This window comes from Oceanobacillus sp. FSL W8-0428, assembly GCF_038004405.1.
GTDB lineage: Bacteria > Bacillota > Bacilli > Bacillales > Amphibacillaceae > Oceanobacillus > Oceanobacillus sojae.
Window position 1 is genome coordinate 4,150,716 of record NZ_JBBORB010000001.1, and the last position, 115,343, is coordinate 4,266,058.

121 protein-coding genes, 12 tRNA genes, 1 riboswitch and 1 other annotated feature (2 of these 135 cut by a window edge) are annotated in these 115,343 nt (G+C 38.0%); of the genes, 18 read left to right on the top strand and 115 right to left on the bottom strand.

Going from position 1 to position 115,343, the window contains the following annotated elements:
• Positions 1-81: the start of an ATP-binding protein gene (locus MKY30_RS19895; RefSeq protein WP_341085182.1), read on the bottom strand. The gene continues 1,041 nt to the left of window position 1, outside the view; only the first 81 of its 1,122 coding nucleotides appear in the window; it begins with the start codon at positions 79-81; the stop codon falls past the left edge of the window.
• A gap of 222 nt (positions 82-303) precedes the next feature.
• Here MKY30_RS19895 and MKY30_RS19900 point away from each other — a divergent pair, with 222 nt between their 5' ends.
• Positions 304-777, top strand: coding sequence for a DUF2621 family protein (locus MKY30_RS19900; protein ID WP_147210418.1), 474 nt, complete (start codon positions 304-306; stop codon positions 775-777).
• Positions 778-850: 73 nt separating this feature from the next.
• Here MKY30_RS19900 and MKY30_RS19905 read toward each other — a convergent pair whose 3' ends face one another.
• The 7 genes from MKY30_RS19905 to MKY30_RS19935 form a co-directional block, all read right to left on the bottom strand.
• Entirely contained in the window at positions 851-1,324 is a 474-nt protein-coding gene (locus tag MKY30_RS19905) for a CcdC family protein (RefSeq protein ID WP_147210417.1), read from the bottom strand.
• Between the two features lie 128 nt (positions 1,325-1,452).
• A complete protein-coding gene (locus tag MKY30_RS19910; protein ID WP_147210416.1) occupies positions 1,453-2,157 on the bottom strand; it encodes a cytochrome c biogenesis CcdA family protein in 705 nt (234 codons plus the stop codon).
• A gap of 214 nt (positions 2,158-2,371) precedes the next feature.
• Complete coding sequence (locus tag MKY30_RS19915; protein WP_077601369.1) at positions 2,372-2,599, bottom strand: YneF family protein; 228 nt, start codon at positions 2,597-2,599, stop codon at positions 2,372-2,374.
• A gap of 47 nt (positions 2,600-2,646) precedes the next feature.
• On the bottom strand, positions 2,647-3,105 hold the full coding sequence (gene sirA / locus MKY30_RS19920) for a sporulation inhibitor of replication protein SirA (protein ID WP_077601368.1): 459 nt from the start codon (positions 3,103-3,105) through the stop codon (positions 2,647-2,649).
• Positions 3,106-3,262: 157 nt separating this feature from the next.
• A complete protein-coding gene (gene tkt, locus MKY30_RS19925; RefSeq protein ID WP_147210415.1) occupies positions 3,263-5,263 on the bottom strand; it encodes a transketolase in 2,001 nt (666 codons plus the stop codon).
• 101 nt (positions 5,264-5,364) lie between these two features.
• Positions 5,365-5,598, bottom strand: coding sequence for a DUF896 domain-containing protein (locus tag MKY30_RS19930; RefSeq protein WP_147210414.1), 234 nt, complete (start codon positions 5,596-5,598; stop codon positions 5,365-5,367).
• Positions 5,599-5,666: 68 nt separating this feature from the next.
• The gene (locus tag MKY30_RS19935; RefSeq protein ID WP_147210413.1) at positions 5,667-6,317 is read right to left on the bottom strand and encodes a YneB family resolvase-like protein; all 651 of its coding nucleotides are present in this window, start codon (positions 6,315-6,317) and stop codon (positions 5,667-5,669) included.
• A 477-nt stretch (positions 6,318-6,794) separates the two neighbouring features.
• On the opposite strand from MKY30_RS19935, the gene lexA reads away from it, so the two are divergent.
• Together lexA and MKY30_RS19945 are read left to right on the top strand one after the other, a co-directional pair.
• Entirely contained in the window at positions 6,795-7,415 is a 621-nt protein-coding gene (lexA, locus tag MKY30_RS19940; protein WP_147210412.1) for a transcriptional repressor LexA, read from the top strand.
• Positions 7,416-7,585: 170 nt separating this feature from the next.
• Complete coding sequence (locus tag MKY30_RS19945) at positions 7,586-7,849, top strand: hypothetical protein (protein WP_147210411.1); 264 nt, start codon at positions 7,586-7,588, stop codon at positions 7,847-7,849.
• A gap of 218 nt (positions 7,850-8,067) precedes the next feature.
• Here the strand turns inward: MKY30_RS19945 and spo0A are convergent, their stop codons facing one another.
• From spo0A to spoIIIAA, 21 genes are all read right to left on the bottom strand, one after another.
• Positions 8,068-8,850, bottom strand: a complete 783-nt coding sequence (gene spo0A / locus MKY30_RS19950; RefSeq protein WP_077601363.1) for a sporulation transcription factor Spo0A — start codon at positions 8,848-8,850, stop codon at positions 8,068-8,070.
• A 384-nt stretch (positions 8,851-9,234) separates the two neighbouring features.
• The gene (spoIVB, locus tag MKY30_RS19955) at positions 9,235-10,425 is read right to left on the bottom strand and encodes a SpoIVB peptidase (RefSeq protein ID WP_341085183.1); all 1,191 of its coding nucleotides are present in this window, start codon (positions 10,423-10,425) and stop codon (positions 9,235-9,237) included.
• Positions 10,426-10,673: 248 nt separating this feature from the next.
• A complete protein-coding gene (gene recN, locus MKY30_RS19960; protein WP_147210409.1) occupies positions 10,674-12,368 on the bottom strand; it encodes a DNA repair protein RecN in 1,695 nt (564 codons plus the stop codon).
• 317 nt (positions 12,369-12,685) lie between these two features.
• Positions 12,686-13,135, bottom strand: a complete 450-nt coding sequence (gene ahrC, locus MKY30_RS19965; protein WP_077601359.1) for a transcriptional regulator AhrC/ArgR — start codon at positions 13,133-13,135, stop codon at positions 12,686-12,688.
• Between the two features lie 40 nt (positions 13,136-13,175).
• Positions 13,176-13,982, bottom strand: a complete 807-nt coding sequence (locus MKY30_RS19970) for a TlyA family RNA methyltransferase (RefSeq protein ID WP_147210408.1) — start codon at positions 13,980-13,982, stop codon at positions 13,176-13,178.
• Positions 13,983-14,088: 106 nt separating this feature from the next.
• On the bottom strand, positions 14,089-14,973 hold the full coding sequence (locus MKY30_RS19975) for a polyprenyl synthetase family protein (protein WP_147210407.1): 885 nt from the start codon (positions 14,971-14,973) through the stop codon (positions 14,089-14,091).
• A 4-nt stretch (positions 14,974-14,977) separates the two neighbouring features.
• Entirely contained in the window at positions 14,978-15,226 is a 249-nt protein-coding gene (locus MKY30_RS19980) for an exodeoxyribonuclease VII small subunit (protein ID WP_147210406.1), read from the bottom strand.
• Entirely contained in the window at positions 15,198-16,568 is a 1,371-nt protein-coding gene (xseA, locus tag MKY30_RS19985) for an exodeoxyribonuclease VII large subunit (RefSeq protein WP_341085185.1), read from the bottom strand. Before xseA ends, MKY30_RS19980 begins: the two co-directional genes overlap by 29 nt.
• Positions 16,565-17,419, bottom strand: coding sequence for a bifunctional methylenetetrahydrofolate dehydrogenase/methenyltetrahydrofolate cyclohydrolase FolD (folD, locus tag MKY30_RS19990; RefSeq protein WP_147210404.1), 855 nt, complete (start codon positions 17,417-17,419; stop codon positions 16,565-16,567). Before folD ends, xseA begins: the two co-directional genes overlap by 4 nt.
• Positions 17,420-17,431: 12 nt before the next feature.
• The gene (gene nusB, locus MKY30_RS19995; RefSeq protein ID WP_147210403.1) at positions 17,432-17,812 is read right to left on the bottom strand and encodes a transcription antitermination factor NusB; all 381 of its coding nucleotides are present in this window, start codon (positions 17,810-17,812) and stop codon (positions 17,432-17,434) included.
• Between the two features lie 270 nt (positions 17,813-18,082).
• Complete coding sequence (locus MKY30_RS20000; protein ID WP_147210402.1) at positions 18,083-18,466, bottom strand: Asp23/Gls24 family envelope stress response protein; 384 nt, start codon at positions 18,464-18,466, stop codon at positions 18,083-18,085.
• Between the two features lie 12 nt (positions 18,467-18,478).
• Positions 18,479-19,852 carry an acetyl-CoA carboxylase biotin carboxylase subunit gene (accC, locus tag MKY30_RS20005; protein ID WP_341085186.1) on the bottom strand — a complete coding sequence of 458 codons (1,374 nt, stop codon included), beginning with the start codon at positions 19,850-19,852 and terminating at the stop codon, positions 18,479-18,481.
• A 13-nt stretch (positions 19,853-19,865) separates the two neighbouring features.
• Positions 19,866-20,357, bottom strand: a complete 492-nt coding sequence (gene accB, locus MKY30_RS20010) for an acetyl-CoA carboxylase biotin carboxyl carrier protein (RefSeq protein WP_147210400.1) — start codon at positions 20,355-20,357, stop codon at positions 19,866-19,868.
• A gap of 997 nt (positions 20,358-21,354) precedes the next feature.
• A complete protein-coding gene (locus tag MKY30_RS20015; RefSeq protein WP_147210398.1) occupies positions 21,355-21,909 on the bottom strand; it encodes a SpoIIIAH-like family protein in 555 nt (184 codons plus the stop codon).
• A gap of 13 nt (positions 21,910-21,922) precedes the next feature.
• A complete protein-coding gene (spoIIIAG, locus tag MKY30_RS20020; RefSeq protein WP_147210397.1) occupies positions 21,923-22,561 on the bottom strand; it encodes a stage III sporulation protein AG in 639 nt (212 codons plus the stop codon).
• Positions 22,558-23,187 carry a stage III sporulation protein AF gene (gene spoIIIAF, locus MKY30_RS20025; RefSeq protein WP_246145123.1) on the bottom strand — a complete coding sequence of 210 codons (630 nt, stop codon included), beginning with the start codon at positions 23,185-23,187 and terminating at the stop codon, positions 22,558-22,560. Before spoIIIAF ends, spoIIIAG begins: the two co-directional genes overlap by 4 nt.
• Before the next feature lie 2 nt (positions 23,188-23,189).
• A complete protein-coding gene (gene spoIIIAE, locus MKY30_RS20030) occupies positions 23,190-24,371 on the bottom strand; it encodes a stage III sporulation protein AE (protein WP_156987649.1) in 1,182 nt (393 codons plus the stop codon).
• A gap of 79 nt (positions 24,372-24,450) precedes the next feature.
• Positions 24,451-24,843 (bottom strand): stage III sporulation protein AD, encoded by a 393-nt coding sequence (gene spoIIIAD / locus MKY30_RS20035; RefSeq protein WP_147210395.1) that lies wholly within the window; start codon positions 24,841-24,843, stop codon positions 24,451-24,453.
• 11 nt (positions 24,844-24,854) lie between these two features.
• Positions 24,855-25,055, bottom strand: coding sequence for a stage III sporulation protein AC (gene spoIIIAC / locus MKY30_RS20040; protein ID WP_042534715.1), 201 nt, complete (start codon positions 25,053-25,055; stop codon positions 24,855-24,857).
• Positions 25,056-25,464: 409 nt separating this feature from the next.
• A complete protein-coding gene (gene spoIIIAB / locus MKY30_RS20045) occupies positions 25,465-25,977 on the bottom strand; it encodes a stage III sporulation protein SpoIIIAB (protein WP_147210394.1) in 513 nt (170 codons plus the stop codon).
• Positions 25,946-26,902, bottom strand: a complete 957-nt coding sequence (gene spoIIIAA / locus MKY30_RS20050; RefSeq protein ID WP_246145121.1) for a stage III sporulation protein AA — start codon at positions 26,900-26,902, stop codon at positions 25,946-25,948. The genes spoIIIAB and spoIIIAA overlap by 32 nt, the downstream gene beginning before the upstream one ends.
• Before the next feature lie 346 nt (positions 26,903-27,248).
• Here spoIIIAA and MKY30_RS20055 point away from each other — a divergent pair, with 346 nt between their 5' ends.
• Entirely contained in the window at positions 27,249-28,910 is a 1,662-nt protein-coding gene (locus MKY30_RS20055) for an IS1182 family transposase (RefSeq protein WP_341083566.1), read from the top strand.
• A 31-nt stretch (positions 28,911-28,941) separates the two neighbouring features.
• Here MKY30_RS20055 and efp read toward each other — a convergent pair whose 3' ends face one another.
• From efp to MKY30_RS20070, 3 genes are all read right to left on the bottom strand, one after another.
• Complete coding sequence (gene efp / locus MKY30_RS20060) at positions 28,942-29,499, bottom strand: elongation factor P (protein WP_147210393.1); 558 nt, start codon at positions 29,497-29,499, stop codon at positions 28,942-28,944.
• A gap of 18 nt (positions 29,500-29,517) precedes the next feature.
• A complete protein-coding gene (locus MKY30_RS20065; RefSeq protein WP_147210392.1) occupies positions 29,518-30,579 on the bottom strand; it encodes a M24 family metallopeptidase in 1,062 nt (353 codons plus the stop codon).
• Positions 30,580-30,665: 86 nt separating this feature from the next.
• The gene (locus MKY30_RS20070; RefSeq protein ID WP_246145120.1) at positions 30,666-31,175 is read right to left on the bottom strand and encodes a YqhR family membrane protein; all 510 of its coding nucleotides are present in this window, start codon (positions 31,173-31,175) and stop codon (positions 30,666-30,668) included.
• A 255-nt stretch (positions 31,176-31,430) separates the two neighbouring features.
• Between MKY30_RS20070 and MKY30_RS20075 the strand changes: the two genes are divergently transcribed.
• Positions 31,431-31,808: an SA1362 family protein gene (locus MKY30_RS20075; protein ID WP_147210391.1), complete on the top strand. Its 378-nt coding sequence runs from the start codon at positions 31,431-31,433 to the stop codon at positions 31,806-31,808.
• A gap of 174 nt (positions 31,809-31,982) precedes the next feature.
• Here MKY30_RS20075 and MKY30_RS20080 read toward each other — a convergent pair whose 3' ends face one another.
• Together MKY30_RS20080 and mntR are read right to left on the bottom strand one after the other, a co-directional pair.
• The gene (locus MKY30_RS20080; RefSeq protein WP_147210390.1) at positions 31,983-32,873 is read right to left on the bottom strand and encodes a patatin-like phospholipase family protein; all 891 of its coding nucleotides are present in this window, start codon (positions 32,871-32,873) and stop codon (positions 31,983-31,985) included.
• A 139-nt stretch (positions 32,874-33,012) separates the two neighbouring features.
• Positions 33,013-33,432, bottom strand: a complete 420-nt coding sequence (gene mntR, locus MKY30_RS20085; protein WP_147210389.1) for a transcriptional regulator MntR — start codon at positions 33,430-33,432, stop codon at positions 33,013-33,015.
• Between the two features lie 465 nt (positions 33,433-33,897).
• On the opposite strand from mntR, the gene MKY30_RS20090 reads away from it, so the two are divergent.
• Together MKY30_RS20090 and MKY30_RS20095 are read left to right on the top strand one after the other, a co-directional pair.
• Positions 33,898-34,872: an ATP-binding cassette domain-containing protein gene (locus tag MKY30_RS20090; protein WP_156987615.1), complete on the top strand. Its 975-nt coding sequence runs from the start codon at positions 33,898-33,900 to the stop codon at positions 34,870-34,872.
• The gene (locus tag MKY30_RS20095; protein ID WP_147210387.1) at positions 34,859-35,632 is read left to right on the top strand and encodes an ABC transporter permease; all 774 of its coding nucleotides are present in this window, start codon (positions 34,859-34,861) and stop codon (positions 35,630-35,632) included. The genes MKY30_RS20090 and MKY30_RS20095 overlap by 14 nt, the downstream gene beginning before the upstream one ends.
• A gap of 47 nt (positions 35,633-35,679) precedes the next feature.
• Here MKY30_RS20095 and MKY30_RS20100 read toward each other — a convergent pair whose 3' ends face one another.
• Complete coding sequence (locus MKY30_RS20100; protein WP_341085187.1) at positions 35,680-38,244, bottom strand: vitamin B12-dependent ribonucleotide reductase; 2,565 nt, start codon at positions 38,242-38,244, stop codon at positions 35,680-35,682.
• A 332-nt stretch (positions 38,245-38,576) separates the two neighbouring features.
• Between MKY30_RS20100 and MKY30_RS20105 the strand changes: the two genes are divergently transcribed.
• Complete coding sequence (locus MKY30_RS20105; RefSeq protein WP_147210385.1) at positions 38,577-38,951, top strand: rhodanese-like domain-containing protein; 375 nt, start codon at positions 38,577-38,579, stop codon at positions 38,949-38,951.
• Between the two features lie 93 nt (positions 38,952-39,044).
• On the opposite strand, the gene gcvPB is transcribed toward MKY30_RS20105, so the two are convergent.
• Genes gcvPB through gcvT form a run of 3 tightly spaced genes read right to left on the bottom strand, consistent with a single transcriptional unit; the run spans position 39,045 to position 42,995 of the window.
• Positions 39,045-40,514 carry an aminomethyl-transferring glycine dehydrogenase subunit GcvPB gene (gene gcvPB, locus MKY30_RS20110; protein ID WP_147210384.1) on the bottom strand — a complete coding sequence of 490 codons (1,470 nt, stop codon included), beginning with the start codon at positions 40,512-40,514 and terminating at the stop codon, positions 39,045-39,047.
• Positions 40,507-41,856 (bottom strand): aminomethyl-transferring glycine dehydrogenase subunit GcvPA, encoded by a 1,350-nt coding sequence (gcvPA, locus tag MKY30_RS20115; RefSeq protein WP_339282318.1) that lies wholly within the window; start codon positions 41,854-41,856, stop codon positions 40,507-40,509. Before gcvPA ends, gcvPB begins: the two co-directional genes overlap by 8 nt.
• Positions 41,857-41,891: 35 nt before the next feature.
• Entirely contained in the window at positions 41,892-42,995 is a 1,104-nt protein-coding gene (gcvT, locus tag MKY30_RS20120) for a glycine cleavage system aminomethyltransferase GcvT (protein ID WP_156987621.1), read from the bottom strand.
• 325 nt (positions 42,996-43,320) lie between these two features.
• A riboswitch (glycine riboswitch) is annotated at positions 43,321-43,410 on the bottom strand.
• 137 nt (positions 43,411-43,547) lie between these two features.
• On the opposite strand from gcvT, the gene MKY30_RS20125 reads away from it, so the two are divergent.
• Together MKY30_RS20125 and MKY30_RS20130 are read left to right on the top strand one after the other, a co-directional pair.
• Positions 43,548-45,215 (top strand): DEAD/DEAH box helicase, encoded by a 1,668-nt coding sequence (locus tag MKY30_RS20125; RefSeq protein WP_341085188.1) that lies wholly within the window; start codon positions 43,548-43,550, stop codon positions 45,213-45,215.
• Positions 45,199-45,984, top strand: a complete 786-nt coding sequence (locus tag MKY30_RS20130; protein ID WP_147210380.1) for a YqhG family protein — start codon at positions 45,199-45,201, stop codon at positions 45,982-45,984. Before MKY30_RS20125 ends, MKY30_RS20130 begins: the two co-directional genes overlap by 17 nt.
• An 85-nt stretch (positions 45,985-46,069) precedes the next feature.
• Here the strand turns inward: MKY30_RS20130 and MKY30_RS20135 are convergent, their stop codons facing one another.
• Complete coding sequence (locus MKY30_RS20135; protein ID WP_147210379.1) at positions 46,070-46,243, bottom strand: DUF2759 family protein; 174 nt, start codon at positions 46,241-46,243, stop codon at positions 46,070-46,072.
• 392 nt (positions 46,244-46,635) lie between these two features.
• Here MKY30_RS20135 and MKY30_RS20140 point away from each other — a divergent pair, with 392 nt between their 5' ends.
• A complete protein-coding gene (locus MKY30_RS20140; RefSeq protein ID WP_147210378.1) occupies positions 46,636-47,265 on the top strand; it encodes an MBL fold metallo-hydrolase in 630 nt (209 codons plus the stop codon).
• A gap of 80 nt (positions 47,266-47,345) precedes the next feature.
• Here the strand turns inward: MKY30_RS20140 and MKY30_RS20145 are convergent, their stop codons facing one another.
• The 8 genes from MKY30_RS20145 to comGA form a co-directional block, all read right to left on the bottom strand.
• A complete protein-coding gene (locus tag MKY30_RS20145) occupies positions 47,346-47,588 on the bottom strand; it encodes a DUF2626 domain-containing protein (protein WP_040985302.1) in 243 nt (80 codons plus the stop codon).
• A 137-nt stretch (positions 47,589-47,725) separates the two neighbouring features.
• Positions 47,726-48,094 carry a hypothetical protein gene (locus MKY30_RS20150; protein ID WP_341085189.1) on the bottom strand — a complete coding sequence of 123 codons (369 nt, stop codon included), beginning with the start codon at positions 48,092-48,094 and terminating at the stop codon, positions 47,726-47,728.
• Positions 48,066-48,500 carry a competence type IV pilus minor pilin ComGF gene (comGF, locus tag MKY30_RS20155; RefSeq protein WP_186813628.1) on the bottom strand — a complete coding sequence of 145 codons (435 nt, stop codon included), beginning with the start codon at positions 48,498-48,500 and terminating at the stop codon, positions 48,066-48,068. The genes MKY30_RS20150 and comGF overlap by 29 nt, the downstream gene beginning before the upstream one ends.
• Positions 48,484-48,822: a hypothetical protein gene (locus MKY30_RS20160; RefSeq protein WP_147210376.1), complete on the bottom strand. Its 339-nt coding sequence runs from the start codon at positions 48,820-48,822 to the stop codon at positions 48,484-48,486. Before MKY30_RS20160 ends, comGF begins: the two co-directional genes overlap by 17 nt.
• On the bottom strand, positions 48,806-49,237 hold the full coding sequence (comGD, locus tag MKY30_RS20165) for a competence type IV pilus minor pilin ComGD (protein WP_147210375.1): 432 nt from the start codon (positions 49,235-49,237) through the stop codon (positions 48,806-48,808). The genes MKY30_RS20160 and comGD overlap by 17 nt, the downstream gene beginning before the upstream one ends.
• Complete coding sequence (gene comGC / locus MKY30_RS20170) at positions 49,224-49,529, bottom strand: competence type IV pilus major pilin ComGC (protein WP_147210374.1); 306 nt, start codon at positions 49,527-49,529, stop codon at positions 49,224-49,226. The genes comGD and comGC overlap by 14 nt, the downstream gene beginning before the upstream one ends.
• Before the next feature lie 12 nt (positions 49,530-49,541).
• On the bottom strand, positions 49,542-50,582 hold the full coding sequence (locus tag MKY30_RS20175) for a type II secretion system F family protein (RefSeq protein WP_341085190.1): 1,041 nt from the start codon (positions 50,580-50,582) through the stop codon (positions 49,542-49,544).
• Positions 50,551-51,549 (bottom strand): competence type IV pilus ATPase ComGA, encoded by a 999-nt coding sequence (gene comGA, locus MKY30_RS20180; RefSeq protein WP_156987625.1) that lies wholly within the window; start codon positions 51,547-51,549, stop codon positions 50,551-50,553. The genes MKY30_RS20175 and comGA overlap by 32 nt, the downstream gene beginning before the upstream one ends.
• Positions 51,550-51,700: 151 nt before the next feature.
• On the opposite strand from comGA, the gene MKY30_RS24220 reads away from it, so the two are divergent.
• Positions 51,701-51,892 (top strand): YqzE family protein, encoded by a 192-nt coding sequence (locus tag MKY30_RS24220; RefSeq protein WP_147210371.1) that lies wholly within the window; start codon positions 51,701-51,703, stop codon positions 51,890-51,892.
• Between the two features lie 119 nt (positions 51,893-52,011).
• Here MKY30_RS24220 and MKY30_RS20185 read toward each other — a convergent pair whose 3' ends face one another.
• The 8 genes from MKY30_RS20185 to rpmG all read right to left on the bottom strand — a co-directional run bounded on the left by MKY30_RS20185 (position 52,012) and on the right by rpmG (position 59,856).
• Positions 52,012-53,949, bottom strand: a complete 1,938-nt coding sequence (locus MKY30_RS20185; protein ID WP_147210370.1) for an LTA synthase family protein — start codon at positions 53,947-53,949, stop codon at positions 52,012-52,014.
• A 221-nt stretch (positions 53,950-54,170) separates the two neighbouring features.
• On the bottom strand, positions 54,171-55,130 hold the full coding sequence (locus MKY30_RS20190; RefSeq protein WP_147210369.1) for an ROK family glucokinase: 960 nt from the start codon (positions 55,128-55,130) through the stop codon (positions 54,171-54,173).
• Positions 55,123-55,335 (bottom strand): YqgQ family protein, encoded by a 213-nt coding sequence (locus MKY30_RS20195; protein ID WP_147210368.1) that lies wholly within the window; start codon positions 55,333-55,335, stop codon positions 55,123-55,125. The genes MKY30_RS20190 and MKY30_RS20195 overlap by 8 nt, the downstream gene beginning before the upstream one ends.
• A gap of 67 nt (positions 55,336-55,402) precedes the next feature.
• Positions 55,403-56,848, bottom strand: a complete 1,446-nt coding sequence (locus tag MKY30_RS20200; RefSeq protein WP_341085664.1) for a spore germination protein — start codon at positions 56,846-56,848, stop codon at positions 55,403-55,405.
• A 135-nt stretch (positions 56,849-56,983) separates the two neighbouring features.
• Complete coding sequence (locus MKY30_RS20205) at positions 56,984-58,531, bottom strand: rhomboid family intramembrane serine protease (protein ID WP_341085191.1); 1,548 nt, start codon at positions 58,529-58,531, stop codon at positions 56,984-56,986.
• Positions 58,532-58,795: 264 nt separating this feature from the next.
• Positions 58,796-58,966: a hypothetical protein gene (locus MKY30_RS20210; RefSeq protein WP_156987629.1), complete on the bottom strand. Its 171-nt coding sequence runs from the start codon at positions 58,964-58,966 to the stop codon at positions 58,796-58,798.
• 91 nt (positions 58,967-59,057) lie between these two features.
• Positions 59,058-59,636, bottom strand: a complete 579-nt coding sequence (locus MKY30_RS20215) for a 5-formyltetrahydrofolate cyclo-ligase (protein ID WP_156987631.1) — start codon at positions 59,634-59,636, stop codon at positions 59,058-59,060.
• 70 nt (positions 59,637-59,706) lie between these two features.
• Positions 59,707-59,856 (bottom strand): 50S ribosomal protein L33, encoded by a 150-nt coding sequence (rpmG, locus tag MKY30_RS20220; protein ID WP_017797039.1) that lies wholly within the window; start codon positions 59,854-59,856, stop codon positions 59,707-59,709.
• Between the two features lie 464 nt (positions 59,857-60,320).
• Here rpmG and MKY30_RS20225 point away from each other — a divergent pair, with 464 nt between their 5' ends.
• Together MKY30_RS20225 and MKY30_RS20230 are read left to right on the top strand one after the other, a co-directional pair.
• Positions 60,321-60,551 (top strand): hypothetical protein, encoded by a 231-nt coding sequence (locus MKY30_RS20225; protein ID WP_156987633.1) that lies wholly within the window; start codon positions 60,321-60,323, stop codon positions 60,549-60,551.
• 12 nt (positions 60,552-60,563) lie between these two features.
• A complete protein-coding gene (locus tag MKY30_RS20230) occupies positions 60,564-61,178 on the top strand; it encodes a hypothetical protein (RefSeq protein ID WP_156987635.1) in 615 nt (204 codons plus the stop codon).
• A gap of 173 nt (positions 61,179-61,351) precedes the next feature.
• On the opposite strand, the gene MKY30_RS20235 is transcribed toward MKY30_RS20230, so the two are convergent.
• The 18 genes from MKY30_RS20235 to MKY30_RS20320 all read right to left on the bottom strand — a co-directional run bounded on the left by MKY30_RS20235 (position 61,352) and on the right by MKY30_RS20320 (position 71,419).
• Positions 61,352-63,400, bottom strand: coding sequence for a peptidoglycan D,D-transpeptidase FtsI family protein (locus MKY30_RS20235; RefSeq protein ID WP_445667736.1), 2,049 nt, complete (start codon positions 63,398-63,400; stop codon positions 61,352-61,354).
• Positions 63,401-63,587: 187 nt separating this feature from the next.
• On the bottom strand, positions 63,588-64,865 hold the full coding sequence (locus tag MKY30_RS20240) for an MFS transporter (RefSeq protein WP_147210362.1): 1,278 nt from the start codon (positions 64,863-64,865) through the stop codon (positions 63,588-63,590).
• A 101-nt stretch (positions 64,866-64,966) separates the two neighbouring features.
• Entirely contained in the window at positions 64,967-65,578 is a 612-nt protein-coding gene (gene sodA, locus MKY30_RS20245; RefSeq protein ID WP_339282327.1) for a superoxide dismutase SodA, read from the bottom strand.
• 298 nt (positions 65,579-65,876) lie between these two features.
• A tRNA-Phe gene (locus MKY30_RS20250) sits at positions 65,877-65,949 on the bottom strand.
• A gap of 54 nt (positions 65,950-66,003) precedes the next feature.
• Positions 66,004-66,096, bottom strand: a tRNA-Ser gene (locus MKY30_RS20255).
• A 12-nt stretch (positions 66,097-66,108) separates the two neighbouring features.
• Positions 66,109-66,185, bottom strand: a tRNA-Ile gene (locus MKY30_RS20260).
• Positions 66,186-66,200: 15 nt separating this feature from the next.
• Positions 66,201-66,276 (bottom strand) — tRNA-His (locus MKY30_RS20265).
• Positions 66,277-66,303: 27 nt separating this feature from the next.
• A tRNA-Met gene (locus MKY30_RS20270) sits at positions 66,304-66,380 on the bottom strand.
• A gap of 1 nt (position 66,381) precedes the next feature.
• Positions 66,382-66,456, bottom strand: a tRNA-Asn gene (locus MKY30_RS20275).
• Between the two features lie 60 nt (positions 66,457-66,516).
• On the bottom strand, positions 66,517-67,722 hold the full coding sequence (locus tag MKY30_RS20280; RefSeq protein WP_339233414.1) for an ISL3 family transposase: 1,206 nt from the start codon (positions 67,720-67,722) through the stop codon (positions 66,517-66,519).
• Between the two features lie 305 nt (positions 67,723-68,027).
• Positions 68,028-68,100 (bottom strand) — tRNA-Phe (locus MKY30_RS20285).
• A 54-nt stretch (positions 68,101-68,154) separates the two neighbouring features.
• Positions 68,155-68,247: transfer RNA gene (locus MKY30_RS20290), tRNA-Ser, on the bottom strand.
• Between the two features lie 12 nt (positions 68,248-68,259).
• Positions 68,260-68,336 (bottom strand) — tRNA-Ile (locus tag MKY30_RS20295).
• 15 nt (positions 68,337-68,351) lie between these two features.
• Positions 68,352-68,427 (bottom strand) — tRNA-His (locus tag MKY30_RS20300).
• A gap of 27 nt (positions 68,428-68,454) precedes the next feature.
• Positions 68,455-68,531, bottom strand: a tRNA-Met gene (locus tag MKY30_RS20305).
• 1 nt (position 68,532) lies between these two features.
• Positions 68,533-68,607 (bottom strand) — tRNA-Asn (locus tag MKY30_RS20310).
• A gap of 283 nt (positions 68,608-68,890) precedes the next feature.
• Positions 68,891-70,519: a Na/Pi cotransporter family protein gene (locus MKY30_RS20315; RefSeq protein WP_147209418.1), complete on the bottom strand. Its 1,629-nt coding sequence runs from the start codon at positions 70,517-70,519 to the stop codon at positions 68,891-68,893.
• Between the two features lie 264 nt (positions 70,520-70,783).
• Positions 70,784-71,419: an NfeD family protein gene (locus MKY30_RS20320; protein WP_147209419.1), complete on the bottom strand. Its 636-nt coding sequence runs from the start codon at positions 71,417-71,419 to the stop codon at positions 70,784-70,786.
• An 80-nt stretch (positions 71,420-71,499) separates the two neighbouring features.
• Between MKY30_RS20320 and MKY30_RS20325 the strand changes: the two genes are divergently transcribed.
• On the top strand, positions 71,500-71,823 hold the full coding sequence (locus MKY30_RS20325) for a hypothetical protein (RefSeq protein WP_147209420.1): 324 nt from the start codon (positions 71,500-71,502) through the stop codon (positions 71,821-71,823).
• A 19-nt stretch (positions 71,824-71,842) separates the two neighbouring features.
• Here MKY30_RS20325 and MKY30_RS20330 read toward each other — a convergent pair whose 3' ends face one another.
• Complete coding sequence (locus MKY30_RS20330) at positions 71,843-72,211, bottom strand: hypothetical protein (RefSeq protein WP_147209421.1); 369 nt, start codon at positions 72,209-72,211, stop codon at positions 71,843-71,845.
• Between the two features lie 228 nt (positions 72,212-72,439).
• Here MKY30_RS20330 and MKY30_RS20335 point away from each other — a divergent pair, with 228 nt between their 5' ends.
• Positions 72,440-72,721, top strand: coding sequence for a DUF2624 domain-containing protein (locus MKY30_RS20335; RefSeq protein ID WP_341085193.1), 282 nt, complete (start codon positions 72,440-72,442; stop codon positions 72,719-72,721).
• A gap of 61 nt (positions 72,722-72,782) precedes the next feature.
• Here MKY30_RS20335 and MKY30_RS20340 read toward each other — a convergent pair whose 3' ends face one another.
• From MKY30_RS20340 to mtaB, 28 genes are all read right to left on the bottom strand, one after another.
• A complete protein-coding gene (locus MKY30_RS20340) occupies positions 72,783-73,679 on the bottom strand; it encodes a deoxyribonuclease IV (RefSeq protein WP_147209423.1) in 897 nt (298 codons plus the stop codon).
• A gap of 11 nt (positions 73,680-73,690) precedes the next feature.
• Entirely contained in the window at positions 73,691-75,004 is a 1,314-nt protein-coding gene (locus MKY30_RS20345; RefSeq protein WP_147209424.1) for a DEAD/DEAH box helicase, read from the bottom strand.
• A 40-nt stretch (positions 75,005-75,044) separates the two neighbouring features.
• Entirely contained in the window at positions 75,045-76,163 is a 1,119-nt protein-coding gene (locus MKY30_RS20350) for a Nif3-like dinuclear metal center hexameric protein (RefSeq protein WP_147209425.1), read from the bottom strand.
• On the bottom strand, positions 76,144-76,878 hold the full coding sequence (locus MKY30_RS20355; protein WP_341085194.1) for a tRNA (adenine(22)-N(1))-methyltransferase: 735 nt from the start codon (positions 76,876-76,878) through the stop codon (positions 76,144-76,146). The genes MKY30_RS20350 and MKY30_RS20355 overlap by 20 nt, the downstream gene beginning before the upstream one ends.
• Before the next feature lie 81 nt (positions 76,879-76,959).
• Positions 76,960-77,358, bottom strand: a complete 399-nt coding sequence (locus MKY30_RS20360; RefSeq protein ID WP_147209427.1) for a c-type cytochrome — start codon at positions 77,356-77,358, stop codon at positions 76,960-76,962.
• Positions 77,359-77,440: 82 nt separating this feature from the next.
• Positions 77,441-78,007 carry a hypothetical protein gene (locus MKY30_RS20365; RefSeq protein WP_341085195.1) on the bottom strand — a complete coding sequence of 189 codons (567 nt, stop codon included), beginning with the start codon at positions 78,005-78,007 and terminating at the stop codon, positions 77,441-77,443.
• Between the two features lie 222 nt (positions 78,008-78,229).
• Complete coding sequence (gene rpoD / locus MKY30_RS20370) at positions 78,230-79,345, bottom strand: RNA polymerase sigma factor RpoD (RefSeq protein ID WP_147209429.1); 1,116 nt, start codon at positions 79,343-79,345, stop codon at positions 78,230-78,232.
• Positions 79,346-79,379: 34 nt separating this feature from the next.
• The gene (gene dnaG, locus MKY30_RS20375) at positions 79,380-81,185 is read right to left on the bottom strand and encodes a DNA primase (protein WP_341085196.1); all 1,806 of its coding nucleotides are present in this window, start codon (positions 81,183-81,185) and stop codon (positions 79,380-79,382) included.
• Between the two features lie 456 nt (positions 81,186-81,641).
• Complete coding sequence (locus MKY30_RS20380; RefSeq protein ID WP_147209431.1) at positions 81,642-82,451, bottom strand: pyruvate, water dikinase regulatory protein; 810 nt, start codon at positions 82,449-82,451, stop codon at positions 81,642-81,644.
• 29 nt (positions 82,452-82,480) lie between these two features.
• Positions 82,481-83,110, bottom strand: a complete 630-nt coding sequence (locus tag MKY30_RS20385) for a helix-turn-helix transcriptional regulator (protein ID WP_147209432.1) — start codon at positions 83,108-83,110, stop codon at positions 82,481-82,483.
• Between the two features lie 227 nt (positions 83,111-83,337).
• Entirely contained in the window at positions 83,338-85,413 is a 2,076-nt protein-coding gene (gene glyS, locus MKY30_RS20390) for a glycine--tRNA ligase subunit beta (protein WP_341085198.1), read from the bottom strand.
• 1 nt (position 85,414) lies between these two features.
• Positions 85,415-86,293 carry a glycine--tRNA ligase subunit alpha gene (gene glyQ / locus MKY30_RS20395; protein ID WP_147209434.1) on the bottom strand — a complete coding sequence of 293 codons (879 nt, stop codon included), beginning with the start codon at positions 86,291-86,293 and terminating at the stop codon, positions 85,415-85,417.
• A 97-nt stretch (positions 86,294-86,390) separates the two neighbouring features.
• Positions 86,391-86,568, bottom strand: a binding site (T-box leader).
• A 69-nt stretch (positions 86,569-86,637) separates the two neighbouring features.
• Positions 86,638-87,381, bottom strand: a complete 744-nt coding sequence (gene recO / locus MKY30_RS20400; RefSeq protein WP_341085199.1) for a DNA repair protein RecO — start codon at positions 87,379-87,381, stop codon at positions 86,638-86,640.
• A 59-nt stretch (positions 87,382-87,440) separates the two neighbouring features.
• On the bottom strand, positions 87,441-87,602 hold the full coding sequence (locus MKY30_RS20405; protein WP_341085200.1) for a YqzL family protein: 162 nt from the start codon (positions 87,600-87,602) through the stop codon (positions 87,441-87,443).
• Between the two features lie 179 nt (positions 87,603-87,781).
• Positions 87,782-88,684: a GTPase Era gene (era, locus tag MKY30_RS20410; protein ID WP_341085201.1), complete on the bottom strand. Its 903-nt coding sequence runs from the start codon at positions 88,682-88,684 to the stop codon at positions 87,782-87,784.
• 272 nt (positions 88,685-88,956) lie between these two features.
• Positions 88,957-89,319 (bottom strand): diacylglycerol kinase family protein, encoded by a 363-nt coding sequence (locus MKY30_RS20415; protein ID WP_147209438.1) that lies wholly within the window; start codon positions 89,317-89,319, stop codon positions 88,957-88,959.
• Entirely contained in the window at positions 89,309-89,773 is a 465-nt protein-coding gene (gene ybeY / locus MKY30_RS20420) for an rRNA maturation RNase YbeY (protein WP_147209439.1), read from the bottom strand. The genes MKY30_RS20415 and ybeY overlap by 11 nt, the downstream gene beginning before the upstream one ends.
• Positions 89,773-91,899 (bottom strand): HD family phosphohydrolase, encoded by a 2,127-nt coding sequence (locus MKY30_RS20425; protein ID WP_339282333.1) that lies wholly within the window; start codon positions 91,897-91,899, stop codon positions 89,773-89,775. Before MKY30_RS20425 ends, ybeY begins: the two co-directional genes overlap by 1 nt.
• Positions 91,900-92,146: 247 nt before the next feature.
• Positions 92,147-93,118, bottom strand: coding sequence for a PhoH family protein (locus MKY30_RS20430; protein WP_339282334.1), 972 nt, complete (start codon positions 93,116-93,118; stop codon positions 92,147-92,149).
• Between the two features lie 2 nt (positions 93,119-93,120).
• A complete protein-coding gene (gene yqfD, locus MKY30_RS20435) occupies positions 93,121-94,338 on the bottom strand; it encodes a sporulation protein YqfD (protein WP_147209441.1) in 1,218 nt (405 codons plus the stop codon).
• Positions 94,339-94,449: 111 nt separating this feature from the next.
• Entirely contained in the window at positions 94,450-94,749 is a 300-nt protein-coding gene (gene yqfC / locus MKY30_RS20440; protein ID WP_147209442.1) for a sporulation protein YqfC, read from the bottom strand.
• A 150-nt stretch (positions 94,750-94,899) separates the two neighbouring features.
• Entirely contained in the window at positions 94,900-95,439 is a 540-nt protein-coding gene (locus MKY30_RS20445; protein WP_147209443.1) for a hypothetical protein, read from the bottom strand.
• Positions 95,440-95,467: 28 nt separating this feature from the next.
• A complete protein-coding gene (floA, locus tag MKY30_RS20450) occupies positions 95,468-96,463 on the bottom strand; it encodes a flotillin-like protein FloA (protein WP_147209444.1) in 996 nt (331 codons plus the stop codon).
• 23 nt (positions 96,464-96,486) lie between these two features.
• The gene (locus MKY30_RS20455) at positions 96,487-97,821 is read right to left on the bottom strand and encodes an NfeD family protein (protein ID WP_341085202.1); all 1,335 of its coding nucleotides are present in this window, start codon (positions 97,819-97,821) and stop codon (positions 96,487-96,489) included.
• A gap of 229 nt (positions 97,822-98,050) precedes the next feature.
• The gene (locus MKY30_RS20460; RefSeq protein WP_147209446.1) at positions 98,051-98,497 is read right to left on the bottom strand and encodes a GatB/YqeY domain-containing protein; all 447 of its coding nucleotides are present in this window, start codon (positions 98,495-98,497) and stop codon (positions 98,051-98,053) included.
• 14 nt (positions 98,498-98,511) lie between these two features.
• Complete coding sequence (gene rpsU / locus MKY30_RS20465; RefSeq protein WP_019377991.1) at positions 98,512-98,688, bottom strand: 30S ribosomal protein S21; 177 nt, start codon at positions 98,686-98,688, stop codon at positions 98,512-98,514.
• Between the two features lie 111 nt (positions 98,689-98,799).
• Entirely contained in the window at positions 98,800-99,465 is a 666-nt protein-coding gene (gene deoC / locus MKY30_RS20470) for a deoxyribose-phosphate aldolase (RefSeq protein WP_147209447.1), read from the bottom strand.
• A 17-nt stretch (positions 99,466-99,482) separates the two neighbouring features.
• Positions 99,483-100,844 (bottom strand): tRNA (N(6)-L-threonylcarbamoyladenosine(37)-C(2))-methylthiotransferase MtaB, encoded by a 1,362-nt coding sequence (gene mtaB / locus MKY30_RS20475; protein ID WP_147209448.1) that lies wholly within the window; start codon positions 100,842-100,844, stop codon positions 99,483-99,485.
• A 239-nt stretch (positions 100,845-101,083) separates the two neighbouring features.
• On the opposite strand from mtaB, the gene MKY30_RS20480 reads away from it, so the two are divergent.
• The gene (locus MKY30_RS20480; protein ID WP_341085214.1) at positions 101,084-101,341 is read left to right on the top strand and encodes a recombinase family protein; all 258 of its coding nucleotides are present in this window, start codon (positions 101,084-101,086) and stop codon (positions 101,339-101,341) included.
• Positions 101,342-101,681: 340 nt separating this feature from the next.
• Here MKY30_RS20480 and MKY30_RS20485 read toward each other — a convergent pair whose 3' ends face one another.
• The 3 genes from MKY30_RS20485 to MKY30_RS20495 all read right to left on the bottom strand — a co-directional run bounded on the left by MKY30_RS20485 (position 101,682) and on the right by MKY30_RS20495 (position 103,336).
• Positions 101,682-102,296, bottom strand: coding sequence for a hypothetical protein (locus MKY30_RS20485; RefSeq protein ID WP_341085215.1), 615 nt, complete (start codon positions 102,294-102,296; stop codon positions 101,682-101,684).
• A gap of 46 nt (positions 102,297-102,342) precedes the next feature.
• Positions 102,343-102,630, bottom strand: a complete 288-nt coding sequence (locus tag MKY30_RS20490; protein WP_341085216.1) for a PspA/IM30 family protein — start codon at positions 102,628-102,630, stop codon at positions 102,343-102,345.
• A 529-nt stretch (positions 102,631-103,159) separates the two neighbouring features.
• A complete protein-coding gene (locus MKY30_RS20495; RefSeq protein WP_341085217.1) occupies positions 103,160-103,336 on the bottom strand; it encodes a hypothetical protein in 177 nt (58 codons plus the stop codon).
• Positions 103,337-103,665: 329 nt separating this feature from the next.
• Between MKY30_RS20495 and MKY30_RS20500 the strand changes: the two genes are divergently transcribed.
• Positions 103,666-104,889, top strand: coding sequence for a dicarboxylate/amino acid:cation symporter (locus tag MKY30_RS20500; RefSeq protein ID WP_341085219.1), 1,224 nt, complete (start codon positions 103,666-103,668; stop codon positions 104,887-104,889).
• 72 nt (positions 104,890-104,961) lie between these two features.
• On the opposite strand, the gene MKY30_RS20505 is transcribed toward MKY30_RS20500, so the two are convergent.
• The 10 genes from MKY30_RS20505 to hemW all read right to left on the bottom strand — a co-directional run.
• Entirely contained in the window at positions 104,962-106,158 is a 1,197-nt protein-coding gene (locus MKY30_RS20505) for a Bcr/CflA family efflux MFS transporter (protein ID WP_339286311.1), read from the bottom strand.
• Positions 106,159-106,374: 216 nt separating this feature from the next.
• Positions 106,375-106,845 carry an inner membrane protein YiaA gene (gene yiaA, locus MKY30_RS20510; protein WP_339282340.1) on the bottom strand — a complete coding sequence of 157 codons (471 nt, stop codon included), beginning with the start codon at positions 106,843-106,845 and terminating at the stop codon, positions 106,375-106,377.
• A gap of 238 nt (positions 106,846-107,083) precedes the next feature.
• Positions 107,084-107,740, bottom strand: a complete 657-nt coding sequence (locus MKY30_RS20515; RefSeq protein ID WP_341085221.1) for a hypothetical protein — start codon at positions 107,738-107,740, stop codon at positions 107,084-107,086.
• Positions 107,741-107,806: 66 nt separating this feature from the next.
• A complete protein-coding gene (locus tag MKY30_RS20520; RefSeq protein ID WP_339282342.1) occupies positions 107,807-108,574 on the bottom strand; it encodes a 16S rRNA (uracil(1498)-N(3))-methyltransferase in 768 nt (255 codons plus the stop codon).
• 17 nt (positions 108,575-108,591) lie between these two features.
• Positions 108,592-109,533: a 50S ribosomal protein L11 methyltransferase gene (gene prmA, locus MKY30_RS20525; RefSeq protein ID WP_339282343.1), complete on the bottom strand. Its 942-nt coding sequence runs from the start codon at positions 109,531-109,533 to the stop codon at positions 108,592-108,594.
• Between the two features lie 100 nt (positions 109,534-109,633).
• On the bottom strand, positions 109,634-110,764 hold the full coding sequence (dnaJ, locus tag MKY30_RS20530; protein ID WP_341085222.1) for a molecular chaperone DnaJ: 1,131 nt from the start codon (positions 110,762-110,764) through the stop codon (positions 109,634-109,636).
• Between the two features lie 182 nt (positions 110,765-110,946).
• The gene (gene dnaK, locus MKY30_RS20535; protein ID WP_341085223.1) at positions 110,947-112,788 is read right to left on the bottom strand and encodes a molecular chaperone DnaK; all 1,842 of its coding nucleotides are present in this window, start codon (positions 112,786-112,788) and stop codon (positions 110,947-110,949) included.
• A gap of 42 nt (positions 112,789-112,830) precedes the next feature.
• A complete protein-coding gene (grpE, locus tag MKY30_RS20540) occupies positions 112,831-113,391 on the bottom strand; it encodes a nucleotide exchange factor GrpE (protein WP_147209459.1) in 561 nt (186 codons plus the stop codon).
• A gap of 104 nt (positions 113,392-113,495) precedes the next feature.
• Positions 113,496-114,527: a heat-inducible transcriptional repressor HrcA gene (gene hrcA / locus MKY30_RS20545; protein ID WP_339282346.1), complete on the bottom strand. Its 1,032-nt coding sequence runs from the start codon at positions 114,525-114,527 to the stop codon at positions 113,496-113,498.
• A gap of 76 nt (positions 114,528-114,603) precedes the next feature.
• A protein-coding gene (hemW, locus tag MKY30_RS20550; protein ID WP_339282347.1) for a radical SAM family heme chaperone HemW crosses the window boundary here: on the bottom strand, positions 114,604-115,343 show its 3' portion. The gene runs 442 nt beyond the window's last position; only the last 740 of its 1,182 coding nucleotides appear in the window; the start codon falls outside the window, past its right edge — the gene reads right to left on this strand; the stop codon is at positions 114,604-114,606.

The following is a 115,343-nucleotide window of genomic DNA, read 5'->3' on the forward strand; positions in this document are numbered from 1 at the left end:
CGCTGCATCGGGGTGTAAATTATGACGACTTTCAGAACTTTGTAAGCCATTAGGCAGTTCATTTTTTTGTTTTTTATCCATACCCATGCTCCTTCCAGAAATTATTATAAATAATATGTATGATTATGACGAAACAATTATGAATACTTGTGTATATTTCTTAATAACTTTATAATATAAAAGTAAGGAATGATGACAATGGTTAAGTTAATGTTACTACAATTTTCTAAAAAAATAAATTGATAGTTTATAATAATTAGCAATATTCGTAATTTTTCTTGTAAGATTAAGGTGAGGTGTACGATGATATCACTTATTGTTATAATGTGGGGCTGTTTATTAATAGGTTTGATGGCAATCGGTGGGTATTTTATGTTTCGAAAGTTCTTAAAACGGCTGCCAAAAGAGGACGGACGCTCAATTATGGATTGGGAAGAATATTATTTTGAACAGACGTTACATAAATGGTCTCAGTCAGAAAAAGACTTCTTAGAAGAACTGGTTTCACCAGTTCCTGAATTGTTTAGAGATGTTGCCAGACAAAGAATTGCCAGTAAAATTGGCGAATTATCCATTCAAAAAAATGAGGAATCCATTACACGTCCAACATTAATTGAAGGATATATTTTAGCAACACCAAAAAGAGATCATAAATTTCTCCGCAAAAAACTGAAGGAAAAAAATATTGATATTGCGCCCTATGAAGATTTTTTCCGGCAGTCAAGAGACAATTATCAGGAGAATTGGGAAGAGAAATATAAGCAGAAGAAATCATAGTTTTCATATCCCGGGGCTAAACAAGTTATATTCCAATAAAAGAATGGTTTTCGTAAATAAAAAAGCAAAGTGCTTAAATTTCTGCACTTTGCTTTTTTGTTAATTGTAAATACTGATAAAGCATAGCTAATCTCCAAGTCCCAATCATTCCTAAAGCAAGTAAAAAGAACATGCCGGAGGTTTCTCCGACAGAGATGCTTGTACCAATAATAAGCTTTATAATAATACGGATTACCAGCAAACTAACTAAAATGACGGGAAACATCTTTGATGGCTTAACATAGATATGATCCCCTTCATGCTCTAATTTTGATGTTTTAATTAAAAAAATAGAAAATATTATTCCTACAATCAGCGCTTCCGCAACTTGAAGCCAGCTTATCTGAAACATCGGAAATAAGAACATAAGCGCCCCGGTACTCATAAAAAATGGCGGCAGGATAATGCTTTTTACAGATGCCGGCCTTCTGGAAGCACGCATCCGCACAAATATCATCACAATTGCCATAAATGCAAAAACAGCCGTTGTCGCAATTGCTAAATACATACCTAACAACTCTTTTCTCTAAATTCTGGCAAACATCAGCTTTTAAATAGTTTAATCTGATGCTTTTCATCTTCTAGTTTAAAATCTTTATTTCAAGCATACCTCTAAATACTCTTATTTGAAAGCATTTAAAACCCGGTAAAGCCGAATAAATTTGCTAAAAATCCAGTTAATTTTGTCATCCAATCAAAAAACAATGCAATTCCCACTAAAATCATTATCCAGCCGCCGATTTTCACCATTTTTTGGCTGTGCTTTCTAAACCATTTTAACTTGCCGATAAAAAAGCCCAGTACTAAAAAAGGAATAGAGAACCCTAAAATATAGCTGACCATCATAATCATTCCTATATTAGGACTTGTTGCAGCCAGTGAAAATACAATAGCTAGAATTGGCCCGGTGCATGGTGTCCACCCTAAGGAAAAAGCCATACCAATGATAACAGAACCAAAATAACCTGCAGGACGATTTTTAAAATGAATTTTACGATCTTTCATGAGAAACTGAAAATTTAATACTCCGACAATAACTAAACCAAAAAAGATAATTAAAATAGCACCAATTTGTCTTATTTCATTTTGATATGTTACTAAAAACTCGGAGATATAAGTTGTCGTAAAACCAATCATTATAAAAATACTTGAAAAACCAATTAGAAAGCATACCGTATGTAAAATTGCTTTTCGATCAAGCGCCTTATTATCTTGATTTATTTCATCCATGCTCATTCCCGTAATATAAGAAAGAAATACTGGATACAACGGTAGAACACAAGGCGAAATAAATGAAAGAAATCCAGCTGCAAAGGCTAAGAAAATATTAATTTCCTCCATGATAATCCCCCTATCAATCATTTCTATTCTAACAGAGAAATACAAAAATAAAAGATTATTTTATGACAATCTCCATACATTTTACGAATGATATGAAAAAAAGATGCCTAAAGGGATAATATTGTATCCTTCCCTGCATAATTTTTTTTACCAATAAGAAAAACCACCTTCTAAAAAAAGTGGTTTTAGTGCTTGTCCATAAAATAATTATAAATTATTTCCCAGACTGATTTTGGTTATTCATCGCCCGCATCATCTGATTAATTTTCTTCTGCGATGGCTTTTGGCCCATTTGCATCATCAATGTACGAAGCATCTGCTCATTAATCGGCGGATTCTTTTTCAAATAATTCATCATATATTTTCTGGCAATGAAAAATCCAAGAGCAACACCAGCAACTAAAGCTGCAATTGCAATTAATACTACCCATATCGTACTCATGTTACAAAATTTCCTCCTTCGTGTTGTCTCTAATACAGTATATTAGATTAGAGGAAATTATACAACACTTGACTTTCATCATCCTGTGCTTTTACCGGCTTTGGAGAAATCCATCCATACTGAGGTGTATCCTTCCCCTGTACAAAGAAATAAGGATGAATATCTTCTAATATAGGAAAAAGTACAGATACTGCCGAAACTAAATGATTACATTTTAAAATTAACTGTCCATTCTCTATATATAGACAAAGTGTTTCTTCCCCTTTTTTTACAATCACTCTATTCCCGATTCGTTTTATCATGATATCAGGTGAAGAAAACGTCTTTAAATGCATAGCAAACTTATAAAAATGGATTTTTCTGGTTATGAATCGAAATTGCTTTCTAATTATTATCTCATCTTGATTTTCAGCACATTCTAAAAAGAATCGATGTAATAAATCACTTTTATGAAAATAATTTTTTGCTACACTCTCTTCTATCCAATAAATTGCATATTCATTCATCACGCATTCCTCCTTTGACTATTATTATAGAGGAATCTATTTCCGAAAGTTGTCAAAATAGTGTGCAAAGAACAACTTCTTTTGTCGAAACTAGAATAATAAAAGAGAGAGGTACTTTTACCTCTCTCTTCATTGATATAAAGTATATAAACTTTCCTTATTTTGTAACTTCTTCAACCAATTTAACAACATTATCCACTGTAAAACCAAATTTCTCAATTAATAGATCGCCATTCGCAGAAGCGCCGAAACGGTCAATGGTAAGAGTCTTTCCTTCAAAGCCGACATAACGATCCCATCCAAATGACGCTGCCATTTCAAGACCAACTCTAGCTGTTACTTCTTTAGGAAGTACTTCGTTTTTATATGCTTCATCCTGCGCTTCGAAACGATCCCATGAAGGCATACTTACAACCTGAACATCGACACCTTTTTCTTTCAAAGCCTCTTGAGCAGCAACTGCTAATTGAACTTCAGAACCTGTAGCTAATAGAAGGGCATCTGGAGTTTCTTTTTCAGATTTACTTACAATATAAGCACCTTTTTTAACTCCTTCATAAGCTAATTCTGCTGTATTAGCTAATGTAGGAAGATTTTGGCGGGTCAACACAAGAGCTGTAGGCTGATCTGTTGATTCCAGAGCTAGTCTCCATGCTGCCTGTACCTCGTTTCCATCAGCTGGACGGATTAAAGATAGATGAGGCATAGCACGTAGAGCAGCTAAATGCTCTACAGGTTCATGCGTTGGACCATCTTCACCAACCGCGATAGAATCATGTGTAAACACATATGTTACAGGCATATTCATAATAGATGCAAGACGAATAGATGGGCGTAAATAGTCACTGAACACAAAGAATGTTCCGCCAAAAACATGAAGTCCGCCATGAAGAGCCATTCCGTTTAACGCTGCGCCCATTGCATGTTCACGAACGCCAAACCAAACATTACGTCCGGCATAATCTTCTTTTGTAAAATCATTTTCATCATTAATTGTCGTTTTATTGGATCCTGCAAGGTCCGCACTTCCGCCAAAGAAGTTTGGAACAGCTTTTGCTACTGCATTTAACACTTCACCTGAAGAGGCACGTGTAGCAAGTTTTGATCCTTCCTCATACACCGGAAGACTTTCATGCCAGTTTTCAGGAAGCTCGCCTTTCAACGCAAGTTCAAACTGCTCACCTAATTCTGGATATGCTTCTTTATAAGCCGCAACAAGTTCATTCCATGCAGATTCTTTTTTTGAACCGTCAGTAACAATCTTTTCTTTGAAGTCGGCATATACTTCATCAGATACATAAAAATCTTCATGATTCCATTTATAGGCTTCTTTTGTTAACTTCACTTCATCTGCTCCAAGCGGAGATCCATGTGAAGCACTGGAAGCAGACTTATTCGGAGAGCCATAGCCGATAATTGTTTTCACTTCAATTAATGTCGGCTGGTCTTGATTTTGCTGTGCTTCTTTAATTGCCTGGCGGATAGCATCTACATCATTTCCGTCTTCTACCCGAAGCACTTGCCAGCCGTATGCTTTAAAGCGTTGTTCCGTGTTTTCAGAGAATGCGCGATCCAAATCACCATCTAAGGAAATATCATTTGAATCATAAAGGGCGATCAGTTTGCCTAAGCCGAGATGACCGGCTAAAGATGCCGCCTCATGAGAAATCCCTTCCATTAAATCCCCGTCACTGACAATAGCATATGTATAATGGTCTACCACATTATACGCTTCTTTATTATAAGTAGCACTAAGATGTGCTTCAGCCATTGCCATTCCAACAGACATAGCAATCCCCTGACCTAATGGCCCTGTAGTTGCTTCCACACCGTCCGTATGATGTACTTCCGGATGCCCCGGAGTTTTAGAATCCCACTGACGGAACTCTTTTAAATCATCGATAGACACTTTATAGCCGGATAAATGCAATAGACTGTAAAGCAGCATAGATCCATGACCAGCAGATAAAACAAAACGGTCACGATTGAACCATTTAGAATTTTTTGGGTTATGATTCATAAAATCTGTCCAGAGGGTGTAAGCCATAGGCGCCGCCCCCATTGGTAAACCAGGATGTCCGGAGTTTGCTTTTTCAATCGCATCAATGGATAACGTACGAATCGTATTAATGGATAGTTCTTCAATTTGTTGTGTCATTATTTTTCTCCTTCCACTTCAAAACATATTCTATTTCTATCTCTATTTTATAATGAAATCCTTTACTATACAAGCTAAGTCAATATGAAGAATGTGAAGAATTAGTGTTTTTTACTGCGTTCCTGATAATCACGAAGCTTTTGCGGGGTAACATCATTACCTTCCGGATCAACTACTGTCATCCCTTTCAGATGATTTTTAAAAGAGCCTCGTACATTTGCTAAATACTCTTTACGTAATGTTTGCTGCTCATTTTTTTCTTCCTCTGTTAATCCTTCATTTTTTGCTTTATTGGCTAAAATATTAATTCTATCTAATTTATCTTTAGACAACATATAACTTGTCCCTCCTTCTACTAAAAAAACAGGAGATAAACTTCCTGTTCTTCTATCTTACGCTACGATTAATTTTCATTCAAGGAATTGATATACTCCTGATAACGCCGGTGGATTGTAGCTTTTGATGCATTAAAGCCAAGACCGTTTAAAACCGTAGTGATTTCGTGAAACGTTAATTTATTCTGACGAAGCCGGACAATCTCTTCTATTGGAATTTCAGTACGCTCTCTTCCCGGAGACTGATTGATATGATTTAAATTTTTTTGAGGTTTATATCCATTTGATACAGCGCGGCGCATCCCCCGTTTTATTTTCATATTATGTAGTTTACGCTGATATTCTTCCACTATACCGACAATATTTAGCACCATTGAGTCAGCTTCATTTATCTCCAGTCTCCCCTCATGTGTAATTGTATAAATAGGGATATCCATTTTCCGCAGCTGATGAAATAAAGCAATTTTAGTATTTCCTCTACCTAATCTTGTCTCGTCTTGAATACAAAGACAATCAGCTTCTTGATGTGAAAAATAATCAAGAAGCTGAAAAATACCATCTCTATCTATGTCATAGCCGCTGGCCTTTTCCTCAATGCAATCCACAATAGTAAAATTTAATTTTCCAGCCAGTACTGTTAACTCTTCATATTGTCTTTGAAGTGATGTTTCCTGTGTTTCTTTCTCAGTACTTACCCGACAATAAATTATTGTTCTCAATATTTTATCCTCCAATAGCAAAGCCCTCTTTTTCTCATCTCTTAAGTAAAATGCATCTTTAAGAATACGTTCATAAGTCTAATAAAAATAAAACAGAAAATTTATTCATACTTTTAGAACAAGCACTTTAAACAATTTATTTTACCAACACTGCAAATTTTATTTACTCTCTAAAAAATATGCAAGGAAATTGGCCATACGGGCTAAAATATTTAAGCAGTAGTAACCATCATCGTATATAAAAATAATAATGCAATAATAAAAGCCACAATATAAAATGCATCTGATTTCATTAGTTTTTCAAACATATAAAAAACTCCCTTCAGTATTTTATAAGGTCCCGGAACAGTTGTTCTGATACTAGTATATTTAGAACAGTTGTTCTTGTCAATACTTTTTCAGAACATTTGTTTGTAAAATTATTATTTAAGTGCTATACTGTGAATAACAAATACCTATGCTAGAGGGGAGAAAGTCATGACAAAACTATCAAAAAGACAACAGATGATTTTTGACTTTATTAAAGAACAAGTAGAGCAAAAAGGGTATCCGCCTTCTGTTCGTGAAATCGCTGTTGCTGTAGGATTAGCTTCAAGCTCTACCGTTCATGGCCACTTAGAAAGGCTGGAGAACAAAGGATATATACGAAGAGATCCAACAAAGCCCCGCGCCATTGAGATTATGTATGAGAATGAAAACGAAGCACCCAGAGACAAAGCTATTTATGTACCTGTAATCGGAAAAGTTACTGCAGGAATCCCTATTACAGCAATTGAAAACATTGAAGAATTCATTCCTGTTCCAAGCTCCTCAGCCGGGCCGGAGGATAATCTGTTTATACTTGTAATTGATGGAGAAAGTATGATTGAGGCAGGTATTTTAGACAATGATATGGTTATTGTCAAACAGCAAAGTTCCGCAGATAATGGCGATATTGTTGTAGCAATGACCGAGGATAACGAAGCTACTGTTAAACGTTTTTTTAAAGAAAAGAATCGTTTTCGCCTGCAGCCGGAAAATGCAACAATGGAACCACTTTATTATGAAAATGTTTCTATCTTGGGTAAGGTTATCGGATTATACCGTAATATTCACTAAAAAAAGTGTATTCATACAAGCTGAGAACATTTTGTCTCGAAGTCGTATAATTCCTAAAAAAGGTTAACGGACACATTTTAAAATGTGCCCGTTAACCTTTTTTTCTAACATAAAATTAGTCTGATCCTAATATGCTTTAAATAAAGTACAAGTTCAAGGAGTGTATAAAATTGACTGAAACGATGAAAAAGAAACGTTGGCTTTATTTTCCGATTATTATAATCAGCTTTGTTCTGGGAATTATCTATTTAACGAAGGTTGCTGACTACTTAACACTGCCATTTTTATCAACTCTTTTACTTATTGTGACTTTTTTAGAAGTCTATCCAGGCAAGAACTATTTTTCCAAAACTAATCTAATAAAAATTATTTCTGCTCTTTTGCTTGTAGCACTTGCTTTATGGTATCAGATTACTGTTTTTATTCTCGGCTAAATCAAATCAACAAAACGTTTAATACGGTCTTTTTTTACATTTCAAAAATCTGATGCTTACCATTCCTTATGTTAATCAAAAATAAGTAATATACCAACTTTTTCGAATATAAAAAATAGAGCTGTTTTAAATATTTACATTTAGTATATAAAACAGTACGACTCTTTACATCGGGTAAAAAAAATGATGCCGACTGTTTAACACCTGCCACCGTATTGTTATGACACCTTATGTTCCAAACGTAATCTGTCAGCCACCATTGCAATGAATTCACTATTTGTCGGCTTAGCTTTTGAAATATTGATGGTGTAGCCAAATAGAGCCGAAATGGAATCTATATTTCCTCTGCTCCAGGCAACTTCTATCGCATGGCGTATAGCTCTTTCCACCCGTGAAGCAGTTGTATTGAACTTTTTCGCAATATCAGGGTAAAGTACTTTTGTAATAGACCCTAAAAGCTCAATGTCATTATAAACCATCGTAATTGCCTCTCTTAAGTACATATATCCTTTAATATGTGCAGGTACACCAATTTCATGAATAATATTTGTTATATTCGCTTCCAAATCTTGTTTTTTCCTGTTTTCTGTATTCGTTTTATTTACATTTGACACTCTTGGAATGCTGCTGCCCTGAACCTGCAAGATTTGGTCAGCCAGATTCTGTATGTCAAATGGCTTCAGAATAAAATAAGAAGCTCCTAAATCTACAGCTTTCTTCATTACTTCTTCTTGGCCAAAAGCAGTCAGCATAATAATATGGGGTTTTTTATTTAAATCCATTTTTTTAATTTCATTTAATACGGCAATACCGTCCATATGGGGCATGATTATATCTAATACCAATACATCTGGATTCTTCTCTTCAATTAGCGGGATGCAATCCCTGCCGTTTAAGGCTGTTCCAACTATTTCAATTTCTTCCTGTTCCCCAAAAAAATCCTCCATTAATTGAATTAACTCACGATTATCATCAACAAAACATACAGATATTTTACTCACTAAAAAATCCTCCTTTTGCTTTTTATGCACCTATTACATATTCTACAAAAAATATAAATATCCTCTTTAAAATCAAAAAACTTTTGATTTATTTCGATTTTCTTAAGTATTCTCTATTTTTCTTTGTTTTTCACCAACTTTCGACACGATTTTTAATCTTTTTTGTATACGTTTTCATTATATCAGATAGTAATTGGATATAAAACACCTGTATCCATACACTGTACGCAACTTTAATCTTTATAATACTAACTCAACTTTCGCACCTGAGAATAAGCTTCTATACCTTCCTATTCCATGATGAGCAAGTTATTTTTTAAGCCGCAAAAATTGAGATACTAATCAAAAAATACTTGTAATGGCAATCACCATTACAAGTATTTTTTAAGCTGCATTCTGATTAGACTCAGGTTTGATAATGCCGGCGTCCTCAAGCATCCATTCGATATGAACACCATAACCCGAGGTCGGGTCATTAACAAACACATGTGTTACTGCACCAATAATTTTGTCATTTTGAATAATTGGACTGCCACTCATTCCCTGAACAATCCCGCCTGTTAATTCTAACAACCTGGGGTCAGTGATCTGAATAACCATTCCTTTTGTTGATGCTGATTTTTGAGGAACACTGCTGATAATTTCAATATCAAATTCTTCAATTTTTTCCCCATCAACTACTGTAAGAATTTTTGCAGGACCTTCTTTGACTTCATGAGATAACGCAACAGGAAATGCTTCTTCATATTTTTCATGATTTACTTCCTTCTCTAATATCCCAAATATGCCGTAATCCGTATTTTTTGTTATATTACCAATTCTTTTTTCCTGTGTTTGAAAGGAGGCTTGTTTTTCTCCCGGTAAACCATTATCGCCCTTTTCAATAGCTGTTACAGAAGAATGAATAATGGATCCTTGTTTAATATCAATCGGCTTCTTTGTATCCATATCTGAGATAACATGCCCTAAAGCACCATACCGGCCTGATTTCGGATCATAAAACGTCATTGTGCCAATCCCTGCAGCAGTATCTCTAATATATAACCCGATTTTATAAGCTTTTTCTTTTTTATCAAAAATCGGCTGTAAACTGGTTTCGATCATTTTATCTCCGCGTTTCAGTTTGATCTGCAGCTTTTTATTCTCTTTACCGCTATTATCAACAATCGGTTTAATATCTGTCATATGGTTAATCTTTTGGCCGTTTATTTCAACAATTGTGTCACCAACATTTATTTTAGCAGCTTCTCCCGGAGATTTTGCTCCTTCTGACACTTTTACCTGATGATGGCCTACAACCAGAACTCCTTTTGTCTCCAGTTGAACTCCAATCGATTGTCCCCCCGGCACTACTTTCACATCCTCCAGACGCTGATATTGCTCCTTATTGTTCTCTTTTGAGCTCTCCTTCTTATTTAAAAAGGGAATGATCGGGGAGTCTTGGAAAACTTCTTTATATCCTTGTAGGGATGTATCTGCGTGGATAAAGGAAGGAAAAAGAAAAAACAACATAAAAAAAAGTGATAACAGCGAGCATATTTTATATTTTAAATTGCTCTTGCTTGGTTTACTCATAAATCGTCTCCTCCTCATACAAAAAATATTATCTTTCTGTACATATACTTTTTGCAATTGGAGGGCAGTTTAAACTGGAACAACCTATGTGATATGTGTATCTTTTCCTATAAAAATATAGATAAACTAACGTATAGTGTTGTTGTTCTAAAGATGCAAAAGGACATGTTATTAACGAAATTTGTAAGTACAGGAAAAAGAAAAAACCGGTACGTTTATTGTCCGGTTTTTTTTTCGTTTTTATCCCTTTAATTTGATTTTTTAAAACGGCCTGCCAATACTAACATTTCCTTCGCATGTTCTTTTGCAGTATCTGTTAATTTTGTTCCTGTAATCATGCGGCTTAATTCCTCAATAAGCTCTTTATCATTTAATTCAATAACAGAAGTAAAGGTACGATTCGACTTTTCTTTTTTCTGGATAAATTTATGTGTATCTGCCATCGCAGCAACCTGCGGAAGATGAGTAATACATAAAACCTGTGATTCAAGAGATATTTCATGAATTTTTTCAGCAATCGCCTGCGCAACTCTTCCGCTGACACCTGTATCCACTTCATCAAAAATAACACTCGTAATTCCCTGATGCTTTGAGAAGATTTTCTTTAAAGCAAGCATAATCCTGGATAACTCTCCACCTGAAGCAATTTTTGTTAGATCCTTTAATGGTTCTCCGACATTCGTTGAAATTCGGAACAATATTTTATCATATCCGTTCAATTTCAGTTTCCGCTGCGCAGAATCTTCAAAATCAATGGAGAAGGTTGTTTTTTCTAAATAAAGATCCTTTAACTCCATGTGAATATCATGCGTTAACTGTTCAGCAGCCTGCTTTCGTAAATGATGCAGCTGGTCTGCTTCTAATAATGCATCTTTTTCAAGCTCGTCAATTTCTGTCACCAGTGTATTTAAATGTGATTCCCTGTTTGTAATCTGCTCGATTTCTTCTTCTACACGGCCTAGATAGTCTAACATTTCTTCCACAGTCGGACCGTATTTCCTTTTTAGTCTGTTCAGTTCATCCATGCGCTGTTCAATCTCATTAAGCCGTTCTGGATTGTATTGCAGCTGATCGAGGTAATTACGGATATCATAAGTAATCTCTTCCAGCATATAATAATGGTTAGACATACTATCTAATTTTTCAGCAATAAAAGGGTCTAAATCCGCACTATCCTGTAGCGATATTTGCGCCTGGCTGATTAAATCTAATCCGTGCTGCTCACCATATAATGAAAAATAAGCATCGGAAAGTGATTTATGTATTTTTTCATAATTAGCAAGCTGGTTACGTTCTTCCTCCAGATCCGTATCTTCTTGAGGGACAAGCTGTGCTTCTGTTAATTCCTGCTGCTGAAATTGAAGCAGATCCAGACGCTGAGCCATCTCCTGCTCATTGTCATTCAAACTGCGGTACTTCTTCTTCAGATTTTCCAGACGGTAATAAATATCCTGATAATCCTTTTTCGCTTCTTTCATTGCATCTCCCAGATAAAGATCTAAAAAGTCAATGTGCTGCTCATTATCCATCAACGATTGTGTCTCATGCTGGCTATGGATATCAATCAATGTCTTTCCAAATTCTCTGAGAATGGCTAATGTCACTAATTTACTGTTTACACGGCAGATGCTTTTTCCTGAGGCCGTAATCGTCCGTTGGAGCACAATTTGTTCATCACTAATTTCAATCCCGTATGCTTTACCAACTTGATAAATAGGATGCTTTTTATGATCGATAAAAAATAATCCTTCAATCTCCGCTTTATTCGATTCATGTCTGACAAAGTCCACTGATCCCCGTGCTCCAGCTAATAATTGGATAGCATCAATAATAATTGATTTCCCAGCTCCCGTTTCCCCAGTCAATACAGTAAGTCCTTCCTGAAAGCTTAAGGATAATTCTTCAATAATCGCAAAGTTTTTTATAGATAATTCTGTTAACAAGCTCCTCACCCCAACTAAACAATTTTAAAGTGTGCGTTCAAAAAGTACGATAAAAAGGACCAAGAAGTTCAAGGCGGTGCATCTTTGAGGAACGCAGCGTATGCTTTAAGATACGCGAGTAGCGCTTTTGATGGGACGAGTAATCGCAAAAGCCCTTCGATGGGGCGAGTAATTGCAGTCCCAGTCCCACCGGAAAAGTAAGCCAATGTACTTTCGCAGGATGTGATGACTTCTACGTTGCCCACACGACGTGGGCGCTCTTAGTAGAAGCTCCTTTTCCCAATGTGTCATTTTTGTTGGGCTTTTTAAACATCCTCTTAAAGCATCCCGATTAACCGATTTTTAATTTCTTCCGCATGTTCCGGAGTCCGGCAAATAATTAAGCAAGTATCGTCACCGCAAATCGTCCCCATAATCTCTTCCCAATCCAGGTTATCAATTAAAACACCGACTGCATGTGCATTGCCGGGAAGTGTTTTTAGAATAATAAAATGACTTGCATTCTCTATTTTGACAAATGTATCTACAATTAACCGCTGCAGCTTTTGCAGTGGATTAAAACGCTGATCTGCCGGCAGGCTGTACTTATACTGTCCTGTATTTGTCGGAACCTTTACCAATTGCAGCTCTTTAATATCACGTGATATCGTTGCCTGCGTTACGTTATAGCCGAGATTTTTCAAAGCATCAACAAGCTCATCCTGTGTTTCAATAATATTTTCAGTAATCAATTCACGAATTTTAATGTGACGTTGTATTTTACTCAAGTATAAATCCCTCCTTTTAATAAAGCTTACCTGAGATTTATTAAACCAGTGCCTGTTGTGCATCTTTAACAACTTGTTCTAAATTAATGTCTTTTGGCATTTCTTTATTCATCCATCTAAAATGTGCTAAAAATTCAATATTCCCCTCAGTCCCTTTAATAGGTGAATAAGTCAAATCCACTAAAGTAAATGAAACATCAGCCGCATAATTTACTGTTTTTTCTAGAACCTCCAAATGAATAGAAGGTTCTCTGACAATTCCTTTCGCACCAACCTGGTCTTTAAAAGCTTCAAATTGGGGTTTTATCAAGGCAATAATGTCATTTTTTTCATTTAGCAATGTGGCCAGGACCGGGAAAATATGCTTTAAAGAAATAAAAGATACATCAATAGAAGCTACCTCAGGAAAACCGGATGTTAATATATCTGGTGTAACATGCCTGAAATTTGTTCGTTCCATCTCGATAACACGAGGGTCATTGCGAAGCTTCCAGTCTAATTGATTATAACCGACATCAATGGCATAACATTTTTTTGCACCATTTTTCAATGCACAATCCGTAAAACCGCCTGTTGAGGAGCCAATATCCATAAATATTTTATCTGAAACATCCACAGAAAATGATTGAAGAGCTTTTTCAAGTTTATATCCGCCACGGCCAACATACTTTAAACGCTTGTCCTTAATCCGCAATGGCGTCTCAACTGGAAGCAGGCTGCCAGGCTTATCGATACGTTCCTCTCCAGAATAGACCAGTCCTGCCATAACAGCACGTTTTGCTTTCTCAATATCTTCTGCAAGTTCCCTTTCCACCAATAGCTCATCAATTCTTTTCTTTTTCTTCATAGACCTTTTCCTTTTCGTTTTTTTATCCATGTTCAAAGGTTCCACTGAAGCAGAAAGTCCTTTTCCAGGTGTATCATTTTTATTGGGATTTTTCGAATTTTCTATTTTAATGATCTCTTTGACTAAAGTAATCCGTTAATGCTTTTAAAAGTGAATCTTCTGCATCAGCTAACTTTAAGCTTTCATAAGCTTTTTGAACATATTTTTCTTTTTGTTCTATAGCGCCACCCAGCCCTAATAATTTAGGATACGTGCTTTTTTCATTTAATTCATCACTGCCTACCGGCTTACCCAGTTTTTCTTCCTCGCCGGAAACATCAAGAATATCATCCTGAACCTGAAAAATCAGTCCCAGATAATACGCATATTGCTTCAAATAATGTAGCTGTTCATCAGTAGCATTTGCTAAGTATGCTCCTGCAAAAATAGCAAAACGAATGAGTTCGCCCGTTTTTAAAGCATGGATTTCTTCCATTGCTTCTAAAGAAACAGATTGCTTTTCCGCCTCCATATCAAGAATTTGTCCGCCAACCATTCCTTTAGGTCCGCTGCAGACAGCTAATTCTTTGGCCAGGACAATTTTCTCTTCTGAAGTAAGTAATGGATCATCTAAAATCAGCTCAAAGCTGTAGGTTAACAACGCGTCGCCGGCGAGAATAGCTGTGGCTTCATCAAACTTTTTATGATTCGTTAACATACCGCGCCGGTAATCATCATTATCCATTGCCGGCAGGTCATCATGAATAAGTGAATAGGTATGTATCATCTCCAGGGCAATAGCTGATGACATCACTTTTTGAACATCCTGGCCGTATACCTCATAACTTGCCAATAATAAAATTGGACGTAATCTTTTCCCACCGGCATCTAAGGAATAAAGCATGGACTGTTTTAAATTAGCAGGTATCTCAAGCTTATCAAAGCGGCTTGTATATGCTTTTTGAAGTTCTTCACGGTAATATTCCAGATAAGCTTGCAATCGTTTATGCATAATCTTATTTTTCCTCCTCTACATCAAACGGTTCCAGTTCTCCTTGTTCGTTTAAAATATGAACCATTTTTTCCTGTACATTTGTTAATTTCTCATTACACAGCTTAGAAAGCTTCATTCCGTCATGATAATATTCGATTGCCTTTTCAAGGGGAACATCACCTTCTTCCAGCATGGTTACAATGTTTTCCAGTTTCTCCATAGCCTGCTCAAAGGTTAATTCATCATATTTCTTTTCTTCCGCCACTGTCATCGGCCTCCTTTATCTTTTGTACTTCCGCTTGAACATATCCATCTTTCAGCCTTACATCAATTTGGTCGCCCTGATTCACTTCCTTGATGGATTTGATTACATTACCTTCCTGGTTATAACTGATCCCGTAGCCTCGTGCCATAATTGCAAGCGGGTTTACCAGTGCTAATTTATTTATTGCAGTCTGCAGCTCACGTTCTGAGCTTGTAAACAGCTGTTTCATGGATCTGTTCAGCTGTGCTGTTAATTTATTATTATTATCAGCTTCGATTTTTATTTCTTGCTCCGGATGCTGCATACCCAATCTTTTTTTCAAGTGTGTGTAACGGAGCTGTTTCTCTTCCACCCGGTTTTTAAATGACCTGTTAAGAGTATCCAGCATACTATCAAGCTCTTGTTCCTTCTGTGCAATCAGCTGTTTAGGATATTTAAATGCATAGGTTTGGCTTAAACGTTCTAAACGCTTTGAATACATTTGTATATCTGTTCGCATTACCTGAGTCAGACGCTGTACAAAATACGATACTTTATCAAGCTGTTCTGTTTGCGATGGAACAGCCAATTCAGCTGCTCCTGTTGGTGTAGGAGCTCGTAAATCGGCTACAAGATCTGCAATTGTTGTATCCGTTTCATGCCCTACAGCAGATATAACCGGGATGCTCGAATCGTAAATCGCTCTTGCAACTGCTTCTTCATTAAAACTCCATAATTCTTCAATAGATCCACCGCCGCGGCCGACAATCAAGACATCATACTCATCTGGAAATGCGTTTGCATACTGAATAGCTCTTACAATTGAACTGACAGCCTGCGGCCCTTGTACAGATACAGGCAGAACTGTAATCTTCACGGAGGGTGATCTTCTTTCAATCGTTGTCACAATATCACGAACAGCCGCTCCTGTCGGCGAGGTAATAACACCGACATGATTCGGATAGGCAGGAATCTTCTTTTTCTGATCATCAAGAAATAAGCCTTCTATTTGCAATTTTTCTTTCAATTGCTCAAAGGCCTGGTATAGAGCACCGATGCCGTCTGGTTCCATTTCACGGATATAGAGCTGATATTGACCGCTTGCCTCATATACGCTTACCTCTCCACGAATAAGCACACTCATGCCATTTTCTGGACGAAATAATAGCTTGCTGTTATTTGAAGAAAACATAACTGCCTGAATACGGGCATTATCATCTTTAATGGTCATATACATATGCCCGCGGCTATGGTGTTTAAAGTTTGATATTTCCCCACGCAGCCATACCTGACGTAAATGTGGATCCGTATCTATTTTACGTTTCACATATCTGGTCAGGGCAGTAACCGTTAAATAGTTGTCTTTCACTTTTCAGACAATCCTTTTGCTGCTTTAATAGTATTTTTTAAAAGCATCGTAATGGTCATCGGACCGACACCGCGGGGAACAGGAGTAATATATGATGCTTTTTCCTTGGCGCTTTCAAATTCTACATCGCCTGTCAGTTTTCCATTATCCATGCGGTTAATTCCAACATCAATAACAACTGCCCCTTCTTTCACATAACTTCCATCAACAGCATGCTCTCTGCCCATTGCAACGACCAGAATGTCTGCTTCAGACGCAATTTCACGGAGGTTCTTCGTACGGGAGTGGCAATATGTAACTGTAGCATTTCTCTCTAACAACAATAATCCCATCGGCTTCCCGACAATATTACTGCGTCCAATAATTACTGCACGCCTTCCTTCTATTTCAATATTTTTAGATTCAAGCATCGTCAGAATTCCAAAAGGTGTGCAGGGTAAAAAGGTTTCTTCTCCATTTACAAGCTTTCCAATATTAATCGGGTGAAAACCGTCCACATCTTTTAAAGGCGAGATAGCATGAATAACCTTTTGTTCATCAATATGGTCAGGCAATGGTAACTGGACAAGAATTCCGTGAACTTCTTTATCATTATTCTGTTTTTCAATAACCTGTAACAGCTCCTGCTCTGATACTGATCCTGGAAGCTCAATCAAGCTGGACGATATCCCCGTCACTTCACAGGCTTTTTCTTTCCCTTTTACGTAAGACTTTGACGCAGGGTTATCTCCTACTAAAATAACAGTCAAATGAGGATGGATACTCTCTTGCTTCAAAGCTTCTACTTCTTGTTTCATCTCTTCTTTCAGCTGGTCGGATAGCTCTTTTCCATTTAATATTTCTGCAGTCATATTTGCTCCCCCTTAAGAAATAACCTTTGATAATACTCCATTGATAAATTTACCGGATTGTTCATCTCCAAATGTATGTGCCAGCTCAATTGCTTCATTAATCGATACATTAGGCGGAATATCCTCCATGTATAATAATTCATAAACTGCCAGCCTTAAAATAGTACGCTCTACTGCTGCTATACGTTCGAGCGACCAATTTTCCAGGTTTCCTGCTATTTTTGAATCAATCGTTTCTTTATAAGTAATTACTCCTTCAATCAGCATAGTCAGGAATACATCTTTCCGTTCTTCTTCCTTCAGTGCTTCCATTGCCAAGCTTATTTCATCTTGATTCATATCTAATTGAAAAAGCGTCTGAAATGCCTTTTCTCTAGCTTTATGTCGGTTCATCACGCAGCTCCTCTACATTCTTTCATTTACTGTTAAAATCATAACACGTTTCCCTTATTTTTGGCTAGGATACAGTATACCCGCTTTTTTTGATAATAATTTAAATCTGATCAGAAAATAAAAAAAACGTGTATACTTCCCCAACAAAAAGGAAACACAGAATATTAACCTGTGTTCCCCTTTGTTGACCAAATGTATATTTATACATCTTCTTTATTTCATACTTAGAATCGTATGATGAGGCAAGAGTCTAAGGATAATTGTTTTAAACTATACAATCTCCTGATTTTCCATTTGAATACCTGCTACATGAACATTTACTTCTTCAACCTGGATAGATGTCATGGTATAGACATTTTGCTTAATATTAGTCTGCAGCTTTGTTGCTACTTCCGGAATCGATTTTCCAAACTTAAGGATTACATAAATATCAATAATAGCTCCATTATCTGTTAGCTCAACACGTACACCTTTGCCATGTGACTTCTTCCCAAATTTTTCAGCAACACCCGTTGCAAAGTTACCATGCATCGATTTTACGCCATCTACTTCCGTTGCAGCTATTCCTGCAATAACTTCAAGCACTTGCGGTACAATTTGTACGCTGCCTAAGCTGTCATCCTCAAGAATATCTAATAATAATTGATCGCTCATTGCCTTCACTCCTTATTTGCTATCCTCATCTTCCCTTTCCTGGATGATCGGATATTCAGTTAAGAAATTCGTATTGAAGTCTCCCTCTTTAAACACAGGGTGGCTCATAATTTGATATTGGAACGGAATTGTCGTGTGTACTCCCTCAACAACAAATTCTTCTAACGCACGCTTCATACGTTCTACAGCTTCTGCTCTGGTAGAAGCATAAACGATAAGCTTAGCAATCATGGAGTCATAGTATGGCGGAATTCTATAGCCGCTATATGCGCCGGAATCAACCCGAACTCCCAGTCCGCCCGGCGGGAGATACATTTCGATTTCTCCTGCAGAGGGCATGAAATTCTTATAAGGATCTTCTGCATTGATACGGCATTCAATAGAGTGCCCTTCAAGAGTAACCTCTTCCTGGGTAAATGCCAGCTCCTGACCCTCTGCAATACGAATTTGTTCTTTAATTAAATCCACTCCAGTAACCATTTCCGTTACAGGGTGCTCTACCTGAATACGAGTATTCATTTCCATAAAGTAAAATTCTTCTGATTGTCTGTCAAAAATATACTCAATGGTTCCGGCCCCGACGTAATCCACAGCCTGGGCCGCTTTTACAGAAGCCTCTCCCATACGGCTGCGAAGTGTTTCATTAATTGCAGGTGACGGAGATTCTTCCACAAGCTTTTGCAGGCGGCGCTGAATAGAACAATCTCTTTCTCCGAGATGTACGATGTTCCCATGTGTATCAGCCAATACCTGAATTTCCACATGTCTGAAATCTTCTATATATTTTTCAATATAGACACCTGGATTACCAAAGGCTGTTTCAGCTTCTTTTTGTGTCAGCTCCATTCCCTTTATTAATTCTTCCTCTGAACGGGCTACACGAATTCCTTTACCGCCACCGCCGGCAGTTGCTTTAATAATAACAGGATAACCTATTTCATCGGCAATTTGTTTTGCATGGTCAATGCCGTCTACAATTCCCTCTGATCCAGGAACAACAGGAACATCAGCAGATTTCATCGTTTCTTTGGCAACATCCTTGATACCCATTTTTTGAATAGCTTCAGGTGTAGGACCGACAAACGTAACATTGCATTCTCTGCAAATCTCTGCAAAGTCAGCATTTTCTGCCAGGAATCCATATCCCGGATGTATTGCATCCGCCTCCGTTGACAATGCAACACTCATAATATTAGTTATGTTTAAATAGCTGTCCTTACTTAACTTCGGGCCGACACAATATGCTTCATCCGCTAACTCAACATGTAACGATTCCTGGTCTGCTTCAGAATAGATTGCAACCGTCTCAATGCCCATCTCCTTACAGGCGCGGATAATTCGGACAGCTATTTCTCCACGATTGGCAACTAATAGCTTTTTAATCAATTATTCCATCCCCTTACTTCTTCTTTACTCTAAATAACGGCTGGCCATATTCTACAAGCTCACCATTTTCAACTAAAACTTCCACGATTTCTCCATTAGTTTCAGCTTCAATTTCATTAAATAATTTCATCGCTTCCACAATACATACAACCGTGTTTGTATTCACCGCGCTGCCTTTTGTCACAAAAGGATCGCTGTCCGGCGAAGAAGAAGCATAAAATGTCCCAACCATCGGGGAAACAATTTCATAATCATAATCAGCCGAAGCCTGAGGTGTTTCTTCTGCTTTCGTTTCTGTTTGAGCACTTGCTTCAGGCTGCGGTTTTTGAACCGACGGAGCTTGAGGTTCAGCTGTAATTTGAGGCTGTGTTTGAACGGTAGTAGTTACAGAACCTGTATTTTTTTTCATAGCTATTACTGCACCGTTTGCCTCATAGGAAAATTCTGTTAACGATGATTTATCGACCATTTCAATAATTTCTCTAATCTCATCTACTTGTAACATATTGGCACTCCTCGCTTCGATTAAAATCTTTTTTTAGTATTTCATATTGGCTGTTTCATTACCTTCTAATATATTACGATAAAATGAATAAAAACTTCAAGTCTACCGCAAATACTATCTTGTTATTATAACAGTTATAGCCCGATAATGTTGGTTTTAACTATATTTTTAAAACTCAACTTTCGCACCTAAAAAAATAACTTGCTTATCATAGAGACAGGTGTTGATCATTCCTTCCATCTATCTCTTGACATAGCATAAACTCTATCTAGAAAGAAGGTAACATGTAAGGCTACCGCTGCGGCGAACCGTTTTGCTTTCCTAGGGGCACGCTCTTCAGCTAACTTTTGCCAAGAAGAGCACTTGGCAAAAGTGGATCTTCAGATGGTGCTAATCCCTCAGGAGTCAAAACGGTCCGCCTCTGCTGGAAGGGGGCTCTATACTGTTTAGTACAACTGAGTCAATAGAAATTAGACCAGTTAAAAACATATTTTTCGGGGCATAAATAAAAATGTCCGGTCACGATTACTTTCTATTCATGAAAGCTATTCCCGATATTTACTATCCATGCCGTATTATTATTTAAATTGCAAATCAACCATTTAAAACACTAAAAATAATCTTTTCAACAAGCAAAAAGCAATTATTTCATCCAACCCTATCCAGGATATGATTTCTTTCATGCGCTGTAGTAACCTAACTGAGCGCAGACCAACCACGTAGACTCCTATGGGAACAGGGCGAGCTTCAGCTAACTTGAAAAGCGGTTTTCTTTTCAAGTTAGCTGAAGCCGTCCCCATGGAAAGCGTAGTGGTTGGTCGGAGCGGAGCTATACACAATCTCCATTTCAATAGAAGGATGATTTAACAAAATGCAAGCAGGATAATAAAGAACATGTTCATCCTGGAATAGGAAGGTATAGATGCTTATTCTCAGGTACGAAAGTTGAGTTGAAAATAAGAAAAACCAGCAGTTCAGGGGCTGCTGGCTTCAGATTTTATTTACCTGTCGGCTGGAAATTAACTTCTGTTACAATATCTCTTCCAAATTCATCACGAACCATCTGCATAATATTTGCTGCTTCTGTATTAGATAATTCTTCTGTTTTCACATGTACATGTACTTTCTCACCATCGGAGCGGACAAGAATATCTTCATATTCTGTAGCAGCCAGAAGTTGTTGCTGAATAAGGTTTTCTTTAACCGATAGTTCCTCTAAGCTGTCAATTTCCTGCAGTGCTTCATCCTTTTCAGTTGGTGATGCATTTGCTGAAGCCACTACATCTGTTAACTGACTTTTTTTCCTGCTGCGTTCATCCTGGATTTCCATTCGGATGGTTGTAAATAATTCATCACTATCTACATTTTCTATATTCTCCACTTCGATGTCTTCTTCAGATTGCGTTGCCGGCACCGCATCTTCTGTGGCTGTTTCTTGTCCATCATTTACAAAAGCTAAATCATTCCCATTTGACGAAAAAATATAATACACACTTAAAACAACCATCAAGCTTAACATTGTCAGTAACCATACTGTTTGTTTTTTTAACATACATTCTACCTCCTTAATTTTTAGCCATTACTGAAATTTTATGTGAAGGGACATCTAACACTCTTGATACTGCTTCAATTACTTGACTTTTAATAGATTGACTTTCCATCCCTTGTCCAATAATAAATACGCCCCGCACTTCTGGCTGTTTTGTTTGTACAAGTAAAGGGGTTTCCTGATCTCCCTGCCGGTAGAGCACCACCTGATGATCATCTGTCTGATCCTGCACTACTCTGGAACCTCCATTGCGATCCGTTTCATCTGTTGTCTGCTGACCCGTTGTCCGATTTTTTTCATAAACCTGCTCACTGGTTGCCTCTAAATTAATCATTACTTCCGTTTCTGAAATACCATCCATTTGATTCAGCATACTGGCCAGCTGCTCACCCAGCTCATTTTCCAATTCTTTTACTTCTCCATTCATCGACTGAGTTGCTGCTTCTTCAGAAATCTCTATCTGCGTATCATCATAAGGAACCGGCTGCGCCTCTTGTTCTGGCTTCAGCAGGTTACTGATAACCATAATCAGAATTCCCACTAAGCCTAAGATGACAATAAACCCGATTTTTTTAGAGGGCTGTTTTTGTTCTTTCCCGGAAACTTCCTCATTACTATTGGCCTGTTTTAAAAAAGAAGTTAGTTTATTTTTCAAAATCCCTCTCCTTCCCAATAGACCGTTATTTCTTTATCTTCAATCTCCCAAAGCTCTCTTAAACTGTTCTCAATCTCCTGAAACGATTCTTCTGCATGCTCTTCCTCCTCGTGGTCCCATTCAATAACAACATCCTCAACCGTATTCATCGCTCCTTCCCCTGGTTCTGATTCTGTTATATAGACAATGACCTCTGTCAGATCCTCATAAGTTAAGGAATCCGTTACAGCAAATTGGAAATCAATAGATGTAATCTCTACGGCAAATTCCTCTTTTAACGATTCCTCTGCTATTTTTTCCAATTCAATAGCCATTTGTTTTAAAATATATGCATCTTGTCCATTTTCTATTTCATTTTTTTCAAAATCTATTTGATTTTCTATCGATGACTGATTATTAAACTGACTCTCAATTCGGTTCATAGAGCTTGATATGGCCGCATTTATGTCCGTATTAAATAAATAAAAAACAGGCTGAAGAAGAATCAAAATTAATATTAAACTAATAGCCAGCCGGACATATTTTTGCAAATGGTTGGCAGGGATAAGCAAATCAATCACAGAAGCCAGAATAATAAATAAAATAATTTGTGTTACCCAATCTGTAAATATTCCGATTCTTATCACCCCTATCGTAGTAAAACGGTTAAATTACTTGCTGCCACAATAATGACAATACCCAGCAGGAACATAAGTGATACAGCCAATAAACAGGCTAAGATAAACAAAATATACGTGCTTACAGTATTCAGGCATTGGACAATAGGTCCGCCGCCGAGGGGCTGCAAAATAGCAGCTGCCAGTTTATAAATAATTGCGATTACTCCCACCTTCAAAGCTGGAAAAGCCACAATAAATAAAATAATAAAAAGACCGATCATGCCGACAGCATTTTTTAAAATAAGTGAAGCGCTGAGGATAGTATCAGCTGCATCTGTAAAGGTTCGTCCTAACACAGGTATAAAATTTCCTGTTACAAATTTTGCTGTCTTTATTGCTACCCCGTCCTGAATTGCTGTTGCAGTACCTTGGACAGAAATAACGCCCAGGAAGATCGTTAAAAAAATCCCCAGACTGCCAACCGCAACATTTCTAAAAAGATTTGCCAAATGAGTAACTTTATAGTGGCTATTTAAACTGCTTATAATAACCAGCATCGCTGAAAGAAACAATAAAGGTAAAATAAAGGTTGAGATAAATACACCGCTAAAGTGAATAAAAAAAATAATAACCGGATGAAAAAAAGAGACAGAAATCACGCTTCCAAAGCTCGCCATCATCCCCAGCACCAGAGGGAGGAGCGCAATCATAAAGCTTTGCATGGTATCAATAGCTTCTTTGGTATAGGAGGTTGCCAAATAAAAACTGTTCAATACAATAAATAACAGGACTAAAAATACAACAAAATAGGCAACCTTGCTGACAGTTGTCTGTTCAAATGCTGACTGAATAGATTGCAGTACAACCGCAAATAATGTCAGCATTAAAAGAGTGCCAAGGAGTTTTCCGTTAATAATCAGTTCATGCAGGAGATAACGTAAAAAATATAACAGGATGTCCTGTATTGATATGCTATCTCCATTTTTTATCCATTCATAGATGCTGATTTTTTGTAAATCAGGCAAGTTATCACCGTATTCCGTTATCAGCTCATCCCAATAGGATTGAATTTCATCTAATGAAATCTCATCTAATAATGTATTTTGAAGCGTTTCCTCTTCTTCTGCGGTAATGGGATCTTCAACCGGGTTATCCTCTGCTGCAGCAACAATTGGAATGCCTTGAACAGCTATAAAAACAATGAATAACATACATAGCTTCTGGAGTAATTTGGCAGGTCTTATACACAATATGGATACTCCCTTTCCTGGCCTCGTTTTCTTTCGCCGGTCAAACATTAGGGATGAAACCGATAATCGCTTCAATGACAGCAGTAATAATCGGGACGGCAAGTAATAAAATAAATATTTTCCCTGCTAATTCAATATACTTTGATACAGAATTCAGACCGGCGTCCTTCGTCAAATGTGCCCCGATTTCTGCAATATAGGATATACCGATGATTTTTAAAATAGTTGTTAAATAAAGTCCCTGAACGTTTGCCTGATCTCCCAGCTTCCGAATTGTTTCAAATATTAACTGAATTTGCTGGATTATGGAGAAAAAAATAACAATACCCGTAATAAGAATAATTAAAAAAGCAATGGAACCGTGTACTTCTTTTAGAAGGATATATAGTAAACTTGCTAAAACGCCTAGAATTGTAATTTGGAGAATATCCATGTCCAATCTCCTTAAAATAGAAATACAGACCTGATCTGCTGAAATAAATCTGACAGCCCGTTAACTACAATGAGCAGAACGAGTATAAAACCAATTAGCGTGGCAAACTGTGCAATTTCTTCTTTCCCCATTTGTTTTAAAATCGTATGGATAAGCGCAACAATAATGCCTATACCAGCAATCTGAAATAGAATTAATGCATCTACAAACATGTCCTTGCCCCTTCCTTCATGCCACAAATTTTCTTTAAAGTACGTGTTCAAAAAGCCCGGTAAATAGAACTTTTTGAAAAAATAAGAAAGTATATAAAAATGCTGAAGAATAGCCGTTCCAACGGTTTTCATGGGACAAGTAATCTTAGCCCCCCAGAAATACACTACGCTTTCCGTGGGCCCCGAGCTCATCTCCTTGATAAAGAAGACTTAGTGATTGGCAAGCCGACAGGCGCAGACATAGCTAAAGCTGCACTTATGCCCTTGGGTGGGACTACGATTACTCGTCCCACCGAAGAGCTTTTGCGATTACTCGCCCCATCAAAAACCGTCGTAGCGGACACCTCCTCGGCAAGAACACCAGTATTTTATAGTCCAAGTGATTTTCTTGTTTTTTCTTAACATCTTCTTAAATAAACAAAAGTGCCAGAAAGATACCGCATAAAAGACCTAATACATTTGACAGCCTTCCATAGGTATTAAAACGTTCTGTGGCATTTTTCCATTGCTCTTCCAAATAGAGATTCGTTAATTTTAAATGCTTTTGCTGCTGCTCAATATCATGCTGGCCAAGTGTTCTGCCAAATTGAATCAATATCTCCATCTCACTTTTTTGCAGCGAGGATTGTCCGATTAATTTTTGGATACATTCTTCCCATATCTCATCGAAATCCTTTTCTTTATTTTTCAATGCGTCAGCCAGCTCTTGATAAAACATAGCTATTGGATTTGGTAATTTCTTCGCAATAATTTGAAATGCTTCCTGTAATGGAACCTGGCTGTATACCATTTCTGCCTCTAATATCTGAAGCGACTGTAAAAATAATTGAATATGCTTTGGACGCTGTTTTAACGCTCTTCCCCATTCCCATCCAAGAGCCGTAGACATACTAATTAAAAGTAGTACGCCAATCCATTTCAATTTCACCACCTCTTTGCCTGGTGCTGATCTGCTTACCATCTCTGTCAAAAGCATGAATAAGCCTACCAATCCTTTTTCCTTGTCCCAGAAGTAAAAATCGTTCAAAAATAGATTCCTGTAATATTTTTTTCATGGTTGGACGGCGGAATAAGTCAGCTATATCATTCGCATGTATCGTACAAATAACCTTCACTCCTGCCTGTGATGCCTCTATAATCGCTTCAACATCCTTTTCCGCACCTATTTCATCAACTACAAGAATATCGGGGGATAAGGTGCGAATAGCCATCATCATTCCTTCTGCTTTCGGACAAGCATCTAAAACATCTGTACGCATTCCTATATCATGTTGTGGAACCCCGCGGATAGATGCTGCTATTTCCGAACGTTCATCAATAATCGTTACTTTTTTTGAGCGGTTCGAATGAGAACCGCTGGCTATCTGCCTGCAGATATCTCGTATTATCGTTGTTTTTCCAGACTGCGGTGCACCGAGAATCATTGTATGATGATAAGCGCCGTCATAAATATAAGGCATCAGAGCATCTGCACATCCTTTTTTTTGCTTGGCAATACGGATATTAAAAAAAGATACCGGTTGAATCGCTTTTACTTTTTGATCCGAAGTTATAATTCCTCCTGCAATACCAACACGATGCCCGCCCTCTATCGTAATGAAGCCATTACGCAGCTCTTCCTCCATCCGATATAATGAATATTCACTCAGCTGATTTAAAATATATACAGCCTCTTTCTTTGTAGGTAATGGCTTGTCCAGCCAGCGAACAGACGAATCAAAAATAAACTCTATTTTTTGATGAACACGCACCCGGATTTCTTGGAGCTGTAGCCATTGATCACCTGCTAAGTCTTCTATCGCTGTTTGCAAATTTGGTGGAAAAAGCCGCAAAATCTCATGCATCATAAAACCCCGCTTTTTTGAAAAATACATAATCAGCTTGTTTTACTTAGAGATATATGATTTTAAAATGAAATTATGCCCCCCGGGGCTGGAACCAAATGATGCTCTTTGTAAAGAAAGCTTTATGTTACGGAGAAATGTTGAAGGAGAATACAACTGCTATTTTTTTCGCAAAAAAAAAAGAGGCTGGGACAAAAGCCAGTAAAAATAGAAAAAGTGACTTTCTACTATGATTTTAAGTAGGAAGTCACTTTTTTAATTTGATTAAAAAATGAAATAAACGTACAAAAAAAGGATACCTTCTGATAAAGTTAAAGTACCACTACAAAAACAGAATCGAGGTATCCTTATGTTTAAATATTATAACGTAAATCAAGTCGTTTTGCCATTAGATTTCGAGATGAAATTACAAGAAAATGATATTGCTTATACCATCCATGAATTTATCGAACAGATTCCAGAAGAAGCTTTCACCGGTTTTACCCGTCAAACAGGCTGTCCCGCCTATCACCCGCGTATGATGATGAAAATTATTTTATGTGCTTATACCCAGTCGGTGTTCTCTGGCCGAAAAATCGAAGCATTATTAAAAGATAGTGTGCGAATGATGTGGCTTGCGCAAGGATATGAGCCGAGTTACCGTACTATCAACCGTTTTCGTGTGAATCCAGAAGTAAAAGAACTATTGCGTCAGTGCTTCGTCCAATTTCGTTGTCAGCTGGTGGAAAAAGAGTTGATCGATGCGGAGGCTATCTTTATTGACGGGACCAAAATTGAAGCCAATGCCAATAAATTCACCTTTGTCTGGCGAAAATCGATCGAGCGTTATCAAACGAAACTTGTAGAGAAGTCCCATGCCCTCTATGAAGAATTAGTGGAAAAAGAAATTATTCCAGAAATCAACCGGGAAAACCCGGAAGCTCTATCGACGCAAGAACTTCAACAGATGGCAGCGAATTTGGATAAGTCAGTCCAAACGTATACGAAACAAATCGAATCGATTGAAAAAGCACAAGACCGAAAAGCCCTGCGTTCGGAACGAAAGCAGCCAAAACAAGCCTTAAAACAGGTGCACGATTTCATCTGTCGTCAAGAAAAATATGAAGAAGCCTTGGAGATTTTAGAAGAACGTAACAGCTATTCCAAGACGGATCACGACGCAACCTTTATGCGATTGAAAGATGACCATATGAAGAACGGACAGTTGAAAGCTGCTTATAATGTGCAATTGGCAACAGAAGGACGTTACGCATTAGCCTATGATATTTTTCCGAACCCTACCGATACACGAACGCTGATTCCTTTTTTAGATCGTATTGAAAAGGATTATTTTGCGTTGCCTGATGTCCTCGTAGCTGATGCGGCTTATGGAAGTGAACAGAATATAGAAGATGTCACCCTGAACCGGTTACGAACTGCCTTGATTACCTATAGTATGTACCGCAAAGAGAAGAAGAAAAAATATAAAAATAATCCCTTTAACACCGCTAACTGGGATTATGATGCCGAAATAGATGCCTTTACTTGTCCAAATGGTCAAGCTGTTACTTATCGCTATAACTCCAAACGCACAGACAAGTATGGTTACCAGCGACAATTTAAGGTCTATGAATGTGAAGATTGTACAGGCTGTCCTTTGCGAGAGCAATGTACCAAGGCAAAGGAAGGTAACCATCGGAAAATATTTTATAATGAAAAATGGGAAGCACAAAAGAAAATGATACGAGAACAGCTTTCAAATGAAGAAATGGGCAAGCTTTACGGAAAACGTAAGATAGATGTGGAGCCTTTCTTTGGATTTTTGAAGGCTAATTTGGGTTTCACTCGTTTCTCTGTACGAGGAAAATCCAAAGTGGATAATGAATTGGGATTCGCCTTAATGGCAGTGAATCTGAGAAGATACACTGCCTCTAGCTGCTTTTTTATGTATCTACTTATAAATGATTTCAAAAAAGATGGATTTCACATCAAAACCCAATGTGAAATCCATCTTTTCATTATTTTTGGCTAGTTATGTCCCAGCCTCTTGTACTATTTAAAATTTATGCTCTGGAAACATATTTTCCATCTGCTGTATTAATAACGAGAACGTCACCTTCATTAATAAAGAACGGGACTTGTACAGTATGTCCAGTTTCTAATGTAGCCGGTTTTGAACCGCCGCTTGCTGTATCACCTTTAATCCCCGGCTCTGTTTCTGTTACTTGAAGCTCAACGTTGTTTGGAAGATCAACACCGATAATTTCGCCTTGGTAGGTCACAACAGAAACTTCCATATTCTCTTTAATAAATTTCAATTGATCTTTAATTTGATTCTCAGGAATTTCAATTTGTTCATAAGTAGCTGTATCCATAAATGCATGAGAATCACCGGAAGCATATAAATACTGCATTTTGTTATTCTCAATATGTGCTTTGCCTACTTTTTCACCGCCACGGAATGTTTTTTCCTGAATATTTCCATTACGCAGATTACGAAGCTTAGAACGGACAAAAGCCGCACCTTTACCAGGCTTTACATGCTGGAATTCAAGAACCTGCCAAATATCATTGTCCACTTCAATTGTTAAGCCTGTTTTAAAATCATTTACTGAAATCATGTTTTTTCCTCCTATACCTTATAGCTGTATAAATTCTTTGGGAGCAAACGTCAGCCGCTCATTACCACTATCTGTAATAACAATATCATCCTCGATACGACAGCCGCCTAATCCCGGAACGTAAATTCCCGGTTCTACCGTAACTACCATACCCGTTTTTAAAACTGCTTCAGACCGGGATGATAATCCAGGGCCCTCATGTACTTCCATTCCTAAAGCGTGACCTGTTGAATGACCGAAACGTTCGCCAAATCCTTTTTCCGTAATATAATCCCGGGTTAAAGCATCTGCCTCTTTCCCGGTCATACCTGGTTTAGTTCCTTTTACTCCACGAAGGTTCGCCTCTAATACTATATCATAAATTTCGCGTAACTCTACAGAAATTTCTCCTACAGCTACCGTTCTTGTAATATCAGAGCAATACCCATCATATAATGCACCATAATCCAGTGTCACAAGCTCACCTTCCTGGATTTTTTTTGTTGATGCAACACCATGCGGCAGAGCAGAACGCAAGCCTGAAGCAACAATTGTATCGAAGCTTGAGGAGGTTGCTCCCTGTCTGCGCATAAAAAATTCCAGTTCATTCGAAATTTCAATTTCCGGCACACCAGGCTGGATAAATGATTGAATATGCGCAAATGCATCATCTGCAATTTTTGCAGCTTTTTTCATAACCGCTAATTCATCATCTGTTTTAATCATACGCAATGCTTCAATAATTCCTTCTACGGGAACTAATTCTTGAGAAAATTGATGTTGATATGTTTCAAATTGACTATAAGTCGTATAATTTTTCTCAAAAGCCAATTTCTTTACGCCCAGCTTGTCTATTTGATTCGCGATTTCTTGATTCATACCATGTTTATGTTCCACAATTTCAAATGCTTCTGCCTGTTCAGCAGCTTGCTCTGTATAACGAAAATCCGTAATAAATATTGCTTTATCTGCTGTAACCAATGCCGTTCCGGCTGTTCCAGTAAAATTAGTAATGTAACGTCTGTTATAAGGACTGTCAACAATTATTGCATCAACTTTATTCTCTTCTAATTTTTCACGTAAGCGATCAATTTTCGTCAAAAAACTTCATCCTCTCCAAAATCTCAAGTTTCATAAGTAATTTTATCATATATATATTACTTTGAATAACCTCTGATAGGAAAATTCTAGCTTTTTTCAATTATATCTTCAGTCTGCTTAGAATCCATATAATCATAAGAAATAGAATAACCGATAAATGTTCCGTATAGAATAAATAAACATATTGTGGTAACCCAGGTATTCATCGACCACTCCATCACAGCAGGAATATCATTAAATATCGGATGAAATAAAATAAACAGAATCACCCATAAAATAAAACCGTAAATTATCCCAACCCACATATATTTTATTTTTTTGAGAATCAAATAATAAAGACAAGCAATCAGCAAAGAGACCGCTCCCGCCAGAATGGTTGTAAATAAAATACCGAGCCATGTATCTGTCCACTCTGCAGATACCCAGGAAGTTAACAGATAATATTTCGGAGTAACCTCCAGAAAATTGAAATAATACATAGCACTTGCAAGTAAACTGAATAAAACTCCTCCAATAAACCCTGTGTACATTGATTTTTTTAATACTGATTCCTCATTGTCCTTTAGTTGTTGTTTCTTTGACATACGTCTCATCATCAAACACCTCCATTCTCTATTATGGCCAAATAATAAAACTAGTATGATTGGATAATCTTTTGAACATCTGTGGGAATATTTTTCATGAAACAGGGAATAAATAATTAATAGGCAAATAAATTTCGCGTGTTGCAGCAATTTCTATATTGCTCTAAGAACCTGAGTGAACTTTGAAAAAGGTCCTTAACAGGCATACTCTATCAAGATATGGTAAAATATAAGTAGAATACAATGTGTGAGAAAGGAGGATTTCAATTGAGAAATAAAGCAGTATCTATTTTTGTTTACTTGATAATTGCTTTTGCAGCATTTGGTTTAATTTCCCAGTTATTTGGAAATACAGCTGCGTTTTTATCAAGGCTATTAATTTCGATTGGAATAGGAGCAGCTATTTTTGGATTGGTTTATTTCTTTCTCATACGCAGGCAGCAGCCTTCCGGACGGCAGCAGGATAATATGAAAAAATACAAGCAGGCTGTTAAACAATCCAAATCAAAGTATGGTCGTCAAAACGCCGTGACAACTGCCAGCAATCAGAAACCAGGACAAAAGAAAAAGAGTACCAGGAGAACGAGCCATTTACGGGTTATTGAAGGTAATAAATCAAAGAAAAAGAATCGTGTTTCTTCTTAAACAGACTTGTTAAATTACAAACTTTTGCAGGAGCTTAGATACTAAGCTCCTTTTTACATATACATGGTTTCCTCTCTAAGTGAAGAAGACTGTCAATATCATATCTTTCCAAAAACGTATTTAATGCGTTTTTTGCAATTTATCCATTAGACTCGTTTGAATATTAAAGATAACCTAACCACTCCAGGTGCGTAAAAAGCTTTCACTGGATTCTTTCCCGATTTGCCGCAGCTTCTCTCTGCTTTCTTCTGTAATATTAAAATTCATAGAGCTCACTTCAGGAGTAGGTACAAAAATAATATGGTCCGCCTGTGATTTTGATATATAGCGATTATCATGTGCCTGCTTCATTGTTGCGAAAAGGCGGGGAAACATATTGAGAGCATTTCGAATTTCGCGGGGTTCCATGGATGTAGATGTGTCTGTCAGTTTCACGCCAATTACAGGACGAGCTTTCTTTTTCTCATCTTCAGCAAAAATCCATAATGGAAAATTACTAAGTAAACCACCATCGACTATAACGCTTTTTTCTTTATTTTTACCTTGGATTCTTTTTGGCATAAAAAAATAAGGAAATCCTGCACTCATACGAATAGCAGCAGCTACAGAAAAAGTTTCTGGCTGTAGTCCGTAAACTCTTTCTAAATCATCTGGAATAACTATCAGCTTCCCCAGAGATAAATCACTGACAACCACTTTTAACACACCTGGCTTTAAATCACCGAATTGATATATATTCTGTCTGGCTAACGCTTCTCCCAGCCACGCTTCCAGCTTCTCCCCTTTGTATAGCCCTAATTGATAATAAAGAAACAACCACTTTGTCACTGGCAATACCTTTGATAACCATGGCGGATCAGCTAATTTCTCAACATCCAATGTTTTCATTAACTCTTTAATATCTTTATAGTGATACCCTGCAGCCAGGAACCCTGCTATAATAGCACCTGCAGAAGTCCCTGCTGCACGTTCTACCTGCAGATTTTTCTCTTCCCAGGATTCTAACACGCCAACATATGCAAACCCCTTCACTCCCCCGCCAGAAAATACAGCATCAATTTTCATGACATCGCTCCATCCCTTATAGGTGCTTATTGATTTATACGTTTATTGGCTTGTTTATTATGCTTCTTCCACTTCAGGGATGGATTTAATTAGAAATTTAAATGCATCAAAAAAACCAGTCATTTCTTAGAACAACTGGCTATGCTTTATTTGTTTCACTTATTTTCTGCAAATCGTTACGCCGCTGCTCATCTTCTTTAAAATAAGCAACAACATCTGCTATCCTGTCAATAGAATTCCAGCTTAGATGATGCTCAATTCCTTCCACATCATCATATATGCGCTCTTTTTCTACTCCTATTAACTCGAGGAACTCCTCTAACAGTTCGTGTCTGAAAACCAGCCGTTCTCCGATTTTCTTCCCCTTCGCCGTTAACACGAATCCCCGGTACTTTTCATAGTCTAAATATTTGTCCTTGTCCAATTTTTGTACCATTTTTGTAACAGAGGAAGGATGCACCTCTAAAGCTTCCGCAATAGATGAAACTCTGGCGTATCCTTTTGCTTCAATTAAATTATAAATAATTTCAATATAGTCTTCCATACTTGGTGTAGGCATAAAAAGCTCCTCTCTTTGCATTATCCCCAGAAAATCTGGTATTCGTTAAAGGAAGTATTGAAAGCATATTTCTCTTTCTTCAAATCCGATAAAGTTCTTCTTAAATAAATATCTTCTTTAAGCCCAGGGACTGGGCTTACCTATTCTGTAGAATAGCTTTTACGGTTAACCGGTCTATTAAAACCGTTGTGTTTATGCAGATAACTATGGTGCCTTTAATAAGAAAGTTAATTTTTTTTATCAAAGGAAACTTTTTTTCTAACTTAATCATAGCTGATTTTCCCATAAAACTCAAGTTATAATCTTTTTCCTGTAATTGTCCCCTCTCTTTTCCATTTTTACAGTATGGAATAGGAGAATGTCAAATCATTATCTACATCTTAAGACGGAGCATATTTCCTTCGTCAGATTGTTGTTGTTATTTTTGACAATTGCTAAGATTATGTCATAAGGAGGAGGAATAAAGTGGAGAAAATTATTGAGATTAGTAATTTAGCCAAGTCCTACCGTAAAAGGAAATCAAGAGAAATTATTCAAGCTGTAAAGGATGTTGATTTTAATGTTTATAAAGGAGAGATACTTGGATTGTTAGGACCAAACGGAGCAGGCAAAACAACCACTATTAAATTAATATGTGGTCTGCTGTACCCGGACAGTGGAGAGATAAAGATAAAAGGGATACCTAATACTGACAACCGTTTAGAATCGTTACAGCATATCAGTGCAGTTCTGGAAGGAAATCGTAATTTATATTGGCGGCTAACAGTCAGAGAAAATCTGGAATATTTTGCAGGAAACAGAGGCAGATCAAGAAAGGAAGTTAAAGAGGAAATTGATGAATTACTCCATATGTTCCAATTAAAAGACAAAGAAAATGAATTAGTAAACAGACTCTCACGCGGTATGCAGCAAAAATTAGCCATTGCCGTAGCTATGCTTGCTAATACGGAAGTATTACTTTTAGACGAACCGACACTTGGCCTGGATGTGCAAACAGGGCTGGAGGTCAGGGAGATACTGAAATCGATTGTTAAAAATTATCAGCGTACGATCATAATCAGCTCTCATGACATGGATGTTATCCAGGATATTTGTGATCGTACCGTGATTATTAATCAGGGGACAGTCGTTATCGATCAGCGGGTTGATGAGCTGATAAAATTATTTGAAGTCCGTTCCTACCGTTTAACCTTAAATGAACCGCTTTCCCTTGACCAGCAAAAAGCAATTTCGACACGTTTTCCGACAAATGAATATGTGGAGGATCAAGTATACAGCTATCTCACTGTACAGCTAGAGAAAAGCGAGGATATTTATCAGATTTTTCAGGTATTACAATTAAATCGCACACCAATTGATTCGATTGACCGGAAAGCAATTCGATTTGATGAAGTATTTCTAAAAATTATACAAGGAGACCACCAATATGCAATGGATTAACTTATTTCGTGCCAATCTGCGAAAGGAATACCTGGAAATGAAGCGTTATCTGCCAAATACAATTGCCCTTGTCTTAACGTTTTACTTTATCTTTTTAGGATTATTCGGGGTCATTCATTTTTTTGGAGATCCATCGACACAGGATGCTAATATCCAATTTGTTATTGTTAATTATATTTTTTGGTTTTTGGCGCTTAGTGTCATTCAAATGTTTGGTTTTGAAATTGTCAATGAAGCCATACGTGGAACGCTTGAACAATTATCTATGTCCCCGATGGGAATCTGGCGAATTTTAAGCACCAGACTGATTGCCAGTACCATTATTTACGGAATTATTATATTTGTTTTATTAATTATTACGATGCTGACTGCAGGACAATGGCTTAATATTGATATTTTATCTATTTTTCCTATCTTTGTTTTAACTGTTTTCGGGATGTATGGTGTCGGTTTAATGGTTGGTGGATTGGCAATTGTTTACAAACAGATCCAGGCATTCCTGCAGATTCTGCAATTCCTGCTGGCAGGACTTACTTTTATTCCGCTTGCAGCATCTCCACTTATGTATTTCCTGCCATTTGTCATTGGTGTTGATTTAGTCAGAGACATTATGATTGACGGACAGACATTAATAAATATCGGATGGCTCCCTCTAACAATTTTATTTATAAATGCTTTTGTCTATTTTGTCGCCGGTCTGTTGTTCTTTAATTACTGTGAACGCATGGCTATGAAAAAAGGATTGCTTGGTCAATATTAGCACAAAAAAAGGAGAGCAGTTCAATCAGAACCGCTCTCCTTCTCACTTTACAATCCACATTTCAATTGTGCACCGCAGCTGGTACAAGTATTACAGCCGCCAATGTCTTCCACGCTTCCCTCCCGGCAGACCGGGCATGTATCGCCTACTTCTGAACCGATAGTTACATTTGTTTTATCTAATTCCTGAATCGTGTCCATAAGAACAATTTTCTTATCTTTTTCTTCATCCGGGAATAATTCTGTTTGTTCTCCAACCTGATTATCTTCCGCTTTCAGGGTCAGCACCTGTGAATCTCTGCTTCCGTCAACATAGACTGTACCGCCTTTAGCGCCGCCATTATAAAGACGTCGATAAACACTCTCTACCTGATCAACGGTATAGCCCTTCGGCGCATTTACCGTTTTGGATATAGAGCTGTCCACCCAGCGCTGTATCACACATTGTGCATCAGCATGTGCTTCAGGGCTTAAATCCATTGCAGTTACAAACCAATCCGGCAAAGGCTTGTCCGCTGCTTCCGGATGCGCTTGTAAATATTCCTCTACAATATCTGCTTTTACTTCAATAAACTTCCCTAATCTGCCGCTTCTAAAGTAAGAGAATGAGAAGTATGGCTCCAGCCCTGTACTTACTCCGACCATTGTACCTGTACTTCCTGTTGGAGCTACAGTCAGCAGGTGCGAGTTTCGGATACCATGTTCCAGAATGCCCTCCTGAATATCCTCTGGCATTTTTTGCATATAACCCGTTTGGATAAAACGTTCACGTAAAGCTTTTGTTTCTTCCTCCGTTTCTCCGACTAAGAAGGGGAAGCTTCCTTTTTCTTTTGCCAGCTCAATAGAAGTCCGGTACGCTGTTGTTGCAATGATTTCAAATACCTGGTCGGCAAGCTTATTTCCTTCTTCCGAACCGTAAGCTGTCTCACAGTAAATTAATAAATCATGCAGTCCCATAACCCCTAAACCGACACGTCTTTCCCCTAATGCTTGTTTTTTATTTTCGGCCAGAAAATATGGTGTTGCATCAATAACATTGTCCTGCATTCGAACCCCAGTCTCAACTGTATCCTTTAATTTTTCTACATTTACCGTTTTTGTTCTCTTATCTGCCATTTCTGCTAAATTGACAGCAGCTAAATTACAGACAGAAAACGGTGCCAGCGGCTGCTCACCACAAGGGTTGGTTGCGACGACCTGTTGACCGTACGCTTTTGCATTTGTCATATCATTAGCATTATCAATAAAGAAAATGCCCGGCTCTGCTGAGTACGTTGCACAAATATTGATTAGGTTCCACAGCTCTTTTGCTTTCACTTTTCGATACACACGAACGCCATAGCCCATTTCTTCCCATTTACGGACATCTCCAACCTCGTGCCACTGTTCGTTATAAGCTTTCATTTCTTCTGTTGTATAATTCTCTACATCCGGAAATCGCAGTTCATAATAATCGTCCTCTTCAACAGCTTCCATAAATTCTTTGGTAATGCAAACAGAAATATTAGCACCTGTCAGGAAATCTGGGTTATGAACCGAATAAGTTCCTCCATCACGCAGCTGGTCATTGGCCTTTTTCATTGCTGCATCCGTAAATCCTCCTTGACCAGGTATTGCTTTATAATTGACAATCCCTTGATATAAATCAAATTCGGTTTCAGTCAGCGGCGTAAATTTTAATTTTTCTTTTGCCAGCTGCTTAATTTGTTCGTCGTCCGTATTTTCTATTAAATAACGTAATATACGCGGATTTTGCATCTTAGAAATAATAAATTCAATAATATCCGGGTGAGAATCAACAAGCATAATCATTTGCGCACCTCGTCTGGAGCCGCCTTGTTCCACCAGATTTGTCAATTTAGCAATATCATCCAGCCAGGAAACACTGCCGGATGATTTTCCGTTAACGCCTCTAGCCAATGTGTTACGCGGTCTTAACGTGGAGCCATTTGTACCGACACCGCCGCCTCGTGACATTATCTCCATCACCTGCTTACGATGATCCGAAATTCCTTCGCGGGAATCTTTTACAAAAGGCATAACGTAGCAATTAAAATATGTTACATCTGTTTCAGCTCCTGCGCCATAAAGCACGCGCCCTGCAGGAATAAAGTTCATGGAAGCTAATTGCTTGTAAAATGCTTCAAAGGATGCAGCCTTTCTTTCTTCCGTTTCTTCAACCTCTGAAAGCCCAGTTGCATTTCTTTTGGCAATTTGTTCATAATAAATTTCCAAAGGCTTCTCGATAACATCAAGAGAACGCGTAATAATACCGCTTTCCCGCTCTTCTTCCTTATCTAATACACCAATATAATCTGATTCGACAGCCACTTTCGCCTTGTTTTCTTTCCAATTAATATCTATAATAAACCCTAGGCCCCGTGCCGGGAATTTAGGATCTGCTTTTACAGTCAGAACGACAAAATCGCCGTTTTTTAACGTTTTTTTCTCCATATCTTTAAAAGCATATCGATCCAGCATTACCAGCCTGGACACACCTTGATGTGTAATATGCATTTCCTCTGTAATTGAGTGTACTGCTTCGAATTTTTTTATATCTTCATTAAGCGCATCTATATTAATCTGTCTTAATGATTCCAAATGGATAGTCAATGTTATCGCTCCTTGTCATCTTACGATTAATTAATTATTAGTTTATCATATCCACTGCCCAAAATACAATATATAGTATCCATTTCATTATTTCGACACAATATATAGTTAATTATCAGAATAGCAAGTAATTCCCATTAAAATATTGGCTATTTTTTTATTCCCTTAAAATGGATGGGGAAACCTCTCCTTTATTAAAAATAACATCTGAAATTTGAAAGAAGACTATTTTTTTATAATAAATAGGGGTTTCACAAATAAAAACTTTGAAAAATAAAATCCCTGCCCATATAATGAATATGTAGAATATAAAGATAGACGGGGGAAACAAAATGACATTTTTACTTATTGCTTTAGTTGTTCTGCTTGCGGTTTCTATTTTTCGCTTTTATAGACAACGCACTTATCTAAATGGATTGACAGAAGAACAATTTCGAGAAGGATATCGTAAAGCACAGTTAATTGATGTTCGTGAACCGCAGGAATTTGAAAGAGGTCATATCCTTGGGGCGCGTAATATTCCGGTAACACAGATGAAGCAAAGACTTGTTGAAATGCGAAAGGACAAGCCTGTGTACCTGTATTGTCAAAATAGCAGTCGTTCCGCAAGAGCTGCGCAGCTGTTGCACAAAAAAGGATTTAAGGATATTTATCAGCTGAAAGGCGGATTTAAAAAATGGACTGGTAAGATTAAAACAAAAAAATAATCTTTTCTGGTTATCGCCATTGAAATGCATATTTAACGTTAAAAGCTGATTCAGAGCAAAAATTACTCTGAATCAGCTTTTATTATCTGTTATTTATGATATTTCCCCTTCTTCATATCGAAGTATCGGCTTACGAGCAGCTGTAGCTTCATCCATCCGTTTTACAATTGTATTGTGCGGAGCTTCCTGAACAATTTCCGGATTTTCTTCTACTTCCTTTGCAATATGAATCATGGTATCAATAAAGGAATCCAATGTTTCTTTAGACTCTGTTTCAGTCGGTTCGATCATCATTCCCTCTTCCACATTTAGCGGGAAATAAATTGTCGGCGGATGAAAATCAAAATCTAACAGTCTTTTTGCCATATCTAATGTCCGGACACCCAGTTTTTTCTGAATACTCCCTGATAGTACAAATTCATGCTTACAATGCTGCGGATACGGCATTTGAAATGCTTTTTCCAGTTTGCGCATCATATAATTCGCATTTAACACAGCATATTCACTGACTTTTTTCAGGCCTTCTGCACCCATCGTCCGAATATACGTATACGCACGTAAATTAATACCGAAATTCCCATAGAACGGTTTGACACGGCCAATGGATTTTGGTATGTCATAATCCAAGCTGAAAGTACCGTTGTCTTTAATAATCAATGGTTTTGGCAGATAAGCGGCAAGCTCCTCACTGACCCCAACAGGTCCTGAACCCGGTCCTCCGCCGCCATGTGGTCCTGTAAATGTTTTATGAAGGTTTAAATGAACCGCATCAAATCCCATATCTCCAGGTCTTACATAGCCCATAATCGCATTTAAATTGGCCCCGTCATAATAGAGCTTTCCACCGGCTTCATGAACAATGGACGCCATCTCTAAGATATCTTTTTCAAATAAACCTAATGTATTAGGATTGGTAAGCATTAATGCAGCTGTATCTTCCCCGACAACACGCCGCAAATCATCGAGATCCACGAGACCCTCTTCATTTGATTTAACTGTCACAGCTTCAAATCCAGCCACTGCTGCGGATGCCGGATTTGTTCCATGGGCCGAGTCCGGCACAATTACTTTTGTCCGGTGATGGTCTCCATTTGCTTCATGAAATGCCCGGATCATCATTAATGCTGTCCATTCTCCCTGTGCGCCGGCAGCTGACTGCAGAGAGACCTCATGCATGCCTGTAATTTCTTTTAAAGATTCCTGTAAATCGTAAAGCATTTCTAAAGCACCCTGTACTGTCCCCGGGTCCTGATATGGATGAATATGACTGAACCCTTCTAGACGAGCAATATCTTCATTGATTTTCGGGTTATACTTCATCGTACACGATCCAAGCGGATAAAATCCGGAATCCACACCATAATTGCGGGATGCAAGTCCAGTATAATGACGGATAATATCTAATTCACTTACTTCTGGAAGCTTTGGCGGCTCTTTACGAATATAAACATCTCCTAACTCCGCTTCCAGATCAAAGGATTCAATTTCTAACTCCGGCAAGCTGTAGCTTGTTCTACCTTCTTTACTACGTTCAAATAATAATGGAAAATTTTTATCAGACATGCATATCCCCCAATTCTTTCACAAGTTGATCAATTTCTTGTTTTGTACGAATTTCTGTCACAGCCACGAGCATCTGACCTTGATATGCCGGGTCAATCTTCCCTAAGTCGAAGCCGCCAAGAATACCTTTTTCAAGCAAAGCAGCATTCACTTTTGTAATATCCTGGTCCAGCTGAATAACAAATTCATTGAAGAAAGAACCTTCATAAACAACTGGTATACCGTTTTTTATAAATTTCTTTTTCGCATAACGGGCCTTCTGCATATTCATTTCAGCCATTTTCCGTATACCGTGCTTACCGATAGAACTCATTGCAACAGAACTCGCTAAAGCATTCAGTGCTTGATTGGAGCATATATTTGATGTCGCTTTATCACGGCGGATATGCTGCTCACGTGCCTGCAGTGTCAACACATAGCCTCTTACATCATTTTCATCATTTGTCTGGCCTACTAAACGCCCGGGAACTTTTCGCATTAATTTCTTTGTTGTTGCAAAGTAGCCGCAATGCGGTCCGCCGAATTGCGCTGGAATTCCAAACACTTGCGTATCACCGGTTACAATATCTGCTCCAAATTCTCCAGGAGGAGTCAGGTACCCTAAAGCAAGCGGGTTACTGGAAACAATAAGCATTGTTTTCTTTTGGTTTTCTAACAGCTTTTGAATAGCATCCATCGGCTCAATCTGTCCAAAAAAGTTGGGATATTGAACAACAACACCTGCTATCTCATCATCAAGCTTTTCCTCTAAATGAATGAGATCTGTTTTTCCGTTATTTAATTTTATCGGGATAATTTCAATTTCCTGTCCTTTGGCATATGTTTGAATAACCTGCTGATATTCAGGATGTACAGCATCTGAAACCAATACTTTCTTTCTCTTCGTCTGGGCTGCACTTAAATTAACTGCCTCTGCTAAAGCTGTTCCCCCGTCATACATAGAGGAATTCGCAACTGGTAAGCCTGTCAGCTCAGATATCATTGTCTGAAATTCAAAGATAGCCTGCAATTCTCCTTGAGAGATTTCTGGCTGATAAGGCGTATATGCTGTGTAGAATTCAGATTTAGAAATCACATGATCGACTATGGACGGAATATAATGATCGTATACACCGGCTCCAAGAAATGATACAACTTCCTTGGTACATATATTTTTATTTGCCAATGCTGTCAGTTCTTTCGTTAATGCATATTCATTAATGGGCTGCTTTAAATCCAGTTCTTTTTGTAAACGGACACCTGCTGGAATATCAGCAAACAGCTCATCTGTATCCTCTATCCCTATTGCCTTCATCATTTCTTGTTTATCTTCACTTGTCATCGGTAAGTAACGAAACTCCATCTTTTCTCCCCCTTATTTATTACGCTGGTAAACGATTATCTACGGTAAAATGGTGTTTTGACCACCTTTGCTTTTAAACGGCGCTTCCTCACCTGAACCTCCAGCCCCGTCCCAATTTCCGCAAATTCAGTTTTGATCAATGCTAAGCCGAGATTTTTATTTAAGGTCGGTGATTGTGTACCTGATGTAACAAAACCAATTTCTGTATCGTCCTGATATACAGAATAGCCATGTCGCGGAATACCTTTATCAACCATTTCGATTCCCATAAGCTTTCTCTCCAAACCCGCCTCTGCTTGTTTTTTCAGAGCTTCTTTACCAGTGAATTCAGCCTCTTTGTTCAGCTTAACAGCAAATCCTAATCCCGCTTCCAACGGCGAAATATCAGCTGACAGCTCCTGACCATATAAAGCAAGGCCTGCTTCAAATCGCAACGTGTCCCGTGCCCCTAATCCGATGGGTTCGATTCCTTCCTCTTTTCCTTTTTCAAGGAGGAGTTTCCACAGATCTTTTCCATTTCGTGAATCAAGATATATTTCAAAGCCATCCTCGCCTGTATAGCCCGTTCTGGAGATTAAAGCTTCTCCAGCTATCCCTTCAATAGCAACACCTTTTTTAAATCGGAAAAAGGATATGTCGCTCAGCGGTTCTTTTACAACCTTCTGTAAAACTTGCTCTGCTTTTGGTCCCTGCAAAGCTAATTGTGCATAATTTTCCGAAATATTATCCAAAGTAACATCAGGGTTAGAATTATTTTGTTTCAGTAACCACTCAAAATCTTTCTCTGTATTGGCGGCATTCACAACAAGCAGGTATTCATTTTCATCAAGCATATAAACAATTAAATCATCTACCGTCCCACCATCCTCATAGCACATAATCGTATATTGCGCTTTATTTGGGACAAGCTTTGTAATATCGTTTGACAGCGCAGCCTGTAAAAAGTGAGCACTTTCCGGGCCGCTTACTAAAATTTCTCCCATATGGGATACATCAAACAGACCGGCTTTTGTCCGGACAGCTTCATGCTCCTCTTTTATACTTGAAAATTGAACCGGGAGATCCCATCCCCCGAAATCAATCGTCTTGGCAACTTTCTCATAAGCCGGGAAGATTGGAGTACGCTTTAATTCACTCATCTAATTCTCTCCTTTTTTAAGATTGGTTAAAGTGCTGATGAAATAAAAAAATACATTTTTGCATAAAAATAGAGACTCCTCCTAAAAGAAGTCTCTGTCCTCAAACCAGAAAGTTGCATATTCACACTTAACATAAAATTCATTTTTGCAATGAATGAATTAGACTGTCAGCACCACCTTACTCTCCTCAACCATGCTTATTGGCACAGGATAACAAAATGCTTTTACAGACTGGTAAAATGTGAATACTTGCTTCGTGGGTGGCTGATAAGCTTTTAGAGAAAAAACATCTCTCCCTGTTACTTATAAACACTCTCCAGAGTTGCGTCCTACAAGAGTCTTTTTGCCTGAGAGATTCGCTCTTAACTTGCTCCTTCGGCGTTACATTAATTGTAAGCTCTCCCCTTGTGTTCATCCGCTGATTTAATATATTGATGTTGGTTATACTATGTATATGTTAGCAGGAAAATCTATTTGACCAAAGTATATCATATCTCTTCGAAAAAGTAATTGAAAAAACCATATTTTATTGAGAGGGAGTGAATCAAATATATGGATTCTATTCAAATTCGGCAAGATAATCAATTTATAAATGACTTAGAATCAGCTTTTCGTGATGAAAACGATTTAACAAATTGGGAGCTTTTTCGTATGGCGTACCAGGCTGTAAATGTAACGAAAAGACCGTCATTCAAAGGGTTACAAGCACTGGAATATTTACCTCATCTGGATATTCTGGATCACCAGCTGCAAACAGCTGAGCAGGTTCTGGAATCCATGCATGGGCGTGCTATTTTAGCAGACGAAGTAGGACTCGGAAAAACCATTGAAGCAGGTCTGATTCTAAAAGAGTATATGGTGAGAGGTCTAGTAAAAAAAGCATTAATTCTTGTTCCTGCTTCTCTCGTTAATCAATGGGAAAAAGAATTAAACGATAAATTTCTAATTCCGGCCATTGCCTACCGGAAAAATTACAGCTGGGAGGACAATCCAATTGTCATATCCTCTATTGATTCAGCAAAGCGGTTCCCTCATCGGGAAGCTATCTTAAACCTGGATTATGATTTTATTCTGGTAGACGAAGCGCATAAATTAAAAAATGAACAGACGAAAAACTATCAATTTGTACATGAATTAAAGAAAAAATATTGTCTCTTATTAACTGCCACTCCAGTGCAGAATAAACTATTAGAATTATTTAACCTTGTCAGTCTCTTAAAGCCGGGACATTTAGGAAATTATAAAACCTTCACTGAGAAATACGGGAAAGACCGAAAAAAAATGGAACAGGATCCTTATCTGAAGAAACTTGTTCAGCAGGTGATGGTACGTAATACAAGAAAAGATACAACCTTAAATAATTCAAAGAGAAAAATACACACTATTTGGACGTCTCTTCCAGAGAACTATGAGAAGGTTTATCAACAACTTATAGAATTGTCCTTTGGAATGGCATCATTTGCTAAAATCACTTACTTACGTGAATTCTGTTCCTCGAGAGAAGCTTGTTTTACTTCCCTGATGAAATTAGGAGCTCATGAAAATCATACAGCTATTCAAGATGTGATAGAAAATATTGAACAGCTCGATCAGCATCCAAAAGCAGAGAAGCTGGTTGAACAGATTAAATCACTGAATGGTGAAAAAGTTATTGTTTTTACAGAATATCGTGCTACTCAATATTATCTGCAATGGTATCTCCAGCAGCATGGTATCTCATCCGTTCCTTTCCGTGGAGGCTTTAAAAGAGGAAAAAAAGATTGGATGAAGCAATTATTTAAAGACCATGCGCAGGTTCTTATTGCTACAGAAGCTGGCGGTGAAGGAATTAACCTGCAATTTTGCCATCATTTGATTAACTATGATTTACCCTGGAATCCGATGCGGCTGGAGCAGCGGATTGGCCGTATTCACCGTTTTGGCCAAGAATCGGATGTGCATATTTATAATATTGTTACGAAACAGACCATTGAAGAGCATATCCTGTCCATGCTTTACGAAAAAATTCATTTGTTTGAGAATGTTATTGGTAATTTAGATGCCATTTTAGCAGAGTTAAAAGTAGATAGTATGGAAAAGGAAATAGAATCCATCTATCAGGAATCCACTTCAGCCGGAGAGGTACGTATTAAGCTCGATAACCTTACATCCGTGATTGAGCAGGCAAACTTCGAAATTCAGAATAATGAGGAGCAATATAAAGATGGAACAGCAAATTGATTTATCAGATTTTCTCGTCAATTACTTTGAAACAAAGCAGTGTACCATACTTTCTAAGAATGAGGGGCAAATCCACATCCAGCTGAACGAAGAGATGGACAGAGAATTAATGAACCGTCCCTTCTACTGGCATTATATAAAAAAAATGGGACGGGAAGGAGAACCTCAAAAGCTTCGTCTGATTACAGACAAAGAAAAATCAAATGAGCCTGGGGAATGGATTCACTTTGGCAGTCCCAGACTTCATCAAATTATGAATAAACTAATAGAAAAGGAACGCTATACAAGATTATTCGAAAAGATTCAGGTATCAGAAAACACACCGCTATATCCTTGGCTTGTGATTAATATAAAAATCAGCTATCAGGGGGCCCGTCATAAGGATGAGGTGTTTTCTGTCGGTCTGCAGCTGCTTCATGGTCATATGGCTTTAAATATGATGGATTCTCTGGAGGAAATAGCGCTTGAAAGATCAATATCAGATTATTGCTATACGCTGTCTCCAATGATAAATCCCAAAAGCGGCTTTATCCGTATTCAGAATCTCCTGCTGCAGCACGTACAAAACCAGGATAATTCCTGGGCTGCTGAGTCTATAAAACAACTGGAAACAGATAAAGCGACATTAAAGCATTTCTACGAGAACGAACTTGATCATCCAAAGTATTTAGAAGAATTAGAGGCACTGGAAAAGCGATTTAAACCAAAAGTTATTTTTCAAGTTATTAATGGAGGGATTTTTTATTTAACGAAAGCAATGATGGACTAAGATAAGTGCATACCATTCTAGTCGAAAGAGAAAATTAAAAAAGATTCTTTCTATATTTACTGAAAATAGAAAGAATCTTTTTGTCTTAACCTACGATTTCTGAAATAATGGTTGCAATGGAGAAGAACCCAAAAACAACGGCAGTTAGAGCAGAGAATAACAGTGCCAGTATATTTTTAAATTTTAACTGACGAATCACGGATACGACTGCTAATAGTGCAACTAGTAAAAATAAAATTCCTAAAACAATATGACCCATCCGAAATTTTCCTCCTTTTCAGCGTAACTATACTTGTGTAAAAAGCCAGTATTTTATACTATGTAATTATCGTTAAACTATTTATATTTTATAGTATTTCCAAGTGTTTGTCGAGTTATTATAAAGCGAAACTTCTTTCAGTGTGAGTTTTCACTCTTCTCCTACTGATAAATAAGGAACATAAGCTGACGTCTTCGTATCCTGAGACTGCGGTTACTCGCCCCCATCGAAGAGCTTTTGCGAGAATATTTGTGCGACCAGCATTGTATTGACCTGAACAATTCAGGAAGTTAGCGGCCGTTATCTCCTGCCCAAATAGATTTATTTTTCTCTTTTTGAAGGCGGAAGTTTCACAGACGGTTACACCATGATAAAAGAATGGAGAGATGGATATGGAAATTATCGCAATGCCGGTAGGTTTAGTCCAGGCAAATTGCTATATCGTTTACAAAAAAGAAGAAAAAGATGCTTTAATTATTGATCCTGGTGGAGAACCGGAGAAAATAATTGAAGCTTTTGAAAAGAATAAGCTGAATGTGAAAGCAATCTTACTGACTCATGCTCATTTCGATCATATTGGCGGTTTGAACAGTGTCCAAAAGTATACCAATGCACCAGTGTATCTTCATAAAGCAGAGTGGTCCTGGCTTGGTGAACCAAGATTGAATGGGTCAGCTAAATTAATGGGACAGCCTATTACTGCTCAAGTGGCTGATAAAGAACTGACGGAGGGAACCTTAGAAGTCGGCGGTTTCACTATTAAAACATTACATACACCGGGCCATTCGCCTGGAAGCATCAGTTTTGTTTTTTCTAACGAGAATTTTGCTGTTTGTGGTGATGTATTATTCCAGCAGGGAATCGGCAGAACTGATTTAGTAGACGGAAATATAAACACCCTGGAAAACTCGATAAAAGAGAAGTTGTATCTTTTGCCGGATGATTTAACCATTCTTCCAGGCCACGGGCCGGCAACAACAATAGGCTATGAAAAGAAGAACAATCCTTTTTTCCCAGCTTAGAAAATCATAATTGGTTCGAAATAGATAAAACAGCGAAAAAGACCATCTGCATAAAATACAGAAGGTCTTTTTCGCTGTTTTTAATGTCCAAATCCAGGTACAAGGATAAACTCAGAATACCAAGTATATCCAACAATAAATACCGTACAATATGCACCAAATAAGTACATGTACATACGTTCAGACAGCTTTAAATAACTCAGTGTAAGGAAAAACGCCGTTTGAACAAGGAATAATAGTGCAGTATTCAGCATGTCACCTACATAAAACATAACTGTAAAAATACCTGTCCAAAAGGCAAGAACACGAAACATGCGGTCCATGTCTTCCCCCTCCTTTATAGGTAACGTTCTCATAGTTATTATATACGAGCCGGATAGGATTGTAAACGATTCTTATATAGTTTGCCCCTGTATAAGGTATTTTATTTAAAAGTAATGATAAATCCTCTCAATTACTGTTAAGGAGCATATTGGGCAAATTGATAAATATGCTCGCTTCCAGTTTGTTTTATTGCATAGATGATATATATACTTTCATTCGTTTCAGCCTGAAAAGTTACTTTAACTTCTCCATGCGGGAATTTATAACTCGTTTCATATGGTAAAGAAATCTCCTGTATATCTATTTCCCCACCGACTTTTTTGTAAGCCATTTGAAAAAGTGTCTCCACTTCTATATCAGATAACTGATTGTCAGCTACTACTTTTGCTGTCTGATATTGGTAAAGAAGAAAATGTAAACAAAGAAATACAATAAGAATAACCCAGACGGCATGAAATAATAAAAATCCTTGCTGATTATGGATAAGTGTATAGTATCTTTTCATAAAATTCCCCTGATTCCATAGTAATTGTTAAAAAAATAGCGTTTGATTGTTCTTCAAAAACAACATTAGAAACCTGGTGAAGATATATTTCATGACCTTGCCCGTTTATCTGTCTGCGAATGGAGTTGTTATACTGGCTGAAACGGGCTGTTTTCTCGATGTTATCACTTTGATCAATAAACCGGATATACAATTGATTGTCAGCTATATGAGCGGAGGTAGAAGAGATAATATCATTGCGTAATTGCGTAAACAACTGCTGTATCGATAAGGACTCTGTATAGGTTTGCTTTATTTGAAGTGTAGATAAAGCATAGTATACAAAAGGAAGTGTTAATACTAAGATTGTCATTGCAATTAACATCGAAATAAGAGTGAAGCCATGGGCGCTACTCCAAAATTGCATAAAGGCATTTTTCCTCTGTCTGTTGTTTTGCATTAGTCCATTCTGCACATCCTTTCAAGTATTCCCCCTCCAACGCAAAAGAGAACTCTGCAGGTGTACGGTAAGGAATGATTGTATATTTACCCGGATAAGTTCCCATTCCAACCAGGGCTCCTTGCAATTCATCATGTAATTTACTTGTAATTTTTAACCTTTCTATATTATTGTACTGTTCTTTAGCGAGTAAGGAGAGCAGCGGCAATAGAATAGTGAGCATAGAAAATAAAAGTAATGATGCTATCAAGGTTTCAAATAATGTAAATCCTTTATCTTTCTTCAACATAAAATCTGCCTTTCCCAAACGGAAATACAATCCGGTAGCGTTCTTCCCCAAAGCTGATTAGAATGGATTGCGGGTTCTTAATAACACCGCCGACGGAGAATTCAATATCCTTCGGGAAAGGTGTGTCCAAAGAAAACAGTGGTGGATACTCCCGTCTGATTTCAGTAGAATAGTTAAACAATATGCTATAGTTATCAGGGTAAAACCTTAAAATATATGATTTGCCGCTTTCCTGTGTACTCCTCTTATTCTGAATATAAAGCACGTCCATTTCTAATGTATCAAGAAAATGCCGGCTCTCCAATTTGTCAATCTGTTCTATCTGGTGTTTAGGAATGAGTAAAAGGATGACTGACAAGATGGATAATGCAAATAATGTTTCAATAAGCGTAAAACCACGCTCAGTTTGAAGCATTTACCACACCATTAGAAATGGAAAGCTTATTTCCATTTGAGCAGGTCCTCTGGTCCTCAGTTATATAATCAGCACTCTCCAGCTGATCAAGACTTGATGGCATATTACCAGTATCAATTTGATAAGCATCTACCTGGGCCTGCACCACAGAAATTAATGCAGCACAACCTTTTGAATGGACATCCCCTGTCTTCTTCCCCAGATTCGGTATAATTAAGATCATGATTATAGAGATTACCATCAAGACAATTAACATTTCTATCAGTGTGAAACCCTTTTCACTTTTTAACATAAAAAAGCTCCTTCACATTGTATTCATTAGTTCAAACATAGGCGACATCAGACTAATATAAATAAATATAATAAATGCGCCGATAATCGAGAAAAAAACAGGCTGAATATAAACAATTCTTTTTTGAAGCCGTTGATACATTGTATCAATTGAGATTTCAGCATAAATAGCTAAGTCCTTTGCCAGGTTTGCTGCATCCATATTAGAAGATAATATATCTGTCAAATGTTTGTCTAAAAAATCCATCGTGGTCAAGAGCCCTTGGACGGATCTCCCCCTAAAATACTCTAATTGCATTTGCTTCGCATAATAAGAAATAATGGGCAGCTTTGTCTGTCTGGACATATAATGCAATAACGCCTTCATTGGCATCCCTGTCTGTAAGAGAGAACTGTATAACGCAGCAAAATGAAAAGATGTTTGTCTCTTTATATAAGAACGATATAGAGGAATTCTGCTGTATAAAGTCATTTTAGTTTCTAAAGAGATATTATTTCTTAAAAATATCCAGATAACTGCACCAAAGCTGAAAGCGATAATGAGAACAATTATGGAATAACCAAGCCAGGAAGATAGAAAAATAACGGCTTGCAGCAGCATAGGGAGCTCGCCAAACATGAGCTGCTGAAAGGAAGGTATAACACGCGCATAAATAAAAAATAATAAACCGCTAAAAATAAATAGCAAAATAAGCGGATAACGGACAGTCTGCTGAAATTTACGCATGTAGTGGACATGCTGCTGAAATAATTGATGACACTGCTCAATCTGTTCGGATATATTCGATTTTTCCCGTACAACAAAGAGATAGGAAATAATAGAATGATGAAAACCAGCCTCGTCCATTGCTTCATCCAAATGCTGGCCCGCTTCAAGACACTTTAAAATCTGACTGGAGGTATATTCTAACTCAGCATAATATTTCATTGCGTCTAAGGATTGAATGAGTGTGAGACCTTTTGAAAGCATACGCTGTAAGACATGAAGAAATTGCAGCTGCGTGGCAATGGTTATTTTTTGATTATTGAGGGAAAATCGTTTGTGTAAAGCCATAAGCAAATGCCTTTCTTTGTAATTTTTTAAACTGGTGTTCTTCAGGTAAAGCCAGCAATGTACCTTCGATAGCTTCTGTCAGGTAATCTCCCTCCATTAATTCTCCAATAGCACTCCGCTGCTGCTTATTCTTTCTCATAATTGGAATTAGCCGAAGAGCTCCTACGCCAATAAGGATTTGATGCAGATCGGCAGTTTTTATTCCCATTTCCTTCAAACGAAAAATGGTGCCGACAGCATTTTTAGCATGCAGAGTACTTAATACAAGGTGACCAGTTAGAGCAGCTTCCACTGCAAACTTTGCGGTTTCTTTATCCCGTATCTCTCCAACCATCAGAATGTCGGGGTCATGGCGTAGAGCAGCCTTTAACCCTGTGTGATAGGAGATGCCGGCATGTTCGTTAATTTGCACTTGCAATATTTGATTTATTTTTCTCTCGATTGGATCTTCCAAGGAAATAATTTGACAGGGCTTTTCCTTCATTTCCATTTCTAATAAAGAATATAAAGTAGATGATTTCCCGCTCCCGGTTGCCCCAGTTATCAGGATAAGTCCGGAATCATGATCCATCCATCTTCGCATTTGCTGTACTTGATTTGGAAAAAGAAATAAATGGTCAAGCGGCAAGGTGTCGTTTTGAGGAAGAATACGGATAGCAATACTCTCTTGCTGATAATGAGGGAGAGTCGAAATACGAAGTGCATAGTCCTTTGATTCAAAACTCCAAAGCAATGTTCCCGCTTGGGGTTTTCTGTGTTCGCCAATATCCATATTGGCACTGAACTTAAAAAATGTTCTTAAAAGCTGGTATTGTTTCGTTAGAATGTTTCGGATAAAGGTGCGTTTTCCGTGGATACGAAAGTAAATTTCAGTTTGCTGCTCGTATGGATAGAAGTGAATATCAGAAGCTTGTTGACTGACTGCTGCCTGAAAGAGGTCGTCAGATAATTTTGTGACATGATTCATTAGCTCACCCCCTTTACAAATATTTCTGACATAATCTATAAATTCTACATTTATTCTGATTCTCCTTCTTTTTTATTCAAAAGAATAGAATTTATTTTATTGTTAAAGCTATAAGTAAAACTAACTTGAAAAGGAGCATTAAATTAAATCCATGAAAAGTAACGACTATATTCGTTTTTTAACAGAAGAAATGATGAAATATATAAATTTACCTACAGAAGAAAAAAAAGAACGGAAGCAAAAAAAGAAATCTTCTAATCAACTTTATAGCAATAAATGGCTTGGCATAATACCTTTTTCAATTCAATCCTGGTACTATAAAAGAAAAAATGACCGGGACTGAGCTGTGGTTCCTCCCCCTGCCGAAAACATTCACATTACTCAATATTCAACCGCCAAGGATTTTATGCTTTTCTGCCAGTGCAAAAAAACGGCACAGGCTTTTTCACCTGTACCGTTTTTTTATTCTTCTTCGTCTCCAAAGTCAACAAATCGGAATAAATCTCCGTAAATGATGGAATCAGAGTAAGAAAGCTCTGTATCTACTTTTTCTTGAATGGAATCACAAGCACTTTCTACTTTTTCTAATTCTTCACTTGCTTCTTCTTCTGAGTCTGTTTCTTCTTCTACAGCCTGATCCATTAATTCTCCAGTTTCACGATCGTAGCAGGAACCGGCGGTTTTAACAAAATCATCACTGACAAAGTCGCCATTTCGTAATGCGATATAGCCTTTTCTATCATCACTGAATAAGTCATTACCAAAATAAATATCCTCACCAGGATCAATTCCCAGCATGTTTAGCATTGTTGGTTTCAAATCGATTTGACCGGCAACCTCTTCCATTACTTTTCCATTTCCATCTCCAGGAATGTGAATAAATAATGGTACACGTTGTAATTGCACCTGATCGTAAGCTGTGATTTCGTCCTGATCTAAATACTGAGCCATCGCTTTATTATGGTTGGCACTTATTCCAATATGGTCACCCATAATGACAATAATGGAGTCTTCATAAAGACCAGACTCTTTTAGCTCATCAAAGAATTCTTCGATAGCTTCATCCATGTAGCGAACAGTCGGAATATAACTGTTCAGCGTATTGGAATTTGAATCAAATTTATCAATTGTTGCATCTTCCTCATCCAATTCAAACGGGAAATGGTTTGTTAATAAAATCATTTTTGAATAGAACGGCTCATCCAAATCTTCTAATATAGGGATGGACTGTTCAAAGAACGGTTTATCCTTTAGACCCCACCCTACAGAGTCTTCCGGTGTTACATCATATGATTCTTCTCCAAAGAAGTTATCAATATTCAAGCTGTTATACATTGCATCCCGGTTCCAAAAGCTTTTATTGTTCGCATGCAATACGTTAGAAGTATAACCAGCTTCTTTAATCATTTCATCAAAAGAATGGTATTCATTATTACCGTGTGTAAAGAATACCGCACCACGGGATAATGGATATAAGGAATTTTCTACTAAGAACTCTGAATCAGATGTGTTTCCCTGACCTGTCTGTTCATAGAAATTATCAAAGTAATACGTATCTTCATCCTGGGCTAACTCATTAAGAAACGGTGTAACCTCTTCTCCATTTACTTCACTGTTCATTACAAAGTGCTGCAAGGATTCTGCGTTAAGAAAAATGATATTTTTATCTTTCGCAATACCCTTCATTTCTTCACTGGTCTCATGATCCACATTTTCTTTAATATACTCCTGAATTTCAGGAATTTCGTTTCCGTCCGCAAAAACACGTTGTGATTCGTTCTTGGAGTGAATGACAACATCGTAGACGTGATAGTTAAACAGACCAATATTTTTCACTAAATATTCACGGTCAAATCCGCGGGTAAAAAGCTGCGGTCTTTCCATTTCAGCTAAGAAAAAGTTACCCGCAAGTAATACTAATGAAAATGCCAGAGCGCCGACCTTACCGCTTCTAGGATACTGTACAGCAAGACTTCCTTCATATTTCTTACTTAGATACCAGATAATCGCGGCATCTGCAAATATAAATAGATCCCATGGCTTAATTAAAGTAAGAATACTGGATCCTAAATCTGTCATATTACTTCCCATAAATAATTGCGGGATTGTTATAAAGTCCGTAAATTGGCGGTAGAATACAAGATTCGCCCAGATAAGCAAGGATGCTGCCAATGTAGCGTACCGAATATACTTCATTTGTCTGGAAGACTTATTAAACCAGACTCCTAATGCCAGAATTAAAAACGCTGACACAAAAGGATTAATAAACAAAATTAATTCCTGCATGGAATTATCAAGTTCAATATTAAATACAAATCGGTAGACAATATAGGTTTTTAGTCCAAGAAGGAATGCTGCAATAATATAGAGCGGTATCCTTGGCTTTTTAAATCGTTTCATTTATATCCTCTCCTAAATAATAAAAACAGGAATGCTGATTTACCTTTTAACATACTACTTCCCATTTTATTAACTAATGTAAACCTGCAATTAAAAAATTGTACATCTTGTATAACGGTTTTACAAGAAAAAAGGTTTCACATTTAATCATTTTATTTAATTACCCGTTCATAAATTACTATTTTAGTAGATATTCAAAAAAAATCAAGTCTGAAAATCAATTAACTGTAATTCTCATATACTAAATATGCTCCTCCAATAATACCCGCATCATTACCAAGCTGGCAAGTTTTAATAGTACAAACTTCACTTACTCTAGGCAGCGCATGCTTTCTAAAAGCTTTTGTCAAAGCATCAATCAAATAATCTCCTGCATTAGAAACGCCACCGCCTATTAAAATATTGGAAGGATTTATAATCATTGACATATTTGCCATTGCTTTTCCTAAAACGTCCGTTGTATATTCAATAATTTCTGTAGAGGCCTGATCTCCCTGCTTGGCTAATTCAAAAACATTCTGGGCAGAAATACGCCCTTCTGTCTGAAATAATTTCGTCAGAAGTGATTCTGGATTAGTGTGTATCTTCTCCATTGCCTGTCTGACAATTCCTGTTGCAGAAGCAATGGTTTCTAAACAGCCTTTTTTACCGCAGTTACATGGATAACCATTTTCCATCACTTCAATGTGGCCTACTTCGCCGGCCATGCCATTAACACCATTTAAAATAGAGCCGTTTGCGATAATCCCGCCGCCGACACCTGTTCCTAATGTAATTGCTATTAAATTCCTGGATTGATTTCCTGCACCAACCCAATTTTCTCCTAATACAGCAATATTAGCATCATTTTCAGCATATACAGGCACCCCAGCCAATTTTTCAAGTTCTTCCGCTAAATGGATATCTTTCCATCCAATATTGACCGCTTCTGTAATAATACCTGCATGGGCATCTACAAATCCCGGTGCCCCGACACCTATTCCTTTAATGGAAGAAGCATCTAATGATGATACCTGTAATTTCGATTCAATACTTTCCCAAATATCAGAGATAATATTCGCACCTTCGTTTGTTAAATCTGTTGGTATTTCCCACTTTTCTAGAATTTTTCCCTCTTTTGTAATGAATCCTATTTTTACTGAAGTTCCCCCAATATCTACTCCTGTTAATAATTCATTCATTTATTTTCGTCCCCTTTTTATATTCTCTGCTTTCTTTTTTTATGAGCAATACCGCTTGCTGGAATTGCTGACTGCTGATAAATTTCCACTCATATAATTCATTTATTTCCATCATCATTAATTCTAAATCGCCTAACCGGTCTGTCGTATAGATGAAAGTTCCAAACTTCATCAGCAGTTTCCTTACATCATGTATATTCTGCATGTTATCACCAAGAGTATTATATCAAATGGGCAATCAAATGGGAAATGAGAATAAGATCCAGATCAAATTAACGATCTGGATCTTTTGGTCGTAATATAGATGGCCTCAGATGCCTTTCCGGTAATGGAAAGCGGATAAATGTATCACGCATATTCTTAGCTGAAAATGGCACTAACGGCCAAAAATAAGGTGTATCCAGCGTTCTCATCTTTATTAAAAATAACAGCCAGACAGTTACACCAATAACATAACCGCTCACGCCAAATAAAGCTGTCGAAAATAATAAAAATAAGCGGACAAGACGATTTGCCATACTTAATTCATAGCTTGGTGTTGCATAAGAACCGATCGCTGCAGTAGCAATGTATAAAACAACCTCATGCGAAAACCAGCCGACCTCTACAGAAACTTCACCAATCATAATTGCTGCAACCAGGCCAAGGGCTGTTCCAAGTGCAGATGGTGTGTGGATAGATGCCATTCTTAAAACATCGAGCCCTAATTCAGCAATTAGAAATTGAACCAATAACGGGATGACCCCTGAATCCTCCGGTCCTATAAACGAATACGCTGGCGGCAGAAGTTCAGGCTGTACAGAAAATAAATAATAGAGCGGTAAAAGCACAAGAGAAAGAAATATGGCAATAAATCGAACAATTCGTAAATATGCTCCAACACTTGGTTTTTGCCGATATTCTTCTGCATGCTGCAAATGCTGCCAGAAAGTTGTTTGTGTAATCATCGCACTTGGCGATCCATCAATAATCAAGACTACATGCCCCTCAAAAAGATGGGATGCAACCGTATCTGGCCTTTCAGTATACCGGACTGCCGGATACGGGTTCCAATAACGATGACTGAAAAATTCTTCAATCGTCTTTTCTGCCATAGGAAGCCCGTCTGTATCTATACCATCAATCAATTCTTTCAGCTTCTCCACTTGTTTAGAATCTGCTATATCTTCTATATAACTGATAACAACATCCGTTTTAGAGCGCCTGCCAACCTGCGTGAACTCCATCCTGAGAGAACGATCCCTAACCCGGCGTCTTGTCAGCGCAGTATTAAATACAAGCGTTTCCACAAACCCATCACGCGGTCCCCGGACCACTCTTTCTAAATCAGGCTCTTCAGGTGACCGTGCCGGATATGACCTTGCATCAATTACAATTGCTTTATCTAAGTCTTCTACGAATAAAACCGTTGCTCCCGAAAGAATAAAATCAACCAGTTTATTCATATCTTCTAATGCTTCTATTTCTATAAAAGGAATATCTCTTTTCATTAATTTCTGTAATGTATCTGTATCCAGCTCATCTGGACGCAGCCTTTGCAGGGACTGCATGATAAACAGCATCATATCATCTTTGACAAATCCATCAACCATAAACATAGCCATATCTTTACCAGCATAATTCAAATCCAGGTAAATCAGGTCAAAGCTTTTATCAACTGCTAAATAAGACTTTAGATAAGAAACGTTTGTTTTGAGGCTTGTATCTACTTTTTTCATTTTATCAGTCACTTTTATCACCTTAATACAGTAGGATGTAGATAGTTTATATCACCAGATAAAAACTATACATTCCATTCTTTAAGGTATACAAAAACCAGGCCGCATTTCTGTTTTCCTCAGCCTGGTTTCATCTTAATAAGATTGCAATTCATTTTTTATATTCGATAATTCTTTATTATCCGGGAATTGCTCTAACCCTTCATCAATAATGGCTTCAATTTCTGTTCTGCTTGCTCCTTGCTGTGAGTATAAAATTGCCAGATTATGATACATTTCCGGTATTCTTTCGTCATATTGAATAGCCGCTTCTAAATCCTCTATCGCTTTTGCAAATTCTAACTCTTGAATATAAGCGTAAGAACGGTGGAAAAGAAGATAAGGTATCAGCTCTGAATCCGTTGTTTCATCAAGTGCTTCCGTTGTTACTGAAATAATCTCACTAAAATTCTCATCCTCTATGAGTGTTTCTGCTTCAATTAATTTCATTTCTGGAGATGATGAATTAAATGACCATCCATAGATGAATAATCCGATACTGAGAATGATAAAACCGATAAGTCCCAGCAGCTGATTCTTTTGATTTTTTTTATTTGGCACATAAACAGCTGCAGCAATTAAAAATCCGCCGGCTAATCCGCCAAGATGTGCTCCCATATCGATTTCTGGAACAGTGAATCCGAGCAGAAGATTTACTCCTAAAATAAGAATAATATTCATACCCATTGTTTGAAAGAATATTTGCTTATAGATAAGCCCGAATAAAAGAAGCGCACCAAACAATGCAAATATAGCACCTGATGCCCCTACTGATACATTAATGGAGGTAGCAAAGCTTGCTATGGAACCTGCCAGCCCGCCAAGAAAATAGATAAAAAGAAAACGGGTTCTCCCGAATATCCGTTCAATCGCAGTTCCCAGATAATACAGAGCAAGCATATTCATAATCAGATGGAGAAAGTTAAGATGTAAAAACATCGAGCTGAAAAATCTCCACCACTCTCCCTCCATGACAAGAAGGTTAAAGTTTGCTCCCATATCAATTAAGTGCTGTGTATTTTCTATATTCCCTCTTGTGATTTGAAGAATAAAAATAACTATATTTAAAGCGATTAATATGTAAGTAAACAGCGGAGTGGAAAATGAAAATATTTTCTTACGGTTCTCTTGCTCTTCTTGGATTTTTTGGAACAGCGTATTTTTCATATGATTTGCTGTTGCCTCTTTTTCCGTATCATCTAAATTTCTTTTGTCTTCACCGCTCAATGAAATATTTAAATCCTGACTTAAGAGATTGATTTCACTTTCTTCATCTTCTCTATCCAGATAATATATGTGCATTCTTGGCGATTTTTTATTTCCTTCACCAAACGGTTTTTTCAATTCTTCCCATTCATCAACCGGATGTTCTTCAGCTATGTATATTAAATATAGTTCAGCATTAACACTTGCGATAGCTTGCCTTATCCGCTGCATTTGCTGATAAGCAGTCTGCGAATCCTGCCGTAATTGGTTAGACCAATCAAAGGTTTGCGGTTTTACACGAATAATATCAGATTTTCCGCCTGCTTTCCGTTCCATCCAGACTTCATCCGTTTTATAGTCTCCTGCAATAATCCGGAACCCTTGCTCTGTCAATTTCCTCACCAGCTCATACGCTCTATATTGCATATGTACGTCCATAAATCAACCTCCCCTCTTTGAAGCATACCAAATGTTTCTAATTATGCGCAACTATGATCAAACGGAAGAGCCGCCAGCAGGATATTTTATTTGCTCATTGTCCAGAATTGCAACTGCCCGTCTCATAAAAATTGATGAAGCTTGAACTGGGGCTGCGGTTACTCGCCCTATTAAGTTCGTCGCTTTATGTTTTCTTTTTATATTTGCCGGCAAAGAGGGAATATTTTATTATAAGCAGTGTCTTTTATAATGCATATAGATAATTTAAACCGCTTCCTTTTTCTTTTTCCATAAAATAATGTTTGCAATAATTGGAACTAAATACTTTCTTCCCTGCTTCCAATTTAAGAAGCCGTTTAAAATCCGGTACTTCCATTTCATAAGTATAAAAATAATGGATATAACCATCGCTGCTGTAAAGAACATGCGCATCATCTTTCTTACCTCCCTTTTAATAATTGATGTGATTAGAGACTCTTCTACATCAATTATTTTCAACGAAGGGAGAAATCTTATACATTAAAGATTAGCTATTCTGTCTGGCCGTATCTATGGTACGTTCTTCTGTAATAATCTGTTCTACAGACAGATCATAGCTTTCCCGGGGAATTTGCTGGATTAATTGCCGTTCACTGCAAAGCGAGATTGTCGCTCCTGAATAATCAGCAAGCATTCTGTCATAATATCCGCCGCCATAGCCAATACGATAACCATCCGTGTCAAAAACCACTCCTGGCACAATCAATAAATCGATATCTGAATGTAGAATCCGCTTTGTTTTTTGGGGGATCGGTTCTTTTATACCTGCGTAACCTGTCTGAATTTGTTTTTGATGATTCCAGGCATAGTAGTACATTTCTCTCGTTTTTACCACACATTTCGGTGAGGCTATTATCTTTCCTTCTCTCCAGGCCTTTTCAATGATTGTATATGTATCCCATTCTATTTCTGTGGAAATAGTAATTCCTATCGTTCTGGCATTTTGAAATGCTGGAGTTGTAAATAATTGCTTCTGCTGTCCTGTTTCCACTTTTTTTCGATCCAGCTTCGACAAAAGACTCAGTTCTTTCAGCATTTTTTGCCGTAATATCTTTTTTTCTGACATATCATATTTCACCTCTGTCTGCAAAAAAACTCTTATCCAACTAACATCAGATAAGAGTTTTCATGATTGCTTATTTTGTTTCACGGTGTAGGGTATGTTTTTTAAGACGTGGTGAGTATTTCATAAGCTCAATACGCTCAGGATTTGTACGTTTGTTTTTTGTAGAAATATAATTACGATCTCCTGTTTCCGTGCAAGCTAACGTTATATTTACGCGCATATCTATCCCTCCAAACTTTTCAACTTGCCTTTTTACATAACTGTACAGACTTTAATTATATTATCAAAGTTTCATCTATTTATCAAGAAGGATTATACCAAAAACATGATAAAACTTTTCGCCCCATGTTTTATCAGGGTTAAAGCAACTCCCTGTCATGATTTATCGTGCTTTTAGCATAGTCACTTCTTTTAATTTATGGTATAACTATAAATGATACATAAAGTGCGTGTTCAAAAAGTTTCTAAATTAGAAGCAAGAAGATCAAGACGACGTGGTTTTTACGAACGGACTTCCACAGGATGTGGTGACTTCTGTGTTGTCCACAGGACGTGGACGATTTTAACAGAAGTTCTTCTATGCTTTTTAATACGTGAGTATCGTAAAAAACGCGTCAACGCAGAGATTCGCAGCTTATCATTTGGGGACTTTTTGAACATCCTCATAAAGGGAGGGAAATAAAAATGCTATTTGCCATTTTGGCAGTTGTCGTCATTGGGGTTGTTCTATTTATTCTATCATTCTTTATTAACGACCGTCTGGAAGAAGTCGAAAGCCAGCTAGAACAATTGTCCATTACTACGATGCAAGATACATACCAGTTAAAGAAGAAGGTTTCTGTTTTAGAAGAAGAATTATTGCCTCAAAACATATCTGATGAAGCAGCACCGTCTGATCTTAAAAATAATAATTAGAGGAGTATTATCATGAAACAACATGTTAGAGCGTTTGCTGTCGGTTTGTTGACAAGCGGTCTCCTGCTTCTCGCTATATATATATTTGGTAATCAATCCTCGGGCAGCCTCGAGGATATGGAACCGGATGAATTGATTTCTGCACTGGAAAATCAAGGGTATGCTGTATTAACACAAGACGAATATATTGCATATAGCGTGAATAGAGAAGCAGCTGACGAGGTTGATTCTGATGGAAATGCAGAAGATGACTCTGAAGCCGATAATGAATCAGATTCAAACAATGATTCTGATGAAAATGAAGACAACAATGATGAAAATAGTAATGACGAAGAAGGCAACGAAAATGCAGACGAGGAAGACAATAATGATGAAGGTAATGAAGATGAAGAATCCTCCGAAGACTCAGATGTAATTGACGTTGAAATTACATTAGAAAATGGTGCGCCCCCTTCTAACATCAGTGATGCTTTAGAAGATGCCGGGATTATTGATGATGCAAGAGATTTTAATGATTTCTTGGAAGACAATGATTTAAGCGGCAGCGTAAAGCCTGGAACTTATGAAGTGGACAGCGAAATGTCTTTCGATGAAATTGGTGACATTATTACTACCTACTCAGAATAAATATGATTTAATAAAAAAATGAGTTGCTCAATCTAGAGCTGCTCATTTTTTGTTTGAAAGACAACTTCAATCTGCAGAAGCCCCATAGTCAATTACAATACAATAAATAAAGCTTGTACATAAAAAACTCTCACCCAAATTAAAGGGTGAAAGTCTCCTATGCGTCTTTTTCGCTATTCATCAGAAGAATCAGCTGCTTCTTCATCATGATCCTCTTTAATATCAAAGTAGGCATCTAAAATCCTCGAAGCAATTTTACCATTAACCCCGTCCCCTGCACCTATTCCTACACTCGGTACAACAACTGCAAAGGCAACTTCAGGGTCATCAAACGGCGCATAACCAACCATTGTCAGGTTATTGAGATCAGCCAGTTTCTGTCCATTTTCATAAACAGAAGTCTGAGCTGTACCTGTTTTCCCAGCTGGATTATATGATTTTTTACCAAAATAACTGTATCCTGTTCCTCCATTTTCTTGAAATACACGGCGGAAGCCCTCCTGCACACGGCTGATTTCATCATTTGTCATATTAATCCGGTTCATTACCGTTGTATTTTTTGTATAATACAATGGTCCAAGCTCGTCTAAAGAGGCAATGGGATCACGAGCTTCTTTTAAAAAGTGCGGCTGGACACGGTAACCGTCGTTGGCAATGGTGGATACATATTGTGCGAGCTGCAGGGTGGTATACGTATCATACTGACCGATTGCGAAGTCAAGAATATTACCTGGGTTTTCTGGTGTCTGACCTCTTACTCCGGTACTTTCATCTGGAAAATCTATTCCTGTCGATGCCCCTAAGCCAAATTGATTGAAATAATTTTGCAGGGTCTGCAATGTCTCAGCCTTATTTATATTTAATGTGGCATTATTAGGCAATGGATGACGGTAATCTCCACCCAGACGCAGGGCAACATAGAACATATAAACGTTGGAAGACCGCTTTAATGCATTCAGGTCATCTACACTTCCCATAGATGATACAGATTTTTTTGTTAAGCCTCCTGCCAATGTTATTGGTGCATCATAGAAAGTTGTTCCAGGTGAAATAACCTCCGCATCATATCCGGCAAGTATAGTTGCCCCTTTAATACTGGAGCCGGGTTCTGTTGCATTAGATAAAGCCATGTAGGAAGCATTATTATATTCATTTTTTTCCTTATCATAATTCACACCGGAAACAGCAAGAAGTTCTCCTGTTTTCGGATTCATTACAACAGCATACGCATTTGTTAGATACCGGTTGTCATAAGGATTCTTTGCTTTCGCTGCTTTCAGCTCCTCTAAGACAATTTTGTCAACTTCCTGCTGGAATTCTAAGTCTGTTGTTAAAACTAAATCTTTGCCCCGTTCTCCTTCAACAATGGTCTCGGAGCCGATAATTGTCCCATTCTGACGTGTCGTATACTGAATCTGCTCTTTACGGCCGCGCAGAAAGTCTTCATATTGCTCTTCCAGTCCACTTCTGCCGACCCGGTCATTTCGGCTGTAACCCTTTGTCAAATAAGCGCTCAAGTCCTCTGCGGGAATTCCCTGCTCCTGAGTGGAAATTCTCCCTAAAATAGTCGATAACGTATCTCCATTCGGATAAACACGATTCCAATCTGTTGTGGCATTGATTCCGGGAAGCTCATCCAGATGCTCAGCTACAGCAGCATATTCCTCTGCTGTTACGCCCTCATTTTTCACTACCTGCGGGGTCAGTGCATATGCTTTATCCAGTTCTTTTTTTGTAGCGATAATTTCTAATTCTTCATCGGAAAAATCTGCAATTTCTTCATCGGTAATTAAATCCAATGTGGCAGCGTATTCCTCGGAAGCATCCATCTCCTCTGTATCAACTTCTTCTAATCGTTCTTCTATTTCCTCTTGATGAAGTAATAAATAATACTCTCTTTTATCTCTGTCAGTTATTCGATCGATTTTTTTCTTATCACTCATATCGATGAAATTAACTAAGGTTTCAGCCACCTTCAAGCGATCCTTTGCCTGAACACCTTTGGGGGGCGTATAAGTAATGGAATACATGGCTTCATTATCTACTATGATATTCCCATTCCTGTCATATATTTTTCCACGGGGCACCGGTACACTTGTCGTGTCTAAATTCGTTCTTTCAATTTCTTCCTGATAAGATTCCCCGTTTAAAATTTGAACAACACCTAACTGAAGTATGAGTGCAGAAAATAATAAGAAGATGGCAAAGAAAAGGATATTCATACGAACCGGAAGCTGGGCCCGTTTTTTCTTTTTCTTCTTGTCTACCACTTTGCTCCCCCTTTACATATATTTTGGCCTTATATGGCATTAATTCTATGATTTGTTTAAAAAGCAAAAAAAATTTAAATTATAGACGTATCTTTTTAAACATTTCAGTTATCAATACTACTGTTTGATTCTACCACACTTAACGACTTTTTTCGTCCGTGAAATCTTCTTTTAATGCTATTTTTTGTTTTTTTGTTGGCCCGATAAAAATATTTCGGATACAAAAATAAATAATCGCATGCCCTGCACCAAAAATAATCAGTAATATTGGAATAATCATATCATGCGGAAATAGAAACATCCCGAATATAAATACCATAATCGAAACGATTCTGCCTAAGTTTAAATAAATTTCCCGGACAACAATGTACTCCACCCGTCTTTCTTCTACCATACGGGCTCTGCCAATCACATCATAGGTAAGTGATTCATACGGTACAGTTAAAATGGGAAATGCAATTCCAATAATTACTGCATATATAATTAACCAGAAAAGGCTCATTTCAAAAATAATAATAAAGATAGAGGTGAACAGCAGAATGCCGCCAAACAAAATTGCTTTTTTTCTTAAAGACGGCTTAATCCATTTTAAGGCGACAAAATAAAAGACGATCGATAAGCCTGAAAGAAATAAATTAAAAACTCCTAACACAAGCTCACTGTTTGTAACAAGGAAAATCCAAATGGTAATATAAAAACCATATATCCCTTCCCTTAGCCCCTGGAAAAAATGAGCATGTAAAATACGCTTCCAATTTTTATTTCTCTTTCTTTCATTTATAACAGCAGCTAAAGCAAAGCTCCCTCTGCTCCCCTTACGTATGATGAAAAAGCTGGCTACAATTGCCGCAATGAATAAGCTTAAGGAAATAATAAAAATAGCAGTATAACCAACATCACCAGCCATTTTTGAAATCATCCACCCAGCAAGTAATGGCCCAATCATCCCTGCAAATGACGTTAGTGTGCCTGAAATACCATTAAACCAATCTCTCGTATCTGGTTCTGTAATTTCAAAAGTCAGCAGGTAATAAGCCAGCCAGAAAAAACCATAACCTATTCCCAATAAACAGCCGAGAATAAAATTATAATATGCTGCAAGCTCACCAATCCAAAGAACAAATAAGAAAAAGAAACATAAGAAAAGTATCCCGATTCTTAATATAATGATACGATCTATTTTTTTCGATAATTTCCCTGCATAAATAAACGACAATGCTTGAAATACATAGCTCGCTAAATGATAGTTAGCAATCACAAAAAAGTCGCCGGATTGCTTCCATAAGTACACATTTACAAAAGTATTTGATAAAAAGATCCCGGCTGCATATAAAACTCCAATCAACAGTAGCATCCACAAGTCCCTGTATTCATCTTTTTGGTTTTTGTATCTTCTATATTGCTGATGTAATTGCATAAGAAAACGACTCCTTCTCCTTTTATTTTTAGCGAAGGAATCGTATCTATACAAAAAGCTTGCAGAAGTTTAAATTTCTGCAAGCTTTTTGTAATTATTTATTATTTCGCAGCTTCGTAATTGTTAGCTACTTGATCCCAGTTTACTACATTCCAGAATGCTGAAATGTATTCCGGGCGTTTATTTTGATATTTAAGATAGTATGCATGCTCCCATACATCCAATCCTAATAATGGTGTTTTGCCTTCTGTTAATGGTGAATCCTGGTTTGGTGTGCTTGTGATTTCAAGCTCGCCATTATTTAATACCAGCCATGCCCAGCCAGAACCAAAGCGTCCTGCTGCTGCAGCTGCAAATTCTTCTTTAAATTTGTCTAAAGAACCGAATTTGCTGTTGATTTTATCAGCCAGCTCTCCTGCAGGTTCTCCGCCGCCATTTGGTGACAGTGTCTTCCAGAAAAAGCTATGGTTAGCATGTCCACCGCCATTGTTGCGTACTGCTGTGCGGATGTCTTCAGGAACCGCGTTTAAATCGCTGACAAGCTCTTCTACGGATTTATTTTGCAGATCTTCATGTCCGTCTAGTGCATCATTTAATTTTGTAACGTAGGTGTTGTGATGCTTCGTATGGTGAATATTCATTGTTTCTTTATCGATAGTTGGTTCTAATGCATCGTATGCATAAGGTAATTCTGGTAATTCAAATTTTGCCATGTGTAACTCCTCCTCTAAATAAATGATGTTTTTTTAAGCTCTTCACTTATTAAGGTATCAAAGGAAAGTATTTCTTGCAAATATTTTGCACTCACCTCTATCGTCAATTCCTTATAAAACAACAATTTTAAAAATAGATTATTTCTATTTTTGATTTAAAGAAACTTTTTTGCCTTAAAGAACTGTTATTATCTAACCGGATTTTCTTCACAATCTTAGGCAATACCTATTTCAACAAAGGAAACAAGAGGATTAAAAAGGAGCATAAAAAAACAAGCCTTAAGCTTGTTTTTAAAGATGGCTCGGGACGGAATCGAACCGCCGACACAAGGATTTTCAGTCCTCTGCTCTACCGACTGAGCTACCAAGCCAAAAAGATGAACTTCCATAGAAAAGCTCTGCATTATTCTTTTATAATATATGTATGGAGGAGGTAGAGGGATTCGAACCCCCGCGCGGTTTGACCCGCCTGTCGGTTTTCAAGACCGATCCCTTCAGCCAGACTTGGGTATACCTCCCGGCAGAATAAATGGTGGACCCTGCAGGACTCGAACCTGCGACCGATCGGTTATGAGCCGATAGCTCTAACCAACTGAGCTAAGGGTCCTTTCACTATTTTTAATGGGGCGACCGGTGGGGATCGAACCCACGTATGCCGGAGCCACAATCCGGTGCGTTAACCACTTCGCCACGACCGCCATGTAATAGTAGTTTATGTATTTTTTTGGTAGCGGCGGAGGGGATCGAACCCCCGACCTCACGGGTATGAACCGTACGCTCTCGCCAGCTGAGCTACACCGCCATGGCTCCACAGGTAGGATTCGAACCTACGACCGATCGGTTAACAGCCGATTGCTCTACCACTGAGCTACTGTGGAATAATGTTTTTTAATGGTTCTATGTCAAATGTGGTGGTGGAATATCATTCCTCCACCTCTTTATTTATAAGCTTGCTTTAAGACAAGCTTTACCTCTTGTTGCCATAGAATTTTCTTTCTCATTCGATCAAACTGTTTAATCCCATAAGATAATCTTTTTAATACTTTAATCGTATTATTAACGCCTTCTATGTAGCCATTATTAAAGGGATACATAAAAGAATGCAGAATTTCTTGTTGCCATCTTTTAAATGTACGTGCGACACGATGAAATCCCTCTAACGCGGATGCATTCAACTTCTCCAGGCACGCTTCTAATCCAGCAGTTGCGTTGTGCGCATCACTTTCCTTAAACCACGTATCCAATTCATGCTTTAAACCATAAGCTTCCTTTAAGCGGGGATCTATCCTTAATAATTGCTCGACTTTCTTCTTCTGATCATCTGAACAGGTTGTCCATGATTTCCACAGAAGTTTTTTGGAACGTTTCATTCGAATTCGATCTTTCTTGGGCAGCTCCTTTTGAACTTCACGGCGGACCTCATCTAGAGCCCAATAGGCCTGACGCATAAAGTGAAAACGGTCAGCGATAATCAGAGGATTTCCCAGTGCTTTTCGAATTGCTTGTTTAAACGCTTGAGATAAATCCATTACTACCATTTCTACTTTACCTGTATCACAGGACTTTAAGTACGCTTCAATGGTTTCCACTTTTCGATTTGGCAAGATATCGATAATTCTTCGGTTCTCCACATCGACCACATTCAATTGAAACCTCTCTCCATCCGCGTCACCTTTAAACTCATCGATCGCAATGACTCGCGGCAACACTTTGCTGGTAGTTAACTCCTTCTGATCAAACCACCGTAAGACACGATTCACTGTTACTCCGGTTACTAGCGCCGCTGTACGAAAGGAACTCACCGCTGCATGCATCATCGCTGTCGTTTGCACACTCGCCATACAACGTTGATACCGATGAATCATTTGTAGACGCTCATAAAATGTGTGATGACACGACGTGCAAATATAACGTCGTTTTCGCAGGGAAAGATGAACTTCCTTGGTTGTAAACGCTGGTCCTTGAATGCTTTGCCAACGATAGCCATGTATCCGCTTGGTTCTTTTACGGCAAAAAGGACATTTCTGCATACGCTGTTTCGTGAATAATTCTGCAATAAAATAACTTTCTTCTTCTCTGATATCCCACACATCTACATGCGTATCTTTAATTCCTAACAACTCTGTGATAAAATGATGATGCACTCTTTTCCTCTCCCATTCCTTTTGTCTCGACAACTCAAGGTTACCAGAGAGAGGAAATAGAGTGTATTTTTTTGTCTCCGTTCCATCTGGCGATGGAACGGAGGGCACCACCACATTCAGTATAGAGCCCAATTTTAAAAATAGATTATTTCTATTTTTGATTTAAAGAAACTTTTTTGCCTTAAAGAACTGTTATTATCTAACCGGATTTTCTTCACAATCTTAGGCAATACCTATTTCAACAAAGGAAACAAGAGGATTAAAAAGGAGCATAAAAAAACAAGCCTTAAGCTTGTTTTTAAAGATGGCTCGGGACGGAATCGAACCGCCGACACAAGGATTTTCAGTCCTCTGCTCTACCGACTGAGCTACCAAGCCAAAAAGATGAACTTCCATAGAAAAGCTCTGCATTATTCTTTTATAATATATGTATGGAGGAGGTAGAGGGATTCGAACCCCCGCGCGGTTTGACCCGCCTGTCGGTTTTCAAGACCGATCCCTTCAGCCAGACTTGGGTATACCTCCCGGCAGAATAAATGGTGGACCCTGCAGGACTCGAACCTGCGACCGATCGGTTATGAGCCGATAGCTCTAACCAACTGAGCTAAGGGTCCTTTCACTATTTTTAATGGGGCGACCGGTGGGGATCGAACCCACGTATGCCGGAGCCACAATCCGGTGCGTTAACCACTTCGCCACGACCGCCATGTAATAGTAGTTTATGTATTTTTTTGGTAGCGGCGGAGGGGATCGAACCCCCGACCTCACGGGTATGAACCGTACGCTCTCGCCAGCTGAGCTACACCGCCATGGCTCCACAGGTAGGATTCGAACCTACGACCGATCGGTTAACAGCCGATTGCTCTACCACTGAGCTACTGTGGAATAATGTTTTTTAATTAGCAACAAAATATAATTTATCATGTTATGTAGATTATGTCAACAACTTTTTTTGCGGTGTTGCAAAAGTTTTTATCAGAAGTTGACTGCAAGAATTATAATAGCACGTAATATAACATATTTCAACAAAAACTTTTAAAACTTATATAATTTCTTTTAGTTAATAGTAAATTAAGCTGCTTTTCGTATGAATTCCATTAAATTCATTCATTTAACAAAGACTCTGCCTGAAAAATAAACAGACAGAGTCTTTTATACAAATTAATAATTAATGCTCTTCTAAAACATTTTGTGCAATATTTACAGCATGATCACCAATTCTTTCTAAATTACTTAAAACATCTACAAAAACGATACCTGCTGTTCCATTACAAATCCCCTCATTCATTCGAATGATATGATTTTTACGGAATTTACGTTCCATTTTGTCAATTTGGTCTTCTTTTTGTATAACTTCTAAAGCAGCTTCCTTATCATTCGTTTCTAAGGATTCCACAGCCTGCTTAACTGTCATATAAGTTAAATCGAACATTTTGTTTAAGTCTTCAATAGCTTGCTCCGTCAGCGAAACTTTATTTGACATTTTATAGTCAACCAACTCAACAACATTTTCAAAATGGTCGCCGATCCGTTCAATATCACGGATAGTGCTCATTAATCCGGTATGCTCTACACTCTCAGGTTCTGTTAAGTTGGTAGAAGCAATATCCACTAAATACTCTGTAATCTTACGGTCGAGGTTATTTAGTGCTCCCTCAATTTGCAGAGCCATCTCTGAACTCTTTGGATTTTGTGTAGTGATATAATTATGCGTTTCTTCTAATCCCTGATACGCATATTTCCCCATACGGACCACTTCCAATTTAGCCTGGGCAAGCGCCAGTGAAGAAGACTGCTGAAGAAAAATGGAATCTAAATGCTTTGGCTTATACTCAATAACAACATCATCCCCAGGCACAAGTTTAGTAATCAACCATGCTAAGAAGCCAATGAATGGAAACTGAATAATGGTATTTGCTACATTATAACTGCCATGGGCAAAAGCAATCGTCATTTCCTTATTAAGATTTAATGCCGTCTCTAAATAACTCACAAAATTTGTAAATGGAAACAGAAGTATCATAAAGATAACTGCACCAATCAAGTTAAAAGTTACATGTGTATATGCAGCACGTTTGGCGGCAACAGAAGTTCCAATACTAGCTATAACCGCTGTAATCGTTGTACCGATATTATCACCAAACAATACTGGAATAGCTGCATCTAACTCGATAGCACCCTGTGCAAATAACCCCTGCAAAATACCGATGGTTGCTGTTGAGCTCTGTACGATTACAGTAAAGACTGTACCAATTACAACCCCCAGGATTGGCGTATCACTCATTGTAACCGTCAGTTCATGAAATGCATCTAAAGAACGGAGCGGTGTCATTCCACTACTCATTAATTCGAGTCCAAAGAATAAAGAACCAAATCCAAATAATGCCTGTCCTACAGCTATAATCCTTTGCTTTTTAAAGAAAAAGATTGTAAAGGCACCAAGTGCTAAAATAAGTAACGAATATTCTCCAATATCAATTCCGATAATAAATGCTGTAGCAGTAGTACCGATATTGGCACCCATAATAACACCAATAGCCTGTCTAAGTGTCATAAATCCTGCATTTACAAGTCCTACAGTCAAAACTGTAGTTCCTGAACTGCTTTGAATAAGTACCGTTACAAGAATACCGGCAAGTACACCCAAAAATGGGTTGCTAGTAAACCGGTCTAAAATATCCCGCAATCGGTCCCCTGCAGATTTTTGGAGGCCGTCTCCCATCATTTTAATCCCCATAAGGAATATACCAATTCCTCCAATAAATTCAATAATTAACTTCTGAACATCGATATCCACGTAAACTTCATCCCTTCTACCTCTTATGTAAACTTTTGTAGAAATTTGCGCCTCATTCATTATTGATGATTCTAAAGAGAATGTAAACATGTATTAAGAAAAATTTACATAGATTTAATATTTGTTTACATTCAAAGAGAAAGGGATGCTTAGTTTTTGTTTTTCTCATGAAAATATGTATAATATTAGAAATAAATGCATACAAATAAAGGATTCACCTCCATTTTTATGAAGTGAATCCTTCTTCAGGGATTTCTATATAAATCAATCTTCTTGCAGCTCTTCTACACGAACACTCGTGCCGTCTACTGCAACTACTTTAATTGGTGTACCCTTTTTAATCCAGCGTCCTCCGGATACGGCACTGTAGTGTTTTTTATTTACTTCAATTGTGCCGGATGGCCTAAAGTCTGTCAGTGCCATTCCTTCTTCTCCTAATAGAGCTTCATATTCTGCACTGAGCGAGCTGTAGCCCTCTTCTTTTGTAAGTCGATCGACTAAGGCAATTTTGGTCCACATCTCCCTCCGTTTAAATACCTTTAAGAATACTAAGGAGGAAAAAGCACCAACAATGATGCTGATTACTGCATAGAGACCATTTGCAAAAGTCGGCTGAGGCATTGCAACAGCAACTATCATTAAAACCAGTCCTATTGTCGCCAGCGTTCCATCATTAATTACTTTCCCATCAATAATAATCAGTAATATTCCTAAAAAGTATATAATAAACATCAGTAAGACCGAATTGGTTTCCGTATACACAGTAAAATAAACTGTAATAAATCCTAAGCCCAATACACCAAAAATACCACGCATATTTACGAATATTTCTCCTAATATAAATAAAGTTCCGAAAAATAAAGCCAGGAATCCAATCCATTGTAATTCAACTATGTCCATACGCTTCACACCCTCTCATTGTCCTATTACTATATGTACGTATGAATGAAATAATTAGTTTCATAAAAGGAGATTTTTTTATGGGTTTTTTACGTAGAATTTCCCTGATTACTCTTATTATATTAGTTGCTGTAAGTATTTTTCAAGACTTAGCTCATTCTGGCAGCGGAATCTCCCTTTCAAATAAAACTGATTCAGAATTGCCGCCGTTTGAGGCGGTTCCTGTCAAAGTAAAGCCGGGAGATACCGTATTGAGCATTACAGAAGAAATTCAAACTGCATCTGGGTATACCGTTGCAGTCGATATTATTTTGGAAGCTTTTGAATCATTAAATCCAAATACTTCACCAATTGAAATTCAAGTACATGAAATATATTACTTTCCACTGTTTCAAGAAAAATAAAAAAAGGCTGAAATTCAGCCTAAGAAAGAAATGGAATAAAGAAAAACGCAGAAATTAGTGAAAGAATTCCAGCTATAATACCTATGATACCAAGTGTATTTGTTCCTCTGCTTCTCGCTACAAAGCCAAATACAATACTGGCAGCTCCAAGAATAACCGGCCAGGTAAAGAAAGAAATAACAGCCAAAATAATACTCCCCCAACCATACAAGGTACCTGGGTTAAAGCCCTTTTCTTCTTCAAAATCCGGCAATTCAGAATCGGTAAGCTCCGCTGAAAACTCCTCCATTCTTTTACTGTCTAATTTATTATTTATATGCTCATGCTCTGGGCCTTGCCCATGATTTGGTGCATCTTGGACATTGTTGTCCTGATTTTTATCATTCATGAAATAAACTCCTTACTTTTAGAGGATGTTCAAAGAGTTCAACAAAAAATGAATTTCTTGAACATACGCTTTTAGATTTATATGGTTAGTTTACGGAATTTAAATCATTTCAAACAGGTATCATACGGCATTGCAAGAAAAGAATGGTATAATTATTTTGTTCTTTGCATATATTTACATGATGGATGAACATAAGGTGAATAATACATCTACAAAGGGAGCGGTATTATGTCTTTTTTTATAAAAGAAATGATAAAAAATAAACTTCGTAAATTAACCTCAGGTGAAATCTTACACTACAGCAGCCAATATGGCTTCTCCATAACACCTGCACAAGCTGATCAGATAGTGAACTACTTAAGAGTTTCTTCTCCAAATCCATTTGATCAGGCAGATCGTGACCGCTTTATGGCAGAACTCGCGAAAATTACGGATCAAAAAACAGCACTGGCGACACAGCAGTTAATGGATGAGGTTATTAAATCATATGGTCTGGAGCATTTATTTTAAAAACACCAAAAAAGATGAGCAATTTTTAATTTGCTCATCTTTTTTGTATTTATAGAGACATTTATTTGCCTTCCATAATTATTTCTTTTAAATTCTCTTGGAAATTTCCTTCACGCAGCATAGCTATTTCATGTTTATATGGTGCTTTCTTATTTTTCTTATCTGTGCCTACATATGGTGTCTCAAGAATTTTAGGCAGGTTACTAAGCTGTGGATGATGAACAACTTTGTGAAGCGCATCAAATCCGATATAACCAAAACCGATGTTTTCGTGACGGTCTTTATGTGCCCCACGGTCATTTTTACTGTCATTTACATGCACAACTTTCAGCCGGTCTAAACCGACAATTTTATCAAAAGTGTTCAATACACCATCGAAATCATTTACAACATCATAGCCTGCATCGTGAATATGACAGGTATCCATACAAATAGAAAGGTGTTCATTATGCGTCACACCATTAATAATTTCAGCCAGCTCCTCAAATGTACGTCCCATTTCAGAGCCTTTTCCAGCCATTGTTTCTAGAGCAATTTGAACATCATTTTTTTGTTCAAGCACTTCATTTAATCCTTCAATAATTTTAGGGATGCCTTTGTCTGGGCCTTCACCGACATGAGCTCCTGGGTGAAGAACAATTTGTTTCGCCCCCAGAGCCTCTGTACGCTCGATTTCACTCCGCAGAAAATTAACACCCAATTCAAATGTCTCTGGCTTCACGGTGTTACCAATGTTAATAATGTATGGCGCATGAACAACGATATCAGATATTCCATTGGACTCCATATGCGCCAAGCCTGCTTCGATATTTAATTCTTCAATAGGCTTTCTTCTTGTGTTCTGCGGTGCACCTGTATAGATCATAAATGTATTTGCACCGTATGAAGCAGCCTCTTCACTGGAGCCTAATAACATTTTTTTACCATTCATAGAAACATGAGAACCTATTTTCACCATATTTATTCCTCCTAACGCTTTTTCCTTCTTTGTTCTTTTGTCAGTTGTCTTTTAATTTGCTGTTGCTGCTGCTTCTGCTTTTTCTTGTAACCCGGTTTTACTTTCTTAGCTTTTCTTACCTGCTTCCAGGCTTCCCGATCTGTACTTGTATCTTCGGTTTTACGGCGCTGTCTCGCATTCCAGGATTTATCCTCTATCCATTCTCCCTGCTTCACCTCTACATAAGAGAATTCCAAGCCTTTTTGTTCCAATTTTTCAATTAAAGGGGCATCATTTTCTGTATATATACTGATAGCTGTCCCCTCTAAGCCGGCACGGGCTGTTCTGCCGACACGATGAATATAGAAATGCTCTTCTTTTGGAAGCTGTGCATTAATGACATGACTTACTCCCTTGATATCGATTCCCCGTGAAGCCAGATCAGTTGCAACTACATATTGATAACGCAGCTGCTGTATCTCTTTCAGGACACGTTTTCTTTCTCTTGGAGTTAAACCGCCATGAATGACACCAGCAGATAACCCGTATCCCTCAAGCACCTCTGCTAATTCATTTGCTTGTTGCTTGCCATTGGTAAAAATCAGCGCTAAATAAGGATGAATCGTCTGAGAAATTTCCCAAATAACCTTTGCCTCATCGCGATGTTTCTTCCGAATCAGACGATGCTCCATTGTCTCTGGAGAAAAATGCTCTTCTATTTTAATATACTCTGGATTTCTCAAATATTTTTTGAAGAAATGCTGCAGTCTTTGAGGAATTGTTGCTGAGAAAACAAGCAGCTGTATTTCCTGTTTCGAGCGTACTAATAATTGATCAACTTCCTCAATAAAGCCTAGATCAAGCATTAAGTCTGCCTCATCAATAACAAAGGTTTCCGCGCTATATATAGACAATGCTCCATCCTTTACTAAATCTAATATTCTTCCAGGAGTACCTACCACAATCATTGGGGGCGTTTTTAATTTTTCAACCACTTTTTGTTTATCTGTGCCGCCAACAAGCAGCTTTGCTGTCCATTTTTCCGTCTTATCAGCAATAGTAATGATTTTTCTTACTTCGTTATACAGCTGTGTTGCCAGCTCTCTCGTTGGTGCAGTAATAACAAACTGGACTTTTTTTTGATTTTCATCCAGGTTTTGAAACAATGGTAATAAAAAAGCGTGGGATTTACCTGAACCTGTTCTGGATTGGCCAATAACACTTTTGCCATCCAGAATAGAAGGAATCACTCGTTCCTGAATCTCTGTCGGTTTTCTAAATTCCAGCTCTTGAATAATATTTTGCATCGTGCTATCCAGGGATAATTCTGCAAATGTTTTTTCCATTTGTTTCCCTCCTTGTAATCTATTTTTAGAACTTCCTCTTTTATACAAATACGAACGGATCTGTATTTACTTCAGATACATAAACCTTCGACTGGAATGCAGGAATTTCCTGTATCAGCTTATTCTGTGTTGCTGTTTTCATAATCTTCTCGATATAGTGCCCGGCATCGATAACTGTCAGCCCCATCTGCTCCGCATCTTGAGCAGCGTGAAATGTCATATCTCCTGTAATATAAACATCTGCTTTTTTCCTGAGTGCATGACTGACATATTTCTCTCCGCTGCCGCCTAAAACAGCAACTCTTTTTACATTCTTTTCTATATTACCAGAAACACGCACTTGAGGCATATCTAAATTCTTTTTGACGGTGTGAATAAATTCTTTCATCGATACAGATTCATCTAAACTACCAAAGCGTCCAATTCCTACTGATTGTCCTTTATTTTCCAATGGATAAATATCATAGGCAGGCTCTTCATAAGGATGAGCAGAAATAATTGCATCAATAACCTTTGAAAGATTTCTCTTAGGCACAACAGTTTCCAGCTTTTTCTCATCTACATAGGCTAACTCATTCTTCTCACCAATATACGGGGTTGACCCTTCTAATGGCTGAAATGTGCCCTGTCCGGGACTTTGGAAGGTACAATGGCTGTAATTACCTATTTGACCGGCTCCGCCTTCATTCAGGGCACTACGTAACTCCTGCACATGAGAATCCGGAACAAAAACAATTATTTTAAATAGTGCCTCCTGGTCCAGAATTTCCAAAGGCTCCCTATTTTTCAAACCAACTGCTTCACCTAATAAATCATTTACGCCGCCTTCTGCTACATCTAAATTGGTGTGCGCAGCAAAGACAGTAATATCATTCTTTAAAAGTTTTTGGACAACCCTCCCCTTAGGATGATCAACATTTATTTGCTTTAAAGGCTGAAACAATAAGGGGTGATGCGCAATAATCAGATTAGCCTGTTTCTCGATCGCCTCATCAACTACTTCCTCTGTAACATCCAGTGTAACCAGAATATGAGAGGTTGAATCGTGGAACCGTCCTACCTGTAAACCAATATTGTCCCAATGATAGGCAAGACTTCTTGGTGCCCAACCGTCCATTATTTGAAAAAAATCAGCATGTTTAAGTGTTTGTTTCTTCATGATGAAGCTCCTCCTTAATCCAGTGTAATTCTGTTTGGAATGCAGATATTTTCTCATGATTTACTTGCTTCGCCTGTTGCATTTGAGAAATAATTCTTTTCAGATTAGCTTCCTCCAGTGTCCATTTTTTTATAAAAGCATTATTCTTTTCATTTAATAAATATGGTCCTAATAAAAGCTGTTTATCCTTTATCTGCTGATTATCGTTATATGGTGATGAAACACCCGTATTACGGTCAGCAACAAGAATTTCATAAATATGCCCTTGCTCGTCCACTATTTCCTCTGCAATCAATATAAAATCATTTTGGTTCAACCATTGTCTGACCGCTCTCGCATCGACATTAGGCTGAGCAATAATCCTTCCAGCAGATTTAGCTATAACCGGATTCTTTTCCAAAATGGAAGTAATTAATGATCCGCCCATCCCTGCAATTACAATTTGTTGAGCTTCCCCTTCTTTTAAAACAGCTAGACCGTCTCCTAATCGGACATCAATCCGCTCTTTTAATTGATGCAATTGAATTGTTTTTTTTGCGCTTTCTAACGGCCCCTGGTTCACTTCTCCGGCAATAGCTCGTGCTGTCTTATCTCTCAGGCAGACATAGGCAGGCAGATACGCATGGTCAGATCCGATATCTGCAAAATTAGCACCTTGCGGCAGGTAATCAGCAATCAGCTTTAAACGGTTCGAAAGCGGAATATTTTGGTTCATTACGTTTTCTCCTTTATTTCTGCAATAAGAAAAGCTTTCTGTACGAATCAGAAAGCTTTCATTCATTTCTTCCATTATATATTATTGATGCTCACTTAACCACTCAGTAAGTGCGTCTAAATCATCGCCCTGAAGCTGAGGGAAGGCTGGCATACCTGCATCGGTTCCGTTCTCAACGATTTCAGCAATTTCTTCCTGTGAATACTTGCTGCCGATTTCTGTTAAATCAGGCGCAGGACCACTTGCTAAATCTTGACCGTGACAGCTGGAACAATTCGTTTGGAATACTTCTTCTCCAGCGTCAGCGCTGGTTGACTCTCCGCCCTCTTCCCCTTCTGTTTGTTCGGTTGCTTCCTCACCATTCTCTTCTGCATTTTGAATTGCTTGTCTCTGATCAATACCAATCACTGAAATAATAATGACTGCAATAAGCCCTAGCCCGGCAATAATAGCATATGGTATAACCGGATTCTTTTTCATTTCGCTTCCTCCTTATGTAACACAAATATTATAAAATTAATACTATCATTAGTTTACTCGATATCTAAAAAATTTTAAAGGTTTATCCAATATATTTAAAAAAAACGACATAAGTTATTACAGCAATAATCAGGATAGCTCCAACATACTTAAATACAGGCAGCTTTTTCAAATATCCAAAAATAATCCAGCCACATCCATTTAAGATAATAGCAAAATTAATATAATTTCCTAACCCGGCAGCGTCAGCTATAAAGACAGATAACTGCAGGATATATAAAAACTGAATAAATATAAATAAATAACGGTACCGTTTTGAAATATTCGCCCGGTTTTTTGAATAAAAGAAATAATTTATAATTAACGTAACACTCAAAATACCAGACGTAATATACCAAAATGAATGGAAATAATAATCCAAAGAGATAACGCTTACTAAAATGAATAAAATAAAAGCAAAATGGATTTTTTTCCATATGGATAAAGAAACATCCTGCTTTCTTAAATCACTTTGATTCGGGATTTCAATTTCCCCGCCTTTTGTATATAATGCGAGTAAAAAATCACATTGCTCTTCCGGCAATAAACGATTTTCTTTCCATTTTAATATCTCTTGGATAATCAATTGATTTTTTTCTTGATTATTCATATGTTCACCTGTATCTTTAGCTTAATTATTTACCAAAAGATAACTATCAATAATAAGGGGACTTTCCTTATCTAAAAATCACTACTCAATAAATAGCCGTTTTAGCTTTTTTACAACTTAATACACATAATAACTGGAATATGCAAGCAACTTACGTCTAACTTGCACATTCCAGTCTGCTGGCAGGTATAAAGCCTGTGATAGCCAGGTTCTATTTTAAGCTTAATCAAGAAAATCCTTCAATCGTTTGCTTCGGCTCGGGTGTCTTAATTTACGCAATGCTTTTGCTTCAATCTGTCTGATACGTTCTCTGGTTACACCAAATACTTTTCCTACTTCTTCAAGCGTTCTTGTTCTTCCATCATCTAATCCAAAGCGCAGACGAAGTACATTTTCTTCTCTGTCTGTCAAAGTATCCAATACGTCCTCCAGCTGTTCTTTTAATAACTCATAAGCAGCATGATCTGATGGAGAAACAGCTTCCTGGTCTTCGATAAAATCGCCTAAATGGGAATCATCTTCTTCCCCGATCGGCGTCTCTAAAGATACGGGTTCTTGAGCAATTTTTAGAATATCCCGGACTTTGTCTGGACTTAGCTCCATTTCCTCACCAATCTCTTCTGGAGTCGGTTCCCGTCCTAAATCCTGAAGTAAGGAACGCTGCACACGAATTAATTTATTAATGGTTTCCACCATATGAACTGGAATACGAATCGTACGCGCCTGGTCGGCGATGGCACGTGTAATTGCTTGTCTAATCCACCAGGTTGCATAGGTACTGAATTTAAAGCCTTTGCGATAATCAAACTTTTCAACTGCTTTAATCAGACCCATATTTCCTTCTTGAATTAAATCTAAGAAAAGCATTCCCCGTCCAACATAACGTTTTGCGATACTGACAACAAGACGGAGATTGGCTTCAGCTAATCTTCTTTTAGCCTCAATATCTCCTTCTTCAATTCGGGAAGCAAGTTCAATTTCTTCTGCTGCAGAAAGTAAATCTACTCTGCCAATTTCTTTCAAATACATACGAACTGGGTCATTAATCTTAATCCCTAATGGTACACTAAGGTCATTAAGATTAATTTCTTCCTCTTTTGCGATTTTCTGCATTTCGGGGTCATCCTCAGACTCACCTAGCACATCGACACCCTGTTCTTCCAGGTACTCATAAAATTCATCCATTTGTTCGGGTTCCATGTCAAAATTAGATAAACCATCAGCCACTTCTTCATAAGCAAGCGTACCACGCTTCTTACCCATGTCTACTAATTTTTCTTTTGCTTGCTCTAATGTTAGTTCGGTTTCTTTCATGTGCGAAGGTTTTTGCTCGGCCATGAGTCCCCCTCCTTCCAAATTGTTGAATTAATTTTCATTTTTCTTGCTTCTGCAGCTGAATCAGCTCCATTGCCAAACGCGCAGCTTCTAAAGGATCATTTTCCCGCTCCGCTTTCTTTTGCTGCTCTTTTAAGGTCTTTTTTGTTTGACTTTGATTAGCCTCCCGATGAATCATTCGTAAATAATCATCAATTTCTTCTTCTGTGCTGTTTTGCACATCACTGGACAAAGCTAATTCAATAACTTGATTCTTCAAATGTTCATCAGACAGTCTCTCCATAAATAAACTGATATCTGGTGCATTACCTTCTTCATAAAATGCATATAAATGTGTTGCCACAATTTTATGGTCATTTACATTAAATCCTGCTCCAAGTTCATATTGTACTTTTTCAGCTATATACGCATCCTGAAGCATGTAGGATAAAATTCTTTTTTCAGCATTAACATAGGCCGGATACAATTTTTTTTTATTTACAGATACATATTGATTAGTATAACTCTTATTACTTTGATTATCCTTAGCAGCAGGAACTCTTTTGTCATACTGTGTCAGCTGACTCATCAAGGTTTCTACAGACAAGTCAAATTCCTTGTGCAGTTCATTAATATAATATTCCCGTTCCAATGCACTCTCAATCATGGAAAGTTCCTTTAAAATACGCTCGATATATTCAATACGCTCACTTTCAACCTGCAGGTTAAAGTGTCTGCGCTGATAGCGCATAAAGAAACTCATATAGCTGTCACTTGTCCGTATAACTCTTTCCCTGAAAGCTTCCCCGCCGTGTTGTTGGATGTAGCTGTCCGGATCCTCTTTTGCGTCCAAATTTGCAATTCGGACATCACAGCCTATCGACCGCAGTAAAAGCGATGCTTTATAACGGGCCTCTATTCCTGCACTATCACCGTCATAACAAATAATCACTGTATCAACATATCGGTTCAAAAGCTTTGCCTGTGTTTCTGTCAATGCAGTTCCCATTGTAGCTACAACATTCTTAACGCCGGCTTGATAAGCTGAAATAACATCCATATAACCTTCCATTAAAATAGCTTCATTTTCTTTTCTGATGTGGCGCTTTGCCAAATCAAAATTATATAAAAGTTTACTTTTTTGAAAAAGCTCACCTTCTGAACTATTTAAATATTTAGGACCGCCATCACCTGTCAATGACCTGCCGCCAAAACCGACAGTACGCCCAAGCGCATTCCGTATAGGGAAAATTACTCTGCCGCGAAAACGGTCAATTACTTCATTATTGTCATTCCCTGCCAAAATGCCGCTCTTTAAAAGCATCGGCTTGGTATACCCTTTCTGCGTAAGAAACTTCGCAGTGAAATCACGCTTATTAGGAGCGTAACCAATTTGGAATTCTTCCAATGTCTCCTTTGTAATCCCGCGGCTTTTTAGATACTCTAACCCATCCTTCCCATCTTTTTGGTACTTTATTAGGTGATGGTATAATTTTGTCAGCCATTCATACGCGGAGAGCATCTGCTCTGTTTCCTCAGACAAGGATGATTCCTTTTTAATTGATGTTGTCGGTAATTCTACCCCGCTGCGATCAGCCAAGTGTTTCAGTGCCTCATAAAATGTGAAATTTTCCATTTCCATCAAAAACGAAAATACATTTCCTCCTTTTCCGCAGCCAAAGCAGCGAAAAATCTGTTTCTCTTGTGTGACCGAAAAGGAAGGCGTATTTTCACCATGAAAAGGACACAGGCCAAAATAGTTTTTACCTTGTTTTTTTAATTGAATATACTCTCCAATGACATCGACAATATCATTGGATTTTTTCACTTCTTCAATAATTGGTTCGGGTATTTGATTAGCCATTGTTACCACCAACTATTCTAAATTTTTCTTAGAGAGATTGTTCAAAATCCTCCTTTTTTAACTAGTGCTGCTTTATTATTCATTATTCGACATATTTTTTTCTTATACTCAAAAAAAATAGCCTTAACATAGTTTCTACAAAGGATACACAGAATCCTTCTTTTTTAGAGCAAATTATGATTAAAATTGCATTTTATATAAATCTGCTCATACGATTTACCATTATAATATATTTTTTAATAGATTTCTATTAATTTGTTTATAAAACTATTGAAAGAAGAAAAACATTCCGTTAGAGCAGTGTACAGAATGCTTTTCACACAATTTGCGTCTGATATTATTTGCTGCAATGTACCATTTTACTTTCTGACAGACTTTGAAGATATTAATATATGAAGTAAAAAAATATCAGGAAGTTTAATGCATTATTTTTACTGTTCTTCTTGAATAACTTTATTAATTTCTGCCTTGCCACATACGAATAATCTGATTAGCTGTTTCCTCCACTGCTTTGTGAGAAACATCAATGACAGGACAGCCTATTTTTTCAACAACTTCATTAAAAAATTCTAATTCCTGCTCAATCCTGCTTACATTTGCATAAGTTGCCTGGTCACCGAGTCCAAGAGCTTTTAAGCGCTCTTTTCGAATTCCATTCAGTTTTTCTGAGGATATGCGCAAGCCAATACATTTTTTGGGGTCAACCATCATAAGCTCTTCCGGCGGATCCACTTCCGGAACAATTGGAACATTCGCCACTTTAAATCGTTTGTGCGCCAGGAATTGAGAGAGCGGAGTTTTAGATGTTCTGGAAACACCGATTAATACAATATCTGCACGGGTAATTCCTCTTGTATCTCTTCCATCATCATACTTTACAGCAAACTCTATGGCTTCAATCTTCTTAAAATAATCTTCGTCTAATTTATGGACAAGGCCGGCTTCCAATCGCGGTTCATCGCTGAAAACCCGCTCCATTGCTTCCATGATAGGACCCATTATATCAACTGCTTCAATATCTATTTCTTTAGCACGTTTGTTTAAATAAGCACGTAATTCTGGATTAACAAGTGTAAAACCGATAAGATTTGAATTTAATTTTGCCTGTTGCAAGAATTCATCAATGGTTTCCTTATCTTCCACATATGGGATACGCTGTATTTTATAATCCCCGTTTTTAAATTGGCTTAAGCCGGCTTTAATTACCAATTCAGCCGTTTCCCCAACAGAATCAGATAACACATAAATAATTTTCTGCGCAGTCATCACGACACCCTCTCCCAGTTTCTTAAAACTTAAATTTTATCTTCAATGGTTAACTCAACCAGCAGTTTTGTCATCGTTGTTTTTGTAATTCGGCCAATTATCTCAAGGCCATTTTTTGTATCCTTTACAACGGGGACGCCGTCAATTTGTCTCGATATCAGCTGATGAGCTACATCGATAAGCAGGTCATTTTTACGGCATACTGTAATATTCGGCATTCTTGTCATTATAATTGGTACCGGTATCGAGCTTAAATCCTGCCTTCCCATGCTTGCACGTAATAAGTCTTTCCTGGAAAGGACACCAACCAGACATGCATTTTCATCCACAACAAACAGGGTACCAACATCTTCTAAGAACATAGTCGATATAGCATCATATACAGACACCTTTTCATTTACGGCAACCGGGACCTGCTGAAATTCATGAACCTTGTACCGTTTTATTTTTTCTGTTAATAATTCTGATCCTGTTTTACCCGTATAAAAGTAGCCTACACGAGGACGTGCATCTAAAAAACCAGCCATTGTCAGAATAGCTAAATCCGGTCTCAATGTAGCCCGGGTTAGTGTAAGCCGCTCTGCTATGTGCTCTCCCGTGATAGGACCGTCTGCTTTTACTATTTCTATAATCTGCTGTTGCCTTTTCGATAAGTCCACTTTTTCACCACCTATACTGCTGCATTATTTGCAAATGAATATTATAAATAGTATTACTTAAGGGCATAAAAATTGGTATACATAAAGGATAACGTACCATGATTCCTTAATATTTTTAGAACATGGTACGTTATTATAATTCGACTTTATTCACTAAAATTCCTTTTTTAAGAGAGAAAACCTTTTTTATTATATTTTTCCTTGTTTATAAGACCGTTATAATCCATTTATGCGTGCTGTTTCCATGCTATTTTCCGTAAGTCTGCATATTGCAAGATTAGCACAGAAAGCTCATGGATGATAGAAAGACGGTTTTTTCTTACTTCTTCATTATCGTCCATAATCATATTATGATCAAAGAACGCATGGATATCACCTGCAAGGTCGGCAAGCAGCTGCAATGCTTCCTCACTTTTTTGGGCTTCTAAATATTCTGCGTAAGTTGATTTTACTGCTGCTACAGATTCATATAATTCTTTTTCTGATTCTGTTTGGAAGAGGTTAGGATTTACCTTATAATCCGTATCCTCTACCTTGTTTTCCAAGTTCAACACACGAACAAGTGCCTCCTGAGAGGTCTTAAAATGATCATCTGCTTTTTTCTCAGCTAAAACATGTGCTTTTTCCACTGCAACATGAAATATACCTAATTGATTATCTACGACAGCATGGATTATATCTGTTTCAATATTTTCTTCACGCATTAAATACTCCGCACGGGAAGCGAAAAACGCCAGCAAGTCATCGTTAGAAGAAGCGTTTATTGTTAAACCGGCATTCTCTAATACAGATAAAGTATACTCAATTAGTGATTCTATGGTTAAATCCCAATTTTGATCCTTCAATATACGCAGGATGCCCATTGCCTGCCTTCTTAAGCCATATGGATCCTGGGAACCGCTCGGGATAAGACCAACACTGATACATCCGGCAATTGTATCTATTTTATCCGCGATACTTAATACTGCACCGACTGTCGTGGCAGGAAGCTCACCATGGGACTGCTTCGGCAGATAATGCTCGCGGATAGCTTGAGAAACCTCTTTAGCTTCTCCAAAGTAAGCAGCATATTTCTCACCCATAACGCCCTGCAGCTCTGTAAATTCATTTACCATATTGGTCATCAGATCAAACTTACTGATTTCAGCTGCACGAACAACTTCTTTAAGCTCTTTTAAGGAAAGCTCCTCTGCTAAATGCTTAGCAATTGTTTTAACACGATTAACCTTCTCGGTATACGTACCAAGCTTCTCCTGGAATATAACCCTGGTGAGTTTTTCCTGGAAGAAATCAATCGAAAGCTTTTTATCTTCTTCGAAAAAGAATTCTGCATCCGCAAGACGGGCACGAAGAACCTTCTCATTTCCCCGGATTACTGTTTCCAGCTCATAATCATCACCGTTTCTCACGCCGACAAACTTAGGAAGCAGTTCACCACCCTGCTCTACAGGAAAATAACGTTGATGCTCGGCCATAGATGTAATCAGAACTTCATTTGGCAATGCTAAGAAAGAGGTAGAAAAGCTGCCCACAAAGGCTGTCGGATATTCCACAAGATTTCTTACTTCATTTAATAGATCTTTATCAACAGGAATTTGGAATTCATTTTTCTCTTGTAAAGCACCAAGCTGCTTCACAATTTTAGCCTCGCGTTTTTTAGCATCAGCAATTACATAATTATCGTTTAGCAATTGCTCATATTGTTTCGGTTCATCTATTGTAAGCTTACCACTGAGGAAACGATGTCCATATGTGAAATTGCTTGTTTTCACATGAGCTATTTCAAATGGGATCACTTCATTACCGTAAAGCGCAGCCAGCCAGCGGATTGGCCGTGCATAACGCAATGTTTCATTTGCCCAGCGCATATTTTTACCAAATGTAATCGACTCAATAATATCCTTAAATTCCGGAAGTAAGGATTGCACAGACTTTCCTTCAATATATTTTTTTACATAAATATAAGAAGTTCCCTTCACTTCTTTAATATAAATATCCTCCGTTGTTTTTCCCTGTCCCCGGGTAAATCCTTCCGCTGCTTTTGTCCAATTATCCTGGTCATCCTTAGCAATCTTTAAGGCAGGTCCTTTTGCCTCTTCTTCGATAGATGCCTGACTCTCAGCTACTTCTTCTATAAGGACAGCTAATCTGCGCGGTGTTGAGAAAGAAACTGCAGATGCGTAGGAAATACGTTGTTCATCCAGCCATTTTATTGTTTTATCTAAAAATTGAGCTTCTGCATCGTCTATGAAGCGAGCCGGCAGCTCCTCTAATCCAATTTCAATTAATACATCCTGTGCCATTTTAGTTCCCCTCCTTTTTCAACATTGGAAAGCCTAATTTTTCACGCTCTTGTACATAAATCTTTGAAATGCTGCGGGCCAAATTACGAATCCGGCTAATGTAACCTGTTCTTTCTGTTACAGAAATAACACCTTTAGCATCCAGAAGATTGAATGTATGTGAGCATTTTAAAACGTAGTCGTATGCAGGGAAGACGAGCCCTTTTTCCATCGTTGTTTTTGCTTCCTGTTCATATTTTGTAAATAAATCAAATAACATATCTGTATTTGATGTTTCAAATGTATAGACAGAATGCTCATACTCCGGCTGATAGAAAATATCTCGAAGTGTCACGCCATTATTCCACTCTAAATCAAATACATTTTCTTTATCTTGAATATATGAAGCGAGCCGTTCTATCCCATATGTTAATTCAACAGTTACCGGGTTGGCTTCTAAACCGCCAATCTGTTGGAAATAAGTAAATTGTGTGATTTCCATACCATCTAACCATACTTCCCAGCCAAGACCGGCAGCTCCTAACGTCGGGTTCTCCCAATTATCCTCCACAAAACGGATATCATGCTTGAGTGGATCAATCCCCAGCTTTTTCAAAGACCCTAAATACAGTTCTTGAATATTTGACGGAGAAGGTTTCATAATAACCTGGAACTGATGATGCTGATACAGTCGATTCGGATTTTTTCCGTACCTGCCATCAGCCGGCCGTCTGGAAGGTTCTACATAGGCAACATTCCATGGTTCTGGCCCCAAGCTTCGCAGCAGCGTCATCGGAGACATCGTTCCAGCACCTTTTTCTGTATCATATGCCTGCATTAAGATACAATTTTGTTCTGACCAATGATTTTGTAAAGTTAAGATCATTTCTTGAATATTCATTTACTCCACTCCTTTAATGGATAAGAAATTTACATCATATTTCACGTTCAGCAGAACCAATAAGAAAAGCCGTCCCTATGTCTGCTTTAATGACAGACATAGGGACGGCTTAAAACCGCGGTTCCACCCTATTTGCTCTTGTTTTATAAGAGCCTCTTTTCATTGCTGTTACTCCGAAGCTCCTTCCTGAAGTCTCTATATACCTGGCTCACACCATTTCCAGGCTCGCTTTTTACAGACAATACTTCAGTACTTTTCTTCATCATCGTAACGACTATTTCATAACATTTATACTTAAGATATATGTACAAATCATACTCTATCTGTCCTTGACTTGTCAATTATTACTTAAATAAATCCAGCTGATCCAAAAACTTTCGCGACTTTATGAAATATCCTCCATAACGATCATAATAAGCTTTTAAAATGGCCTGGAACATTTTCACGTTTTCTGGTTTCATTTGGATGGATCCGATACGTTCTAATTCTACCTCGGAGAGCAGATATAGAATCCTGGCCAATTTTGGAGAAAGTTCTATTGCTTCCCGATCCAAATGGCGGCATTTAGGACATAAAAAACCGCCCTCCACGACAGAAAACACAAAAGGCTGCTGCGCCGACCCACAATTTATACATTGATTTAAGACTGGGGCAAACCCAGCTTTTTTATAAAGTTTTAATTCATACATCATTATTGGAATTTCAGCCTGATCATTCTCTTCAATCCACTCTACTGTTTGTTGAAATTGTCCGAATATGTACGGATCTATATTTTGATTTTCCAAAAGCTTATCTGTAAGCTCTGCAACATAGGAACAATAAGCTGTTTTCACGAAATCTTCGCGTATTTTGCGATGTGAGTTTAATAATTCTCCTTGCTGTATTGTACTCAATCCACTTCCAAGATAAACAAAAAAACGGGCAAAAACGAATGGCTGAGTAACAGCAGCCATTCGACTTTTTGGTTTTTTTGCCCCTTTTGCCAAAGCTTGGAACTTCCCAAACTTTCCGCTGTAAATTGTCACTAATTTATGTGTTTCACCATAATCTTTTGTTTTTAATACGATACCATCTATCTGTTCCAGCACTCTAAATCACCCGGCCTCACTTTGTTTTGAACAGAAAAATCATCGTTATATCTCTGTGGTTAAACTGATGGTGAATCTAAACTCCCAGCCATAGAAGATCGGGTCTGTTCTTTTTGTTTCACTTCCGGGTTTAATTCTCCTTGCTGCTCTAATTCTTTTAATAATAAATAGGTTTCAATGTTTCCTGTTTGACAAAACAAATACCATGTTGCATCTAGCACAAGAAACCCCCGCCTTTCAAATTATTTTTTGCTAAGACTAAAGCAATTACTTAAAAAATACCCTGTTATTAACTTCCCGCTTCTTTTATAGGTTGGTTCGATTTGAACATTTCATGAGTATAAAAAATTACCATCTTTAAGAGGTTGTTCATAAAAATCCAATGAAAATGTCACAAACTTTAATACTCATCAAGTCGGAATCCAAATTCATGCAATTGATTTTGTTTGTTTCTCCAATCTTTTTTTACTTTCACCCAAAGCTCTAAATACACCTTAGAGCCAAGTAAAGCTTCAATATCACGGCGTGATTGCTGGCCAATTTTTTTCAGCATGCTCCCTTGCTTTCCAATTAATATACCTTTTTGGGAGCTTCTTTCTGTAACAATCGTTGCTTGTACCAATAATTTTTCATTTTCATTCTTCTCTATATTTTCAATGACAACAGCAATCGAATGAGGAATTTCTTCCTTCGTATGATGCAATACCTTTTCTCGGATAAGCTCAGAAATGATGAATCTCTCGGGATGGTCTGTTACCTGATCGGCAGGATAATACTGTGGTCCATCTGGAAGTTTTCCAGCAACCACCTCTAACAGATGATTAACATTATTTCCATCTAATGCAGAAATTGGAATAATTTCATCAAACGAATAAAGGTCCTTATACTGGTCAATCAGCTTCATGAGCTTTTCTGGATGAATTTTATCAATTTTATTAATTACCAGATAGACCGGCTGTTTCACTTTTTGCAGCAGGTCAATGATGTATTGGTCCCCGCGCCCATATCCTTCATCTGCATTAATCATGAACAAAATATTATCCACTTCATTTAAAGTATTCTCTGCCACCTGCACCATAAAATCGCCTAATCGATGTCTCGGCTTATGAATTCCAGGTGTATCAATAAAAATCATTTGATATTCCTTGGTTGTCAGGACACCTTGAATTTTATTTCTTGTTGTTTGTGCCTTATCACTCATTATTGCTATTTTTTGACCAATAACCCGGTTCATAAAAGTTGATTTTCCCACATTTGGTCTGCCAATAATTGCAATAAATCCTGATTTAAAATTATTTGTCATGCTACGTTCCTCCGAATTTCTATTGTTTGCTTGCTTCTTATCATACTACATTTTTATGTTCGTTTCACTATATCGACAAAACCTTTAACAAACATACAATTTCAATTGTTTTTTGAGTAATTTGGTTAAGATTAACCAAGAAATGTTTTAATTTTTTTAATAGGTCTGCTCTTTTAAAATTGCCGGGGCAACTCTTGTCAGCGTTTTTATATACCTTTTTATTCTAAAAAAGAGGCTCCTGATAGGATCCCCTTTTGTAAATAATTATCAGATTATAGAAGCTGCATTATTTTTGGTCCGAAAATAAGTACTCCGACTACTACAGATATAATAGCTGTAACAAGAACGACGCCTGCAGCAATATCTTTTATTTCCTTTACTCTTTCATCATAGTCCGGCTGAATAAAATCCATAATCCGCTCAATGACACTGTTTATCATTTCTGTGATAAGCACGAGACCTATGGTTAATAAAATAACTGCCCATTCGATGAGAGAAAGTTTGAAAAAGAAACCTAATGTAACTACAATTGCTGTTGCTGTGAGATGCAGCTGAAAATTAGACTCCTTTTTCACAACCGTTTTTAGCCCTGCCCAAGCAAAACGGAATCCAACAATTCTTTTTTTATCTTTCAATGCCAAATTCACCCAGGATTTCGTCCTGTCTGCGGAACATTTTCTTCTCATCCTCCACATTCATATGATCATACCCAAGCAGGTGTAAGAATCCATGCAATGCTAAAAAGGCCAGCTCTCTCTCAAAGCTGTGATTATATTCTTCTGCCTGTTCTTTTGCTTTATCTATCGAAATAATGATATCTCCCAGCACAACAGGCAATCCCTCCCCGACAATTTCCAGCTCTTCGTCTTCCATTTCCTGCATTGCAAATGAAATTACATCTGTCGGTTTGTCTTTATCACGATAGTCTCTGTTGATTACTTGAATTTGTTCATTATTCACAAAGCTGATGGAAACTTCTGCGTCATGAGCCACCTTCTCAGCTTTTCCAGCAAAGGTGAGCAGCTTCTCTACAAGCTCTATATGCTCATCAGCTACAATACCTGTTTCATCTTGAAAATCAATCATCATTATTTATCACCTTCCTCTTTCGGATACTGAATTCTGGAATGGAAAATTCCTTTTAAAGAATCGCAAATTGAATGTTGAATGGTTTTTAACTCTCTTAATGTTAAAGGACTGTTATCTAATTGTCCATCTGAAATTTTACTGCTGATAATAGCCGAAACAATTGAATCAATCTGCTCAGGAGTCGGATCCTGTAATGAGCGGACAGCCGGCTCTACAGAATCACAAATGCAGATAATAGCTGTCTCTTTGGTTTCCGGCTTTGGTCCAGGATATCTGAAATCCGATTCCTCCGTTTCAGGATTCAGCTCCTTCGCTTTTACGTAAAAGAACTGAACTAAAGAATTCGAATGATGCTGCTTCGCAATATCAATGATTTCCTTAGGCATTTTATGCGCTTTTAACATATTTGCTCCATCGGTTGTATGACGGATAATAATATCTGCACTTTCTTTTGGCGGCAGCAGGTCATGCGGATTTTTATTTGGCATCTGATTTTCAATAAAAAATCCCGGCCGGACTGTTTTACCAATATCATGATAGTAAGACCCTACCCGCGCCAATAAGCCATTTGCTCCTACTGCTTCACATGCTGTTTCACTGATGTTGGCAACCATTACAGAATGGTGATATGTTCCAGGTGCCTCCACCAGAAGCTTCTTCAACAACGGCTGATTAGGATTGGATAATTGCAGTAGCTTCATATCTGTTAATGTTCCTAAAAAGCTCTCAAATAACGGCAATATCCCAATTGCCAGGATCGCAGAGAGACAGGCAGCTGCAATACCAAAGCCAACATATAAAAACACATCAAACCATGTATATTTTTCAAAGGACAGGAATAAAAATAAAATAATGACAGCAGAATGGATAAGGATTAACCCGATTGCAGTTTTTAAAATAACTAAACGTTCACTTATTTTTTTCATTAATACAATCGCTGCAAGCTGAGAGAAAAGAAAATAAATAGCAGCTTCGACGTGCAGCATCCCGGCAATATAATTATTAAACATAAATGCAGCTAATATAGCATATAAAATGCTCAGCCGTATGGCAGTACGATCGCTTATTAATATTTTTAATAAAATAGCAATAGCTGCAATTGGTGTAACTAAGTACAGTGCGTTAGACTGGTCAAAGAAAACACTTTGAATCTTCATAATAAAGATTGCCAATGCACTTATCAGCACTGTTGCTACAATTGGAAGAATACTCCAATTTCTGTTTTTAGCAATTTGAAAGCTTTCATAGCCGAAAAAGTAAGCAATCACAGCTGCCAAAAATCCCAGAGCAAGAATCGGATAGATATTACCTTCCTGTGATAACACTCCTACCAATTCCAGCTGTTCATAAATTTCATTTGTAATGGTCTGCCCTTCACGGACAATAGTTTCTCCAGCCCGGATAATAACAGGGTCTACAAGCGTTGCTGCATCCTTTTTTTCTTGAGCAGTTTCTTCATAATCAAAAAAGGAATTTTCCACAACAGCAAAGTCTGCTAATTCGATTAAAGCCCCCTGCAACTCTTCATTTAAATCCGAATAAGATATAGCGCGATCTACATTAGTTATGCCAGATTGTATATTCTCTACTCTTATCCCCTGATTTAACACTTCTTCTAACGCTTGTGAAAATATTGTTTCAGCCTCTATTAAAGCAGCGTCTGACTGCTGCAGCAGTAAAACGAAAACATCTTCAGAGATTTCCGAACTGATTTCTTCAGAAAGAAGGGCCTTTAATTCAACTGCCTCCTCCCGATAAATATCTTCTATCGCCTCTCCTGCATCTTCATCGTGCTCTTCCTTCACCTTAAATACTGCTTCAAAGATTTCATTAATATAGTTTAATCGTTCTTCCGTGACTTCTTCGGAAATACTATACCGATCGGGAACAGCATCTACAGCTTCCCGAATCCTCTGATCTGTCTCCTGCTTATTCTCTATAGTGATCGGTGATCGTATTGTCTCTTCAGAAACAGCAAAACGCTGTATATCATATGTATCCGTACGTACATTATCTAATAAAGTAAAAAAAACAGTTGCTCCTATAATAAGAGCTGGAATAACCGCAAATAGATATTTTCGTCTCTTTTTAAAAAAAGGGAGTATTTTCCTCCATCTATTTTTCAACACCTTCACCCCACTACACATTTTTACCGGCTGCATTAAAATGATTATGGTGTACCATCTGGCAAGTAAACTTCCAGCTTTAAAATCAGGATATAACAACTGGATAAAAGATGATATACACTATTCAATTTATTATGATGATTCATTTACGATCTCTCCCGATTAATTCAGTACATCATATCCATATATGTATGATTGAAATACAACGATCTTCTCATGAACAACAAGGATGAGACTTTTCCCTGTCTCATCCTTCATTTCCGTCTTCTGCTTCATAAGCATTTATAATTTTTTGAACAAGCGGATGCCGGACTACATCAGCAGCCTGCAGATGCACAAAGGACAATCCGTCTATTACTGAAAGCATGCGTTCCGCAACTCTTAGTCCGGAAGTCATTCCTTTGGGAAGATCCACTTGTGTCATATCCCCTGTAATAATCATTTTTGATCCAAATCCTAGTCGTGTTAAAAACATTTTCATTTGTGCAGGTGTTGTATTTTGGGCTTCATCCAATATGACAAAAGCATCGTCCAATGTTCTCCCGCGCATATAGGCCAATGGAGCAATTTCAATTGTTTCCCGTTCGATTAAACGTGCTGTATGCTCCGTACCCAAGACATCATGTAATGCATCATAAAGGGGCCTTAAATATGGATCCACCTTCTCTTTCAAATCACCTGGTAAAAATCCTAAGCTTTCCCCGGCTTCTACCGCTGGTCTGGTTAAAATAATTTTTTTCACAAGCCCATTTTTCATAGCATGAACAGCCATAACAACAGCCAGATATGTTTTCCCCGTACCAGCTGGGCCAATCCCAAACACTAAATCTTTGGACTTGATAGCCTGAATATATTGCTTCTGTCCAAGCGTTTTTACCCGGATTGATTTCCCTTTATAATTTTTTGTAATTTCATCTTCAAATAGGGTTTCAAATTGTTTTATTTTACCTTTTTTCGCCAGTTCTACTGCATAAACAACATCCCGCTCTGAAATGGTTTGACCTTTTCGAATAACGCTCAAAATTGTCAGGAGAATCTCTTGTATCAATTGTACTGCCTGATCATCTCCAGAAACACGAATTAATTCGCCTCTGGATATAATATCTACTCCAAGTAAAGCTTCCAGCTGTTTTAGATGCTTATCATTAGCACCAAATAAAGCAAGCGCTTCATTGGCACCTTCTAATTGCAAATCAATATCCACTAAGTTTTCGGGCATAATCAGTCTCCTTGAGTTATAAGTTCTTCTTTTACAATATTTTCTTCTACAGAAAGATATAAGACTAATTCAACTTTACCATGCTCTGTATGTTCATGTAAAATCTTTTCTGATAATATCACGGCTTCCGGACCAAGTTCATTTTCCAATTGTGTTACAGCCTGCTGGATTCCGGCTTCAATCGCTTCTTCCTTCGACCTTTGTTCTTCTATTTTCTCCGTTTCACTTATTTCTTTAGAAACATACGATATGGGCAGCTCCCATTTCAAAAAATGAATAGGCTGTTCTCTCCGTTCCTCTTGGGAATATATAAAATCCGGATCCTTAAATCCCCAGAAAGGCAGCTGAACGTCTCCAAAACGTAAATAATGCTTCTTTTTCTGTTCACCAGTTATTTCTTCAGCCTGATAAAGAAGCGGAATACTGACATGAACTTCATACCACGTATTTGCTATCACTTCTGCTTCTGCAGCAATAGGCTGTCCTGGATTTTCTTCAGCATCTGTATTATTTTCCCCTTCTTCTGTATTTAAATTACCGGAAACTAAAACTTTTCCCGGAACAACATAATCATTCACACTTACCATAGCTCGTCCTTTAGAAACATACATGTTAGTAATAACACCCTTTTTCGTTGCCACTAAATTTCTCGGCTCCCCTGGAGGCAGCTCCTCTACAATTGTTTTTTCAACAGCTTCCAGGTGTAAGCTTGTTCCCTGAAGATTCACTCCTGTCCAGAGCAGCTCAGGCACTTCATTTAAAAGCTGGCGCTGTATATCTGTTGGTGTAGCAAGAGAAAACAGCCAGACACCTGGATGTATCCCAAAGGCTTCAAGCTCTGTTTCTATTTTTTCTTCAATTTCTTTTGGAACGCCAGTTATTTTAACTGACCATAACAAATTAGATAAAACGAAAAAAAAGAGAAAGCCAATGAGTATACCAATAACCAGAAATCTTTTTTTACAGAGTCTTGAAAGAAAAAAAGGAAAGCCTTTTCGATCAACAAAAGAAACTTTATATAAAGAATTCCTCCTTATTTTTCGTAAGGCTCCTAAATCCTTTAACATAATAGTAGCCTGACAGCAGTCATCTTCTATTTTTTTTACGTCCCAAATAGAAATACCCCCGCTGGCACATTTTTGTAAAAACAATTCCGGCCTGGCTCCTTTAATCCGAACAGTAATGTATGCACGTATAGTTGGCGAATTTTCTTTTTTCATTTCAACCTCCTATGGCTCGTCTCATATCCTTTTCATACAATAATGGTACTCCTATGCAAGTATTTATTTCTCATAAGGAAACACTTTATAGGCTTGTTAAGGATGGAGAAATCATTCTTTTTTTTCGCCTTCCTGATTTAAGAAGAGTACCTCTGAAATGGTTCCTTCCAGCATAATCTCCTTTGGCAGCATCATTTTAAGCACAAAGGAATGCCCTTTAATACATACAAAACCATTTGCCACCTTTAATCTTAGCTCTTCATTTGTGTATAGGGCTAAGCCTTGATGATTTTCAATATAGAAATGTAAATGTCCAATGATTGTTATACGCGGCATCTCCATAACAACATCGGATGGAAGAGAGAATTGCTCCATTAAAAGCGAACGGATTCTTTGTTGCCATTTTTTCAATGATGATCCCCCCTCATTGATACATATGTAAAGTCTTTCTTGAACAGAACCAGTTTTAGAAGGAAAGAAAACTTCCGAATAATATCCTCTTTAAACAAAGAAATATCCTAATTAGCATATCTATGCTAATTAGGATATAAATGTGATTCTTTATTTTCTTTTTTGTACGATACTTCTATACGGCTGCTTAGCACGGGGAGATCCAAGAACCTCCGACATAATAATTCCGTTTACTAAGCCTTTTCCGTCCAGATTACCGGAGACCCGTCTTTTCATTTCACGTTTCCCCGGGTTTTCTTCTTCAACGTTACGATCAACAATCAAATCTTTAAACTTTTGCTCTGCGTTCTCTATATCTTGCTGAGCAGAAGTCTGATATCGATTTGCCAAACGTTCCATTTGTTTTTTCTGCTGGTCTTCAATGCTTCCAGCAGAAATATCCGGACGCGCTCCTTCTCTATAGACTTGGCGTTCTGCGCGAGGCTGCTCTCTTTTTCTTTGAGTCTGCTGTCTCGTCCTCATCTCTTGTGGGGAACGCTGCTGCCTTTGTCTGGACTGCGTCTGATTTTTTGGAGGTGTAGACTGCTTTTTTTTCTGTTCTTCTTGTTTCCTTTTGGAATCACCCAGAAAAGTGATTAATCCAGAAATAATGATAATAACAAGAAATAAATTATCTAATATCCAGCCCATATGCCCCCTCCTTTTTTTGTCATTTTAATTACTTGTTTTGATCGTCATCTTTGTTGTCTTTGGAAAGCTTACCAATAGAATCACGCATATCTGTATCTGCATCAATATTTTGGTAGTTCATATAATCCATGACACCCATTTTACCGGAACGCAATGCTTCTGCTAACGCAAGTGGTACATCGGCTTCTGCTTCCACAACTTTCGCGCGCATTTCTTGTACGCGGGCAACCATTTCCTGCTCTTGTGCTACAGCCATTGCACGACGTTCTTCAGCTTTCGCCTGAGCAATATTCTTATCAGCTTCTGCCTGGTCTGTTTGAAGGATAGCACCGATGTTTTTACCGATGTCTACATCAGCAATATCAATCGATAGGATTTCAAAGGCAGTACCGGAATCAAGCCCTTTACTTAAAACTGTTTGAGAAATCATATCCGGATTTTCAAGTACCTGTGTATGTGCATCTGAGCTACCAATTGTACTTACCACACCTTCACCGACGCGGGCGATAATTGTTTCCTCACCAGCACCACCGACTAAGCGGTCAATGTTTGCACGTACTGTAATTCTTGCTAATGCTTTAACTTCAATACCATCCATTGCAATACCTGCGATAAATGGAGTTTCAATTACTTTCGGGTTTACACTCATTTGTACCGCTTCTAATACGTCACGGCCAGCTAAATCGATCGCTGCTGCACGTTCAAATAGTAAATCAATATTTGCACGCTGGGCAGCAATTAGAGCGTTAACCACTCTATCTACGTTACCACCGGCAAGATAGTGACTCTCAAGCTGATTAATTTTTACTTCCAACCCTGCTTTATGCGCTTTAATAAGCGGATTAATAACACGGTTTGGCACAACCCGGCGCAGACGCATACCAATTAGTGTAAAGATACTGATTTTTACCCCGGCAGCCAAGGCACTAATCCATAGTGCAACTGGAACAAAAGTAAATAAAATTGCTAAAGCAATAACGATGACCGCGATTATGATAAGCGGCATTAAGATTTCTCCATCCATTCTGATTCCTCCTGATTAAAAAGTTATTTTATTTCCCTAACTACGACACGAACACCTTCTACTCGAATTACTTTGACCTTTTTTCCTTTTTCAATATAAGATCCATCAGAAACAACATCAATTGTCTCATCATTTAATTCGACCAATCCGGAAGGGTGCAGTGGTGTTAATGAGTTTCCTTCAAGTCCGACAAGCTCTAAACGGTTCACTGAGGATACATAACCTTGTTCCGTTGCGGTACTGTCTCTTAAAATGATATGGCGGAAAATACCTTTGTCCATACCAATTCTTCTAAACAGAATGATAGCAAGAATCACAGCAATTAAAAAGGCAATACCTATACTCATTGACATGTGTACCATATCATATCCTGACATGAATAAAGACCCGACCACTGCAGCAATACCCAGGACACCCAATATACCTCCGGTGACAAAGAATTCTGCTACAATTAGGCCAATACCAATGATAAGGAGAAGAAGTGCCTCCATTCCAGCCAGGCCGGCAACAATATGACCATAAAAGAACAGGAGCAATGACAATAATCCCAAACTTCCCGGTACTCCAAAACCAGGAGAATACAGCTCAACAATCAGCCCGATACTGGCAACGGAAAGCAAGATAGGTATAACAACCGGATGCGTCAGAAATCTTGCCAGGTCTTCTGCAAAAGATGTTTCTGTTTCTACAATAGTTGCTTCAGAAAGATTAAGTTCTTCGAGAAGTTCGGCGCGATTTGAGACTATACCTTCTGCATAGCCTACTTCAACCGCCTGCCGGGGGCCTAATGTTAAAAATTCCCCTTCAGGAGCTCCATATTCCGGTAAATCAATACTGCTATCAGCCATCGCCGCTGCATAAATAGGATCTCTGTCGTTTGATTCCGCAGCGCTTCTCATCTGTGCAAGCCAGGCAGATTGTGCTTTTTTATCAGCCGCTGTTCCATCCTGATTGATGACGCCGCTTGCTCCCATAGTCGCATGCGGATTAAAGTAAATATTATCAGAGAATAAGGCAATATAAGAACCGGCGGATAACGCCTCGTTAACGATATACGCTGTTGTTGGAATAGTTAGACTTTGAATATGCGAGCCTATTTGACCAGCAGAATCTACACGTCCTCCAGGAGTATCAATTTCAAAAATGATGTGATCTGCACCACTTTCCATAGCTTCTTCTGTGGCTCGTTTAATAAAAGCTTCAAGTCCTCTTTCCACTTCATTTTCAATCGGAATAATATATACTGTTTTACCCTGGCCCTGCTCGGCTTCGGCCTGTTTCCCTGTGAAAATAGATACCAAGGTTAAAACTGATACAAAAAATATGTATACAGCCAACCGCCTGCGATGTCTTTTCAACTTGAATCACCCCCTCATCGTCCACCTTATCTATATTTACGAAAGTAATTCATAAAAGGTTTCATTTTTCGTGGATGGGCATACTCTGATAGTACCATACCTTTTGAAGGAATAGAAAGCTTCATCTAATATTCAAGTTAGAAAAGTCTTTTGTGTACATATTGATACTTGTCGTAAACTACATTTTAATTCAAATTAAAAAACCAACCCAAAAACGGGCTGGTTTTTTTTATCGCAATTTCTGCTCTACTATTTGTTTAATTTTAGTACCGTCAGCCTGTCCTTTAACCTTTGGCATCACGGAACCCATTACTTTCCCCATATCTTTCATCGAGGTTGCATTCACTTCTTTTATTGTTTCCTGAATGATCGATGTTAATTCTTCATCTGAAAGCTGTTTTGGTAAATACTGTGCAAGTATATCCAATTCATTTTCGGTTTTTTCAACCAAATCTTCTCTTCCAGCATTTTTAAATTCTTGGAGGGAATCTTTTCTCTGCTTAACTTCTCTCGAAAGAATAGTTAAATCTTCGTCCTCAGATAGAGTATCTTTTCCAAGCTTAATCGATTCATTCTGAATAGAAGCCTTTACCATGCGAATAACGCTAAGGGTTTCTTTATCTTTGTTCTTCATCGCCTGCTTCATATCTTGATTCAATCGATCAAGTAGCGTCATACGTTACACCTTCTTTAGAATTTACGTTTTCTAGCAGCCTCAGATTTCTTCTTACGGCGTACACTAGGTTTTTCATAGTGTTCACGTTTACGATATTCCTGTAATGTACCACTTTTTGATACACTACGCTTAAAGCGACGAAGAGCATCCTCAAGAGACTCGTTTTTACGAACGCGAGTTGTATTTGACATGCTAATTTCCCTCCCTCCGAAGCACAAAACCATATTTAATGCTGACATGAACATACTCTCATGCCTTTTTAAAGTATAATATAAACCTTCCGTGCGGTCAATGGTTATTTATTAATAATCTGAAGTTCCTTCTTTACCTGAAACAATTTCCACTCCGGCGCTTGCACCAATACGTGTTGCTCCAGCTTCAATCATCGATTCCGTCGTTTCTAAGTCACGAATTCCTCCAGATGCTTTCACTCCCATGTCCGGTCCGACTGTTTCCCGCATCAATTTGATATCTTCAACAGTTGCACCGCCTCCGGAAAAACCGGTTGATGTTTTCACAAAATCTGCTCTGGCTTCTTTTGCTAATTTACAGGCAAGCACTTTTTCTTCATCTGTTAACAAAGCTGTCTCAATAATTACTTTGGTTAAGGCTTTTCCCTTTGCAGCATCTGCAACAGCCTTAATATCTGCTTTAACTAATGCTTCATTTCCTGCTTTTAATTCTCCAATATTTATAACCATATCTACCTCTGTTGCACCATTTTCAATTGCTTCTTTGGTTTCATAAACCTTTGTCTGTGTTGTTGTTGCTCCCAGAGGAAAACCAATTACGGTACATACTTTTACTGGCGAATCCTTTAGTTCGCTTGCACAGTAAACAACCCAATGTGGATTTACACAAACGGATGCAAATTTATTTTCTTTTGCTTCTTCGACAATTTTTGCGATTTGCTGCTTCGTAGAATCTGGTTTTAGTAATGTATGGTCAATATAAGAAGCTAAATTCATGATTAATATCTCCTTTTTTATGCGTTTTTTTCTGCAATATGTGTGGCATGATCCATCACCCTTACAAAAACACCTTTATTAATAGGGTAGCCGGACTCTGTTATTTTCACTTTAACAATTTTACCAATTAAATCGGCTGAACCTTCGAATTGTACTTTCATATAATTATCCGTATAGCCTATAAGCTGATTGTTTTCCTGTTCACTGGCATGCTCCTCTGGAATTACTTCCAATACTTCATCTTCGTATTTAGAGGCGTATTCTTTTGCAAGCTGATCAGATAGTGAAATTAAGTCATGCACGCGTTTTTCTTTCACCTCATCTTCTACTTGATTATTCATTCTGGCTGCAGGCGTTCCAGTTCTTCTGGAGAAAGGGAATACGTGAAGCTCAGCATAGCCGATTTCTTTAATAAAATCATACGTTTCCTGGAATTCCTCCTCTGTTTCCCCAGGAAATCCGACAATGACATCCGAGGTAATCGCTAATCCCGGCAGTGCTTTTTGTATCTTTTTCACTTTTTGTCGGTAAAAATCTGTTGAGTACTTACGGCGCATTCTGGCTAATACCGTATCTGACCCGGACTGCAATGGAATGTGCAAGTGACGGACAATTTTTTTACTTCTGTCCAGCACACGGATAACCTCGTCCGTAATTTGACTAGCCTCAATAGAACTGATTCGGATGCGTTCTAACCCTTCCACCTGCTCCAGCTCTCCAAGAAGCATCGCGAAATTATAATCCTTTAAATCTTCTCCATATCCAGCCGTATGTATTCCTGTAAGTACAAGCTCTTTATACCCTGCTTCCACTAATTTATTTGCCTGTTCAATCACATTTTCAGGATCTCTGGAGCGAAGCAGTCCTCTTGACCAGGGAATAATACAGAATGTGCAGAAATTATTGCAGCCCTCCTGAATTTTCAGTGATGCCCGTGTGCGGTCTGTAAATACAGGTACATCCATTTCTTCAAATACACGATTTTTCATAATGTTTGACACACCATTAATAGGAGCTTTTGTTTTTTCATGCTCTTCAATATAAGTAAAGATATTTTTTCGCTCCTGCGTACCGACAACGACATCGACACCAGGAATCTCCATAATCTCGCCAGGAGAGGTTTGTGCGTAGCACCCAGTTACACAGACTACTGCATCAGGATTATTTCTAATTGCACGGCGGATTGTCTGTCTGCTTTTTTTATCACCTGTATTAGTAACTGTACATGTATTAATGACATAAACATCCGCATCATGATCAAAGTCTACACGTTCATAACCCTGTTCCTTAAACATTCTCCAAATACCCTCAGTTTCGTAGTGATTTACCTTACAGCCGAGCGTGTGGAAGCTGACGGTTTTCGGTAGCTTTTCAGCCATTTATTTATCATCCTTTCATTACAATCTTTATTATAACTTCATCGTATCTTATATTATCACAAAAGATTAGAAATAGAATACTAAAGAACCTTTCTATCTTAAATATGATGAATGATTTTTTATTTAAATAATTAATTCCACTTTATTCTGCAAGGAGGACTCTTCTATTAATTCCGCCATCTCATTTAAACACTCATTCAATTGTTCATTTAACTTGCCACTTTGAAAGTTCTGATATATTGTTCCTTAGAAAAGACACTTGGAAGAAAGACAAAAAGGAATGGGTTGTTAAAGAAAATAATCATGAAAGTATTATTTCCAAGGAACAGTTTATTCGTGTTGGAAAAATATTAGATGGTAATTACAGAGGAAATCTCCACATTCAACGGGAAAATAAACATGATCATATATTTAGTAAGAAATTGTATTGTGGCAAATGTGGTAAAATGCTGTTTGCTGCTTTAGATAGTCATATAATTGAAAAGCAAAAAAAATAGAAGCAAACAAAGGTTATACTACAAAAATTTTGAGGATACAATTCTACAATATTTAAAAGAACATGGATCTGCAAAAAGGATAGACCTTCAAAACCTTACAAATCTAAATTGGGATGCAACTACTGAATTATTAAAGGAATTAATTTAAAAGGATTTAATTGAGAGACGAGGTATCTCAATGGCTATTCGGTATTATTTTTAAAAAAGTAAACAATAAAAAGGGGATTTGGGGGTAATCCCCCCTCCCCGCTCTTGTATCTCAAAGGCGTGGGCGATTGCCCATACGCCTCTGTTTCTATGAGAAGGCTCTGTTAATGAGGTAAGGCTAAACTTCTGATATTCATGTGTCTTCCTCGATGTGCAAACGACCGAGCGGGCGCGCCTTTAGCACGTTGATGTCAGCGACGTCGCTATTAATCAGGCCCCGTTGCACGAGGGTGTCGATAGCCCGGCCGCGTAGCATCAGCAGACGCTTCACAGTCTTCTCGTCAAGATCCTCAAGAGCAATCTCCTGCACCTTTATCTCCGGGAGAGGCGACATCTGCACGAGAATGAACAGCAAGATGGCAAGGCCCATCATCACGTAGGCCGGCAACATCATGAGGCCCATGTCCACACCCTCGCGAGCCGCCAGCATGTACGCCACGGGAATCCCGAGTGCGCCGAACACGAAGATAATCGTCATGGTCAGGCGTAGGCCAGGCGTCTGCTTGCGTCCTTCCCGCACCCAGTCCACAAGCAGCACCACCACGCCGAGCGCTGCAATTGCGTAGCAGACAGAAGCGAAAGGAATGTCTCCCGCGTCCCTAGGGGTCATACGCCCAAGACGGATTGCACGATCATCGCCCAACAGCGCCGCAAACCCGCCAATCGACGCCAGCCAAGGAACAAATCCGACGAGAAACGCCCAAATTTTCTGCAGAGCCGAACTCTTCGTCCACTCAGACGCATTCATTCGATGCGCGACCACGTGGGCTTCCAACACATCGAGGCCGTGTGGCTCATACCGAGACACACTCCGCGCCCACATGGAAGGAGGCAGTGGGTCCGGTCCGATATCTGGCAACTTCATCTGCATGCTCCCATGAAGCCTGTAAAGATTCATACGATTTTTCCCAGTGTCTTTTATCTTTCAGTGCTTTTTTTGATAATTCTTCATTATTTTGAATATCCTTCCCAATATCTATCGGGTATTGTTCTAACATTTTGACCGGATCTTCTGCCTTGTCAGTCATTGTATTCAATTCTGAACTGACAATGGTTTTCATTCTATTATATAATTGAAACATACAAATCCTCCTCTTAGAATAAGTAATGTACGATTTGTTCACAATATGAAATACGATTGATTTTGCAAATAGTTTCGTTTGAGGCGTTTCTCCAGATAATTTAGGAAACAGACATTTATTCTTAAATGCTTTAAGGTATGTTTCTAAAAAATAATGTGGCAGCTATTCGGTATTATTCAAAGAAAAAAATCAATAAAAAGGACTTTTGAGGTAATTCCCCCAACTCTTCTATGCCTTGCCATTACAAAATTCTGTAGCAATCCTAAGTGAGTTTAGTAGGGGGCAGCCGAGCGTATGAAATCTGATGGTTTTCGGTAGCTTTTCAGCCATTTATTTATCATTCTTTCATTAATTTCTTTATTATAACTTCATCGTATCTTATATTATCATAGAAGATTAGAAATAGAATACTAAAGAACCTTTCTATCTTAAATATGATGAATGATTCTTTTTTCTATAGTATACAAAGAATTCCTAACAATAAATTATTTCATGAGTTTAACCCGTTCTTCCAAGGTATGAAAAAACGCTATTCTTCTACAGCTTTCAGCATAAACATGTCAGAACATGCGGTTTCCCAGGAAATAATTGAAACCAATATTGGAGATTTTTCTGCCGCAAGCCATGCTCCCAGCCCAATCATTGTTAATCCTGACAATTGATCGATCCGTTTGTCCCCATTAGTTAATACGTATAATCTAACCAAGTTAAATGTTTATATTCTCTTTCTTTAATACATTCACTCAACTTTCGCTCCTGAGAATAAGCATCTATACTCTACTATTCCAAGATGAACATGTTTTTCATTATTCCCCTGAACTCTAATTATACTTATACCCTTAGATATATAATTAAAAACAAAGCTTTATAAACTTTTCCATCATAAAAATCAGGAGACAAATTTAAAATACGCTAATCCAAACAAGCTTTAAACCGCTGTCACTAAAGCAATTCTTTATTACCCACTAAAAAGATGTGAATTATAATTTTAATATGCTAATATATAATGAAATATGATAAAAGGAAGTGGGGAGAATGTCTTTATCAAATAGAATCTTTATGGCTTTGGGTGCGGGAGTTCTTTTCGGAGGTTTACTGAACCTGCTTGCTCCAGGCTGGGTTGAGCCGCTCGATCAGCACCTATTACAGCCTGCTGGTGAGATATTTTTACGGGCAATTCAATTAATCGTTGTCCCGCTTGTATTTGCAGCCTTGATTATGGGCATCACTCAGTTAAGAGGGACTGGCTATATTGCCCGATACACAACAAAGTTAATGAGCCTTTACGTAGTAACTTCTGCTATTGCTATTGGCCTAGGGCTTGTGATCGCGTTAATCGTCCGTCCTGGTAATAATGCAGAAGCCATTTCTACAGGCGAGGCATCAGTCAGTGATGAAGGATATTCCTTAATCGAATGGCTCGTGAGCATTGTTCCTTCTAACCCATTTGAAGCACTGGCAACAGGGAACCTCTTACAGGTTATCATAATCTCTGCCTTTGTAGGTACAGCGATTAATCTGATGAAAGAAGAGCAAACCCGCCCTTTTCTGAATGTTGTGGAAAGTATATACGAGATTGTGCAGAAAATCCTGCAGCTTGTATTAAAAATTGCGCCATATGGGGTTTTTGCCCTGATTACCTCCGTAGTGGCAACACAGGGATTTGGAATTATCGGCAATCTGGCAGTTTATATGCTTGGTTTGATTTTAGCAATTATTCTTATGATTGGTTTATACATTTTGATTTTATTTGCCTCCGGTATAAAACCGAAATCTTTTTTCCAGGGGTTTGGCTCCGCTTTTACGTTAGCATTCGGTACAGCCAGTTCCAATGCAGCTTTACCTCTTGCCTTAAACGGTGCAAAGAAAGCTGGATTGCAGACTGATTTATCTGGTTTTGCTATTCCCTTCGGCACAGCTTTAAAAAGAGATGGTGCCGGTATTTTACAGGGATTTAATGCAATTTTTGTTGCACAGCTGTTTGGTGTAGATTTAACTATAGGACTTGTAATCGCAGTTTTCCTGAGTGCTTTGCTTGTCTCATTTAGTACAGCAGGGGTACCTGGCGCAGGGATTATTATGATGACCACTGTTCTTTCTGCAGCGAATCTGCCTTTAGAAGGAATTGCAATTGTTGCCGGTATCGACCGGATAACAGAAGGATTCCGTACACTTTTGAATGTTTTCGGAAACACGGCGAACGCAAGTCTTTTGCAGCAGTGGGAAAATCGGCGGGATCGTAAAAATCAGGAAGGGTGAAGGATAATCACTCTTCCTGATTTTTTATAAATACCAATTAAATACTTCTTACGCATTACATCATTTATTTCTCTAATTTATTTTTTTAACAAGCGTAAAGAAAGCAATAAAACCAATGAGCGTTGTTACAAATAAAATAGTCCCCATCGGCACCGCTGATGCCTCATTAATACCCGCCAATGGTGAAAAAATGGAACCAAGCAATAAAGGAAGCATACCTAAAACAGCACTCGCACTTCCTGCACGATGACCCTGTTTGGCCATCCCCAACGTAAAGGTACTCGTCAAAATCATACCCATTGTAATCATATAAATAAAAATCAATATAACGATCATCGCTAAAGGTCCTTCAATAATTGTCATGACAAGTAATAAGGATGTAGCCGTAAGTGCAGTTACAACAGCAGCTTGAAGCAGCTTTTTTTCTGAAATGATTCCGCTGAAGCGCCCGATAACAAAGCTGCCAGTAATAATTGCCAGCCCATTAATACCAAATAATACACTAAATACTTGAGGAGATACACCATAAATGTCTTGATATATAAATGGAGTTCCCGATACGTAAGCAAAGCTGCCGCCATGGATAAACCCGACGACCAAGGCATAGCCGATAAAGGAGCGATCTTTCAGTAAACTGCCCATTGTTTTTACCGAAGCTCCTGCTGAACTCGAGATTCGTTTATGCGGCGGTAAGGTCTCTTTAAGCTTCATAGCTACAATGACAACCATAAGCAACCCAACTATACTTAAAAAGAAAAAAATACTTTTCCAGCTGGTCGAATGAAACGCCAGAATAAACCCGCCAATCATCGGGGCAATCATTGGAGCGATCGCATTAATCACCATCAATAACGAAAAAAACTTTGTAAGTGCCTGTCCACTGAACACATCCCGTACAACTGCCCGCGAGAGAACAACTCCGGCTGAGGCAGTTAACCCTTGTAAAAAACGCATTGCAATCAATATCACAATATTAGGAGCTAAAGCACATAGAACCGAAGCCAAAGCAAACAGGAGCGTAGCAATCAGTAACGGCTTTCTTCTCCCCTGGGAATCACTTATGGGGCCCGCAAACAATTGACCAATTGCAAGCCCCAGCAAACACGCTGTTAAACTTGCCTGAACAAGTGTTGCACTTGTATCTAAATCTTGAGCAATCTCAGGAAAACTGGGCAAATACATATCAATATTAAGCGGCCCTAAAAAAGCTAGTAACCCGAGAAGCAATGCTAATCCCAATCGAGTTGATCCCGTCGGGTTATGCTGTATCGTTACTTCTCTTTCAAATTTCAATCATTCTCACTCCTGACAGCTTTATTGCAGATAATATTAGACAGAGAAAATTTTAAAATTTATTCATCCAACTGTCAAATCTTTCAAATATTGATTGGCAATCGATATAACTATTAGGACAATTAAAAAGCCTGACTTCTTTATTCTATTAAAGAAATTAGGCTCTTCATATTCAGCTAACCTATTCCATTTTCAATCTCTTTCTCTAGCCTGCTCTGTATCTCTAATATTTTTCTGAACCGTTACTGCGGAAAATAAGCTAAGTACAAATGCCATACCGTAGAATCCTTTTTCACTTAAAACAATACTTCCGGCATTGTATAGACCGATACCAATTAATGAAATAGATATAATAAGTGCAACCCAGCTGATACCATAATAAATATTTGTCACTGGAATTCCTTCATCTTTATCTCTTACCGCTTTTTGTAACGATACCGCTGAGTATAATCCAAATATTAATACTGCAAAATAATAGCCTTTTTCATTCAGTTCCATTCCTGCGTTAAACAGGCCGATAAGATAAGCAGATACACCAATTAATAAAGCTGCCCAGGAAGCGCCTTTAAATGCTGCGGTAGGTTCGCCTTCTTTTCTTTCAATTTTTATCTTTGGTTCCACATCCTCTTGCCTGTCTGTTACAATCTTAGGTTCGCTTGCCATTCACATTGCCTCCTTCTTTTTATCTATAAAATAAAGCATTGCAATAATTCTGCAATGCTTATACTTACATTTATTATACGTGATTTCCCTGTAAAGAGAAGATGATTTTAAAAAGATAGTTACTTAGACTTACAAAGGAAATTCGAGATGCACAGCATAAATAACAAAATGGCTTCAACGTAATTAATACTGCCTAAGCTTTAACGTTATAATCTTTTTTATATCCTGAGACTTATTTCTAGCTTTCAATATTCAGCTTTTTGATTAGTGCGGTTACTTCTTCGTCGTTACCTGTTTCAATATAAATCTTTTCAGTATTTTTAACGATATTCTCCGTATATTCCTCCATTGACGTGTCTATTTGCTCCTCGCTCGGCCAGTGTGAGGGTACATCATATAAATTAATTGTTCCGTCTCCATTACCGCTATAAGTCACGATACCATCTGCCATAATTCCTCCCCCTAAGGTGATAACATCTTCTGGATAATCAACACTTGTTTCTTCATAGGGATTTACTTGTTCTCCGGCTGAGGTATGGTAAACGTTTAATTCTTCGATATCCTGATTACCTATAATTTGCAGCCAAACACGGGCGAATTCAATTTCATCAGCTGAATATTCAGATAAGGTATCGCTGTTCACCTTACTGTCATTCGATTGATTATTTGAACTCTCATCTTCCTCTTCTTTGGATGGTTTTTCTGTAGAATCATTCTTCTTTACTTCTTCTAAGTCATCATCTGTTTTATTTGCGGATTTGTTTTCTTCAGTCTTCTCCTTCTGCTCCCCAGCTCTGTCCTCGCTATTCCTGCTTTGTTTAGCATCATCATTACAAGCTGCAAAAAGGAATGCGATGGTAATTAACATTATCATTGAAGCCAGTGTTCTTTTCATTTTACATCCCTCGCTTGATAGCTTCTAAAAAAAGGCAAAACAGCCTTTATCCGACTATTTTACCCTCTAATCTTTGTATCTAAATTCTTCCATATGATAAGAAATACTTGCCAACGCATATAAAGCTGCTGTTTCCGTACGCAAAATACGCTTACCAAGTCTTATTGCCTGAAAACCAGACTCTTTAAGATGATCCACTTCTTCCGGAGAAATCCCGCCCTCTGGACCTATCACAAGCAGAACTCGGTCATTCTCGGATACATTATCCAATGCAGATGCAAAAAGAGAAGATTTTTTATCTGCTCCTTTAGCCTCTTCTTCATATGCAAAAAGCTTTACTGTATAGGATTCGCTTTCTTCTAATAAAGCTTTAAATTGCATAACAGGGAACAGTTCAGGAATCCGATTGCGATGACTCTGTTCACTAGCTTCTTTAATAATTTTCTCAAAGCGTTTTGCTTTTTTATGAAATTTCTGGTCATCCCATTTTGCAACAGATCTCTCTGCTGCAAACGGAATAAATTTTGCTGCCCCCAGCTCAGTTCCCTTTTGAAGAATCCATTCAAATTTATCACCTTTAGGAATTCCTTGTGCAATGGTGACCTCCACTGGTAATTCAACGGATTCATCCAGCCAGACTTCAATGATTGCTTGCACTTCTTTTTCATGCATTTCTTCAATTTTACAAAGAGCTGATTTCCCATCCTCTGTATTGCAAATAAATTTATCACCAGGCTTATTCCTCATAACCTTTGTCATATGATGGACATCGTCTCCAAGAATTCGGATCGATTGATCTTGTATTTGTTCTTTCGAGATAAAATAGCGCTGCATTCTAATTTCACCTGCTTTTATTCCGGTTTTTTAGCAACAATGGAAACCCAATCTTCCATTTCGCTGACTGAAATAATATCAAACCCGGCTTCTGTTAACTGATCCCGGACCAACTGTTTCTTCTTCTGGATAATACCTGAAGTAATGAAATAGCCGCCCGGCCGAAGATTATTATAAGCATCCCCTACAAAACGGACAATAATCTCAGCGAGAATATTGGAAACAATCATATCTGCCTGGCTCTCTACCCCGTCAAGTAAATTATTCTGTTTCGTTGTTACTTTATCCTGAAGGCGGTTTAATTTCACATTTAATTTTGTACTCTGTACAGCTACATCGTCTAAATCAAAGGCCTGTACTGACTCCGCGCCTAATTTTACAGAAGCGATGCTTAAGACCCCTGAGCCGCAGCCAACATCAATAACTTTATCACCAGGCTCTATATAGGCTTCTAAACCTTGAATACTCAATACTGTGGTAGGATGTGTGCCAGTACCAAAAGCCATTCCCGGATCCAGCTCAATAATTAATTCATCTGTAGATACCGGTTTATAGTCCTCCCATGTCGGAGTGATTGTAATCCGGTTGGATATTTTGACCGGTTTATAGTACTTTTTCCAGGCGCTCGCCCATTCTTCTTCATGAACCTCGCTTATTGTTACTTGATTTTTCCCTAAATCAATATCATAAAGAAGTAATTGGTTAATTGCTTGTTTAATCTCCTCTACAGTTTCTCCTAAAAAGCTGTTCATCGGCAGATATGCCTTAATACGAACACCTTCATCCGGATAGTTCTCAGGATCTAACTCCACAATTTCTCCAAATCCTTCTCCTTCAAAACGCTCCAGGTCCAATGGATCTTCGATAACTAACCCGCTCGCACCTGTTTCATGCAAAATATTTGAAATAGGCTCCACTGCTTCGTTTGTTGTAAGAATGGTAATCTCTGACCATTTCATATTGAACACCGCCGTCCTTTTAAAATATCTATGTAAACAGAGGAACCTCCAGCCTTTACCCTGAAAATATCATCAAAATTCAAGCTGGAGGGTACCCTGATCAGTCACCTTTGAACGCTTTACGAAAACGTTGGAAAATATTATCTTCTTGTTCATCTGTAGATTCATGTCCGCCTAGTTCATTAAATTGACGCAATAAATCTTTTTGTTTGTCTGTTAAGTTGGTTGGTGTCATAATCTTCACTTTAATATGCTGATCTCCATGACCTCTTCCATGAACATTTGGTGCTCCTTTTCCTTTTAAACGGAAAGTCTTGCCTGCCTGTGTACCTGCTGGAATTCTTAATTTGACTTTCCCATGTACAGTAGGAACTTCTATTTCATCACCTAAAGCAGCCTGTGCAAAGGTAAGCGGCAATTCACAGAAAATATGGTCGCCTTCGCGGACAAAGAAATCATGCTTGCGAACACGAATTACAACAAACAAATCGCCTGCAGGTCCGCCATTTTTTCCCGGCTCTCCTTTTCCGGCGACACGGATTTGCTGCCCTTCGTCAATACCTGCCGGAATATTAATATGAATTTTTTTCTTTTTATTAACTGTTCCGGAACCGCTGCAGGTTTCACATTTTTCAGGTATAATTTTACCTGTTCCGTTACAATAATGACATACACGGCGATTAACCACACGACCAAACGGCGTATTCTGCTCTTGGTTTAGTTGGCCTGAACCATGGCAGTGTGAGCATGTTTCTGCCTTTGTACCCGGTTTCGCTCCTGAACCATGACAAGTATCGCATTCTTCTTCCTGAGAGACTTCAATATCCGTTTCTTTTCCGAAAATCGCTTCTTCAAAATCAAGAATCATCGTATATTGTAAATCGTCTCCCTGCTGCGGAGCGTTTGGATCACGCGTACGCCCTCCGCCGCCAAAGAACATATCAAAAATGTCACTGAATCCGCCAAAGTCTTGAGCGCCGCCACCGCCAAAACCGCCGAATCCCTGACCTTGAGCTCCTGCATGCCCAAATTGATCATATTGTGCTTTCTTTTGATCATCACTTAATACTTCATAAGCTTCTTTTACTTCTTTAAATTTTTCCGCTGCGCCTTCTTCTTTGTTTACATCTGGGTGATATTTACGGGCCAGCTTCCGGTAACTCTTTTTTATCTCATCCTTCGAGGCACCCTTATCCACGCCTAAAACATCATAATAATCACGTTTTGCCAAATTACTCACTCCCGAAACTCTGATTGCATAAGTTTAATCATATCATCATTCATTTGTCTGTGGCAACAATGAATATCTGCTTCAAATCAAACTGACTGCCATGCGTTCATTTTCTACATTAGTCTGTAAAAAAGTCAAAGCCAAGAGAATCCTGACTTTGACTTTTATTCAGTAACTATTTATTATTTATTTTCTTTATCGTCATCGTCGACTTCAGTATAATCAGCATCAACAACATTGTCATCCTGTTGTCCGCCAGCATTTTCTGCTCCTTGTGCTGCTTGAGCCTCCTGCTGAACCTGCTCATAGAGCTTAGCTGAAAGCTGTTGAACTTTTTCTTCCAAAGCATCTTTCTTCGCTTTGATTTGTTCCTGATCATTAGACTCTAAAGCTTCTTTTAATTCATCTCTCGCAGCTTCTGCCTGCTGTTTATCTTCATCAGAAACTTTATCACCTAAATCTTTCAATGTTTTATCTGTTGTAAATACAAGCTGATCTGCCTGGTTGCGAAGCTCGACTTCTTCACGGCGCGCTTTATCCGCATCTGCATTTTCTTCTGCTTCTTTTACCATGCGGTCTACTTCTTCATCAGATAAACCGGAGGAAGATTTGATTGTAATGGATTGTTCTTTATTTGTTCCTAAATCTTTCGCTCTAACATTTACAATACCATTGGCATCAATATCAAAGGATACTTCGATTTGAGGCATTCCACGTGGTGCCGGTGGAATATCAGTTAATTGGAAACGGCCGAGTGTTTTGTTATCTGCCGCCATTTCACGTTCCCCTTGAAGTACATGAATATCTACTGCAGTTTGATTATCTGCTGCTGTAGAGAATGTTTGTGATGCACTTGTCGGTATTGTCGTATTACGTTCAATCAGTTTAGTAAAGACTGCACCCATTGTTTCGATACCTAATGAAAGTGGTGTTACGTCAAGTAATAATACGTCTTTAACGTCTCCTTGTAATACGCCGCCTTGAATAGCTGCACCAAGTGCTACAACTTCATCCGGGTTAACGCCTTTAGAAGGATCCTGACCTAATTCTTTTTTAATTGCTTCCTGTACGGCTGGAATCCGTGTAGAACCACCAACTAAGATAACTTTGTGGATATCATTTTTAGATAATCCGGCATCAGAAAGTGCACGGCGTGTCGGTTTCATTGTACGTTCTACTAAATCAGATGACAGCTCATCAAATTTCGCACGGGATAATGTCATTTCCAAGTGTAATGGGCCTGCATCGCCGGCTGTGATAAATGGAAGAGAAATCTGTGTCTGTGCAACACCAGATAAATCCTTCTTCGCTTTCTCTGCAGCATCTTTCAAGCGCTGTACAGCCATTTTATCCTTAGAAAGGTCAATGCCGTTTTCTTTTCGGAACTCTTCTACCATATGCTTGATGATTACTTCGTCAAAGTCATCTCCGCCAAGACGATTATCTCCAGCTGTTGCAACTACTTCGAATGTACCATCACCGATGTCTAAGATGGATACATCAAATGTACCGCCGCCAAGGTCATATACAAGAATTGTCTGATCCTGATCATCTTTATCAATACCGTATGCAAGTGCTGCTGCTGTTGGTTCGTTAATAATACGTTCAACCTCTAGACCTGCAATTTTACCAGCATCTTTTGTAGCTTGACGTTCAGCATCATTAAAGTAAGCAGGAACTGTAATGACAGCTTTCTCTACTTTTTCACCGATATAATCTTCTGCATAAGATTTGATATATTGCAAAATGATTGCTGAAATTTCTTGTGGTGTATATTCTTTATCCTCAATAGTTACTTTATAATCTGTACCAATATGACGTTTGATAGATTGAACTGTATTCGGGTTTGTAATTGCCTGACGTTTAGCAACCTCCCCAACCTGTCTTTCACCGTTTTTAAAAGATACAACAGAAGGAGTTGTACGATTTCCTTCCGGGTTAGGGATAACGACTGCTTCGCCACCCTCCATTACTGACACACATGAGTTTGTTGTTCCTAAGTCTATTCCAATAATTTTACTCATTTCTTCATTTCCTCCTTAAATCCTTCAATGACACATATTAGATTATTTATTGACTTTTACCATAGCCGGACGGATAACCCGGTCCTTTAAGAGATAGCCTTTTTGCAGCTCTTCAACCACTTTATTTGCTTCAATTGAATCATCTTCAATTTGCATTACTGCATGATGCAGATTCGGGTCAAAGTCAGCCCCCTCTGTTTCAATAATGGAAACATCCTGGGAAGCAAATACATCTTGTAATTGACGGTATACCATATCAATTCCTTCAAGTATGCTTTTGTTTTCTTCCGATACCTCTACCTGCAGGGCACGTTCAAAATTATCCATAACCGGAAGCAGTTCCTGCACCATGTCCTGTGCTTTATATTTACGATCTGCTTCACGTTCTTTTAATGTGCGTCTTTTATAATTATCAAATTCAGCCTGCAAGCGGAGCATACGATTCGTAAGCTCTTCTTTTTCATTTTTCAATTCTTCAATTTGAACTTCTAATTCATTATTTTCATCGACAGATTCAGATTCAGCATTCACTTCTTCTGTTGTCTCATCAACAATTTCTTGTTCTTCTTGTTTTACTTCTTCTTTTTTTTCATTCTCTGACATCTACTCGGGCACCTCTTTTCTAAATTACAATTAAAAACTATACCATAGAAGATATAGACAGGAAACCAAAACCCTTGATTTCTTTATAAGGATGTTCACTTACATCATGATTTGTCACTATACCATTTTCCCATTGCACCAGTCATTTCCTTGGAGATGCTTTCCATTAAGGATAATACTTTTTTATACTCCATTCTCGTGGGTCCGATTAATGCAATTGTACCCATCTGGCCGCCGCCAATATGGTAAGAAGCAGTGATCAAACTCAAGTCTTTAATCTCTTCAACTTCATTTTCATGGCCAATAGAAACTTTAATACCTTGATTAGAGTTCTTCAAGAGATTTACAATTTCATCCTCGCGTTCCATCAAGGAGTAAAATGAGCGAATTCGATCAACATCATTGAATTCCGGCTGCATCAAGATATTGGCTTTACCGCCAAAATAAAGCTTTACAGCCTGCTCTTGTGTGAAGAGTGTGCGAATCCAATTGAGTGAAGAATCTACGCCATTCATATATTTCATCATTAAGGAAGCTACTTCATTTTGAATCACCTCAGGAATCCTGTAAAGTGGAATCCCCTGAAGACGGTTATTTAAAATGTTTACCAGCTTTTCGAGATCAGATGATGAAACTCCTTTTGGCAAAGTAAAGGATCGATGCTCTACATGACCTGTGTTTGTTACTAAAATCGCTACTGCTGATTGATCGGACAGTGCTAGAACCTGAATCTGCTTTACTGTTGTTTCAAACATTTCCGGTCCAAGAATGATTGACGTATAATTTGTTAACTTAGAGAGAGCCTCTGCTGCCGTCTGCACAATCTGTTCAAATTCATATATTCCGTTATTTGTTAATCTTTCAATGATGCCCAGTCCATGCTGATATATTTCAGGACCAATTAAATGATCGACATAATAACGATATCCTTTTTCTGAAGGCACACGCCCAGAAGAGGTATGCGTCTTTTCTAAAAAGCCCAGCTCTTCTAAATCCGCCATTTCATTTCGAATCGTTGCGGCGCTGTACGGTAAAGTATCTTTTTTAGATAGCGCCCTGGATCCAACCGGTTTAGCAGATTCTATAAAATCATCAATAATCACCTGCAATATCATAAGTTGCCTTTCTGTTAACATGATGATCACCTCTGTTAGCACTCTCATGTTTTGAGTGCTAAATCTATAATAAAATTATCAAATTCATTTTCTTTTGTCAAACAGTTTGACTTTCTGCTGCTATAATTTTTTGATCAAAGTCTTCCAGTAATAAAAACTGCCCGAAAACTCTGTCGCCAAGAAGCATTCCTCTGTTCGTCAATGCATAGTTTCCATCGTTATATGTTAATAATTTGTCATGAATTAATTGATTTAATTCATTCCCATATATTTTCTCCAAAGATACACCATATCTTTGCCGAAATACTTTCTTATCAATTCCTTCCGCTTTTCGCAGCTGTAAAAACAGCTCTTCTTCAATTCTGTCCTGCAGCGTTATTTCTTCCAGTTGTTCAACTGCTGAACCGGAACGGTGGATTTCTTTCATATAAGTTCCCAAAGGTTTGTAATTTGCTGTACGCTTTCCCGGTAAATATCCGTGAGCTCCGGCTCCAAACCCAAAATAATAGTCATTATTCCAGTACGTTAAATTATGTCTGCTCTCGTATCCCGGCTTGGCAAAATTACTTATTTCATACTGAAGCACACCCTGTTTTTTCATGTTTTCCTGAAGCAGCTGATACATCTCTACCTCGTCATCCTCTGGAGGCTGATGCAGGGCTCCCTTTCTCTTCTTGTGATAAAACACGGTTTTCGGCTCAATTTGCAGTGCATATGTTGAGTAATGAGGAAGTCCAAACTGCAAGGCTTCTTTTAATGTTTTTTCAAAGTGGGATACTGACTGATCAGGGAGAGCATAAATTAAATCCAGACTAATGTTTGTAAACTTTGCCTGTG

Excerpts from the sequence above, each read along its gene's own strand:
- hrcA (WP_339282346.1), bottom strand. The coding sequence starts at position 114,527 with ATGTTAACAGAAAGGCAACTTATGATATTGCAGGTGATTATTGATGAT.
- dnaG (WP_341085196.1), bottom strand. The coding sequence starts at position 81,185 with ATGGCTAATCAAATACCCGAACCAATTATTGAAGAAGTGAAAAAATCC.
- glyS (WP_341085198.1), bottom strand. The coding sequence starts at position 85,413 with ATGGCACAGGATGTATTAATTGAAATTGGATTAGAGGAGCTGCCGGCT.
- MKY30_RS20335 (WP_341085193.1), top strand. The coding sequence starts at position 72,440 with ATGTCTTTTTTTATAAAAGAAATGATAAAAAATAAACTTCGTAAATTA.
- MKY30_RS20520 (WP_339282342.1), bottom strand. The coding sequence starts at position 108,574 with ATGCAGCGCTATTTTATCTCGAAAGAACAAATACAAGATCAATCGATC.
- accB (WP_147210400.1), bottom strand. The coding sequence starts at position 20,357 with ATGTTACAAGTAGATGAGATTAGAGAAATTATTGAAATGGTCGATAAA.
- prmA (WP_339282343.1), bottom strand. The coding sequence starts at position 109,533 with ATGAAATGGTCAGAGATTACCATTCTTACAACAAACGAAGCAGTGGAG.
- MKY30_RS20500 (WP_341085219.1), top strand. The coding sequence starts at position 103,666 with ATGTCTTTATCAAATAGAATCTTTATGGCTTTGGGTGCGGGAGTTCTT.
- comGF (WP_186813628.1), bottom strand. The coding sequence starts at position 48,500 with ATGCAATTTTGGAGTAGCGCCCATGGCTTCACTCTTATTTCGATGTTA.
- MKY30_RS20240 (WP_147210362.1), bottom strand. The coding sequence starts at position 64,865 with ATGCAATTACATCAGCAATATAGAAGATACAAAAACCAAAAAGATGAA.
- MKY30_RS20195 (WP_147210368.1), bottom strand. The coding sequence starts at position 55,335 with ATGCAGAATATACATGATGTAAGGAAACTGCTGATGAAGTTTGGAACT.
- rpmG (WP_017797039.1), bottom strand. The coding sequence starts at position 59,856 with ATGCGCGTAAATATAACGTTAGCTTGCACGGAAACAGGAGATCGTAAT.
- MKY30_RS19915 (WP_077601369.1), bottom strand. The coding sequence starts at position 2,599 with ATGAGTACGATATGGGTAGTATTAATTGCAATTGCAGCTTTAGTTGCT.
- MKY30_RS19905 (WP_147210417.1), bottom strand. The coding sequence starts at position 1,324 with ATGTATTTAGCAATTGCGACAACGGCTGTTTTTGCATTTATGGCAATT.
- MKY30_RS19930 (WP_147210414.1), bottom strand. The coding sequence starts at position 5,598 with ATGTTGTCTAAAGATAAATTAGATAGAATTAATATTTTAGCCAATAAA.
- MKY30_RS19910 (WP_147210416.1), bottom strand. The coding sequence starts at position 2,157 with ATGGAGGAAATTAATATTTTCTTAGCCTTTGCAGCTGGATTTCTTTCA.
- rpoD (WP_147209429.1), bottom strand. The coding sequence starts at position 79,345 with ATGGCCGAGCAAAAACCTTCGCACATGAAAGAAACCGAACTAACATTA.
- MKY30_RS20200 (WP_341085664.1), bottom strand. The coding sequence starts at position 56,848 with ATGAAAAAAGTAGATACAAGCCTCAAAACAAACGTTTCTTATCTAAAG.
- spoIIIAA (WP_246145121.1), bottom strand. The coding sequence starts at position 26,902 with ATGATGCATGAGATTTTGCGGCTTTTTCCACCAAATTTGCAAACAGCG.
- MKY30_RS20160 (WP_147210376.1), bottom strand. The coding sequence starts at position 48,822 with ATGTTGAAGAAAGATAAAGGATTTACATTATTTGAAACCTTGATAGCA.
- MKY30_RS20515 (WP_341085221.1), bottom strand. The coding sequence starts at position 107,740 with ATGAAAAGAACACTGGCTTCAATGATAATGTTAATTACCATCGCATTC.
- MKY30_RS20430 (WP_339282334.1), bottom strand. The coding sequence starts at position 93,118 with ATGCCCGAAAACTTAGTGGATATTGATTTGCAATTAGAAGGTGCCAAT.
- yqfD (WP_147209441.1), bottom strand. The coding sequence starts at position 94,338 with ATGAAAAAAGAAAATTCGCCAACTATACGTGCATACATTACTGTTCGG.
- gcvPA (WP_339282318.1), bottom strand. The coding sequence starts at position 41,856 with ATGGAGTTTCGTTACTTACCGATGACAAGTGAAGATAAACAAGAAATG.
- MKY30_RS20000 (WP_147210402.1), bottom strand. The coding sequence starts at position 18,466 with ATGAGCGATCAATTATTATTAGATATTCTTGAGGATGACAGCTTAGGC.
- rpsU (WP_019377991.1), bottom strand. The coding sequence starts at position 98,688 with ATGTCAAATACAACTCGCGTTCGTAAAAACGAGTCTCTTGAGGATGCT.
- MKY30_RS20070 (WP_246145120.1), bottom strand. The coding sequence starts at position 31,175 with ATGATGAGACGTATGTCAAAGAAACAACAACTAAAGGACAATGAGGAA.
- MKY30_RS20360 (WP_147209427.1), bottom strand. The coding sequence starts at position 77,358 with ATGAAAAAGAATCCGGTTATACCATATGCTATTATTGCCGGGCTAGGG.
- MKY30_RS20190 (WP_147210369.1), bottom strand. The coding sequence starts at position 55,130 with ATGAATGAATTATTAACAGGAGTAGATATTGGGGGAACTTCAGTAAAA.
- MKY30_RS20490 (WP_341085216.1), bottom strand. The coding sequence starts at position 102,630 with ATGTTTCAATTATATAATAGAATGAAAACCATTGTCAGTTCAGAATTG.
- MKY30_RS20175 (WP_341085190.1), bottom strand. The coding sequence starts at position 50,582 with ATGGCTTTACACAAACGATTTTCCCTCAATAATCAAAAAATAACCATT.
- MKY30_RS20320 (WP_147209419.1), bottom strand. The coding sequence starts at position 71,419 with ATGGACATAGTTGAATTACAATGGATTGGATTCCTGGCTTTATTTTTC.
- tkt (WP_147210415.1), bottom strand. The coding sequence starts at position 5,263 with ATGACACAACAAATTGAAGAACTATCCATTAATACGATTCGTACGTTA.
- MKY30_RS20460 (WP_147209446.1), bottom strand. The coding sequence starts at position 98,497 with ATGACGCTACTTGATCGATTGAATCAAGATATGAAGCAGGCGATGAAG.
- spoIIIAD (WP_147210395.1), bottom strand. The coding sequence starts at position 24,843 with ATGGATATTCTCCAAATTACAATTCTAGGCGTTTTAGCAAGTTTACTA.
- MKY30_RS20150 (WP_341085189.1), bottom strand. The coding sequence starts at position 48,094 with ATGAAAAGATACTATACACTTATCCATAATCAGCAAGGATTTTTATTA.
- MKY30_RS20210 (WP_156987629.1), bottom strand. The coding sequence starts at position 58,966 with ATGATGCGCATGTTCTTTACAGCAGCGATGGTTATATCCATTATTTTT.
- comGC (WP_147210374.1), bottom strand. The coding sequence starts at position 49,529 with ATGTTAAAAAGTGAAAAGGGTTTCACACTGATAGAAATGTTAATTGTC.
- MKY30_RS20125 (WP_341085188.1), top strand. The coding sequence starts at position 43,548 with ATGGATTCTATTCAAATTCGGCAAGATAATCAATTTATAAATGACTTA.
- MKY30_RS20130 (WP_147210380.1), top strand. The coding sequence starts at position 45,199 with ATGGAACAGCAAATTGATTTATCAGATTTTCTCGTCAATTACTTTGAA.
- gcvPB (WP_147210384.1), bottom strand. The coding sequence starts at position 40,514 with ATGTCTGATAAAAATTTTCCATTATTATTTGAACGTAGTAAAGAAGGT.
- MKY30_RS24220 (WP_147210371.1), top strand. The coding sequence starts at position 51,701 with ATGAAAAGTAACGACTATATTCGTTTTTTAACAGAAGAAATGATGAAA.
- dnaK (WP_341085223.1), bottom strand. The coding sequence starts at position 112,788 with ATGAGTAAAATTATTGGAATAGACTTAGGAACAACAAACTCATGTGTG.
- MKY30_RS20205 (WP_341085191.1), bottom strand. The coding sequence starts at position 58,531 with ATGGACGTACATATGCAATATAGAGCGTATGAGCTGGTGAGGAAATTG.
- spoIVB (WP_341085183.1), bottom strand. The coding sequence starts at position 10,425 with ATGAGTAAACCAAGCAAGAGCAATTTAAAATATAAAATATGCTCGCTG.
- MKY30_RS20230 (WP_156987635.1), top strand. The coding sequence starts at position 60,564 with ATGAAACAACATGTTAGAGCGTTTGCTGTCGGTTTGTTGACAAGCGGT.
- MKY30_RS20015 (WP_147210398.1), bottom strand. The coding sequence starts at position 21,909 with ATGTTAAAAAAACAAACAGTATGGTTACTGACAATGTTAAGCTTGATG.
- MKY30_RS20080 (WP_147210390.1), bottom strand. The coding sequence starts at position 32,873 with ATGAAAATTGATGCTGTATTTTCTGGCGGGGGAGTGAAGGGGTTTGCA.
- MKY30_RS20135 (WP_147210379.1), bottom strand. The coding sequence starts at position 46,243 with ATGGGTCATATTGTTTTAGGAATTTTATTTTTACTAGTTGCACTATTA.
- MKY30_RS20235 (WP_445667736.1), bottom strand. The coding sequence starts at position 63,400 with ATGAATATCCTTTTCTTTGCCATCTTCTTATTATTTTCTGCACTCATA.
- MKY30_RS20330 (WP_147209421.1), bottom strand. The coding sequence starts at position 72,211 with ATGAATGATAAAAATCAGGACAACAATGTCCAAGATGCACCAAATCAT.
- MKY30_RS20140 (WP_147210378.1), top strand. The coding sequence starts at position 46,636 with ATGGAAATTATCGCAATGCCGGTAGGTTTAGTCCAGGCAAATTGCTAT.
- glyQ (WP_147209434.1), bottom strand. The coding sequence starts at position 86,293 with ATGAATATTCAAGAAATGATCTTAACTTTACAAAATCATTGGTCAGAA.
- MKY30_RS20380 (WP_147209431.1), bottom strand. The coding sequence starts at position 82,451 with ATGACTGCGCAGAAAATTATTTATGTGTTATCTGATTCTGTTGGGGAA.
- spoIIIAE (WP_156987649.1), bottom strand. The coding sequence starts at position 24,371 with ATGTTATTCATTGTTTTTATAGCTGTTCAAGGCATTCCAATTGTTGCT.
- mntR (WP_147210389.1), bottom strand. The coding sequence starts at position 33,432 with ATGCCTACACCAAGTATGGAAGACTATATTGAAATTATTTATAATTTA.
- floA (WP_147209444.1), bottom strand. The coding sequence starts at position 96,463 with ATGGATGGAGAAATCTTAATGCCGCTTATCATAATCGCGGTCATCGTT.
- era (WP_341085201.1), bottom strand. The coding sequence starts at position 88,684 with ATGACAAATAATTTTAAATCAGGATTTATTGCAATTATTGGCAGACCA.
- comGD (WP_147210375.1), bottom strand. The coding sequence starts at position 49,237 with ATGCTTCAAACTGAGCGTGGTTTTACGCTTATTGAAACATTATTTGCA.
- yiaA (WP_339282340.1), bottom strand. The coding sequence starts at position 106,845 with ATGGCAAGCGAACCTAAGATTGTAACAGACAGGCAAGAGGATGTGGAA.
- lexA (WP_147210412.1), top strand. The coding sequence starts at position 6,795 with ATGACAAAACTATCAAAAAGACAACAGATGATTTTTGACTTTATTAAA.
- MKY30_RS20345 (WP_147209424.1), bottom strand. The coding sequence starts at position 75,004 with ATGGAAAAAACATTTGCAGAATTATCCCTGGATAGCACGATGCAAAAT.
- comGA (WP_156987625.1), bottom strand. The coding sequence starts at position 51,549 with ATGAATCATGTCACAAAATTATCTGACGACCTCTTTCAGGCAGCAGTC.
- mtaB (WP_147209448.1), bottom strand. The coding sequence starts at position 100,844 with ATGGCTGAAAAGCTACCGAAAACCGTCAGCTTCCACACGCTCGGCTGT.
- MKY30_RS20350 (WP_147209425.1), bottom strand. The coding sequence starts at position 76,163 with ATGAAGAAACAAACACTTAAACATGCTGATTTTTTTCAAATAATGGAC.
- MKY30_RS19980 (WP_147210406.1), bottom strand. The coding sequence starts at position 15,226 with ATGACAGTGGCGGAAGAAAAGAAATATGATGAATTAACCTTTGAGCAG.
- MKY30_RS20095 (WP_147210387.1), top strand. The coding sequence starts at position 34,859 with ATGCAATGGATTAACTTATTTCGTGCCAATCTGCGAAAGGAATACCTG.
- MKY30_RS20355 (WP_341085194.1), bottom strand. The coding sequence starts at position 76,878 with ATGAACCAAAATATTCCGCTTTCGAACCGTTTAAAGCTGATTGCTGAT.
- MKY30_RS20105 (WP_147210385.1), top strand. The coding sequence starts at position 38,577 with ATGACATTTTTACTTATTGCTTTAGTTGTTCTGCTTGCGGTTTCTATT.
- efp (WP_147210393.1), bottom strand. The coding sequence starts at position 29,499 with ATGATTTCAGTAAATGATTTTAAAACAGGCTTAACAATTGAAGTGGAC.
- MKY30_RS19970 (WP_147210408.1), bottom strand. The coding sequence starts at position 13,982 with ATGAAGAAAAAGAAAAGAATTGATGAGCTATTGGTGGAAAGGGAACTT.
- ybeY (WP_147209439.1), bottom strand. The coding sequence starts at position 89,773 with ATGATGATTGATTTTCAAGATGAAACAGGTATTGTAGCTGATGAGCAT.
- folD (WP_147210404.1), bottom strand. The coding sequence starts at position 17,419 with ATGACTGCAGAAATATTAAATGGAAAAGAGCTATCCGACCAGCTGAAA.
- MKY30_RS20340 (WP_147209423.1), bottom strand. The coding sequence starts at position 73,679 with ATGGTGAAAATAGGTTCTCATGTTTCTATGAATGGTAAAAAAATGTTA.
- MKY30_RS20215 (WP_156987631.1), bottom strand. The coding sequence starts at position 59,636 with ATGTCAGAAAAAAAGATATTACGGCAAAAAATGCTGAAAGAACTGAGT.
- sirA (WP_077601368.1), bottom strand. The coding sequence starts at position 3,105 with ATGAATGAATATGCAATTTATTGGATAGAAGAGAGTGTAGCAAAAAAT.
- MKY30_RS19975 (WP_147210407.1), bottom strand. The coding sequence starts at position 14,973 with ATGCATAAACGATTGCAAGCTTATCTGGAATATTACCGTGAAGAACTT.
- MKY30_RS20145 (WP_040985302.1), bottom strand. The coding sequence starts at position 47,588 with ATGGACCGCATGTTTCGTGTTCTTGCCTTTTGGACAGGTATTTTTACA.
- grpE (WP_147209459.1), bottom strand. The coding sequence starts at position 113,391 with ATGTCAGAGAATGAAAAAAAAGAAGAAGTAAAACAAGAAGAACAAGAA.
- nusB (WP_147210403.1), bottom strand. The coding sequence starts at position 17,812 with ATGAACCGACATAAAGCTAGAGAAAAGGCATTTCAGACGCTTTTTCAA.
- MKY30_RS20365 (WP_341085195.1), bottom strand. The coding sequence starts at position 78,007 with ATGAATAATCAAGAAAAAAATCAATTGATTATCCAAGAGATATTAAAA.
- MKY30_RS20325 (WP_147209420.1), top strand. The coding sequence starts at position 71,500 with ATGGGTTTTTTACGTAGAATTTCCCTGATTACTCTTATTATATTAGTT.
- sodA (WP_339282327.1), bottom strand. The coding sequence starts at position 65,578 with ATGGCAAAATTTGAATTACCAGAATTACCTTATGCATACGATGCATTA.
- gcvT (WP_156987621.1), bottom strand. The coding sequence starts at position 42,995 with ATGAGTGAATTAAAGCGTACTCCAATCTTCCCGGCTTATGAGAAAGTT.
- spoIIIAC (WP_042534715.1), bottom strand. The coding sequence starts at position 25,055 with ATGTTTGTAGATGCATTAATTCTATTTCAGATTGCTGGTATAGGCATT.
- MKY30_RS20445 (WP_147209443.1), bottom strand. The coding sequence starts at position 95,439 with ATGGGCTGGATATTAGATAATTTATTTCTTGTTATTATCATTATTTCT.
- MKY30_RS20185 (WP_147210370.1), bottom strand. The coding sequence starts at position 53,949 with ATGAAACGATTTAAAAAGCCAAGGATACCGCTCTATATTATTGCAGCA.
- MKY30_RS19900 (WP_147210418.1), top strand. The coding sequence starts at position 304 with ATGATATCACTTATTGTTATAATGTGGGGCTGTTTATTAATAGGTTTG.
- MKY30_RS20225 (WP_156987633.1), top strand. The coding sequence starts at position 60,321 with ATGCTATTTGCCATTTTGGCAGTTGTCGTCATTGGGGTTGTTCTATTT.
- deoC (WP_147209447.1), bottom strand. The coding sequence starts at position 99,465 with ATGAATTTAGCTTCTTATATTGACCATACATTACTAAAACCAGATTCT.
- MKY30_RS20485 (WP_341085215.1), bottom strand. The coding sequence starts at position 102,296 with ATGAATGCGTCTGAGTGGACGAAGAGTTCGGCTCTGCAGAAAATTTGG.
- MKY30_RS20055 (WP_341083566.1), top strand. The coding sequence starts at position 27,249 with ATGTTTAAATATTATAACGTAAATCAAGTCGTTTTGCCATTAGATTTC.